Raw genomic sequence first — 87,389 nt, 5'->3', positions numbered from 1 at the left:
ATGAAAATTGCTACTTTCCATCCTGATTCTAATGGGTTAATAATTCAAGGTATTCAAAAAATCGGAAATTATTTTTACAATCATACTTATAGCGGAATATCAAAAGGTTATAAAGTTCTAGTCAATAATAATTTATATTCTTTTGATAATACAGGTAAAGGTTATTTAATTTCTACTAATTATACTCCCGTAAGGGATCTTGATTTAGCTATCGGATGGATGTATCAGGCAAAAGATTTTAACTATGAATATAGTATGGATTGGAAAAAAAGAAATCAGAAAGGATATGCCGATTGTTCATCAGCTGTTTATAGAGCTTTGAAACACGGTGGTTTTATTTCTAAAAATATAGCTAACGGAAATACAGAAACATTGTTTGAACTTGGCAGGAGAGGTCAAATTCTAAAAGAAATATCAGAAAATGAAATTAGATACGGCGATATTTTTGTTGCTGGTATACCAGGCAAGTCATCAGGATCTGGTGGTCATACAGGTTTTATTTTAGATAAAAATACAATAATACACTGCAACTATCCAGATAGAGGAATATCAATCACTGAAAGAAAAGGTAAGATGGGCGATAGAAGATATCCAGTTAAATATTATAGATTGGTTGGAGCTATATAACTTCTGACAAAAATATTATAAGTGTATGCAATTTAAATTTTGCATACGCTTTTTTTATTAATATATATAATTACTTATACAATTTAACAATTACCGTATAGGTATTAATTGACAAAAAATATAAAATCGCTTAAAACGCAAAATACGACGTCTGATTTTAATATAATTTTAAAATTTATCGAAATTCTTTACGAGTTAACTGTAATGCTGTTTTTTTATTTATAATTTTATTTTCAAAAAACTTTTCTTGATAAAATATTTTAATCAAAACAATTGTCAGTGGAGAGGTTTTTTGATTTTAAAATTATTGCACAAAATAATAATTTTGTGCAATAATTGATATTTTTATTTTTTTCTGCTATAATAAGCTTAATGAAAATATTCAGGAGTTTTTTTTATGACTAAAATAAAGTCCCCTTTAATTTTAAAAGATTATCTTTCCTACTTAAAATCTATTAGAGCCTTATCCGAAAAAACTATTAGTGAATATCATTATGACCTTATTAATTTTATTTCTTTTCAAATATTAAGAAAGGTTTATTTTGATGATAAAGAAAAATTTGATTATGATTTAAAAAAATCAAATATCGATTCTAATAAAATTTTCAACCAAGCTTTTATTAACGATATTAATATTCAGGATATGTATTCTTATATATCTTATTTGGATAACGAATTAAACGATAACACTTCTACTAGGTCAAGAAAAATTTCTGCTTTACGTTCTTTTTATAAATATTTACATCAAGAAATCGAAATTATTGATAATAATATAACAGAAAAATTAAGAAATCCAAAAATTCAAAAAAGACAACCTGTCTACCTCACTTTGAGTGAAACAGAACACTTACTTGAAATTGTTAGTCAAGAAAAAAATGAATTTTTAAGAAATAGAGATATGGCTATAGTTTTCACTTTTTTAACAACAGGCATGCGTCTTTCCGAACTTGTTAGTGTGGATTTAAAAGATATTAAAGATGATCATTTTTCAATTATTGGTAAAGGTAATAAAGAAAGAACTATATACCTAACTAAAAATTGCATAGATTTAATTGGAAATTATATAAAGATTAGGAAAAAATATTTAAAAGACAAAAAAATTGACGCTTTGTTTATATCTACTAGAAAACAAAGAATATCAAACAGGGCTGTTCAATCAACTGTTGAAAAATATTTAGAAAAAGCAGGTTTTGATACAAAAATCTATTCTACTCACAAACTAAGACATACAGCAGCAACTTTGATGTATAAGTATGGAAACGTGGATATAAGAGCCTTAAAAGATGTATTAGGACACGAAAGTGTATCAACCACTCAAATTTACACCCACTTGGATGATGAAGATTTGAAAAAGGCAGTAAACAAAAATCCTTTATCAAATTTAAAAATATAAAAAAATTCTTATCTATTAATATTAATTTTTCAAAGCTAGAATTTATAAAAAAATACTCAATCAATAACTAATTCTTATTGGTTGAGTATTTTTTAGTTTCATCACTTATTTTATGGAATTTATATCTAAAATTTTATTATCAATAAATTTTTCTAATACTTTCATCAAGGCAAGTTTTCCGTGGTATTTATTTAATCCGCCTTGCAAATAAACTGTGTATGGTTTTCTCAATGGCCCATCGCAAGATAATTCAGAAGTAGCTCCTTCTACAAAGCCTCCTGATGACATTATAACAGGGTCTTCATATCCTGGCATTTGGTCAGCTATCGGTGTTAAATTGGAATCTACGCTACAAGATTCTTGGATTGCTTTTGCAAATAATTCTAGTTTTTTACTAGAATGTAATTTTATAGCTTGGACTATATCGCTCCTTGGATCATCTAATTTTGGTATTATTTCATACCCTAAATCATCAAAAACTTTTGCGAAAAGAAGAGCAACTTTTATAGACTCAATTGTAGTTTTGCTTGAAAAATATAAACCTTGCAAGACATTTCGATTTGTTCCAAAGCTCAATCCTTCATCTTTTCCAATTCCAGGTGCTGTAAGGGTATTTGCACAGTATTCAATCAAATCTTTTTTGCCAGAAATATATCCGCCAGTTATTGCAATTCCACCACCAAGATTTTTAATTAAAGAGCCAGCAATTATATCTGCACCTATTTCTATAGGTTCTTTGATTTCTGTGAATTCCCCATAACAATTATCTACAAAAATAGTTACGTCTTTATTTATTTTTCGAATTTCAATAATTGCTTTTTCTATCTCACTAATACTAAAAGCTCTCCTATTTGTATATCCTGTTGATCTTTGAATCATTACAAGTTTTGTTTTATCATCTAATTTCTCTTTGATTTTTTCATATTGGATTTCTTGGTCATTTTTTAATTCTAATTTATCGTATTTAATTCCTTTTGAAAGCAAATTTCCTTTTTTATTTCCTTCAATTCCAATAACCTGTTGTAAAGTATCATAAGGATCTCCATTTATTGATAAAATTTTATCTCCATAATTTAAAAGAGAAAATAAAACCAAAGAAATAGCATGAGTGCCAGATACTATATTTGGTCTTACAAGAGAATCTTCTGATTTAAAGATTGAAGAAAAAATATTTTCAACTACTTCTCTACCAATATCTGCATATCCATATCCTGTTGCAGAGTTAAAATGAATAGCGGAAAGATTATTATCGCTAAAAGATTTTAAGACCTTTATTTGGTTATATTCACTTATCTTATCTAATTTTTTAAATTTATCTTCTAAATCTAGATCTATTTTTTCAATATAATTTTCAATCTTTGTATCAATTCCATATAATTTATTGTAAATCATAAGTCTCCTTTACAATTTTTTCCATATTTTCCAAGATTTTTTCATCCATATCCTCATCCCTATAAATTAAATGAGAAAAATCATATTTTAAATATTTTTTCATCCATGTGATTTGCCTTTTGGCATATCGTCTTGTATTTTTCTTGATTTCACTTCTTAGTTCATCATAAGAAACTTTATTTTCTTTATAAGGAAAAAATTCTTTATAACCTATAGCTTGTAATGACTTAGATAATGGACCTAGCTTATACTTTTTAGCTACAAAATCAAATTCATTTTCTAATCCGTCATTAATCATTTGGTCAACTCTAAGATTGATTTTTTCATAAAGTTTTGACCTATCCTTGTAGTTTATAAAAAACAATATAGGCTTTATATTTTTATTTAAATTTTTTAGACCTTTTCTTAATTCACTTGGTTTTTTTCCAGTTAATTTGTAAGTTTCAAAGGCTCTTATAATTCTTTGAGTTTCATTTGGATGATATTTTTTAGCTTCTATAGGATCAATTTCACAAAATTTTTCATACATATATTCATTTCCATACATTTGAAAATCTTTTGTAAGCTTATCCCTTAAATTTTCATCTTTTTTATTTGTTCCATAATTCATATCAAATAAAATTGAATCAATATAAAAACCCGTACCACCAGCCACAATAGGAATTTTATTTTTCGAATTGATTTCACTAATTAAATTTCTTGCCATATCCTTAAATTCTTGAACAGAATATTCTTCATTGGGATATTTTATATCAAACCCATAATGTTTTATGCCATCCATTTCGCTTTCTTTTATTTTGTTTGTTCCTATATCCATATCTTTATAAATTTGTTGGCTGTCAGCAGAAATAATTTCTCCATCAAATTTTTTGGCAAGTTTTATAGCAAAATCACTTTTACCACAAGCTGTAGGTCCTGTTACAATCAAAACTTTATCTATCAAAATATTTCTCCAATTCATCTTCTTCAATCATAATAATAGTCGATTTTCCATCGTAAGTTTTATATGGATTATCACACTTATTTAACTTATCTATTGTAGCCATAGCTTCTGATTTATTAATAATATCTCCTTTTCTAAAGACATTTTTGTTTATTAGCTTTGAAATTTTATTTAAAAATAAGTTTTCATTTTTCTCATCAATATCTAATAAATCATAGAAAAAATTATTATTTTCAGGTTCTTCAAATATTAAAGGAACAGCTCTAATTATCAATTTATCATAAGAAAATTCCTCAATATCAAAACCCATTTTTTTGAAAATTTCTTTTTTTTCAAGATATTTATTATATTCTTGAAGATTTACTTTAATAGTTTTTGATTCAATCAATTGTTGAGAAGAAATTTTTCCATTATTAAAATTTTCTACATATTTATCAAATTTAATTCTTTGATCAGCTCGTCTATTATCAAGGATTAAAATTTTATCATTATAAGAAAATAAAGAATATCTATTAAAAATTGAACACTTATAAGTTAGCTTATCAATTTTTAATTTTTTTACTATTCCAAGGCTTTTTATATTGTAGTCTATATTTTCGATTTTTTCATTTTTTTCTATAAAATTTAATTCCACACCACTAAAGAAATCTTCTTCCTTTTTTGCTTGGTCTTTTGTATCTGGATTTTTTTCAAAATTATAAGAATTTTCTTGCTCTTCTACCCTATTGTATGAATTTAAAATCTCGCTATAATCATCATAAAAATTCAATTCTTCTTTATTTTTTTCTAAAACTTTAACTTCCCTAATATTAATATTTTCATATAAGATTTTAGATACTTCATCTTCCAATAAATCAATTAACTCATTTTGATATGTGAATTTAATTTCTTTTTTGTTAGGATGAATATTTACATCAATATTGTTAGAATTTGTTTCTATAAAGATAAAAAAAGCCGGAAATCTTTGGCTTGGAATAAGTGTTCTATATTCATTTTCGATAGCCTTGCTTATATCCTCATTTTCAATAAGCCTATTATTTACAAAAATATATTGAAAAGACCTATTTCCCCTATAATAATTAACTTTTGAAATAAATCCTTTAATTTTATAAAGAGAATTTTGAATTTCTATCTTGATAAGATTGTCTTTTAGATTCTCATCCAACAATTCAATAATTTTATTATCCATATCTTGGTCTTTTAATGTATGAAAAATCAACCTATTATCTTTTATAAATTTAAATGAAACATTTTTATAGCCAAGAGCTAATGCTTGCATTATTTTTGCTATTTTATTTGATTCATTTATATCAGATGATAAAAATTTACGTCTTACAGGAAGATTTGAAAATAAATCATAAACTTCTATGCTTGTCCCCATATTTGTAGCTATAGAATTGTATGACTTTATATTTCCATTTTCAAAAATCAATTCTTTGCCTAGATTTTGATTTTTTGTTTTTGAAATTGCTTTTATATTTGCACAAGCAACAATTGATGATAAGGCCTCGCCCCTAAAACCAAGAGTAAACAAATCGTATAAATCTGAGAAGTCTTTAATTTTTGAAGTTGCATGTCTTTTAAAGGCTCTTTTAAAATCATCCTCATCAATTCCTATGCCATCATCTGTAACTCTTATATAAGATTTTCCGCCATTTTTTATTTCTACAGCTATATTTTTGGCATTTGCATCTATTGAGTTTTCTACTAATTCTTTTACTATAGAAACAGGAGATTCTATAACTTCTCCTGCTGCTATTTTTTCTATTGTTTTTTTGTCAAGTTCTATGATTTTCATCATATCTCCTTTATATTATCAATAAGCTTATTAAGAATATTTATTGCTTCTAATGGGGTTAATTCATTTATATTTATCAAATTTACTTTATTTTTCAATTCATCAATTTTAATTTTATTCAAATCATCTATAGAAGATTTTATTATTTTGTTATTATCTTTGAATATCTCATCACTTTCATCAAGTTTATTCATAAACACTTTTGCATTTTCTATTAAATCTAATGGTAAGCCAGACATTCTAGCAACTTCAATTCCGTAAGACCTATCAGATTTTCCTCTAGAAATTTTTCTCAAAAAAACTAAGCTATCATTTTCTTCTAAAATATCTATTTTTAAATTGATTACATTATCCAATTTATTTTCAAGAACTGTCAATTCATGAAAATGCGTAGCAAAAACTGTTTTAGCCTTCTTCTTTTTGCTTAAATAATCAACCAAGCTCATAGCTATTGATAAACCATCATCAGAGCTTGTCCCCCTCCCTACTTCATCTAAAATAATGAAGGACTTGTCGGTTGAATTTTTTAATATATTACTTACTTCATTCATCTCAAGCATAAAGGTTGACTCGCCTTTTGAAATATTATCGCTAGCTCCAATTCTAGTAAATACCTTATCACAAATACAAATATTTGCCTTTTCGCAAGGAACAAAAGAACCCATTTGAGCAAGAATTATAATTATAGCCATTTGTCGCATATAAGTAGATTTTCCTGCCATATTTGGTCCTGTAATTATTTGAATTAGATTATTACTTTCTCCGATGTCTGTATCATTTGAAATAAACTCATTTTCTTTAAGTTTTTTTTCAATAACAGGATGTCTGCCGTTTTTAATTTTTATAATATTATCTGTAGTAATTTTAGGTTTACAATAGTTATTTTCCCTAGCAAGTTTTGACAATGCATTTATAGAATCTATAATTGAAATTAATTTTGATAAGTATTGGAGTTTTTTAGTATTATCCAATATAAATTCTCTTATTTGACAAAAAATTTCATACTCAAGATTATTTATCCTATCGCTAGATCCCAAAATCAAATTTGAAAGCTCCTCAAGTCTTTCTGTAGTATATCTTTCTCGATTAATTAAAGTTTGTTTTCTTATATAAGTATCAGGAACTAAGTCTAAATTTGATTTAGTTATCTCTATTGAATATCCATTATTTTTATTGTAATTTATTTTTAATTTGTTTATGCCTGTCTTTTCTTTTTGTTCATTTTCATAAGCGATCAAATCATTTTCTGCTGACAAAGAATCTTTTTTTAACTTATCCAAATCATCATTGAAACCTTCTTTGATAATTTCTCCTTCAGTAATTAAAACAGGTGGGTCATCAACAATAGATTTATCTAAAATATCATAAATATTGGAAACATCTGGAAGATTTTTTGAAAAAGAAATAATATCTTTATTATCAAGTCCTGCCAAAAATTTCTTAAATTCTGGAATATTTCTTATTGAAGTTTTCAAGGAAATAAAATCTCTTGCATTAGCTCTTTGATAAGAAATTTTTCCAATAATTCTTTCTAAATCAAATATATCATCCAAAAAATATGAAACCTTATTTGATAAATCAGGGTTTAAAAAGAAAAATTCGACTAAATCTAGACGTTTATCAATTTTTTCTTTTTCTATTAAAGGTCTTTCAAGCCACATATTTAAAAGCCTTGAACCCATAACAGTATCAGCTTTGTCAATCAATTTAAATAAAGAATTATCCTTACCTTTTTTATCAATATTTGAATGTAGTTCAAGATTTCTTCGTGTATTTGCGTCTAATTGCATATAAGATGCAATATCTAAAATTTCAATATCATTTATATGAGCTAATTTTTCCTTGTGATAACTATAAATATAATCCAATAAATTTGAAATAGCTATTAAAGAAATTCTCATATTTTCTATTTTTTTGAAATTTTCTACTCCCAAATTTTTATATACATTTTCACTTAAACTTTCATAGTCCTTGCTATCGTCAATTTTATTTATAAGGATTTCTTTATTTAAGTTTAGATATTTTAAAACTTTTTTATTAGAAAAATTTGAATTTATGATTAATTCTGATGGAGAAATTTTTTCTATTTCATCTATTAATTTGTTTGCACTAATGCTTTGATTATTTCTTATTTCAAAAGCCATTAATTTACCAGTTGAAATATCTGAAAAACAAGCACCAATTCCATATTTATTTTCATATATTGAAAGTAAAAAATTATTTTCTTTTTTATCAAGCGATTCCAAATCTATTATTGTACCTGGACTTATAACTCTTGTTATAGCTCTTTTTACAAGGCCTTTTGCCATTTTTGGATCTTCTACTTGATCACACAAGGCTATTTTAAATCCATTTTGAACTAATTTATTTATATATGTATCAATAACATGATGAGGAACTCCACACATAGGTGCTCTTTTGTCATGACCACATTCTTTTCCAGTCAAAGCTAATTGGAGATTTTTGCTAATAATTATAGCATCATCAAAAAAAGCCTCGTAGAAATCTCCGACTCTATAAAGTAAAAGAGAATCTTCAAAGTTTTTTTTGACATCCACATAGTGCCTTAACATAGGGGTTAATTTATCATATTTAAAATCTGAATTCATATAATCACATCCTTTGATTATTATAACATATAGGAAAATTCATATAAAAGAAATAACCCATGATAAATCATGAGTTATTTAATATTTATTGATTGAATATTTTTTATCCATTTACTTGAATCTTTTTCTTGCTTGTCAACTATAAAAAATATGCCCAATTTTTTATCATAGTCCATATTAGCCTTATTATTGATTTTATAAACTAATAAAACTCTGTTTACTTCAAGAGCAGTTTCCATACTCATATTTGTAGTATGTCCATACCCATCCGAAAACTCAACTGTATTATTCAAATTAGGATTAATACTTTCTTTGTTTAGGATTTTTTCAATCGATACACCCACAAGTTTAAATTCCTCTCCCTTAGGAGTAGTAAATTTCATTTCGTTTTTTCCCATTTTTCTTATATCTTTCAAAGACAAGGAATCTATTTCGCTATCATTATTTTTAACTACAACAATTTCATTATCATAATTAGATAATGACTTATTAGAAATATAACTTGCTAGCTTTGAAAATAAAAAAATCGAAATCAATAAGACTATTATAAGTAAAACAAGATTGTATTTATTTTTATTATAAAGTTTTGAAATATTGTTATTTTTATTATTTCTCATTATTTTCCGGTTGAACCGAATCCACCTTCTCCTCTTTCACTTTCACATAAGTCATCAACTTTTTGAATTTCAACTTTTTCATAAGGTTGAACTACCATTTGAGCCAATCTTTCATTTTTTTTGATAACTTGTTCATTTTTCCCAAAATTAAAAAAAAATAATTTTATCTCTCCCCTATAATCACTATCTATAATTCCTGTAGAATTAGCAAGCATTAATTGTCTTTTAACACCTGTTGATGACCTAGGATAAATAGCAACAAAAAAGCCTTCTGGAATTTCTATTTTTAAATCAGTAGGAACTTTGCCTACTTCTCCTGGCTTTATTATAATTTCTTCTTCATTTGAAGAATATATGTCCATACCAGCTGAATAAAAAGTTTTATATTCTGGTAATATATTATTAGTTTTTATTTTTAAAATTTTTTTAGTCATAATTTCTCCTATCTAATCGTCTTTTATATTTTATCATATATCAAAAGAAATTTGAATTAAAAATACCAGTATAATTAAATATTCTAAGGGTGTATAATTAATTTATAGGAGGATAAAATGGAAAAAATAAAAAACAGATTTTTAAAATATATTGCAATAGATACAAGAAGTGACGAATCAAAAGCAAATTTGATAAAACCAACAAGCAAAGGTCAATTAGAATTAGGTAAAATTTTAAAAGAAGAATTGAATGATTTAGGTCTTGATGCCTATATAAATGAAGAAGGATTTGTTTTTTCATGCCTAAAAGCAAATACAGATAAAATCTTACCAAAAGTAGGATTCATTGCTCACATGGATACTTCTCCAGAAATGCCAGGAGGAATAAAAAATCCACAAATTATTAAATATGAAGGTGGAGATATAAAACTAAAAGAAAATATATTTATAAAAGAAAAAGATTTTCCATTTTTAAAATATTTAAAAGGAAAAACTTTAATTACAACAAATGGAGAAATGTTATTAGGAGCTGACGACAAGGCAGGAATTGCTGCAATACTGGATGCCATAGAATTTCTTATAAATAATCCACAAATAGAGCATGGAGATATAAAAATTGCTTTTACACCAGATGAAGAAATCGGCACAGGATGCGATAGCTTTGATGTTGATTATTTTGATGCAGATTTTGCCTATACCTTAGATGGAGGACGACTTGGCGAATTAGAATATGAATCATTTAATGCAGCAGAAGCAAAAATTTCAATAAAAGGCAAATCTGTCCATCCAGGTACTGCAAAAAACACAATGATTAACTCTATAAGCGTTGCAAAAGAGTTAGATGATTTATTAGGTCAAGTTCAAAGACCAGAGCATACAGAAGGCTATGAGGGCTTCTATCATATGATTTCAATTGATGGAAGTATAGAAGATACTAATTTAGTCTATATAATAAGAGATTTTGATAAGGAAAAATTCGAAAAAATGAAAAAATTCCTAAATGATTGTGTGAATTTCTTAAATTCAAAATACGGCAATATTATAAAAATAGAAATGAGCGACACTTACTATAATATGGGTGATGTTTTAAAAAATCATAAAGAAATAATAGATTATGCAAAAAATGCTATGGAAAATTTAGGAATAAAAGTAATAACACAACCTATTAGAGGCGGAACTGATGGTTCAAAATTATCATTTATGAATCTTCCATGCCCAAATTTATTTACAGGCGGTTATAATTTCCATGGTATTTATGAATTGATACCTATTGAAGATATGAAAAAAGCATCTGAAACAATTGTAGAAATTATAAAAGAAATATCAAAAAAATAAAATGGTTAAATTTATTCAATTGGGTATAGTAATAGTAAGATTCTAATTTTAAAATTTAAAGGAGATTAAAATGACTGACGAAAACAGAATAAGCAATGACAACCAATACAGAGGAGACAAAGAACTTGATAAAAAATTAAGAGATGAAAATAAAGCTGATGGTAGCGAATCTCTAGATAAAAAACATACTGCAGATCAAGAAAATTTAAGAAGTATAACTGATGAAGCTGATACCAACTCAAACGTTGGAGCAGAAGCAAGAAGAACAAGATCAGATTTTTCTGAAAATCCATCAAAAGATAAGTAAATTTAAAGGCTGTAAAATAATTACAGCCTTTTTTTGTATTTTATCTAAAATTTTATTATTACCATTTAATTTATCTAGAAAATATCCTATTTTTTCAATGTAATTAATCCTGAGCATTCAGAAAATTTTTCAAATTTCAATTTAGGAAAATAAGACCTAAATTCATCCACAACAAAATAAATCTCATCATTATCCCACTGAGCATAAGATTCTTTCATACATTTATCATGTAAAGAACGAGATAGAAAAGCTATATCTCCAATATATACACAACCCCCATCATATAATTGTTCTAGTAATTTTTTCAAAAATATAACTTTTTTCTCATTAGTTAGATGATGAAGTGAATATGTAGCAATTATTGCATTATATTTATGTTCTAACAAGGGATTAACCAAGCCCTTAGAAATATCTCCATAAAAAAGCTTCGCATTAGGCATTTTATTTTGTGCTATTTCTATCATTCTTTTAGAAAAATCTTGCCCATAGATTTTATAGCCATGATCATATAACTTAGATATTAGAGTTCCTGTACCAAATCCAATGTCTAAAATATTTCTATAAGATTCACTTAATATCCTATTATATATTTCATTAAGTATCTTTTTATATCCTGCAAAAGGATATGAACCATTATTATCAGATATTTCAACGCTTTGGTCATAATCATCAGCCCACAAATCAAAACCTTTATTACTTAACAATTCATCCTCCAAATTAGTTAATTCAAATTACTATCTTGATTATACCAATTTTAATAAATAATTAAAATTTAATAATTTTCTCTTTGAAATAAAAAATCCTCCTGATTAGTTTTGTTAATCCTAATCAGAAGGTGCTTGCAAAAATTTTATATGATTTAAAAAATCATTTAAAATTTAAAGTTATTCATCAATTTTACGTCTTACCATATCTCCCTTTTTTAAATCATGATCTATTTTAATATAAACTATTTGTTTTGCCTTGTTGGCTACTTCTATATCATTTCCTTTGGAATCTTTCATATTTTCAATTTTAAGTTTTATAAAGTCTGGACTATCTCCAAAAATTTCGACTTCATCTCCCAAAACAAACCTATTTCTTTCTTCTAGTTTTGCAATTTTATTTTCTTTGTCATAATCTAAAACCACAGCAATAAAATCATAATTTCTAATGTATGAAGAATTTTCATAAATTTGAGAAGAAGAATCTGCTTTATTATAGAAAAATCCTTTTGTAAAATGTCTATGGCTAGCTTTTTTTATTTCATCCATATATTTTTTAGCAATTTCTTTATTATAAACTCCATTATAGTATGCATCAATTGCTTGTCTGTAGCTTCTAATAACTGTTGCAACATAAAAGACGGTTTTCATTCTTCCTTCAATTTTAAATGAATCAACTCCTGCCTCTATTAGTTTATCAATTTCATCTATTAGGCATAAATCTTTGGAATTCATAATAAATGTTCCATTTTCATCTTCGCCTATAGGATAATATTCGCCCGGTCTTTTTTCTTCTTGTAGGGCATATTTCCACCTGCAAGCATGGGCACAATCTCCTCTATTTGCATCTCTTCCTGTCATGTAATTACTTAATAAACATCTTCCAGAATACGAAATACACATAGCTCCGTGAATAAAACATTCAATTTCTAAATCTTTTGGAACATTTTTTCTAATTTCTATTATTTCATCAAGTGATAATTCTCTTGCAAGTATAACTCTTTTTGCACCGAGTTTATACCAAAAATTAATTGTGTGAGAATTAGTTACAGATGCTTGAGTTGAAATGTGTAAATCTATATTAGAATTTTCTTTTGCTATATTAAAAATACCAGGATCTGAAATTATTAAAGCATCTACCCCAATTTTTTCAAGATATTTGATGTATTCTACAATTCCCTCAAGATCATTATCATGAGGAACTATATTCATAGTAATATGACATCTAACTCCATGTTCATGAGCATAATCAACTGCTTCTTTAAGTTCATCTTTATCAAAATTTTTTGAATTTTTTCTAAGACCAAAATTATTTCCAGCCATATAAACAGCATTTGCTCCAAATTTTATAGCTGCTTTTAATTTTTCCATATCTCCAGCTGGTGCTAATAATTCTACTTTATCTTTCATCAACTCTCCTTGTCGTTAAACTAATACCATCGCCTATTGGTATTATACTTGTTACATAATCGTCTAAATTTGTAATATGAGATAAAAATTTTCTCAAATTTTTAACCATAGTTATGTGTCGTCTATTAATTAAATCATCGTTTGTAATTTCTCCCCTAAAGAGAATATTATCACAAACAATAAGTCCGTTTTCATTTAATAATTTTAATGATTCATTAAAATAATATTCATATTGTGATTTATTTGCATCTATAAAAACAAAATCAAAGCCTTGATTAAAATTATTCAAGGCTTTTTTTGCATCCATATTTATTAAATTTATTTTTTTATTATATTTAGAAAAATTAGCTTTTGCTATTTCTGATATTTCTTTACTCTTTTCAATTGTAGTAATATTTGCATTAGAATATTTAGAAAAAAGTAATGAAGAATAGCCAATAGCTGTTCCAATTTCTAGAATATTTTTAGGTTTTGAAATTGAAATTAAAGTTTTAAGAAATTCTTTCGTTTCTAATTTCATTATAGGAATATTATTTTCAATTCCGTAATTTCTTAATTCAATAAAATCTTCATCAATATAAATATTATTTAAATAATCAACTATATGATTATAATTAATATTCATTGCTATCAACTTCTGTTAAAACTGGTAAAATCATAGGATCTCTTCCAGTTTGATTATAAATATATGATTTCAATGCTTCTCTTATTTGATATTTAATTTGACTAATAGCATGAATATCTTTTTTTTCACATTTTTTCATTGTTCTCATTACAATATCTTTTGAATTTTCAATAAGATCTTGATTTTCTTTTACATAAATAAATCCTCTTGAAACAATTTCAGGATTTGATAAAACTCTTTGTGTATGTTTTTCAATTGTTAAACTTACAACTAAAAGTCCATCTTCAGAAAGATGTTTTCTATCTTTAAGAACAATATTTCCAACATCGCCAATACCGGAACCATCTACTAGAACATTTCCTGCTTGAACTTTACCATTAATTCTGGCAGATTTTTTGGTAAATTCAAAAACATCTCCATTTTGACCGACTAAAATATTTTCTTTATTCAATCCCATATCCATAGCTATTTCCATGTGCTTTTTTAATTGGCGTGGTTCGCCGTGAGCTGGGATAAAATATTTTGGTGTTGTTAATTGGTGCATTAATTTAATTTCTTCTTGGCAAGCATGACCTGATGCATGAACTTTTGCCAAAGAATCATATATAATATCACAACCAATTTTTGTTAAATTATTAATTGTATTATTAATTGGCATTTCATTACCAGGAATTGCTGATGATGATAGTATAACTGTATCTGAAGAATTTAAATGAACTTGCTTATGTTCATTATTTGCCATTCTTGTCAATGCAGATAGTGGTTCTCCTTGAGTTCCAGTTGACAAGACAACAATTTGATCATCAGAATAATCTTTAATATTTTTCATATCTATTAGAGTGTTACTTCTAATTTTCAAATATCCTAATGAACTTGCAATTTTTACGTTATTTATCATAGATCTTCCAGATAAAACTACTTTTTTATTATATTTTTCAGCAGCAAATATTACTTGTTGTACCCTATGAAGGTTTGACGCAAAAGTTGCTACAATTATTCTACCTGGTGCTTGTCCAAATAAATTAATAAAAGTTTCTCCTACTTCTTTCTCACTCATTGAACTTCCTTCTATTTCTACATTTGTAGAATCAGAAAAAAGACATAATAATCCCTTTCTTCCTAAAGAAGCAAGCTTTTGTATATCAGTAGGTTCGCCATCTATAGGCGTAAAATCCATTTTAAAATCACCAGTAAATAATATAGTTCCTATTGGAGATTTTACGGCTATTGCGCAAGAATCTGGAATTGAGTGACTTACTCTGATAAATTCTGCACTTAAATTTCCAACTTTTACTGTATTATTGACATTAACCATCTTTAATCTATTAGGATTAAGTCCATGTTCTTTAAATTTATTTTCTAATAATCCTTTTGTAAGTTTTGAACAATAAACATTAGTGTCTACTGTTTTTAAAAGGTATGCAATTCCCCCAATATGATCTTCATGACCATGAGTTATGAATATACCTTTTAACTTATCTTTATTTTCTTCAACATAGGTAAAATCTGGTATTACTATATCTACACCTAACATATCCTCATCTGGAAAAGTTAAGCCACAATCTATCATAATCATTTCATTTTTATATTCGACAATTGTGCAGTTTTTACCTATTTCTCCAAGTCCTCCTAATGGGATGACTTTTAGTTTATTTTGCATTCTCATTTTTACTCCTTAAATCATCTTCACATTCGGAGCAAATACCATATATTCTTAAAGAATAATAATCCAATTCAAAGTTATATTTATCTTTTAAATTTTTTGCTAATTTTTCATTATCTAATATTTTCTCTTCAACAATTTTTCCACAATTAGTACAAATTAAATGGTCATGGTGTGCATCTTTTTGACTAATAAGCTCATAAGTATTCACAGAATCTGTAAATTCTTGCTTATTAACAATTCCCAAATCTTCAAAAATATTAAGAGTTCTATAAACAGTTGCTATACCAACTTGTTTATTATCTTCATGTACTATAGAAAACAACTCTTCTGGTGTCAAATGTTTTGAATTAGAATTTTTAAGAGCATTGAAAATTATTTGTCTTTGTTTTGTAAATTTATGACCATTTTTTTCAAATACTTTTTTTAACTGTTCAATGTTCATTTTCATCTTCTTTCATTTCTTCATATATTTTTACAATTTCGTCTAATTCTTTATTATTATCGATTGCCTTAAAGCTAACAGAATCTTTACTTTTTATCATTTCAAAAATCAAAATAAAATCTTCATCTATTGGCTCTAAAGCAGCATAATCTTTATCGTCTACTCCGAATGTATCTATCAAATTAAATTCGACTTCGTTATTATTTTCATCTGTTAAAATTATCTTATCCATTATTTCTCCCATCCAAATAGGTCTGTAAAATAAAAGAGGCAGCAATTTTATCTACGTATTTTTTTCTATCTTTTAGATTAACATTCATATCCATCAAGACCTGATCTGATTGTATAGTAGTCATTCTTTCATCCTGATATTTAATTTCAATATCAGTGGATTTTTTTAATAAATCGACAAAAGAAATCACCTTCATGGCTTGAGGTCCTAAGGTGTTATTCATATTTTTTGGAAGTCCAATAATTATTAAATTTACTTCTTTTTCATTAATTATTTCAATTAATTTTTCAATATCTAAACTTGCTTTTTTTCTTTTAATTGTAATATAGGCTTGGGCAGTGATAAAAAACGGATCGCTTAATGCGACTCCGATTGTTTTATCACCCAAGTCTAATCCCATAATTCTACTCATTAATATAATATTTTAATATTTCTTCTAGAATAGTATCTCTATCAACTTGTCTTATCAATTTTCTAGCATTTTTGTGTCCTGTAATATAAGTAGGATCTCCACTAATTAAATATCCAATGATTTGATTTGTAGGTTTATATCCTTTTTCTTCTAAAGCATTATAAACTTCTGTAATAATTTCTCTTATATCAACTTTTTTCTCATCTTGTGGATCGAAACGCATAGTTTCATTGAAGTTTTTGTCTGACATAATTTCTCCTTATATTAAATCATAAACTTTTTCTAAAGCTTCATCTAGTTTAGAAATATCTTTACCTCCAGCTTGAGCGAAATTTTTCTTTCCTCCACCGTTTCCACCTGTTATTTTACTAACTTCTTTGACAATTTTTCCTGCATTGTATTTATCTGTTAATGAATCAGAAACAGATGCTGTAAAGATTATTTTATTATCTTTTACAGTAGCAAATACAATTATTAAATCTTTGTATTTGTCTTTTATTCTGTTTTCAAAATTTCTCAATGTATCAAGATCTTCATTATCAAATTTGTGAACTAAAAGATTTATACCATTAATATCCTTAACTTCACTTTCCATATCTTTATAAATATCTTTTTCATTGAATTCCTTTAGCTTTTGAATGTCATCTTTGAGCTCTTTTATTTCTTCATTTAAAGATTTAGCTCTTGACAATAGATTTTTATGGTTTGATTTTAATTCATCGGAAATCGAGTTAATTAATTCTATATTTTTATTTAAATATTCATAAACTTTTTTTCCTGTTATAGCCTCAATTCTTCTTATGCCTGAAGCTGCAGATGATTCTTGAATTATTTTAAACATTAAAATCTCAGATGAATTGTTTACATGACATCCACCACATAATTCTTTTGAATAATCAGAAACTGAAACAACTCTAACCATATCTTTATATTTATCTTCAAATAAACCTATAGCTCCAAGTTTTTCTGATTCTTTATAAGACATAATTTCTTTTTTTACAGGTAATTGTTCTCTGATTTTTTCATTTACTTCATCTTCTATTTTCTTGATTTCATCCTTAGTTAAAGCATTTGGATAAGTAAAATCAAATCTTAATTTATATTCATCTACTAATGATCCAGCTTGTTTAACTTCATCACTTAATAAATTTCTCAAAGCTTGATCTAGTAAATGTGTTGCAGTGTGGTTTCTTGTTATATCTAATCTTCTTTGTTTATTAACTTTAAATAATGCATTACAAGATTCTAACTTACCTTCTTCAACTTCAACATAATGAAGTATAACATCTTTTTTCTTTTGTACATTATAAACTTTTGCTTTTGCATCATCTGTGATAATAAATCCTGTATCAGCTACTTGTCCGCCACCTTCTGCATAAAAAGAAGTCTTATCACTTACAATTATACCCTTATGACCTTTTTTTATAAAGTTTACTTTTTCTTTATTATCAAATAAGCCAATAATGTTTGCATTTATTTCAAAATTTTCATAACCTACAAATTCTGTTTGTTTAAATTCATCTACATTTATCGATTCAAGAGACCAACCCGCATCAGATTTTCTTGCATTTCTTGCAAGATTTCTTTGATTTTCCATATATTCATCAAATTCTTTTGTATCAACTTTTAAATCATTTTCGTCAAGAATTTCTTTTGTCAAATCTAAAGGAAAACCATAAGTATCATACAACTTAAATGCATCTTTACCTCTAAGTATATCTTTATTATTTTCTTTTAATTCTTTAATATAAGAATTTAAAATATCCAGACCACTGTCAATTGTTTTTTGGAAATTTTCTTCTTCTTTTTCTATAATATTAATAATTTTTTCTCTATTTTTTGTAAGTTCATCATACTCAACTTTATAAGAATCAATAACGCAATCAACAATAGATGATAAAAATTCTCCTTCAATTCCTAATAGTTTTCCATGTCTAAATGCTCTTCTTATTAGTCTTCTTAAAACATATCCTCTTTTTTCATTTGAAGGTTGAATGCCGTCTGATACCATAAAAGTCATAGCTTTAGCGTGATCTGCAATAACTCTTATAGAAATATCATCTTTTTTATTTTCCTTGTATTTTTTATTTGATAATTCTTCAATTTCTTTGATAATATTTTGGTTTACATCAACCTCAAAAATATTGTCTTTATTTTGAAGAACCATTGCCATTCTTTCAAGTCCCATTCCTGTATCAATATTTGGATGAGCTAATGGTATATATTCCTTATTTGCGTTTTTATTAAATTGAGTGAAAACTAAGTTCCAAACTTCCATAAACCTATCTGAATCATCATTTCCTGGTTTATTATCATTTTCATCAACAGCTTTTTCTATACCTCTGTCAACAAAAATTTCTGAATCCGGCCCACATGGACCTACTTCTAATTCCCAAAAATTATCTTCTTTTCCAAATCTTAAAATTCTATCTTTGGCAATTCCTATTTCATCATGCCAAATATCAAATGCTTCGTCATCATTTTCATAAACTGAAACCCACAAAAGATTTTTATCAATTTCAAGATTAACTGTTAAAAATTCGTATGCCCAATGTATAGCTTCTCTCTTAAAATAATCTCCAAAAGAAAAATTGCCAAGCATTTCAAAAAAAGTTCCATGCCTTTCAGTTATTCCAACTCTTTCAATATCTCCAGTCCTTATACATCTTTGTGAAGATGTAGCTCTGTTATTTTTCATTTTCTTTTCGCCAGTAAAATATTTTTTTAATGGTGCCATACCAGCATTGATTAAAAGTAATGATTCATCATCTTCTGGTATTAAAGAAAATGATTTTAATACTGTATGATTTTTTTTAGAGCCAAAAAAATTTAAATATTCTTTTCTAAGTTCGTTCATTCCTAGTTTTCTCATAATTTTCTCCTATTTATAGTTTTTCATTAACCATATCTTTTATAGTTATTGAATTAACTGCCTTGTTGATAGCATCATCAATTTTTGCAAAAACATAATAAGCTTCACATTCCGAATTATTACAGTTATTTCTATCAGCTACACATTCACTTGAGGTCATTTCGCCTTCCAATACTCTCAAAACATCTCCAACTGTAATTTCACTTGAATTTCTAGAAAGTTTGTAACCTCCCTTAGCGCCTCTTGCTGATATTACTAAATTATTTCTTTTTAGTATTCTTATTAATTGTTCTAAGTAATTTTCTGGCAACTTTAAGGCATTAGAAATATCAGAAACTGAAATATATCCATTATCTTCATTTTCTGCTAAATAATGTATAGCTCTAAGTCCATACCTACCTCTAGTTGATAATTTCATATTTACTCCTCAATCTATTACTATCATATCTTTCATCGCTTCAAAATACTTATCCCCAATGCCAGATACATTTTTAATATCTTCAATCTTATTAAATTTGTTTTTTTCTCTATATTCAATAATAGCTTGCGCTCTTTTTTCTCCAATATTTGGCAAAGTCATCAACTGAGCCTTATCAGCTTTGTTAATATTAACTTTTTTATCGTCAATTTTTTCAACGGGACTAATAAGTTGATTTGTAGAAACTTCCACATCATTATTTTTGTCATTGATGTTTGGAATTATTATTCTCATTTGGTCTTCAAGCTTTAATGCCAAATTTATTTTATCAATATCAGCGTTTTCAGTAAGCCCTCCCGCATCATTTACTAAATCCTCTAATCTATAATCTTCATTTATTTGATAAACTCCAGGCTTATTAATTTCACCACTAATATGTACTTTTTTAATAGTATTTTTAGATTTAGAATTTAGTTTATTATCATCATTATTTTTCTTATCATCAGTTGATTTCATTTCAATTGACAAGCCTTGTTTTTCAAATACAAGCTCATCATTATTTCGACTTGAAACAAAATTTCGAGATATAACAATAACAATTCCAATTATCAAAGCAATGATAATCTTATCTTTTTTATCAGTTTCCATAAAATACCTCTATTAAACGATAATTTATGACTCCCATAAATCTTCTATATTATAAAATTCTCTTTGATTTGATGAAAATATATGAACTATCACTTCTCCACAGTCCATTAATATCCATTTTCCTTCTCTCAATCCTTCGATAGATAAAACATCAAATCCTTCTTTTTTAAGATTTTCCTCAATATATTCTATTAAAGCTTTATTTTGATTAATTGAATTTCCAGTAGCAAGTACAAAATAATCTGCTATTGAAGATTTATTTTCAAGATCAATAACTTTAATATCATAAGCTTGTTTATCTTCTAAAGTTTTTACTACAATATCTAATTTACCCATTTTTCTCCCTTAATAAATAATTTCTTGCTTTTATAGTCAAAGGAAATATTACCATCTTCCTATCAACCAGTGACTTTATAGTTCCATCTAAGCTAAATAAAACAGCATCATCCAAATTTTTAAAGGCTAACTCTCTTAATTTATCTACACCTTCATAATTTCTATTTTCTTCGCAAGCATCTGCAAGAAAAATTATTTTTTCAAAATCAGTCATATTTTCTTTTCCAGTAGTATGATATTTAATTGCATTTAAAATTTCTTCATCATCTACTCCATATTCATATTTAGCAACAATAGGTCCTAAAAATGAATGTAAAATTGCTTTATTAGAAATAATTTCATTTGAAAAATCACAATATTTCTTATACTTATCTAAATAATATTTTTCATTATATTTTGCACAATCGTGTAATAAAGCTGCTGTTTTTATTTTCTCAATATCTATATTTTTATTGATTTTTAAAGCCATATCCTTAACTCTGATTACATGATTAAATCTTTTTTCTCCAATATCATTTTTAAGCTTGTCTTTATATTTAGAAAAATCAAACATACAATTTCTCCTCTTTAATGATATTTATAACTTCATCATTTACCAAATATCTGATACTTTTATTTTCTTTTACTAAGTTTCTTATCAAAGTTGATGAAATATCTAAAGCCATATTATCAATTAGGTATATATTTTTATTATACTTTCTTACTTGATTTATTTTAGATATAAGTGAAAAATTTTTATTGCTATACCTTTTAAAAATAATCAAATTTTCTTTTAATATTTCTTTGTAATTTTTCCATTTTTCAATGTCAAGAAAAGAATCTTCGCCCATTATAAAGAAAAATTCATCATTGGGATAAGATTTTTTAAAATAATTAATAGTATTAAAGGTATAGTGAATTTCATTATCTCTATAATCATAATCATTTATTTCAAGTTTTGGATTGTCTTTTATAGCTTCATTTACCATTTTTAGCCTTAAATTTAAGGCTGTTTTTTTATTTTCTAATTTGTGTGGTGGATTTGAATTTGGAAGAACATATATTTTATCCAAATCCAAATTATTAATCACATTTTCCATCAATATCATATGCCCAATATGAATTGGGTCAAATGTACCACCAAATAGACCAATTTTCATTATAAATCTATCTTTTTATTTTTCTTGCTTTCTCTATATATGGTAAAAATATTACCTAAATGAGAAACAAATTCACAATTTAATTTTTCAATAACTTCATCAACAATTTCATCATTATCGTCTAAGTTATTATTTAGTATTTTTATTTTTATAAGCTCTCTTTTTTCCAAAGCCTCATCAATTGAAGTAATTACTTCATCAGTTAATGAATTTTTTCCTATATTAACAATTGGCTTTAAATCATGAGCTAAAGATTTTAGATATGATCTTTCTTTTCCTGAAATCATTTTATCTCCTATTCATAATAATCAAAAACTATATCTCCTATAGCAACAGAATCTCCTTCTTGGATTCCCATTTCTACAAATTTTTCAAAAACACCCATTTCTCTTAGATTTTTTTCAAAATACATACGACTATCATAATCATCTAAGTTAACTTTTTCTAAAAGCTTATCGATTCTATATCCGTTGCAAACATAAATCCCATCTTCTATTTCAAAGTTTAATTCATCACTTGCAATTGACTTATCATAAAATTCTTCAAGATAAGCTTCATCGACTTTTTCATCAAGATCGTATTGTTCATCTTCAAAATTATATAAAACTCTTGAAACTTCATCAATCAAATCTTTTATGCCATTTGTTGTAGCTGCCGAAATTCTAAAAATTTTATATTTATCTGAGTATTTTTCTTCAAACTTTTTATAATTTTCATTAAAATCTAAGTCTGATTTATTAAGAGCAACTATTTGATATTTGTTATAAAGATTTTCATCAAATAATTTTAATTCCTTATTTATAAGCTCAAAATCTTCAATAGGATCTCGTCCTTCAAAACCTGAAATATCTACTAAATGAACAAGAATTTTACATCTTTGAACGTGTTTTAAAAAATCATGGCCAAGACCTAAGCCTTCATTGGCACCCTCTATTAGTCCTGGAATATCAGCAACTATAAAAGATCTTTCTTTATCAATTTTAACAACTCCTAGATTTGGATCAAGAGTTGTAAAATGGTAATTTGCAATTTTTGGTTTTGCTTTAGAAATGACAGAAATCAAGGTTGATTTTCCTACATTTGGAAGTCCAACCAAACCAACATCAGCCAAAATTTTAAGCTCAAGGCTTATAGTTATTTTTTGACCTTCTTTTCCTTTTTGAGCAAAACGTGGAGCTTGTCTTGTGGAAGATTTGTAATGAACATTTCCTTTTCCACCTTTGCCACCTTTCGCTATTAGAAATTCTTCTCCATTTTTTTTCAAATCTTTTATAATTTTTCCGCTTGTACTTTCTCTAACGATTGTTCCAACTGGTACATATAAATAAAGATCTTCTCCTTTTTTTCCAAATCTTTTTTTACCCATACCGTCTTCGCCGTTTGTTGCTTTATATTTATTTTTATATCTATATTCTTCAAGGGTTGAAAGGGAATTCGTAGCTTTTATATAAATACTTGCTCCATCTCCTCCATCTCCACCTGCAGGCCCTCCTGTAGGTTCATATTTTTCTCTTCTGAAGGCGACTGCACCATCTCCACCTTTTCCAGCTTGAAGTTCGATTTTTGCATAATCAATCATTGGTATAAATTTCCTTTTTACAAAAAAAGCTTGCCCGTGGGCAAGCTAGTTCTCTATTAAGCAATGTCTTGCTTTGGATATACAGAAACTTGTTTTCTATTTTTTCCTTTTCTTTCAAATTTAACTACTCCTTGGCATACAGCAAAAAGTGTGTCATCTCCACCTTTTTTTACATTTTCGCCAGGGTGAATTTTTGTTCCTCTTTGTCTAACGATAATTGTTCCAGCATTTACTGTTTGTCCATCAGCTCTTTTAACGCCAAGTCTTTTTGCATTAGAATCTCTACCGTTTTTAGAAGAAGAAACTCCTTTTTTACTAGAAAATCTTTGTAAGTTTATGTTTAAAAACATCCTAAACCTCCCTATAATTTAAATTAACATATTCATTATAATTTGTGAGTAAAGTTTTAATACCAATTTCAAAATTATTTAAAATTATTTCAGATTTTTCATTTGAATTTTTTAGCGAAACTTTCATTTCCTTTTCATCATCAAAAAAATCAAAATCTATTTCATAATAATCTAGGGTATTTACCGCTGTGTATGATAAAATCGACACTGCAGCACAAACTATATCATATCCGTGTTGATCAAAATTTGCATGACCTTTTATTGCAAATCCTAATCTTTTTTCATTTTTTATTAATAAAGTAACATCAATCATTAACAAGAAATATTGTTAATTTCAACTAAAGTATATGGTTGTCTATGACCTTTTTTAGTTTTTGATGCTTTTTTAGGTCTATATTTAAACACAACTATTTTTTTGTCTTTAGCTTGATCTTTTACAGTAGCTTCAACTTTTGCATTTTCAACTATTGGAGTTCCAACTTTTAAATCACTATCGCTTTTTACTAATAGTACATCTTCAAAGCTTACACTATCTCCTATTTCTGCATTAAGTTTTTCAACTCTAACTAGATCGCCTTCTGATACTTTATATTGTTTTCCACCTGTCTTAATTATAGCGTACATAGTACACCTCCTATTTAGATTCTCGCCAGTCAAGGTGATCAGTACCCATACTGAGCGGTTTACCATAATATATTACCAATAAATACAAGTTTTGTCAACTTATATATCAAATATTTCCATATTTTCAATTGCCTTATTTTCTAGATTTTCAATATCTAAATTACTTTCACTTTCTTTTATATATTTTAGTTTTGGTTTTGTAATTGGATTTGATGGGGCAAAAATTGAGCAACAATCATCATAAGGTTCAATACTTTTTTCATAAGAACCAATGAATAGTGCCCTATCAATTATTTCTGTTTTATCAAGTGCAATTAATGGTTTAAAAATTGGAAGTTTTGTTGCATCTTCTATTACAGTCATAGACTCTACTGTTTGGCTTGCAACCTGACCTAAACTTTCTCCTGTAATTAAAGCATCATAACTATTTTTTTCTGAAATTTTTTCAGCTATTCTCATCATAAATCTTCTCGATAAAATTGTTGTTTGATTTCTATGACAATTTTTATTTATTGATTTGTAAATTTCTGCCATATTTACAGAATATATTCTCATATTTCCAGTATATTGGGACAATATTTTTCCTAAATCAATAGCTTTTTGCAAGGCTCTTTTTGATGTAAATGGATAAGAATGAAAATGCAGACAATTAATTCTCATTCCTCTTTTTGCCATCATAAAACCTGCAACTGGTGAATCAATTCCTCCTGATAATAACAAAAGTCCATTTCCACTTGAGCCTAGTGGAAGTCCTCCCATTCCTTCGTGCCTATTTGCATAAACATAGGCATATTTTTTTATATCTATAAAAACTTTAAAATCTGGATTATGAACGTCAACTTTTAAATTATTTTTTTTGGCATAATTTTTTAGGATAAATCCACCCATCATTTGTGAAAATTCTGGAGATTTTATTTCAAATGATTTATCAACTCTATTTGTTATAACTTTAAAAGTTTTATTTTTTATATCCATATTATCTAAAATTTCTTTTAGAGCATTTTCTATAGATTCTTTATTTTTGTCGCATCTTTTAATTTCTGAAATATAAATTATTCCAAAAACTTTTTTTATTTCTCGAATCAGATCATCAAAATCATTTTTATCGGCTTTTATATATAATTTTGAGCTTTCAAGATACATATCTTCATAGCCAATGTCTTTTATATTTCTTTTTATATTATTGATTGCAGCTTTAAAAAATTTATTTCTATTTTTTCCTTTTAAAAATAATTCCCCAAAGCTTACTGATAGTAAATCTTCCATTAAAACACCTTTCTTATTTCTTCTACATAAGTATATAATTTCTCAGCAACAAGATCCAAATCTTCAATTGAAATATCATTCGAAAATGAAAATCTAATAGCTCCATCCATATATTTTTCATTTAAATTAAGCGCTGAAAGTATCCTGCTATTATTTCCTTTTGAGCAAGCTGAACCGCTTGATACAAAAATTTCATCTGATTCTAGCATGTGAAGTAAAACTTCTGATTTTATTTTACCAAAAGATATATTTAATATATAGGGACTTGAATTTTCTAAGGGAGAATTAACGTGAATATCAGAACATTTATCCAAAATTTTATTTCTTAAATAAATGTTTAAATTTTTAACATAAGAAAAATCTTCTTTTTCTTTTGATAATTCTAATGCCTTAGCAAAACTATAAATTGCAGGAGCATTAGTTGTTCCAGAAGAAAATATTTCTTGCCTTCCCCCATACATTAAGGGTTTAATTTTATTTTTAAAGGAATTTTTAATATATAAAGCACCAATTCCTTTTGGTCCATGAACTTTATGTGATGAAAAGCTCATAGCATCAACTCCTAATTTTTTAACATCGCATGAAATTTTCCCTAATGCCTGAGTAGCATCTATATGAAATAAAATATCCTTATTTTTTTTCTTAATAATATCAGAAATTTTTCTTATATCTTGAATACTTCCTATTTCATTTTGAACATAAATTATTGATACTAATTTTGTTTTTTCATCAATAGCTTTTTCTAATTTATCAACATCAACAAATCCAAATTCATCGTTTGAAATAAGTTTTACTTCCTTATAAATTGAATTATCAAAAGCATCAATAACAGACGAATGTTCTAATTTTGTTGTTATCGCCTTATTATTTTCGCCTGCTAATGAATTTATTACTATATTATTGGATTCTGTTGCTCCTTTTGTAAAATAAATTTCACTTTCATTTGCATTTATGTAAGAGGAAATAATTTTTCTAGCCTCTTTTACTTTATTTTCCACATCCATACCAAAACTATGTAAGGCTGATGGATTGGCAAAAAAATTTTTTTCAAAATCTTTTTCTATATCAATAACTTCATCATACATTTTTGTTGTAGCAGCATTATCTAAATATATCATTTTATCACATCCTTTAACTTATTTATTATATTATTAGAAAGAAAATAAATCAAATATAAGGTATAGTATAAGTATGTTATGTGTTAGATACCCTTTTTATGGGAAAAATTTAAAAAAAGATGAATGTATTTTAGATATTGAAACTACAGGACTTGATCCAAAAAAAGATAAGCTTGTAGTTTTAGGACTAATATATTTTGATTATAAAAAAAATAAATTTTATATAGACCAATATTTTTCAAAAAATGATAAAGAAGAAGTAAAATTATTAAAAATTTATAAAGAAAAAATTCAAAACAAAAAATTAATAACCTATAATGGAGATATTTTTGATCTACCTTTTTTAAATATTAGATTAATAGAAAATAAAGAAGAACCAATCTGGCAAATTAATTTGGACCTTTATAAAATTATAAAGAATAAAAGAAAATTAATAGAATTTGATTCTATGAAACTTACAAATATAGAAAAAATTGTTGGAATAGAAAGAAATGACCCATCTAGATACAAGGTTATTAGTAAATTAAGTGATGATATTAAAAACAGGAACAATCCATGGCCTATATTAATTCATAATAAAAATGACCTAATAGCAACAGAAGCTATTGCTAATATAGAAGAAATTATTAATGATGAACTTTCATTTGAAATAAATAATTACAAAATTCACTTAGACAGTGCTTATATTGATAAGGATATTGCCTATATAAATTTTATTTCCAATAAAATTTTAAAAAAATCATATTTTCGTGGAGAAAACTATTCATTAAATATTAGCAACTATTCTATTGAATTAAAAATTATAGTTTTGTATGGGAAGTTATCAAAAAATTCATCGGGTTTTGTAACAGTTAATAATTTTAATATCGAAAATAAAGGAAAGTATAAAATAAATAAAAATTTAATATCCATAATGGAAGATAAGATTTTTTCTTGTGAAAATATCTTAAATATTATGAAATTTTTAATTGAAAAAGAGACTGTTACAGAATGAATAAATCATTTTGCAACAGTCTCTTCTATTTGCCAATCAATTGGACTCATATTATTTTTTATTAAAAAATTATTGGTTTTTGAAAATGGTTTTGAACCAAAAAATCCTCTATGAGCTGCGAATGGAGATGGGTGAGCACTTTTTAAAATTAAATGCCTATTATTTGTTATCAGTTCTTCTTTAGATTGAGCAAACTTGCCCCAAAGAATAAATACAATAGGTTTTTCTCTTTCATTTAATAATTTTATAATATTATCAGTTAATATTGTCCAACCTATATCTTTGTGAGAATTTGCTTGATGAGCTCTAACAGTTAATGTGGAATTTAATAACAATACTCCTTGATTAGCCCATTTAATTAAATTTCCATTATTAGGTATATATAAGCCTAAATCATCATGTAATTCTTTGTAAATATTTAACAATGATGGAGGTGTTTTTATACCTTCTTGGACAGAAAAAGAAAAGCCATGAGCTTGCCCCACACCATGGTAAGGATCTTGTCCTAATATTACAACTTTTGTATCTTCATAAGAAACTTTTTTTAATGCATTAAAAATATCATACATATTTGGATAAATTGTATAATTTTTATATTCATTAATAAGATTTTTTCTTAATCTAATATAATAATCTTTTTTCCATTCATCTTTTAAAATTTCATCCCAATCATTTCCTATTTGAACTGACATTTTCTTCTCCATCCATTTTTCCGAAAATTATAAAAATAATCAACAAAACTGATCCAGTAGTAACCAAAATATCTGCTACATTAAAAACTGGAAAATCAAAAAAAGAAAATTCTATAAAATCTACAACAAATCCATGAAATAATCTGTCATAGAAATTCCCTAAAGCTCCAGAAACAATTAAAGATAATGAAATGTTTAATAATTTTGGATTGCTTTTTATGTTTCTAATGAAATAATACAATAAATAAATAACAACAACTAAAGTCAATACAAGAAAAAATATCCTCTTATTTTGCAATATCCCAAAAGCTGCACCCCTGTTTTCTACATAAAGAAAATTAATAAAATTTGTAAAAACTGGATTTTCAATAAAATGTGATATTGCATAAGCTTTTGTAAACCTATCTAGTATTATTCCAATAATTATTAAAATTGTGTAAATCATTTATACTTCCTATATTCTATGTGATAATTATCTTTTTTACTCTTTCCTATTACCTTATCAAAAATAAATTTGCCTTCTTTTCTAATCGATATTAAAGAATTATCATCAATAATTTTTGAAGGATTATCAATAATTTGATAATTAACCTTCACTAACCTTCTTTGAATTAAAATTTTTGCCTTTGATCTTGAAAGATTTATAAATTCACTAACAATATTATCAAGTCTAAGCGAAGAAACAAATCCTCTATTTTCTATATAATCAATTTTTGGCAAATTTAAAATATTATCTTTTTTAAAATCAATATTTACTCTTTCATTTTTTATTTTACTTAGGTTAAATTTAACAAAATCCTTATCCTTATTTAAAACTACAAATTCGCAAATTTCATCTCCAACATAAATATCTCCAATATCATTTCTTTCAAGACCTAAATTTAAAAGAGCTCCAAGGACATCTGGATGTTTTATACTATTTTTTTTGAATTCTAATACACTTATGTAGTCTTTAGTATTAATTTCATTTGAATAAGGATTTGCAACAAATATTTGTCTTTCGCTAGATTCATTGCATGACAAAAAAACTATCTCTATATTATTAATTTTTGCTATATCATTTAATACAGAAATCTCAAATGGATTTAAGAAAAAACTTGAAACTTCCTTTCTAGTATAAAATGATTTTTCTAATAAAGAGATAGCTTTTTTTATATTTGCTTTGACAGATTTATCTTCAACAAAATCAATATTATATTCTAATTTCATAAAAGATTTATTAAATTACAAATTATAATTGATTGTAATTTCCGCTAGAAATTTGATCTTCTACATAATTATCAATATCTACGCCCTTTGGACAAATTACAAAAATTCCTTTAGAAACTTTTTCTACTGTTCCTTCAAGAGCATAAACAGCACCAGATACAAAATCTAAAATTTGTCTTTTTTTGTCAACTTCTAGCATTTCAAGATTTAATACTACAACTTTTTTATCTAAAATATCATCAACAATTTTTGGACCATCTTCATCGTAGCTTAATGGTTCTTGAATAGAAATTCTAAAAGAATTTGATGTGCTTTTTCCGAAGCTTCTATTATTACTATTCATACTAACTATATTGTCTCCTCCTCTAATTTTTCTAGCTTTGTTATTAGAAGAATAATCATTTGAAAATGATGAATAGGTGCTTGTCTTAGCGTTATCTGAGCCCATTGTACTACTAAAATCATAAGTTGAGCTAGGGCTATAAGTTTTTTCGCTAGTTTTTTCTACTTCTTCCTCTTCATCAACTTCTTCATCATATTCATCGTAATCATCGTCAATTCCTATAAATTCTTTAAATTTATCTAACATTTTTATACATCCTTTTACCAAATATTTTTGATCCTACTCTAATTATATTAGCCCCTTCTTCAAGAGCTATTTTATAATCATGAGTCATTCCCATCGAAAGATATTTCATTTCAATATTATTATAACTTAAATTGGATAATTTTTCGAATATTTTTTTAAGTTCCCTAAAGCAATTCCTAATAAGATTTTCATCTTCTGTATTAGGAGCCATAGTCATTAAACCTTTTATGTTAATATTATCTAATTTTGAAGCCTCTTCAATCACTTTATCAATCTCATCAACAAAAAATCCTGACTTTGTTTCTTCTTTTGAAACATTTACTTGTATCAAACAATCTTGAACAATTGATAAAGATTTTGCACGGCTATTAATCTTTTTTAAAATTTTTAAAGAATCAACCGAATGAATTAAAGAAACTTCTCCTACAATTTTATTAACCTTATTAGTTTGTAAATGACCTATCAAATGCCAATTAATATCTTCTGGCATTTTTTCTTTTTTTTCTATTAATTCTTGAACTTTATTTTCTCCAAAATCCCTTAAACCGTAATTGTAAACTTCCATAATTTTATCTATACCATGAGTTTTTGTTACAGCCAAAAGATTAGCATCATAATTTTCTAAGTCTTTTTTTAAATCATCAATATTATCTTTTATAGTCATAACACATCCAATCTAATATTCGCTTTTTTTATCTCTATTCATCAAAACTTCTACAGAATCTTTTGGATTTTTATTTTCAAAAATCACCTTATAAATTTCATTTGTAATAGGTAGCTCAATATTTTCTTTTTTTGATAGATTGTAAAGAGCCTTTGTAGTTGGAATTCCCTCAACAACTGTTTTAACTTCCTTACAAGCATCATCTAATGAATAGCCTTTTCCAAATAATATCCCACACCTATTATTTCTTGAATGCATACTTGTAGCAGTAACAATCAAATCTCCTATTCCACAAAGTCCATTTATTGTTTTTCTATCTGCTCCTTGGCTTATGGCAAATTTATTCATTTCATAGATTCCTCTAGTCATAATCGCAGCTTTAGTATTATCTCCAAATCCCAAACCTGTAACCATTCCTATACCAAAAGCAAGTACATTTTTTATAGCTCCACCAATTTCACAGCCTATAACGTCAGTTGAAGTATATACTCTTAAATAATATTTTGAAAATATATCTTGAATTTCTTTTGCGATTTTTTCATCTTCACAAGCACAAACCAAAGCTGTAGGCATTTTTCTAATCACTTCTTCAGCATGACTTGGCCCTGACAAAACTGCATAAGTGCAATTTGGATTTAATTCGTAAATTACTTGTGATATTCTTTTTAATGTTTTAATTTCTATCCCTTTGGATAAATTAACCAAAATTTTCTCATCAAGTCCATCTTTTATATTGCTTAATACTTCTCTTGTCTTTTGAGTTGGTATAGCATTTATTATTATTTTATTTTCTAATAAGTCTTCTATTTTATTAGTAGCCTTTATATTTTCACTTAATTTTACATCAGCAAAATATTTTTTATTGATATGTAAATTATTTATATTATCTACATCTTCAATATTTCTAGCATACATTAAAACTTCATTGTCTTTTGAAAGGAAATCAGCAATAGCACTTGCCCAACTTCCTGCTCCAATAATTGAAATTTTCATAATACTCCTTTAAAACATTTTCTTTTCTTCGTGATTTTTAATTCTAATTATATTTGACCTATGTTCGATAATAATAGTAACTGCGACAAATAATATAATTAGTGTAAAGGCACTTAGACCTTGAAAATAATAAGAAATAAATGGAGCAAGTAAACTTGCACTTAATGATGCTTTGGAAACTGTTCTTGTAAGTAAAAAAACTATTAAAAATAAAATTAATAGACACAAGAAAACTCTCAAATCATAAGCAAACAACGCTCCAGCAGATGTTGCTACTCCTTTTCCTCCCTTAAATTTTAAAAAAATTGAAAATATATGACCTAAAACTACAAAAACAAGAGCAGTTAAAGCATATTTTTCGCCAAGGAAAAACATGGAAAAATAAACTGCCACTAATCCCTTAGCCATATCTAAAAACAAGCAAAAGCAACCTGCAAGTGCTCCAAAGTTTCTAAATACATTTGTAGTTCCAGGATTTCCACTTCCCATACTTCTTATATCTTTTTTGAAAAAAATTTTAGCTATTATATAAGAAAAAGGGATAGAGCCAATTAAATATGAAAAAAGTGCAACTAAAACAAATTTCATTTTTCTTTCCTTTCTCTAATTTCAAAAGTAAAAGGTACTCCTTGAAGACTGTAATTTTGTCTTATTTGATTTTCCAAATATCTTTGATATGAAAAATGCATCAACTCTTTGTCATTTACATGCAATAAAAACTTTGGTGGAGCAGTTTGAACTTGTGAGATATAAAATATTTTTAATCTTTTTCCCTTATCTTGAGGAGGTGCTGTCATCATTATTGCATCTTGCAAGATAGTATTTAATACTCCAGTTTTTATTCTTGTGTGATAATTGCTATTTACAATTTCAATTAAATTCAAAAGATCTGTAATCCTTTGTCCTTTTAGAACCGAAATAAAAATAATTGGGGCATATAAAGCAAAAGAAAGCTTATTTCTAATTTCTTTTTCCATATTTTTCATTGTATTTGTTTCTTTTTGAACCTTATCCCATTTATTAACAGCAATTATAATTGCTTTTTTCTGGTTGTGAGCATATCCTGCAATTTTTGTATCTTGCTCAGTTACTCCGACTGTTGCATCTATTAAAAACAAACAAATTTCTGAGCTATCAACAGCATCAAAAGTTCTTTGATTTGCATAATATTCTATATTATCGCTTACTTTATTTTTTCTCCTAAGTCCTGCCGTGTCAATCAAAACATAATTATTACCTTTATATTGCCAATAAGTATCTATGGCATCTCTTGTAGTTCCTGCAATATCGGTAACAATCATTCTTTCTTCATTCAAAAGATGATTTACAAGAGATGATTTACCAGCATTAGGTTTTCCAATTATTGCAATTCTTGTAGCATCTAAATCCGTATCGAATTTAGAAAAATCTATAAAGCCAACAATTTTATCTAACAAATCTCCAAGATTTTTTGAACCTTCTGCAGATGTACTAATCAAATCGTCAAAACCAAATTGATAAAAATCATAAATATGATCTGGTATATTTGCTCCATCAATTTTATTTGCTACAACTATAACTTTTTTATTATATTTTCTAATTTCATCAGCTATTTCATAATCGTGTGGATTTATTCCTTCTCTTCCATCTACAACAAAAAGAATTAAATCACTTTCTAATAAGGCTTTTTCAACTTGAGACTTTATTTCTTGATTCATAAGTTCCTTATTTGAAATATCAAGTCCGCCTGTATCTGCTAGTATAAATTCATGACCTATCCATTCAACTTTGTCATAAACCCTATCTCTAGTGACCCCATTCACATCTTCTGTAATAGCTTTTCTTTTGCCAACTAATTTATTAAATAATGTCGATTTCCCAACATTAGTTCTTCCTACCAGTGTAACTATTGGTGCGTTCATTATATTCTCCATTAATTTTAAGATAAATAAATAGATAAAGTTAGCAAAGCTAACCTTATCTATATTAGGCTTTTCTTATTGTAATTATATCCTTATTTTCATATCTCTTATCCATCATTCTTAGAATAAAAATAGATATTGCTAAAAATAAAAATATAAACAAAACAGTAAGTAAATTATTATCTAGAAACTTATCTTTAAATATTGTATTAGCTAAAACAGCTCCAAATATCATCATAAAAACTGGAAATAAATAAGTGAAATAAGAAAGTCTATTTACAGTTTTTATATCTGAATCTAGATAAACAAAGTCTCCAGGATTTAGATTTTCATTAGTAAATGTAGTGTAGTAAGATGGTTTTATTTCACAACCACCACATGAAGAGCAAGATCCACATCCTGATTCCTTTTGAATCATTACTTTTACATTGCCATTTAAGTTTTCTACGACTATTCCTTTTTTACTAATAGTTTGCATCCAATGCTCCTTTTATTCTTTTACCTCAATGCTTAATTCATTTAAACTTTTTTCATCAACTATACTTGGAGCTTGAGTTAATGGGCAAGTTGCTGATTGAGTTTTTGGAAATGCAATAATATCTTTAATATTTTCAGTTTTTGCAAATAACATTACCAACCTATCAAGTCCATAAGCAAGTCCTGCATGAGGAGGTGTTCCATATTGTAAAGCTTCTATAAAGAAACCAAATTTTTGTTCTATGTCATCATCAGATAATTTTAAAGCCTTAAATACTTTTTCTTGAAGTTCTTGATTGTTTATTCTTACTGAACCTCCACCCATTTCATCTCCATTTATTACAATATCATAAGCTTGAGTTCTTACTTTCTCAGGTTCTGTAAGTAATAAATCAATGTCTTCTTCATTTGGCATTGTAAATGGATGGTGTTGTGAAACGTATCTGTCTTCTTCTTCGCTATATTCAAACATAGGGAAGTTTACAACCCAACAAAAAGCATATTCTTTTTCATAAAGATTTTGATCTTTTGCAACTTTTCTTCTTAAAGCTCCAAGTCCTTCAAGAACAGTTTTATTTTTATCAGCTCCAATTAAAATCAAATCATTATCAGAAATATCTAATTTTTCTATTAAATTTTCAACAATTTCGTCTGTTAAGAATTTTTTAATAGAAGAATTAATGTCATCTTTTGAATTAAATTTAATAAAACTCAATCCTTTTAAGCCATAATCTTTTACAAAATCTGTTAGTTTATCTAATTGCTTTCTTGAATAATTTCCTGCTTGTCCTTTAAAATTAATTGCTCTTACTGAATGACCTTCTTTGATATTATCTGTGAAAACTTTAAAATCACAATCTTTAAATATTTCTGAAATATCATTTATCTTATATCCATATCTTAAATCTGGTTTATCAGATCCGTATGAATTCATAGCTTCTGAATAATCCATTCTTTGGATTGGAAGTTTTAAATCATAGTCAGTAAAATTATCAAAAAGTGTTTTTAATAATCCTTCATTTACTTTAATAACATCATCTTGATCAGCAAAACTTAATTCAAGATCTAGTTGTGTAAATTCTGGTTGTCTGTTTGCTCTTAAATCTTCATCTCTAAAACATTTTACTATCTGGAAATACCTATCCAATGAACCAATCATCAACAATTGCTTCATTAATTGTGGAGATTGTGGCAATGCGTAAAACTTTCCTTGATTAACTCTTGATGGAACCAAATAATCTCTAGCTCCCTCTGGAGTTGGTTTTGTAAGAAATGGTGTTTCAACTTCTGTAAATCCATTATCATACATATACTCTCTCATACACCTAACAATATCAGATCTTAATTTTAGATTTTTTTGAACTGATTGTTTTCTCATATCAAGGTATCTGTATTTTAATTTTAAATTTTCACTTACATCATCATCTTCTTTAATATAAATAGGAGGTGTTTTTGCCTTATCTAAAATATTGATTTTACTAGCTATTATTTCTATGTTTCCTGTTGGAATTTCTGGATTTTTAGATTCTCTTTCTCTAACTTCTCCCTTAACTTCCAAAACATATTCTCCAGCTACATCTTTTGCTATTTTATAATTTTCATTATCATCTTCACGTGTTACAATTTGTGTTATACCTGTTTTATCTCTAAGATCTATAAACACCAATGAGCCAAGATTTCTTTTTTTGGCAACCCAGCCCATAAGTACAACTTCTTCTCCAATATTTTCTTCTCTAAGTTCGCCACACATGTGGCTTCTTTTAAATTCCATACTAACCTCCTAATTTAAAAATGGATTATTTTCTTTTTCAAAACCAATATTACTTGATTCTCCATGTCCTGGATGAATCCTTGTTTTTTCATCATATATAAATATTTTATTTTTTATAGAATTAATCAAAGTGTTAAAATTTCCTCCTGGAAAATCACTTCTTCCAATTGATAAATTAAATAAAGTATCTCCAGAAAAAATATCATCTTCAATTTTATATGACATTGAATCTAAACTATGACCAGCAGTTTTGATAGCTTTTATTTTAAATGGAGAAAAAACTTCTCCATCTTTTAAATATGAATCAATTTCAACATTTATATTGCAATATCCTCTAGATAAATTATAGTCTGGATCATTTGCAATATTTTTACTATCATCACTAGCATAAACATCTACATTCAATTTATTTTTAAAATATTCAAGCCCTAACACATGATCAAAATGTGTATGAGTTAATAAAATAAACTCTATATTAATTTTATTCTTATCTATATAATTTTCAATTTTTCCACCTGGATAAACTGGGTCAATCAAAAATCCATTTTTATTTTCGTCATAAACTACATAACAATTAGCCATCATTGGCCCTTCAGTGATTTTTTTAATATTCATTAATACAACCTTTCACTATCAAGCTGTATAGTAACAGGTCCATCATTTATTAATGAAACTTCCATATGTGTTTGAAATTTTCCAGTTTTTACACTAAATCCATCATCTTTTAACTCATTAATCAATATTTCGTAATATTCTTCTGCCTTATCTGCACTTGATGAATTTATAAATGAAGGTCTATTTCCTTTTCTTGCATCGCCATATAAGGTAAATTGGCTTACAATTAATAATTCGCCCCCCTCATCTTCTACAGACAAATTCATTTTACCTTGGTCATCTTCAAAAATTCTTAATTTTTCAATTTTCTTTTTTATATAATCAATATCTTTTTTTGTATCAGAATCTGTTACTGCTACAAAAACCAATAATCCTTCTCCTATTTCTGAAATCAACTCATCAGAAACTTTTACACTTGCTTTTTTTACTTTTTGTACAATTGCTCTCATTAACTTTTCACCCTATATATACTTTCAATCATTTTTATTGTTTTCAATTTCATAATTAATTCATTAAGTTTTTCTGTATTTGGAACTGAAACTGTAAGATCAATAATTCCCTCATGATTTTCATTGCTTCTTACATTCATCGCCTCAATACTTACATTTTCTGTTGAAATTAATTTAGTTATTTCAAAAATAATTCCAGTTTTATCTTTTGTTGTAATTTGTATTCTTACAGGGAACATATCATCAGAATTATTTTGCCAATATACATCAATTAATCTTTCTGGAGATTTTAAGCTTGTTATATTTGGGCAAGTCCTTACATGAACGCTTATGCCATTTCCTTTTGTAATATATCCAACAATTTGATCTCCTGGTACTGGATTACAACATTTTGCAAATTTTACATCCACTTGGTCATCAAGATCGCTTACCCTTACTTCATTAGAAAAAGATTTTTTTGGTTTTTCCTTATTTATATCTAAATCTTCAATTTTTTTAGGCAATTCATCTTTGTGTTTTTTTATCAATTTTTGAATTATTTGGTCTGTATTTGTTTTGCCAAATCCAATCGATGCAAACATTTCATCTTTTGTTGGATAACCTAAGTCGTTTGCAATTTCTATTAGCCAATCATCTTTTATATCTTTTTTGTAAATCTCATTTGATTTTCTAAGCTCCCTGTATAAGGAATCTTTTCCTATTTCAATATTTTCTTCTTTTCTATATCTTTTGAAAAATTGTTTGATTTTGCTTTTGGCTTGGTTTGATTGAACCATATTTAGCCAATCTCTTGATGGTCCTTGAGAATTCTTACTTGTAAGAATTTCAACTACATCTCCTGTATTTAGCTTGTGGGAAAATGGAACGATTTTTCCATTTACTTTGGCTCCAACGCATTTATTTCCAACTTCTGTATGCACTCTATAAGCAAAATCAATTGCACAAGAATTTACTGGCAAAGAATAAATTTCTCCTTTTGGAGAATAAATATATATTTCTTTTGAGAAAAAATCTCCTTTTAAGGTGTCCAAAAATTCCTTACTATCTACATCCTTGCCACCTTCTTTTTGCCATTCCATAATTTGTCTAATAAATGTAAGTTTTTCGTCAAATTCTGTTGATTTACTTTTATTTTCTTTGTATTTCCAGTGAGCTGCAATTCCATATTCACATTCATAATGCATTTGCCTTGTTCTTATTTGAACTTCAAATGGCTTAGAATCTTCTCCAAATACTGTTGTATGCAAAGACCTATAACCATTTGGTTTTGGCTGACCAATATAATCTTTAATCCTATTTGGAATAGGTCTCCAGATTGAATGAACTTTTCCTAAAACTTCATAGCAATCTGCAACTGTATCAACCAAAACCCTAACGGCAGTTAAATCATAAATTTCGTTAAATTCAATTTTATTTCTACTCATTTTTTTATAAATTGAAAATAAACCTTTTGGTCTTCCAGAAATTTCATAATTTATATTTGAGGATGAAAGAGCCTTATCCAAAGTTTCAATTATTTGATTTATGTAGGCTTCTCTTTCTCTTCTTTTATTGTGAACCATTTGAGCAAGCTCATAATATTCTTCAGGTTTTTGATACCTAAAACATAAATCCTCAAGCTCCCATTTCATAGTATATATTCCAAGCCTATGTGCTAATGGAACATAAATTTCTAAAGTTTCACTAGCTGTTTGCTTTTGTTTTTTTTCAGTCTTATATTCCAAAGTTCTCATATTATGCAAACGGTCAGCAAGCTTTATCAAAATAACCCTAATGTCATTGCTCATAGCCAAAACCATTTTTCTAATGTTTTCGGCTTGTTTTTCTTCTTTTGTTTTGTAATTTAATTTTTTAAGCTTTGTAACTCCATCTACTAAAAAAGTTATTTCTTCCCCAAAAATTTCTTTCATTTGTTCTTCTGTTACAGGCGTATCTTCCAAAACATCGTGCATCAATCCAGCGCAAATTGTTTGGTCATCTAACTGCATATTAGATATAGTTGTTGCAACAGCTATTGGGTGAATAAAATAATCTTCTCCAGAATTTCTTTTTTGACCTCTGTGATGATATTCAGCAAAATCATAAGCCTTTTTTATTAAATTAATATCTGCTTGTTCATTATTTTTTAAAATAATTTTTTTGAAATTTAAAAATTCTTTTTGAAAATCTTTTGCCATAATATCACCTACCTTATATCTATTAATTTCACTTGTAAATTTCTTCTACCATTAAATTCATTTATATCTGGATAAAATACAGCGTCAATTTTATTTCCTATTATATTTGCCTTAAATTTATCACTTAAATATTTATAATCTTTTTGTGCGTTAAACTTTATAGCTTCTATATCACGACCATTTTTATTTAAGATCATTTTCATGGTATTATTGTTTTTTCCAATCATATTTATATTTTTTATAAATAGGTTTTTGTCGGCAAATTTTGCTTTTGGATTATCTTTTCCAAAAGGTTCTAGTCTTTGTAAACTTTCGGCAAATTCCAGTGAAAGTTTGTCTATAGGTATTTGAGCATCAATATTTATAATATTTACAAAATCATCTTTTTTTAATTTTGATTTATCATTTAATTTTTGCCTAAATTCCTCAACCTTATCACTTCTTATAGAAAGTCCGCAAGCCATAGGATGTCCACCAAATGATTCAAGTACATCTTTTATTTCAAAAACTTCCTTGTAAATATTATAAGCTTCTATGCTTCTTCCAGAGCCTTTTAAAATCCCATTTTGACTTGACTCAGTCATAATTATAGTAGGTTTATTAAACTTTTCTTTTATTCTTCCTGCTATAATACCACAAATACTTTCTTCAATATTTTCAACATCTACAATAATAATATCATCATTATAATATTTTTTATCTTTTATAATTTCTAAAGTTTTTTCAAGACCTATATTGGTTAATTCTTTTCTTTCAGTATTTAAGCTAACAAGTTTTTTTGCATAAGTACGAATTTTTTCTATATCATCTTCCATTAGCATATCAATAGCAAGTTTTGCAGTAGAAAGTCTGCCAGTAGCATTCATACATGGTCCAATTATAAATCCTAGCGTATAAGCACTAACTTCTCTATTCCAAGAATTTTCTTCAACCAAGGCTTTTATAGCTAGTTTTTCAGTATTATTAATTCTTTTTAGACCTTCTCTTACAAAAATTCTATTTTCATCAGTAAGTGAAACAACATCACAGACCGTTCCCATAGCTACATATTCCAATAAACCATATAAATATTCCATATCTCCATCAAGTCTTTGGTACAAAGCTTGTATTAATTTAAAAGCAACTCCTGCTCCGCACAAATCATCAAATGGATAAGTATTGTCAAGTCTTTTTGGATTTATAACACAATCAGCTTTAGGCAAAATTTGCTCAACCCATTCCCCATCTTCTTTTTTTGAAACTTGGTGGTGGTCAGTCACTATAACTTTAATCCCATTTTCTTTTAATCTTTTAACCTGATCAATAGCACTAATTCCATTATCACAAGTAATCACAAGGCTTATATTTGCTTCAATCGCCCTATCAATCATCCTATCGCTAATCCCATAGCCATCAATAATCCTATCTGGAATATCATAGCTTATATCATCATAAAAATATAATAAGCCATCCAAAAGTGTCATAGTTGAGCTTATACCATCTTGATCATAATCTCCAAAAATCCTAATTGATTCTCCGTTTTCCATAGTTTCAATAATTAAATCAATAGCTTTTTCCATATCTTTTAATAAAAAAGGATCATGAAGCTTTTCTAAAGTAGGATTAATAAAACTATCAACAACTTTCGGATCAACTATATCCCTATTTGCAAGTATTAATGCTTCTAATTTGGTAATATTTTTATTTTTTAAATTTGATAAATAATTATTTTTTTTATTATATATATACCACTTGGTCATAATTTCCTCTCTTATGAATAAATTATACCATTTTTAGAATCAATATAAAGATATGGATAAAGGCAATGTTAATTATAAAATACAAAGTTAAAAATTTTGATAAATTATAAATTATTTTGCATTTATTTTAAATGATGATAAAATAATAAAATAAAATTTAATGGAGAATTATATGGTAGATATATTAAAAAGTTTTAATGATTTGCTATGGGGTTTGCCTTTGATTTTGGCAATTGCTGGAACAGGAATATACATAAGCATAAAAACTCAAGCAATTCAATTTAGAAAATTAGGATACGCTTTAAAAAATACTTTGGGAAAAATTTTTGAAAAACATAGCCGTCATGCCAAGGGAGATATAAGTCCTTTTGGTGCTTTAGCAACGGCTCTTGCAGCTACAGTTGGTACTGGAAATATTGTTGGTGTTTCTCTTGCAATTATTCTTGGAGGGCCTGGTGCAATATTTTGGATGTGGATTGCAGCCTTATTAGGAATGGCTACAAAATTTTCTGAAGTAACTTTGGCAGTAGCTTACAGGGAAAAGAAAAATGGACAATATGTAGGCGGACCAATGTATTATATAGAAAAGGGTCTAAATAATAAAAAACTTGCAAAAACTTTTGCGATTTTTGCAGGAATTGCCGTTTTTGGAATTGGAGATTCTACCCAATCAAATGCAATTTCAGGTGTTCTTAAAGATACTTTTGGAGTAAATACAATAATTAGTGGAATAATTTTATCGATTATAGCAGGTATTGTAATAGTTGGAGGAATAAATTCAATTACAAAAGTTACTGAAAAGTTAGTTCCATTAATGTCCCTTCTTTACATTCTTGGTTGTTTATGGATTTTATTTTTAAACAAAGCAAATATTTTGCCAGCTTTTAAATCAATTTTTCTAGGAGCTTTTAGTCCAAAAAGTCTTGGCGGTTCTTTTGCTGGTCTTTCTATTAAAGCAGTTATATCTGCTGGTGTTGCTAGAGGAGTTTTCACAAACGAAGCAGGGTTAGGTTCATCTCCTATGGCTCATGCGTGTGCAACAACTGATCATCCTGTACGTCAAGGACTTTGGGGAATTAGCGAAGTTTTTGTAGATACAATTATAATCTGTACCATGACAGCTTTAGTAATTCTTTCTACAAATGTAGATATTACTGATACAAACAATGCAGCAAGCCTTGTTGCAAGAGCTTTTGCAACAGGATCAAGTTTTGGAAATATTATAGTTTGCGTTGGCTTAAGTCTTTTTGCCTTATCAACAATTCTTGGATGGGCATATTATGGAGAAACAGCTCTTACTTATTTATTTGGAGATAAAATTATAATTCCTTATAGAATTTTGTATGTTATTTTCGTTTTTGTTGGAGCAAATATTGATCTTGGAGTAGCTTGGATTGTAGCAAATATTTTAAATGGTTTTATGGCTTTGCCAAATCTTTTTGCAGTTGTCACTCTTAGTCCTGTTGTAGTGAAACTAAGTAAAGATTTCTTTAAAAATCCAGAAAAAATCAGAAAAAGTCCAGAAGAATATAAATCATGTATAGATATAAAATAAAATATTTATATAATCCCCAATAAAAAAGCCTAGCTTAGACTAAATTAATTAAGGTCTAAGCTAGGCTTTTTTATTTTAAATTTCTATAATATTTTCGATACTTTCAATATTTACTAAAATATATGAAAATTTATCATCTTTTCCGCTAACAATTAGGCAATCTGTCTTATTAAATTCTACTACTTCTCCAATAATTTTACTTTCAGTTATAATTTTTGAACCGATTTTAAGATTTTCTTTTATAAATTTTTTATTCTTTTTCCTATTTATATCGTCCTTTAAGGAATAAAAATAAAACATCAAAGCTAAAATTATTAAAATAATATATTCTAATTTAAGATTCATATCCATACTTTTTATAAAATTCTTTTTTAAATTCCAAAAATCTATCTTCCATTATAGCTTTTCTTATATTTTCACATAATTTAAGTAAAAAATATAAATTATGATAAGTTAAAAGCCTTGCTCCCAAAATTTCATTTACATTTACAAGGTGTCTTAGGTAAGCTCGTGAATAATTTCTACAAGTATAACAATCACAATCATGATCTAGAGGCGTGAAATCTTCCTTGTATTTTGCATTTCTAACAACAAGTCTGCCTTCTGAAGTTATAGCTGTTCCATTTCTTGCAATTCTTGTAGGCAAAACACAATCAGCCATATCAATTCCTGCTTCAAAAGATTCAAATAAATAATCAGGACTTCCAACTCCCATATTATATCTTGGTTTATCTTCTGGTAAAAGTGGAGTTGTATATTTTAAAAGTCTTATCATTTCTTCTTTTGGCTCTCCAACAGACAAGCCTCCCAATGAATATCCATCAAAATCCATTGCACAAGTTTCTTCAACTGATCTTTTTCTTAAATCTTCAAACATTCCACCTTGAATAATTCCAAATAAGGATTGATCTTTGTGAGAATTTGCTTTATGATAATCAAGACCTCTTTTAGCCCATCTAATTGTTCTTTCAACAGAATTTTCTACATATTTATAATCTGCAGGATAAGGAATACATTCATCAAAGCTCATCATTATATCTGAATGAATATCATTTTGAATTTCAATTGACTTTTCTGGTGTAAATAAATGTTTTGAACCGTCAATGTGAGATCTAAAAACTACACCTTTTTCAGAAATATCTCTTGTATCAGACAAAGAAAAAACTTGAAATCCACCACTATCTGTTAGTATTGGTCCATTCCAATTCATAAATTTATGAAGACCACCAGCTTTTTTCATAATATCCATGCCAGGTCTTAAATACAAATGATAGGTATTTCCCAAAATTATTTTTGCATCAATTTCTTTTAATTCTTCAACACTCATAGTTTTTACTGTTGCCTTTGTTCCAACTGGCATAAAAATTGGTGTTGGAATATCTCCATGGTCTGTGTGAATTATTCCACATCTTGCATTGGAATATTTATCTTTTTTTATTAATTCATATTTTATCGGCATTTTCTCTCCTATTTTAAAAACATTGCATCGCCAAAGCTAAAGAACCTATATTTTTTATCAACAGCATCCTTATAAGCATCTAAAATTATTTCTTTGCTAGCTAAAGCTGACACAAGCATTATTAGAGTAGATTTTGGCAAATGAAAATTTGTTATTTGACAATCTATAACATTAAATTCAAATCCAGGATATATAAATATATCAGTCCAACCTGAATCTTCTTTTATTTGCCCATTTTTTTTGTAAACTGACTCAAGGGTTCTTGTAGTTGTAGTTCCTGTTGAAATAATTCTCTTATTATTTTTCTTTGTTTCATTTATTAAATCTGCAGTTTCTTTGCTTATTTGATAAAATTCAGAATGCATTTTATGATTTTTTACATCATCAACTTTTACAGGTCTAAATGTTCCAAGCCCTACATTTAAAGTTATATATGCTAATTTAACACCTTTTTCTTCTATTTTTTTAAGTAATTCTTTTGTAAAATGAAGACCAGCTGTTGGTGCTGCAACAGATCCTGGATTTTTGGAATAAACTGTTTGGTATCTCTCTTTATCTTTTAGTTTTTCTTTTATATAAGGTGGCAAAGGCATATTTCCAAGTCTATCTAAAATTTCTTGAAAAATTCCATTATAAAAAAATTCGACAATCCTATTGCCATCTTCTTTAATATCAATAACTTCAAGGCTTAACTCATCAGAAAAAATACATTTCGTTCCAATTTTCATCTTCTTACCAGGTCTAACTAAGACTTCCCACTTATCATCTTCAATATTTTCAAGCAAAAATACTTCGATTTCTTCTTCTTTCCCTTCTCTATGACCAAAAAGTCTTGCAGGAATAACTCTTGTATCATTCATTACAAGAAGGTCGCCTTCATTTAAATAATCAATAATATCATAAAAATGTTTATCTTCTCTTTTACCAGTTTTTCTATCAACAACCATTAATCTAGAAAAATCTCTCTTATCTGCTGGATGTTGGGCAATTAATTCTTCTGGTAAATTGTAATCAAAATCTTCTGTTCTCATTATTTATCCTCATATTTTAATCCGTAATGTTCATAAGCTTTTCTTGTCAAAATTCTTCCTCTTGGAGTTCTTGTTAAAAAACCAATTTGAAGCAAATATGGCTCATAAACATCTTCTATTGTAATATTTTCAATTCCTGTTGATGCTGCAATTGTATCAATTCCAACAGGACCTCCTGAAAAATTTTCATACATAGTTAAAACTATTTTTTTATCCATATTATCAAGTCCCATAGGATCAACTTCTAATAATTCTAAGCCCTCACAAGATGTTTCATAATCTATAACTTCATCTTTTTTTACTATTGCATAATCTCTTACTCTTCTTAAAAGTCTATTTGCAATTCTTGGTGTTCCTCTACTTCTTCTAGCTATTTCAAAAGCTCCCTTATCCTCTATTGGAATTTCTAAAATATCAGCAGACCTTTTTACAATTTTTGTTAAATCTTTTGTATCATATAGGTTTAAGGATAATAAAACACCAAACCTATCCCTTAATGGTGCAGAAAGCATTCCAGCTCTTGTTGTAGCGCCAACCAAAGTAAATTTTTCCAAATCTATTCTAATAGACTGAGCATTTGGTCCTTTTCCTACAATAATATCAAGAGCAAAATCTTCCATAGCAGGATATAAAATTTCTTCAACAGACCTATTTATCCTATGAATTTCATCAATAAATAAAACATCTCCCTTATCAAGATTTGTAAGAATGCTTGCAAGATCAGATGGTCTTTCAATAGCAGGTCCACTTGTAATTCTAATATTTACTCCCAATTCATTTGCAATTATATTTGAAAGTGTGGTTTTTCCAAGTCCTGGAGGACCCTGCAATAAAACATGGTCAAGAGCTTCTTCTCTTTTTTTTGATGATTCAATAAAAATTTTCAATTTTTCTTTAGCCTTATCTTGACCTATATAATCTTTTAGCCACTTTGGCCTTATAGTCATTTCTTTATATTTATCATTTATTTGCTCGTTAGAGCCAACTATTCTTTCATTTTGGTCATACATATTATCACCCTAAATCATTCGCTTCAAAGATTCTTTAATAATTTCTTCAAGACTAAGATCACTATCTTTTAGGCTAGTAAGAACTTTATCTATGCTATTTCTTTGATAGCCAAGATTAAGTAAAGCCTCTCTTGCAACTTCAATTTCTCCATTAGAAGTAATATTATCAATATCCGGGTTAGAAATTGAAATATCATCATTAATAGCCATTTTCTTAACCTTATCAACAAGCTCAAGAATAATTCTTGATGCAGTTTTTTTACCAATCCCCTTAGCCTTGGTTAAAGTATCAATATCATTATTTACTATAGCAAGTTTAATCTTATCTACATTTAAAGTTGACAAAATTGCTATAGCATTTTTAGGTCCTATTGTAGATACACTTGTCAAAAGCTCAAAAACTTCTAATTCATCTTTTGATGAAAAACCAAATAAAGATATATCATCTTCTCTTACATTCATTTTTGTAAAAATTTTAAATTCATTATTTATTTCAAGAGTTTTTATAGTATTAAAAGAAGAATTAATAAAGTAACCTATATTGTTATTTTCAATTACAAAATTATCTTCTCCTATATATTTTATTTCTCCAATTATATAACTAATCATTAATTCATCCTAAATTGTTCTTTAAATCTTTGACTAAAAGCGTGAGTTAAAGATACTGCCAAAGCATCAGCAGCATCATCTGGTTTTGGAATTTCACTTAAATTTAGTAAAGTTGTAACAGTTTCTTGCATTTGTTTTTTATTCGCCCTACCAAATCCAGTAATAGCTTGTTTTATTTGTAAAGGAGTATATTCGTAAATCGGAAGATTATTTACTTGCGCACACAAAACTTGCACTCCTCTTGCATGTCCTACAGTAATAGCCGTTTTAACATTTTGATTAAAAAATAATTCTTCTATGGCAAATTCATCTGGCTTATACTGTTTAATTATATCATTTAAATTATTATATAAAATTTTGAGCCTTTCAGGAGTTTTAGTTTTTGAAGAAGTTGTAACAACACCATTTTCCAAAACCTTATACCTATTTCCATTAACTTCTAAAACTCCATAACCCATAATAGCAATTCCCGGATCAATCCCTAAAATAATCATACTAACCTTTCTTAAACTTACAATTAAAAAAGGGCTAATTGCCCTTTTGTTTTAATGATACCTATTAATAACTTCTATACAAAGTCCCTTCCAATAATAATTAGCATAGACATCAATAGCTATATTGTAAAGTAGGCTTACTAATTTATCATTAATTTCTTGAGCCTGCTTTAATGTAATATCTTCGGTATAAATCATATCAATATCAAAAGCTAATTGCTTATTAGTGTTCACATCAAGATTTAAAACTTTTAACTTTAAATATGTATCAGAATATATTTTTACACTTTTTCTTATATTTGAAACCAAATCTTTATTGTCATAAATCTTTTTTATATAATTATTTTTCTCTTGATTAACATAAGGATTATCTTCTGTAAAAATTTCATTTTCTTCAAATAAAAAAACATCCCCATAATAGTTAATAGCAAGATACTCTAAATCATCAATTAATTTTTTATCTTTAAAAGCTTCATATTCACTTTTTAAAGTCAATAAAAATTCAAACCTGTCCAAATCATTTCCTATTGTTTTATCTAAGCTAATAATGATTTGATCTATATCAGACAGATACCAAAAATTCTTTTTCAAATTTTTTAATATGTATGGTTTTATGAAAAATTTATTTTTTTTATAATTTCTAAAATTTTTATTATCATATAATGACATCAATGTATTTAATGAAGATATATCTTCATTGATTAAATAATCATATTCAAGTTTTTCAATTATTGGTTTTTTTTCCGCACTTGATGTCATATTTCTTATCCCTCTTCTTAGTCTGTAAATAAATTTTAACATAAAATCAAATAAATTTATTTAAGTTTATTTACAGAAAAATAAAAATAGCTAAAACAAATGAATAATTTATGCAATATTTCCTAAATATTGTATAAATTAATTGTAAATTAGCTATTTAAAAAAATTCAATTTAATTTTATTCATTGAAAAATTTATTAAAATTGATGAAAATCTACATTCAAATCACTTAACAAAAAAGTATAGTTTACATCTTTTCTTTCAACATGAATTTTCGTTTTTTCTCTTAATTTTTTATTATTATATAATCTTTCTATAAGTTCATAGCTTGGATTTATAGCATGAGCATTTCCAACTTTTTCAAACATAGAAAAATCCCCATTAGTATCTCCATAAGCATGTGAATTTTCTAAGTCTATATTATATTTTTCTGTCAAAAAATCAATTGATTTTTTCTTATTTTTGCTATCCCACATTGGCAATATTTTGCCTGTAAATTTATCTTTATCATCAAAAATATATTTTGTTGCGATAGTATGGTCAGCTCCATAAATTTTTGCAAAATCTCTAACCAAAAAATCTGGAGAGCCTGAGATAACAAATATTTTATATCCCATTTTTTTGTGATATTCTAAGGCATTTTTTGTCACTCTATAAATTTTACTTTGATTATTTTCGATAACTTTTTTTGCATATATATTTATAGTTTTTTTATCTATTCCTTTTAAATTTTTTTGATAAAGCAATGATGCTTTATCAAGGTAATCTTCATAAGGACCTTTTCTATCTTGATATTTTTGATATAAGGGTTTCACATTTTCTTCCCAATTTTCCTTATCTAAAATTCCGTCTTTTGTCATCAAAAAATAATGTTCTATTAATAATGAATTTCTAAATAAGGTTCCATCTATATCAAAAAATGCTGCCTTATTTTTTTGCATTTTTTTTCACCTTTTTTTGCTGATTGCTATCTTCTTTTACACCATTAACCAAATCGATTATAATTGCAGCAAAAATTCCTATAAAGGCATTTGATAGTAAAATCACTCCTATCCACGCCAAATTAAGTCCTATTGCTGTTGTTAAATTTACAAAAGCTATAATTCCAATAGCCAATCCAACAATTCCTATTATAAAAGATGGGTAAAATTTTACAATTTTATCGTCATTATTTTTGCTTATAAAATATGTCAACCCTATTATCACTAATGCTAAGATTGGCAAAACAATAAGCTTTGATATATTATTTGCTACTAAAGTTATTAAACCTGCCATATTTATTCCTTTTTTAAATCTATTCTATTAAATTTTATTTTTTTATCATATTCTAAAATTACAAATCCAGCCTTATTATCTCTTGGAAGAGTCGGAGAACCTGGATTTAGTAAATATAAGTTAAAATCTTTTAAATATTCAAAAAAATAAGCGTGAGTGTGACCAAAAATTACAATATTACAATCATAATCTAGGGCTTTTTGAAGAAGCTTTTTTTTAGAAAAATAGACTCCTTCTTTGTGACCATGAACTAACAAGATATTATTATCTCCTAGAGGTATTATTTGTTCAAATGAATTTTTATAATCTCCATAATCATTATTCCCCTTAACTGTTATATAATTTATACCAGTGATTTTTGAAATATTATAAGCATCACTGGTATAATCTCCAGCGTGTATCATAAAATCTACATGATTTTTTTTAATAAAATTCACTATAGAATGATAATCTCCATGAGTATCACTTGTTACTAATATCCTCATTAAATTCTTCTTTCAACAAAAATTTTTTAAATTTTCCTAAAGCCAAGGACCTATGACTATATAAATTCTTTTCTTCATCAGTCATTTGACCAAATGTTTTATCCAATTCTTTAACTTTAAAAATTTGATCATAGCCAAAGTCCTTATCGCCATATTCTTTTTTGCTTATTTCTCCATTTATTTGGCCATCAAAATAATAATCTTTTCCTTTATCATCTATAAAGCAAACTGTAGTTTTAAAATAAGCATCTCTATTTTCACAATTTTTTAATTCTTCTAATAGTTTATCTCTATTGTCTTTATATGTTGGATTATCTCCAGCATATCTATGAGAATAAACACCTGGTCTTAAATCTAGTGATTTTACAAATAAACCTGTATCATCAGCAAGTGTTGGTATTTTTAAAATTTCATACAGAGTTTTTGCTTTTTTATAAGCATTTTCTTTTAATGTTTCTCCATCTTCCTCAACTTCAAAATTATCTATATTATAATCTTTAGTCGTATATATTTTTATATTTTCCCCTAAAATTTCTTTAATTTCTCTAATCTTATCTTTGTTAGATGTTGCTAATACTATCTTCATATTCACCTCTTAATAAATCTTATCAAATATTTAAAAGCCAAGTCAATTATTTGTTTTATTAATGTATGATTATATTATTATCGCTGAATAATTTCTCCCATTTTTCAGCATACGAACCCAAACCTTGTTCAAACATAATAATATCTGTTGAATTTGATAGTTGAATTGAAAATTTAGGATTTGGATCTATTAGTCCATTTCTTACATTATAAAATAAAATTTCATCTGGAGTTTGTACAGCAACATATTGTCCATTAACTAGCTCAAAATAATCTTTGGCATGACTGTTAATATTTTTTATCATATCAACTGTTATGTCCTTTTTATTTTGTTCTAAAAGCTCTTCTGTTATTGCCATATCTATAGGAAATGACTTTTGTTCTAAATTTTCATCCTTTTTCATTTGATAAGAAGATTCCAATTGCCACAAACCAAAATTTCTTATAAAACCAAAATTTGTAAAATCGTAAGATATTTTATTATCATCAAGAGAGCCTACATTTTGACTAATTTGATCATAAACAACATTTTTAAATATATCCTTGCTCTTACTTTCTCCTGTAAATTCCTTAATTGTAAGAAAAGAATCATTTGATAACTGGTCAGTTTTTAACATAGCGTATTTATTTATTGGAAGTTTATCAGAAACTAAGGTGTAGTCAAAAGAAATATAATCTTCATCTACATAATTGATTTTTAAATCAATATCACTGTTTTCAAACTTATACTTATCCTTATTTTTTTTATCATTCATCTTGTTTTCTAATTTTATTGGATAAGCTAAAATATTATCGTATTTTTTATTTTTAGTATTTATTTCACATTTTAAACGCCAAAATTCTTCTTTTAAAGGGAAAAATATATGCTCAGCTTTTTCAATTCTCGCCATTTTATTTGGCTCAAGTCTTATACAATAAGTATAGTAATAATAATTTGGACTTGATGTATTATTATCTACTCTTTCCCTTACTCCTATTAATACACTTGTATCTTCTTCTACTTTTTCTCCAGTTTTTGTAGTAGTTCTTTCTTTTGACGCTCTCTTTGCATATTTTTTTATAACATTTCTTTTTACAGATTTATCGATTTTCTTTAAAATAACTGCGCAATCTTCTTGAATATAAAAGATTGTATCTTTGTCTAAAACAACAAAATCTCTAGAATACAATTGTCCTTGATTTGCTGATAAAATTTTTACATATGATTTTGATGATAAATCTAAATCTAAAGACCTACTTTCTAAATATGATTTTAAATTTACATATTTTGTAGAAAATTTTGGTGGATAAGCATAATCATCATTTAAAGCTACTAAATTTTTATCAATATATAATTTGTCATTTATTTTTACATTTGATAAATCAGTTGTGCCTGATGACTTTTTTATTTCGCTTACTTGCCATGTTCCTTTTAAAATTGGATCTTCTACTTTTGGAGCTTCAATTAATTCTGTTACATCTTCAGGTCTTCCAAAACTACAAGCAGTTAAAACAAAAAGAAATATTAATAGTATTAATTTTTTAAATTTTTTCATACTTTAGCCCTCGGTAAAACTACAATGACAGAAGTCCCAACTGTATATTTACTTTTTATTACAAGTTTTCCATCATGTGCTTTTACTATCTCTTCACAAATAGATAAGCCCAATCCAGTTTGGCTTTTTGATGAAGAACCTTTGAAAAATTTACTAGAAACAAAAGAAATTTCATCTTCTTTAATTCCTTCTCCATCATCTTTAACTTCAATATTTACATTTTCGTCTTCTTTGCTTATAAAAATATCAATATGCCCATCTTTTGGAGTAAATTTCATGGCATTGTCAATAATATTTATAAAGACTTCTTTCATTCTATTTTTATCACAATTAACAATAATTTCTTCGTAAGCAGTTTTAAAATCAAAATTTATTTTTTCATTTAAACTTCTAGGATAAAGTTGTTGATAAACTTCTTTTGCAATCTCAACAATATTAAGATCTTCTTTTTCATATTGAAAAGATGTAGAAGATAATCTTGAAAAGTTAAGAAGATCTTCTACCATAAGCGACAATCTTTCTCCCTCATTTTCAATTATAGTTAATCCTTGATTTAGCATATCTTCATTTTTTTGAATTTCTTTTGCTTGTAAAGTTATTGCCCAACCTTTAATAGAAGTAAGTGGAGTTCTAAGCTCATGTGAAACAGAAGATATAAATTCATTTTTCATATCTTCTCTTTTAACTATATTTTCACTCATATAATTAAGAGTTTGCCCTAGTTCGGAAATTTCATTTTTTCCATCTTCACTTGCTTTTACTTTAAAATCTCCCTGAGCTAATTTTTCTCCAACCTTTGTCAAATTTTTAATTGGTACAATCCATCTTTTTGATGCATAAAAAGAAACCACCAGCGCAAAAAGAAAAATTGTAAAGCCAAAAAATAAAAATATAATCATTTGATTATTTACATTTTCTTTTACCTTTGCAGTAGAAGAAATTAGCCTTATAATACCAATTTGTTTTTGGTTATCGCTTAATGGATATGAAAGAGCTATAACTTCTTCTCCTGTTTTTTTATTTATTATTTTTTGGTAAGAATATTCCCCTTTATTTGCATTGATAACATCAGTAGATTTTATTTTTGTACCAATTTTTGAAGAGCCAAGTGAATCAAATAAAACATTGGAAGAATTATCTAAGATTTGAACTTGGCTAACATTATTTCTATAAAAAGAATTTTTATCTCCAATTACAATCTCAGAAAGATCGTATCTTGACAAATAATTTGAATATAAAACCTGATTGTATTTTGCTTGATTAAGCATAGCTCCAACAAGTGCAGATTCATAATAATTAGTAATTGACCTATATGAAAAAATTTCAAATCCTACAACAACTAAAGTTACAAAAATCATTATTATTTTCATAATACTAAAAATTATGCTATTAAAATTTATTTTAAATAATGATTTTTTCTTTTTTTCTATCTCCATCTATAACCTGTTCCCCAAACTGTTTCTATATACTCGGGTCTTGCTGGATTTTCTTCAATTTTTGCTCTAATTCTTCTTATATTTACATCTACGATTTTTGTATCTGTGCTATAATTATCGCCCCAAGTATCTTTCATTATTTCCATTCTACTCATTGCCTTACCTTTATTTAAAATAAAGTTTTTTAATATTGTAAACTCAGTTGGTGTAACATCAATTTCTATATTATTTTTATAAAAATTTCTAGCATACAAATCTAATTTGAATACACCATCTTCAAGAACATTTTCGTTTTTTTCTTCTTTTTCTACATCAATAAATTTAACTCTTCTCATCAAAGATTTGACTCTTAAAATTAGCTCTTGAGGATTGAATGGTTTTATAATGTAATCATCACAGCCTCTTTCAAGACCTAAAATTTTATCAATATCCTGACTTTTTGCAGATACCATAATTATGCCAACTTTTGGATATTTTTTTCTTATGCTATCGCACACTTCATAGCCACTAATTCCTGGTAGCATTATATCTAAAATACAAACCAAAGGTTCTTCTTCATCTGCTAATCTCAATGCTTCTTCTCCACTACCAGCCTCAATAATATTAAATCCTGCATACTCAAGATTTATTTTCATAAATTGTCTGATATGTTCTTCATCATCGCAAATTAAAATTTTATCACTCATTTTTTAACCTTTCCATTGCAATTCTTCCTGCACCAATAACACCAGCTTCATTTAAAAATTTAGCTGATTTGATTTCAATTTTATCAGATAAATGGCAATATTTTTTGAAATTTTCCAAAACTTCATTCCACCAAAAATCTTTAGAATTTATTACTCCACCACCAACAATTATTAATTGAGGATCAAAAATATTTCTCAAGCTTGTTAAAAACCAAGCCAAATCGCTTGTAAATCTTTCAATGACTTTTTTTGCATTTTCATCATCATCATCATTAGCAAGTTTAAATATTTCTTCCCCATTTAATTCATTTCTTGTTAATTCTTCATAATGTCTTACAATAGCGGTTCCAGAACAATAACTTTCTGCACAACCACTTTGTCCACATGTACAATATTCTCCATCAGGATGTAAAATTATATGTCCAAGCTCTGCTCCTTGAAAATTACTTCCAGATAATAATCCCATTTTTTCATTATAAACAGCTCCGCCAAGTCCTGTTCCAATTGTAATCATAACTATATCATTATAACCTTTACCAGCTCCTAGCCATTTTTCACAAACCAAAGCTATATTTGCATCATTTTCTACAAATACAGGAAGTCCTGATATTTTTTCAAGTTCTTTTTTTAAATTAAGACCTGTCCAACCATCTATGTTTCCTGCAAAAGTAACTATTCCATTTTCTGAATCTATAAAACCAGGTGTTCCAACACCAATAGCTTCAATTTCATCAGTTTTTAAAAACTCTATAATTTTTGAAATATTTTCTAAAACTTTATCTTTTCCTTCTCTAGCACAAGTTTCAAGTCTATAAGTTTTTAAAATTTCTCCATTTTCATCAATTACAGCACCTTGGATTTTTGTTCCACCTATATCAAGTCCTATTGTTTTAGTCATTATCTTCTCCTATAAATTCTCTAAGTATTGAGTGATCGTCAATTATTTTTGTATTTTCAATTTCTACAAAATATGACAAAATATTTTCAAGCCTATCAACCATATAATAATATTTAGAATTCTTTGAAACTTGTTTGAAACATTCTATGGCGTATTTTTTTAGTGCATTATATTCATATATAAGTGATGAATCAACATAAAAATCTGCCCTATTTTGATAAGGGAAAATATATTTTTGCTCTCCTAATTTTACCTTATCCCAAGATTTTAAAGTTTCCAAAGTATCATATCCTCTGTACTTGTTGTCTCTAACTATTCTTCTTATAAGTCTCGTTTCAGTTGATGAAATTCTATTTGTTGAGTCTATATTTATACCTGTTAAAACTGAAACATAAATTTTGTATTTATTTTTTTCTGGTATATAGTCAGTAAGTTTTGGATTTAGAGCATGAATTCCTTCTATTATCAAAATCGTATTATCTTTCATTTTTATTTTTTTATTTGATAAGGTTCTAATTCCTTTTATAAAATTAAATGAAGGTAAAATAACTTCTTTGCCCTCTAAAAGATCTAATAAATCTTCATTTAAACTATGTAGATCTATTGCATCAATACTTTCAAAATCCTTATTTCCATTTTCATCTAAGGGCGTTTTATTTCTATCTACAAAATAATCATCAGTTGAAATTACATATGCATCTTTTCCCAATACCGCAAGCTGAATTGCTAATTTTTTTGCAGTAGTTGTCTTTCCTGATGAGGAAGGCCCTGCAAGCATAACTATATTCATATTATTTGCAATAATATCTTTGGCACATTTATTTAACTGATTATTATAATATGTTTCATTAACATTAACCAAGCTTTCAATTTTATCATTTATTACTAATTCATTTAAGTCGCTTGCAAAATTAATCCCCAGTAAATTTGTCCATCTTTTTGATCTTTCATATATTTTTGGTATATTAATTTGCTCTTTAAAATCTAATAACTTTGAATTTTCAGATTTTTTATAATTTATTAAAATTCCTGGATGATAATAAATTATATCAAAATCTTCTATCCAAGATGATTTTGGGCATAAATAATTAGTAAAAAAATAAAATTTATCTTTTACGTCGTATATATTTATTTCATTTAAATCTAAACTATTTAATAAATTGTACTTATCTAAGTCATCATTTTCTTTAAAGATTTTAAGAGCATCGGTTTTTTTGTAAGTTTTTTTAACAATTGGAAAATCTTCTTTTATTAGATTTTCCATCTCTTTTTTTATTTTTTCTATATCTTTATGTAAGATTTTAAAATTTTCAACTGATAAGTATAAGCAATTATTTACAGAATATTCTATATTAACTTTTTTGTTTTTATAAATTTTTTCTATTGCAAGCATACAAATCAAAGCTATGGTAGATTCATAGGATAAATTTGCTATGTGAGTATATTTTTTTATTAAATCTATTTTTTCATCTTGAAAAATTTTATAATTAAGATCTACAATTTTTCCATTCACATTTGCTAAAACATAATCTTTAAAATTATTTGGGTATTTTTCTTTTATAATTTCATATAAAAATTTTTTATTTGTTTTTAAAAACTCATCATTTAATAAGATTTCCATAGAAGACTTCCTCTTTTAGGTCATTAATTTTTCCTACTTGTCTTGAAATAAATATTTTTTTATCTAGATATGATAAATTATCAATAAAATCAAATTCTAATTTGTAGGCTAATAGAGCTTGATTATTAAGATTTATTTTTTTATAATCTATATTTGATTTACTATATTTTCTATCGCCAATAATTGGTGTAGAATTTTTATTTAATGAATATCTAATTTGATGGGTTTTTCCAGTAATAAGCTTACACTCTAGTAGCGTAAAATTATTTTTTGTTTCTAGAGGATGAAATTTTGTAATAATCCTTTTTCCATCTTCTTTTTCTTTTACCATGTTTTTATTTTCATTTTTTGAAATTCTAGTATCAATTTCAAAATCTTTATGAATTTCTCCTTCAACTATAGTAAGGTAATATTTATTTATCTTTCCTTGACGAATTGCTTTGTTAAGACTTCTAAGTGCTTTTGCATTTTTTGCTCCAATAATAAGTCCTGCAGTATTTCTATCAAGTCTATTTACTATACTTGGTTTAAAAGTTAAATCTCTACTGTTTACCTTGTTTGTTTTATATAAATATGAAGTCATCTGATCTACTATATTATTTCCATAATCATTTTTATTGGCAGCATGAGATAATACTCCAGATTTTTTGTCAATTATAATAATATTTTCATCTTCATATATTATATCAAGGTCAAAATCACTAGCTTTGAATTCTTTTTTTCTAACCCATTTTTTATAATCTTCATCTTTAATGTACATTGTAATAATATCGCCATTTTTGACGAAATCATCTTTTTTTGCTCTTTTATCATTTATTTTAAAATTTTTCTTTCTAATATTTTTTTGAATAAGTGATAAGGGAGCATTTTGTAAATATTTTCTTAAAAATCTGTCAAATCTTTGATTTGCATCATTTTCATTAATTTTAACTTCTATCATATTAATATGATTTATTAACATAGGAATCAATCATAGATATTTTTGCTTCATCCAAAAAACATTCTCTCTCTTTTAATTTTTGAAGAAGATTTTTATTTTTTGAATGCAGTATCAACTTATCAAAATCTTTTAGATATATCTCAAATATTTCACCTGTTAATCTTTTTGATTTTAATTTTATGAAATAAGCTTCTATATCCTTATAATCTATCAATTCAAGCAATTTTTCTGTTGCTAAATCTTTTAAATAATAATAATTTTCCCTATTGTTTATTTCTTGTTGATATTTTTTCTTTTTTCTAGAAATAAAAGTAAGAGCCATTTGATTAGATCTTTTTGCCATTATATTGTAATACTGATAATTATATACAGCTTCTAAAACAGAAGAAATATTTGAAAATGGTTTTAAATCGAGCTTTACCAAATATCTATAATTTAATTCTAAAAATTCATCTTTTCCAATTTTTTGATTAGTTAATAAATCAATGCTTTCCTTTCTCCATTTATTGAAAGATTCTAATTTTTTTACTTCATCTAACATAATATCAAAAAACCGTCTCTTAGAGACGGCTTAAATTTAATCTAATAATTTTGTTTCGTGAATTTCTGCATCAAGAGATTCAGGTATATCACTTGACTTACAATCTAGGCCAAGATAAACATCTACATTACATTCATTTGAAAGTTTAGTTAAGTCATCTGAAAGTTTCTCAATATTTTCACTATTAATATCAATTATATCGTAGATACCATCAATATAAATTTTTCCAATATCATAATCTCTTGCTAATATTCCAGCTATAAATCCTCTAAAAGATTCTACAGAATCTATAAAAAAGTTTGAGGCATCAATTAGTCTTACAGAATGGTCAAGTGAATAAATTTGTTCATTATCACTATCAACAAATACTATATTTGTGTTTCCTTTACCTTTTTCATCATTAGCTTGGTCTATTAACCATTTTGTTTTTCCACTTCCTGATGGTCCTAATACTAAATAAATCATTTCATCTCTCCCTTTAATTTTTTATATTCTTTTTGGCAACTCATATCGCCTTGAAAAATATTATTTTCGTTCATATAATCTATAATTTCATCTCTAATCATCCACCATGAACAGTTCCAATTACAAAAAACGGAATCTTCTTTAGGTGCTCTTCCTACAAGTCTTTGTATTGCTATATCCTTATTAATATATCTCAAAAACAAAATAACATTTTTTTGATAATCTTCTTTTGAGGGCATTTTAAATTCATTGTTTTGATACATTTTTTCAAGTTTTGTATTTTTTATTACAAACAAGGAATGAATTTTAACCTCTTTTACTCTAAGTACATTAATAATCCTAGCAGTTTCAATTATATCTTCATCATCATCCCAAGGAAGTGATAAGATAACATGAGTACAAATCCTAAATCCATATTCATTTATCATATTGCAAGCTTTTATAAAGTCAGCTAAATCTTCACATCTATTAAGAATCTTTAGAGTTTTATAATTTGCAGTTTGTAAACCCAATTCTATGATTATATCAATCCCTGTTTTTTTTGAAAAATCACTTAAAAAATCTAATTTTTTATAAGTTATACAATCACTTCTAGTTGATATTGATATAGCTACAATATATTCTTTGTTGCAAGCTTCAATAATATTTTTGAATTTTTCGAACTCTACATAAGTATTTGAAAAGTTTTGAAAATAAGCTATGAACTTTTTTGCTTTATATCTACTACCTATATAATTTTTATTTATCTCTAATTGCCTATCAACTGTCAAAAATGAAGGTAAGTTTTCAAAACTTCCCCCACTTTCCGAGCAAAAAATACATCCTTTTGTACTTTTTTCTCCATCCCTGTTTGGACAAGATAAAGATAATTTTACAGGTAGTTTATATACCTTTTGTCCATATTCTAATTTGTAATATTCTGATATAGGAAAATATGGTAAATCCCTATTCATTTAAATCACTATCTTCTAAATCACTTTCGTATTCACTTACAATCTCATCAATTGTATCGTAATCCCAATAATGTGAAAATAAATGATATATTTCATCAAGTTTATCTTCATCTTCTAAAGAATTTAATTTGATTTCTCCGCTTTCTTCATCCTCTAATTCATACAAGAGAATAATAAGTTCGCTGTTTTCAGAATCAACTAAGGCTATATAATCAACGCCATCTACAGAAAATATATCAATTAAATAACATTGTCTTGGATTCTCATCCAATTGCAATTCAATTATTGCTTTTCCTTCATTTTTTTCAAACTCAATTTCATGATTATGAATTTCTAATTTTTTTGACATCTTCACTCCAAATTTTTATTTAGTTTAAATAAAACTTCCTTAATTAAAGAAAAAGTTTCTAAAATATCTTTAAAATCACAAGCAGAATTTATCATATCCACTTGTTTATATTTTACCCCAATTGATATCATATTAACATTAAATTTATAAAAAATCAGGTTGCAGTCTAAAGAATATTGTGTTTTTATTATCTCTAAATTACTCTTATATAAATAATCATAGGTATCTTTAAATATAAGAGCCAGATCATTTTCTTTATTTTGCCATGAAGGAATTGATAACCTATTTGTAAATTCTCCCCCATTAATATCACTAGCAAGCTTAGTTTGTTCTAACATTCTGCTTAAACTTTCCTCAGATAAGGACCTAAAAATCATAACAGCATTTAATTTATAACTTGAAGTTCTTACTTTTGTTAAAACCGAAGAAGATATTGTGGTTTTTGTATTACTATCTACAGAAAATGTTCCATTTAATGATAATTCAACAAAAGAAGCTATGTGATTGTATGATTCTTGAGTCATTGGATAAAATTTTAATTTATCTATCTTTTTTATTTCAAATTTTAAATTTGGTTCAATTTTTAAATTTGCAGTTAAATATTCGCTTTCAAATAAATAAAATACATCTAATAAATCATTTTCGAATTCATTTTTACAAACTAAGTCTACAAAACAATAAGATGGTGTTTTGTCGTGCTTGCCACCGCCTTCAATATTAATTACATCTAAATCAACTTTTGATTTTATTTTTCTAATAAAAGTCATCAACATTTTTATTGTATTTTTGAAAACATTATTGAAATCATTCGAAAAATTATCGCCAGCTATATTTTTAAGACTTATTCTATAAATCAAATTATTTTCTAAGAAACTTTCTTCATCAATTTCTTTCCTATTTATAGGAATTCCAACTGTACTTATAGTATGTGAAGCAAAACTTTCTGCTATGCAATCAGATTCATTTAAATTTAAATTAATAATATTTTTTGATCTTATAACGGATCTTAAAACAGAAAAATCTTTATTATAATCATTTATATAATTATTTGTTAATAAAATATCAAAATTATTTATACCTTCTTCCAAAAGCATTGTTATCGATAAAATCCCGCTTATTTCAGTTGGATTTAAATTTGTTTCAAATGAAAAATCTTCATCTTCCTTAATTTCAATAAAAGAAGATTGGTTTATTTTATCACTAATATTTAGGTGTAAAACAGCTTTCGAATTTTCATTTTTTATATAATAACAATCATTTATTAAAAGTATAACTAATTTTCTTTCCTTAGCTTTTGACAAAACAAATTTTATAAGCGATTTTTTATCATCAATTACTTTAATATATTCACTTAAATCTTTTGCAATTGCCCTTAGCTTATTGGAATAATTCGACTTTTCCATAAAATTTCCTTCTTAGTAATATTTTTTAACTTCTACCTTCTCTTTGATTTTTCTTGTTTTTTCTAAATATTTTTCTTGTCTTTTTATCATCAAAAGTGTATCGTGAATTCTATCTTTTATTTCATCAAATTCTGGTAAATACTCATCATGTGTATGGTCTAATTTTATTATATGATAACCAAATTGTGTCTTTACTGGTTTTGAAATTTCTCCCTCTCCTAGTTTATCAAGGGCTTCTTCAAATTCTTTAACCATAGTTCCTTTTGGAAATTCTCCCAAATCTCCATTTTTTGAGCCATTATCTTTTGAATATTTATTAGCAGCATCTTCAAAACTTAAACCATCATTTATTTCATTTAAAATATTTTTGGCACTTTCTTCATCGTCTACTAAAATATGACTTGCTCTGTAAGATTTTGGTTTTTTAACCACTTCTTTATTGTTATCATAATAATTTTTAATTTCTTCGTCGCTTACTTCTATGCTTTCAAATAATTTGTGCATTGCATAATTTTTAAGCATATTTTCCTTTGTTATTTCTAACTCTTTAGTAAATTCTTCATCTTCATCTAGTTTGTTTTCTAATGCATCTATATACATCAATTCCTGATTAACTAACTCGTCTGTAATTTGATGAATTCCTTGTGGATTCAAAAATTGTTGTCCGCCTTGCATTTGTGTAATAAAGCTTACAACATCTTTTTGACTAATTTTTTTACCATTTACTTCTGCTAATATATCATTATTTTTTTCTGTCATTTTACCTCTCCAATAATTGTATTTTTTTAGGATAAATCTTAATATATTTATCTTTATAAAGTCTACCTATAGCTCTTTTATAGGCAGATTTTGAAAATCCAAATATTTTATAAATCTTATCAGGAGATGACTTATCTCCCAAATTTAAGAAACCATTATTTTCTTCCAAATAATCTAATATTTTTTGACAATCATCATCTATTTCAAGATAAGATCTTTTTCTATTAGATAATTCAATTTTACCATCTTCTCTTACTTCTTTGACTCTTAATTTTAAAAGTTCTCCCTCAATATGAACTCCATTTAATTCTTTAATTCTTATTAACGAGTCAAATTGATTATTAATCGCAATGAAAGCTCCTATATGTTTATTTATAGAATAAATTCTTCCTTCAACAATATCATTTTCTTTAAAATTATGGTCAAACGATAACATATCCCTAATTTTACTTGTTAAAATAGGCATATTTTGATCATCTATGATAAGTCCAACTGGATAAGTCATATCTTTAATAACCTTATATGTTTTCTCACTAGCTGGCATTAATAATTTTATTTTATCTTGGTATAAAAAATATGCTCCATTTTTTTTGACATCTATACACTTTAAACTATATATTTTTCCACTTTCAATATCAAGATTTATGCTTGCTCTTAAAGTATTATTCTTATCAAAATAAATATATGTCTTTATTTCATCGCCTTGTTTGTATTCTTTTACTTCATTTTTGTCAATTACAGCATCGCCATACTTTGTTTGTATGTATGCCTTATTTTTATTAAATCTTTTTATTTTTAAATTTTTAATTTAAATCACTCCCATTTATTCAAAAACTTGATATGTAAATCCTTCTCCTAGCACTTCTGATATAGCATGAGTAAAAACAAATGCGTTTTTGTCAATTTTTAATATATCATCTCTAATAGGTATGTATTTTCTAAAAGGAACTACAGTTAATATTATATTTCTTTCTTTATGAGAGAAACCTCCCTCTGCTTTGTAGAGGCTTACTCCTCTTCTATATTTACCCAAAATCATTTTATTAATTTCATCACTATAATCACTAATAACAGTAATGGCAATTTTTCTTCCTAATCCTTGTATGAAATAATTAAAACCAAATGATTGAATAATAACAGATAAAACCGCATACAAAGCAGTTTCAACACCAAATTCTTTGACTGCCATCAAAACTACAAGAGAGTCGATAATAAATAAAGATTTTGCTACTGTCATATTAAAATATTTGTTTATTATTGCAGCAATTATATCTGTTCCTCCAGAAGATGCATCATTAAAAAAAATACAACTTAAAGAATAAGATACAATACCTGCACCAAAGAATACGTTTATTATCAAATCATCAGTTAAAATTGTTTGGGGAAAATATCTTTCAAAAAACATTATAGCCAAGGAAATAATTGATGCAGACAAGACTGTCTTTTTCCCAAAATCTTTTCCCATAAGTAAAAAAGCCATAATAAATAAAATTATATTTAAAATTAAATACCATTGTCCAACCGTGAAAAAATTAAAAAGTTTTGCCATAATTAAAGAAATTCCAGTGACACCACCTGGTGCAATATTATGTTGAACTAAAAAAAAATATAAGCCGAATGCTAATAATATTGAATTAAATCCAATATTAAAAACTTTTTTGAAATTTTTTACCATACTATCTTTCCCTTTTGTAAATATTTATATAAATTTTATCATATTTTTTAATTTTCTACAATAAATCAAAATTTGATTTTAATTTACAAAAAAATAAAAGGCTAAAAAAATATACTTTCTTAGCCTCTTTATAAAATTTATTTTGCCCATGTAGGAATGATTTCTGAAAAATTATCATACATATTTAAAATCGCTTCAATTTCTTGCTCATTTAAATATGGTTCTTTTTTATCTCTAATATCAACCAAAGATTCTAGAATATAATAAACTTGATAGAAACTTAATAGCCTATAAAATTTTCTTGAAATAACTTCATCGTTATGATAAGAATCAAGAACTCCTTTAGCAAATTCAGGATATTTTATAGCAATTTTATTTATATTTACAAAATCACTAACTCCATCTCCAATTTTAATTTCTTTTAAGCCTCTAATATCAATTTCTCCATCATCAAATATCCTAATATTTTTTTCACTTATATTTTGATACAAAGAATTAAAGGCAGTATTTTTGCATATATATTTATTTGAGGTCAAATAATCAATCAAAATATAATCGTTATTATCATTAATCTTATTTAACCCATGCCTATAAAGTAAGAAATTGACTTTTGTATCTACATTTTTATACCAATCAAATCCATCATACTCATCAATTTTTTTGATATGAATATTTTTTAGAATTTTACCAAATTTTATACCAATATTATATATTTCATCTTTTTTAAGCTTATCTAAATAATCTCCCAAGGAAATTTCATCCCTGTACTCAAATATTTTGTAAGATTTGTTAATATCTGGCATTATTCCTATTTCAAATAAATCCAAAGTATCTAATAAATCTATACTTTTTAGATAATTATTAATAATTTCTTCTTTTTTTAATTTATCAAAATCATCCATTGAATACAAACCCAAAACATAAGATTTTTCATTTGAAATCACTCTAATTTTATTAGATGAAATGTCTTCAATTGAAGATATATTTTTAATTTTATCTGTAAAAAATTTGGTTCTTTTAATAATATCTAGAGATTTATCATTCATTTTTTTATCCATTAATTATGTTTTTCTATTGACTCCTCAACATCTTTAACATCTTCTAAATCTAAAATAGTTAAGGCAAATTTTTCTTCTTCTTTAAAATTAGAATTTAAAATAATATCTTTAACTTTTGGAAGTTTTGAAGCTGAGCCTGAAAATTCGTCTAATCCAAGTCCTAACAATAGTTTTGTTGCCTTTGTATCTGAGGCAAATTGTCCACACATTCCAGTCCATTTTCCAGCTTTGTGACTTTCATCAATAACATGTTTAATAGATCTAATTACTGCTGGATTAAAATTGTTATAAATATCTGAAATATTTTCATTTCCCCTGTCACAAGCTAGTGTATATTGAGTGAGGTCATTTGTTCCTATTGAAAAGAAATCAGAATATTTTATTAATTTATCTGCCATAATAATTGAAGCTGATGTTTCAACCATAATTCCAAGATCTATGTCTTTATTATAAGCAATTCCCTCTTTATCAAGGTCTTTTTTCAATTCTTCAAGTATTAGTCTAGTTTGTTTTATTTCATCAGTTGAAATTACAAAAGGAAGCATTATTTTTAAATTTCCATAGGCTGATGCTCTTAGTAAAGCTCTTAATTGGTCTTTAAAAATATCTTGGTGGTCTAAGCAGAATCTAATTGCTCTGTAACCTAAGAATGGATTTTCTTCTTTTGGAAAATCATAATAATCAAGTCCCTTATCTCCACCTATATCTAAAGTTCTTACAACCAAAGGTTTTTCTCCAAGCATTTGTGTAGCTTCTTTGTAAACTTCATATTGTTCTTCTTCTGTTGGGAAATGATCATTTTCCATATATAAAAATTCTGTTCTAAATAAACCAACCCCATCGCAACCATGTTCAATTGCTACTTTTAAATCTTCAATATTTCCAATATTTGCAGAAACTTCACAAACTTTACCATCCAAAGTTTTAGCTTCTAGATTTTTAACTTTTTCAAGTCTTTGTTTTTCTTCTTTTTCTTTTTCAATTAAATTTTTATAATCTTCTATTTCTTTTTCGCTAGGATCTACAATTAAAATTCCTTGATTTCCATCAATTATTGCTAGCTGTTCGCCTTTAATCTTACTTGAAACATCTTGCATACCTACAAGTGCTGGAATATCTAAATTTTGTGCAATTATTGAAACGTGAGAAGTTTTTCCTCCAAGGTCTGTTGCAAATCCTAAAACTTTTTCCTTATCCATATTTGATGTATCAGAAGGTGTAAGTTCCTTAGAAATAATAATGCATTCTTCATCTAATTTTGATAAATCTTTAGGTACAACATTTTTAATTTTGCAAAGAACTTGAAATCCAATATCTTTGTAGTCATCAGCTCTTTCTTTTAAATATTCATCTTCTAGAGCTGACATAATCATTACCATTTGCTCAACTGTTTCATTTGTAGCAAGCTCAGCATTTTTATTTTCATTTTGAATTTTTTCTTTGATTGTATCTACAAAATAAGGATCTTGTAATAATTCCTTATGAGCTCTAACAATATTTAAAACTTCTTCATTTTGTTCATTTTTTTCTTTGTAATCCAAATCGTTAAAATAGGAACTGATAGCATCTTCTACTTTTTTAATGTGTAAATCTTTATCTTGATCACTAATATTTGACTTATCAATAACTAATTCTTCTTTACTAAATAGAAAAAGCTTTGCAATAGCAACTCCATTTGAAGCTATAATACCTTTTAGTTTATTAGACATATCTTAAATTTCCTTTCTATTATAAAAATATAGGGGTACTTGATGTACCCCTTAATTAATTATTCTGATAAGTTATCTATAAAATCAGTTAATTTATCTGCAAATGCTTCTTCGTCTTCGCCTTCAACAATGATACCAATTTCTGTACCTTTTGAAATCCCAAGACTCATAACATTGAAAATGCTTTTTGCGTTAGCTTCTTTTCCATCTTTAACTAATTTTACATCACCTGGGTAATTTTTTACAAATTGAACCAAAGATGCTGCTGGTCTTGCGTGAAGACCTGTTTCGTTAGTTACAACAATTTTTCTTTCTGCCATAATTGCCTCCTAAATTATTATATTATTATTTTAACATTTAAATAAGTTACATTCAACTAATGCTTTTTTGTACTATCTCTTTCTATTAATTGAGCATCCAAAACCCAATCATTTTCTAGTATATCTTCTTCGCCTCTTATTCTTTTAATCAAAGCTCTTATTCCTATTGCTCCTATATCATAATTTGGTATAGAAACAGTAGTTAATTTTGGTCTATATACTCTAGAAATTTCAAAATTTCCAAATCCTGCTACTGAATAATCTTCTGGAATTTTTATATTGTTATCATAGCAATATGAAATAAATCCAACCGCAGTTTGATCGTTATAAAAGCTTATAGCACTTACATTTTCACTTTTAGCTTGAGATATAACTTCTTCCCCAATATTATACCCATCATCACTATTTTTTCCATCAGCTTCTATAATAATAGATTTTAAATCATTTTCATTAACAAATTTTTCATATCCTTTGATTTTTACATCTGTTAAATAATTATGTTCTTTTAAAGTAACGTAAGCAATATTTTCATGCCCTTGTTCATATAAGTATTTTGTTAATTCATATTCTTCTTTTTCATAATCTATTTTTACAGTATTTATTTTTTTGAAATCGTGGAATTTATCTAATAATAAAAATGGTATTTTATTATCTCTCAATTTAACTAGAATTTCTGCAGAAATATCTTCACTTATTACTACAATTCCTTCAACTTGTTTTGTTGACAAAAAGTCTATCGCATTTTCTAGAGAATTATCATCTCCATAAGTACTTGAAAGAATTATATCGTATTTATATAAGTGACCAATTTCTTCAACGCCTCTAATTAGTTGAGCCATATATTCAATTCCAATATCTTCAACTATTACACCAATTAGATTAGATTTTTTCATAACCAAACTTCTTGCTAGTTCGTTAGGTTTAAAATCCAATTTGTTAATTGCATCTAGTACTTTTTTTCTTGCTTCAGGACTAACAGGTTTTGAATCATTCATTACTCTCGATACAGTGGAAATTGATACACCTGCAAGTTTTGCTACATCTTTAATTGTAGGTTGTGCCATATATGCTCCTTTCATTATTAAACAATAATAAAGACCATCAAATGATGGCCTATCTTCCTGATATTACGCTTCTAACTATATCAAACACATCCATAATTAATGACGCATAATCATTTATTGAAGCAATTCCTTCTCCAAATGTATCAGTTGTATCTATTACGCTTTCTCCAAAATAGTTCACTGTATCTTTTATATCTACAGTTATATCACTTACATTAGAAATAGCTAGATTTGCATTGGATATAGCCATTTTTAGGTTAGGATCAGAAACTAATCCATTTACATTTTCTACTAAAATATTTGCTTGATCAACCAAGTTTGGTAGTTTATTTATTACATTATCTAAATTATCTTCATTTTTGTCAACAATTTTTTGAATAGATTGAACCAAACCTGATGCTTTTTTCAAAAACATAGCAAGAAATACAATAGCGATTATGCCTACTAATACTAAGATAATATCTCCTATTAATCTTAAATTTATGGTAACCATTATCTACTCCTTACTTATTTTTTTTATCTTCTGCTCTTCTTACTTCTCCAGCTTTCTTTTTAGTATCTTCTGCTACTTCTTTAACTTCTTCTTTGCCTTCTTTGACGTCTTTTTTAGCTTCTTTTGCGCCTTCTTTTGCAGCATCTTTAACGTCTTTAGCATCTTCTTTTAATTTTTCAGCTTCTTCTTTAACATCTTTTGCATTATCTTTTAGATTTGCTTTTGTTTTTTCATAAGTATCTTTAACTACTTTTTTTCCTTCTTCAAAGCCTTCTTCAATTGGTTGTAGTTCTGTATATGCTCTATCCTTAAAATCAACGTATGATTCTTTAGCACTTTCTACAAAATCATTTGTTGTATCTTTAACTTGATTAATTGTGTTATCAACAGAATTAACAATATCTTTTCTTAAATTTTTACCAGATTTTGGTGCAAGTAATAAACCAGCAGCAACTCCTGCAACAGCTCCAACCAAAGCTCCTTGAGCTCTCATTCTGCTATCGTGATTTTTCATTTTCCAAATTTCATATTTAATTTCTCTTTGTTTTCTTTGTGCTTTACTTTCAATATAATCAGCTATACTCATAATAACTCTCCTTATTTATTATTTTTTAAATTTTTGTTCTTATAGATTTATACCCACTATTGGATAAAAACAACAAAATATAAAAAAAATCCAAGGCGGCCCTATTATTTAATACCTTCGCGTAAGTGAAGGTGGGTTTGCTGTTTGAAATATCTGACTTCCACTCAAAGGAGGCTTGCCATCAAAGTCAAAACTCCGCAATCCCTTATAAATGTTGTAGGTTTAAATTTGGACCTTGCCCCTTGGAATACCTTTATTATATATCATGAAAAGCATAATTGCAAATTAGCTATTGTCTCTTAAAAGACTAGAATTTAAATATTTATCAAAATTTGGTCGTGATAATATCGTTATTTTTTCTCCATCTCTAAATCTTAAAAAACTTACCTTGTATGAATGCAATAAAAACCTGTCCAATTTATATTTTGAACCATAAAGTTTATCACCAATTATTGGATGATTTAAATTTGATAAGGAAATTCTAATTTGATGAGTTTTGCCTGTAAAAATTTTGCAATAAATTAGGGAAAATTTATCGTATAATTTTATATTTTTAAAATATGTTTTTATTTCATCGCCTTCATCTGCTATTTTCATTTTTTTATTATTTTCATCATAATTTATCTTCAAAAAAATTGTTTTATCTATTTCTAAATTTCCTTCTACAAGCGCCAAATATTCTTTATCAAAATCATTATTTTCTATTAATTTTTGGTAATATGCTTGGGCATAAGGATTTTTTGCAAGCAAAATAATTCCTGATGTATTCATATCAAGTCTATTTATAAATCTAACTTGAGATTTTATATTATTTTTCAAAAAATAATAGCTAATATAATTTGCCAAACTTTCTTGACCTTTAGAATTTACAGTAAGATTTGCGTCTTTGTCTATAGCAATTATATCTTGATCTTCATATAAAATTTCAAGCTCTTTATTTATCGGCTCATAATTAAGTGATTCATCTTCAATAATTATTTTAATATTGTCATCTGGATTTAATTTAACATTTTTTTCTATTTTTTTATCATTAACTAAGATAGAATTTTTAATTATTTTTTTATAAGCCCTATTTGAAATATTCTTATCTAACAAGAATTTTTTTAAACTAATCTTTCTATCTGCTTTAAATTCAATATATGTCATTTTTTCCTCAAAAATTTTTTTATGTTATAATTAATTATATCTTAAGAAAGGTAAGTAACAATGAATAAAACGATTAATATTTTCAAAAATAAATCTAGATATACTAAAAATATTTATAATAAAACTAGAGCAATATTAAAAGATTTTGGATATGAAATTTCCAATAACTATGATCCAAACGCTTGCTTAAACCTTGTTATTGGTGGAGATGGAACATTTTTAAACGCTGTAAAGCTTTCAAAATTTTCTCAAATTCCTTTTATAGGTATAAACACAGGTCATTTAGGTTTCTATCAAGAAGTAAATCCTGACAATATTGAAGATTTTGTAAGAAGATTATCTGAAAAAAATTATTATATGGAAAAACTTGCAATTCTCGAATCAAATATTGGTAATAATAAAATTAATGCTGTAAATGAAGTTGTAGTAAAAAGCAACAGAAATCAAATTGTAAGGCTTAGACTTTTTATTGATGGAAATTTTATAGAAAATTTTTCAGGAGATGGTCTAATAATATCTACTCCTCACGGTTCAACAGCTTATAACTTATCATCAAACGGAGCAATTTTGCACCAATCTCTTGAGGGCTTTCAACTTACACCAATTGCACCTATTTTTTCAAGTTTAAATAGGTCATTAAAGGCACCAATAATTTTGCCGAAAAATGCTGAAATCGAAATTAATGTTAGCAAAAGAGATAATTATCACACAGTTTTCTTGTTTGATGGCAAAGAATATAAGACAAATAGTTTTAAAATAAGCACAAAAATTTCTAATAAGGAACTAAAAAAGCTTATTTTAAATAAAAACCATTATTGGTCTAATATAAAAAATAAGCTTTTGTAATTTTTTATTATAATTATATATTCACAATAAAAATGCTTTGGAAGTTTTTTATACCAAAGCATTTTTTAATTATTTTAATTTAGATTGACATTATTTACAATACTTGTAATTAACTCTCCTGCAATTGGAGCAGCTGTAATTCCTGCTGTATCATCAGAATCTTCTATAACAATAGCAAAGGCTAATTTAGGTTGATAAGCTGGAGCAAATCCAACAAACCAAGCATCTGTTGTTCCGTTTTTTTTATCAGCCGTTCCAGTTTTTCCTGCTATTTGTACAGTTCTGGTGTATGCATTTGTTCCCGTTCCTCTATTTACAACATCAACCATAAAATCTCTAATATAATTAGAATTTTCTACACTTGTAACATCTGATATTACTTTACTTTCACTTTCTTTTATTATTTTTCCATCTTTGTTTACAACATTTTTTACAAGTCTTGGTTGCATCATTTTTCCATTATTAGCGATTGTAGATGCAATCATTGCCATGTGAAGCGGAGTAACTTTTGTCTTACCATATCCAAATCCTGTCATCGCTAAATCAACTTGATTTAAATCATCAAATGGAATTTTGGAATTTATTTTTTCTATATCAAATTTATAATCCTTATTGAACATATATTTTTCAGCTATTTGTTTATAAAAATCTTTACCTAATTCATCTGTTTTTGATGCAAAATAAGTATTAACAGAATTTAAAAACGCTGATCTTAAATTTAAATTCCCATAAGAATATCCACCATAATTTTCTATATCATAGCCTTGAATTTTAACTTTTCCTGTATCGTTATAATGAGTATTTAATTTACTCTCTAATATTGCATTAGCAGTAACAATCTTCATTGAAGAACCAGGTCTATAAATTCCTTGACTGGATCTATTAAGCAAAGGTGCATTTGTGTTTTGAATTAACATATCCCAATCTTGGTCTAGGCTGTTTGGATCATAAGATGGTTTTGAAACCATTGCCAAAACTTCTCCATTTCTTGGATCCATAACGACAATAGAGCCAATATGATCTCCCAAACTTTCGTAGGCTATTTTTTGAATTGTTTGGTCAATTGTTAAATTTAAATTATTTCCTACTCCAGATTTTTCAACCATATCTCTTATTTTTGATGTTGGTTGGTCTGAAATATCTAATAATTCCTTATTGTAAGTTTTTTCTAAACCACTTTTTCCATACTTAATTGAATTATATCCAGTAAAAGCCGAATTTATTTTCCCATTTTTATAAACTCTTATACTATTTCCATTATCATCTTTTTCGTTATATACTAAAAGATTTCCATTTCTATCGTAGATATTTCCTCTTTTAATTACATTTTCATTTACCCAATTTCTTTTATTATGACTGTTATCAGCTAGAGTTTGAGCTTTAAATAATTGAAAATATACCAAATATAAAACTATAGATAAAAACAAAAGAATAAAAAGCATCATAACATATATTAATCTTTTATTCATAGTTGATTTTTCTAATATATGTTTGTTATCTTCGTCTTTTAATCTTTGTTTTTTTTCCATATCTAAGATTTTTTGAATAAATGGCTTTTCTTTATCTTTCTTCTTTTTCATTATCATCACCATTTTCTATTTTTTGACCACAATATTGTAGGCAGGCTAATAAAATAAAACCTGATACCATTGAGGAGCCTCCTGCAGAAATAAATGGAAGAGTAACACCTGTTAATGGAATAAGTTTTAAAACTCCACCTAAAATTATCAAGGTTTGAAGCGCAAAAAGCCCCCCTATACCAAAAGCAAGTATTGAAAAGAATTTATTTTCTTGTTGAAGAGCAATTTTTATTGCCCTATAAACTAAAATCAAGAACAATAAAACTACTGCAATTCCCATAAAAATCCCATATTCTTCACAAATTGCAGGAAAAATAAAATCACTTTCTGCAACTGGAATATAATCAGGTCTACCCAAGCCTATTCCTGTACCAAACAATCCACCACTTGCAAGAGCAAATAATGATTGAGTAATTTGGTAACCCTTATCGTCAATAACAGACCATGGATCAAGCCATGTTTGTACCCTAACTCTAATATGAGAAAATAAAAAATATGCAAGTATAGCTCCCAAAATTGTAAATATTACGTTCAAAAGAATAAGCTTTCTATCTCTTTCATAAACAAATTGTGTCAAAATCATTGTTCCAAAAAATATTAAAGCTGTTCCCAATTCTTTTTGAATAAAAAACATCAAAATAAAAAAGTAAATTCCAATATTCAAATAATACTTACCAAATGCTTTTTTTCTATATTTATTGTAATTTGTATAAAAGCTTGCCACAAAAAATATAAAAGGAATTTTAATAAATTCTGATGGTTGTATGGTAATAGGACCAATTACAATCCAGTTTTTCGCACCACCAGATGCAAAACCAAATACCAAAGTTGCCATAAATAAAACTATAGAAATTACAAAATAAAAAATAATGTAATCATCCCAATTTTTTATTTTTGGCAATATAAAATAGGTAATAAAAAATACAACCACACCAATTATATAAAACAACAATTGCTTTTTCCCTAAAGCAGGATCTAGCCTATAAATCATAGCAACGCCAATTGAAAACAACATATTTACAATAAGTAATAAAATACTATCGCTTCTTGTAAATTTATTAGCCAAAACTGTAGATAATATTGTTGTAATTAGTATTGTTAAATAGGAATAGAAATCTCTGCTTTGTAAATGTTTAGCATTGTAAATCATTGACAAACTTAAACTTAAAAATTCAAATACAAATAAAAGAAATAAAGCAGAATTTTTATATTGTCTTTGCCTGGTGATATTTATATTTTCATTTTTAATCATCTTCATCACCGTTTATAAATAAGAATTTAAGTTCTCCAAATTTAATAATATCCTTGTTTTTTAATTCTATCGCTTCATTAATTCTTTCATCATTTAAAAAAGTTCCATTAGAAGAGTTCATATCTTCCAAAAAATAAATACCTTGGTCTAAAATAATTCTCGCATGAAAACTTGATAAAAATTTGTCTTTTATGCAAATAGTATTTTTATCATCTCTTCCAATAGTATTATTGTCGCCAATATAATAATATTCTTGTACTTTAAATTTGTGTTCTTGATTTTGATTTATGAATTGTAAATATGTATCAGATATTTGCTCTTTTTTAATAGCATATCTAACATCATAATATATTATTCTAATAATTGAATAGATAAAGTACAAAACAATAACAACAAATACATATTTTAAAATTGTTGATAATAATTGATATAAAGTTAAATTTCCAAAAACTTGAATAGAAAATACTTTATCTATAAAGTTAAAAAATTGATCCATAAAACCTCCTTACTTCCTGTTTACTTATTTTATCAGAAATTTAAAATTCTTTAAAATATCCTTATTAAAAATATCTAATATAAAAGCCTTAGATAAATTTGTGTTAAAATCAAGTTTAAACCCACGATAATTTTTTGACAATATATATATATATATATATTATAATGAAAATAATAAAATTGAAATATTTAAATAATGAAAATTTAATACAATAAAATTATATAAGGAGATAAAATAATGAGTTCTGAGCATAATAATATCATAAGAGAATTTAATTTTGAAAGTTTACCATTACCATTTTCTGCACAAAGACATATTCAAGTATATGAAGATGTAATATATTATAATGATACTAAATTATTTGGAAATAATAATTCCTATGGAAAAATCAGAGTTGATAGAATATACGATGCCTATATTATGCATTATAAAAGTAATAAACGTCATATATTATTATTACTTCTATTCTTTTTTGCTTTTATCAAGCTCAATAATGCTATATTATTTTTTATATCCGTATATTTTCTTTGTAGACTTATTTTATTTAAAAAGTATTTTATAAAATTAGAAATGGAGAATGGTAGTTATTTTGTAATAAATTTTTATACATGGGAAGAAGATATATGTCATGAAATTTATGATTCTATTGATTATATGTTAGACAAAAGAGTTGATGATACTAATATAGGCAGATATATTAATAAATAAAATCTGTTTCAATATTAATATTTATATATATATGCAATTAATTTAAATAAAAAATTAAGTGCCAAGTGGTTTTTCTTGGCACTTAATTTCTAATCAATTTTATCAATTATTTTATTTACTTCATCTTTCAATTTATCTTTTTTAATTTCTGACTCTTTTTTACTTTTTTCTATTACATTTAGGTATAATTTAATTTTTGGCTCTGTTCCTGATGGTCTTAATACAAACCATGAGTCATCTTCTAGATAATATTTTAATACATTTGATTTTGACAATCCTGTATCATCATTTAAGTAATCAACAATGTTTTTAACTTTAAGTCCTATTACTTCTTCAATTGGATTGTTTCTTATTGTCTCCATTATTCTTTTAATTTTATTTGCTCCATCAAGTCCTTCAAGAACTATTGATTGAACTTCGTTTGAATAATATCCAAATTTATCATATATATCATCCAATACATCTAACAAAGTTTTACCTTTATCTTTATAATAAGCTGTCATTTCGCTAATAAGCATAGCAGAATTTACTGCATCCTTATCTCTGACAAATGTTTTGTAATTATATCCTATACTTTCTTCAAATCCAAAAATAAATTCGCCTTTGCCTTTTCTTTCGAATTCATTTGCTACTTCATAAATATTTTTAAATCCTGTCAAAACTTCAAAGACTTCAACCCCATAGCTTTTTGCAATTGGTTTAATTAAATCTGTAGATACAATAGTTTTTACAACTGCTCCGTCTTCTGGCAATTCATTATTTTCATCTAGGGCTGTCAAAATATAATTTGTAAGCAATGATCCAATTTGATTTCCTGTTAAAAATTGATAGTTTCCTTTTTCATCTTTAACTTCAACTGCACATCTATCTGAGTCTGGATCTGTTGCAAGCAACAAATCTGCTTCTTTTTCTTCTCCTAATTTTTCTGATAATTTAAATGCTTTTGGATCTTCTGGATTTGGATAACCTACTGTTGTAAAATCAGGATCTGGATTTTCTTGTTCTTTTACTATATAAATATTTTCAAATCCTCTTTCATTAAGTATTCTTCTTACCAATTTATTTCCACAACCATTTAATGGAGTGTAAACAATTTTTACTTTCTTGTCTACGTCATCGTTAATTGTACAAGCCAAAACTTCTTTTACATAATCTTCTATTAATGAATCATCAATCCATGAAATTAATCCTTCATCCATCGCTTTATCAAAATCAATTCTTTTTATTTTTGAATAATCATCATATTCTTTCATATAATTTTGAATTTGTACTGCAATATCTTCAAGAATTTGACTTCCATCCGAACCATAAGCCTTGTATCCATTATATTCTCTTGGGTTGTGGCTTGCTGTCACCATTACTCCAGCTATAGATTTTAATTTTCTTATAGCGTATGAACAAACTGGTGTTGGTTGAATTTCTTTGAAAATATTTACTTTAATTCCGTTTGCAGCAAAAACTTCAGCTGTTATTTTTGAAAATTCATCAGATTTGTGTCTAACGTCATAACAAATTGTAACTCCTCTTTTTTTTGCGTCTTCGCCCATATCTGATATTGTATCGGCAAAGGCTTGGCTTGCTTTGGCAACTGTATATTGGTTCATTCTATTTGTTCCAGCACCTAATTTCCCTCTTAGTCCTGCTGTCCCAAATGCCAATTCTTGATAAAATCTATCTTCAATTTCATTCTCATCATTTTCAATATTTTTTAATTCATCTTTTGTGTCTTGGTCAAAAAATTCATTATTTAACCAAGATTCATAAACTTTTTTATAATCCATAATCTTCTCCTCCTACATATACGTTTACAGAATATTTACTGATTTTTTTTATATCAGAAACATTTAATCTTTTATTAATTTTACCCTTTTTATCAAATATTTTAACAAGTTCTATTTCCTCATTAAATATTTTATTTTTTGTTTTATCATCAAGTTCATAATCATTTTTTAGGGCATTAAATACTAAATAAATTTTTTTATTTTTAAAATTTATTTTATAAGCAACCAAGAAATCTTCTAGTCCATCAACAAAAGTTAAAACTTTTTTTATATCTTCACTTTTATATAAGTCAAAAACTTCTAATTTTTTTCTCAATTCAATAAGCTCTTTTACATAAGTAAAAGTTTCCAAATTATCAATTTTATCTTGCCAATTTATTCCATTTATATCAAGGCTCGAATTATATGAATTGCTGTTATTTGATTTTGAATTATTAAATTCAGTTCCTTCATATATAAATGGCTTGCCAAATGATAAAAACAAAATCGCAAATCCAAGTCTTGATATAAAATCAATATTTTCATGATTTGTTAAAGAAATTTTTAACTTATCGTAATAAATGAGATTATCATGACATGCAAAATAATTTATAACTTCGCTTGCATCATCTGCAAATCCGATTCTTTTTTCATCAAAATTAATACTTCCGCTAATTCCTATTTCAATTTCATTTTTTAATGTAAAATTTCCTTGGATAAATCCTTTTGAATATCCATCATTATCTCCCCTAATTGCATTTCTAAATCTATCATTAAAAACTGCAAAGCCATTGGATTTTTGACTTCCTACAAGAATTTGTTTTTCAAGAGGTAAAACTGATTCTCCTCCCATCCAAGGCTCTCCATAAATAATTATGTAGGGTTTTATTTTTTTTAATTCTTTAATTGCGATTTTTATTGTATCAATATCAATCAAAGCCATCAAATCAAATCTAAATCCATCAATATCATATTCACTTACCCAATGTTTCAAGGAATCAATAATTAATTTTCTCACAAAAGCTTTTTCACTTGCAAGCTCATTTCCAACTCCCGAACCATTAGAAAAATTTCCGTCTTGATTTTTTCTATGATAATAATTGGGTGCTAAAATTTCCAAATTTGAATCTATGGTTTTAAATGTATGATTATATACAACATCCATTACAACATTCATTCCATTTTCATGAATTTTATTTACCATTTCTTTAAATTCATAGATTCTTCTTTTTATTTTGTATGGATTTGTAGAATAAGAACCTTCAACATTAAAATACAATTCTGGATCATAGCCCCAATTATAATTATCATCATCAAAAAATTTCTCATTTTCTTCGAAAGTAGAAATAAAATCATAAACTGGTAGAAGTTGAATGTGAGTAACATTCATTTCTTTTAAATGGCTTAATCCTGTTGTATGGCCTTTAAATTTTGTATTTTTTTCACAAAGACCAAGAAATTTTCCTCTGTATTTTACATTTGAATTTTTATTTGCAGTATAATCTTTTACATTTAATTCATAAATTATTGCCTTATTTTCGCAAATTTTTGGAGCAAATTTTTTAAAGTTTTTTGGATTTGTCTTTTCAAAATCAACAACAGCTGACATTAGGCTATTGATAGATGACGCCTTTGAGTAAGGATCTGTTACTTCATATTTATCTTCAACCAAATATGAATAAAAAAATCCATCCAAATCTTTATCAATTTTACAATAAAATACATCAAATTTTGTTTTGACCATAGAAAATTTTTCTTTTCTTATTTTTCTATAATCATCTGTTATTAATAAATCTATTTTTTTTCTATTTGGAGCAAAAACTCTAAATTCTGTATATTTTTTTGTATATATTGCTCCTAATTTTATATCCTTAATTTCTTCGTAATTATATGTCATATTTCCTATTTCAATTTTTCAAAATTTTTATCAAGATTAAATTCATTCGCCCACAAAATATTATCAATTTCATTATCTATCCATTTTTTCTTATCTAGGTAATCCATGCCCATTTCAAGTCTTTTGTCCAATAGTTGTTTATGATCTTTAAAAATAAAAAATGAATCATTATATGAAATTAAATAATCATATATATTTTTAAAATTATAAGGCAAATCACTATAATCTTCATTGATTAAGTTATCAATCGTTGTTTTGATTATATCATTTTTATAATAGAATTCGCGAGCATTATATGAATTTTCATCTTTAATTTTTTCAATTTTTTTGTAGTCATCTGCAAAAGTATAAATTTTATTTTCTTTTTGAATATTTGTAAGTATTCCACCCTTTGTTGAAATAACATTTGAAAAATTAAAAATAGCATTTAGCATGTGAAAACTTTGATTATCGTATAAAGGAAGAGTTAAATTGCTGTAAATATCACAAGCAGGATAAATCTTTCTAAGTTTTTCAACATTTAAATCTTCAATAAAAATTATTTTTAATTTTTCTTTGATTAGCTTGTCCTTATCCAACATATATTTTAATGCCAAAATAAATTTTATTATCTCTTTTGCCATAAAATATCCATCACTGGCTTTTCCAGAAAATATATAAGTTGTTGGTGGAATTAAAATATTTGAATTATCTTTCAACTTATAATACATACTTGCTATACATATTGCACTAAGAAGTTGTCTTTTTGCCTCATGAAACATAGTAAGTTGCATATCAAATATAGAATATGGATTTATAGGCTCAGTTTCATTTATTTTAAAATAATCAATTAATTGAAGTTTATTTTTGTATTTAACATCTTCAACTTCATCATAAAAATCCAAATTATTTTTTAATTTTTCCAATTTTTCTAGGCTATTTTCATCGCTAATATTAATATCATAATTTTCAAGCAACTTTTTTAAATTTTTATTGTTTGACTTTGCGTACAAATACCTATCAATCCCAAAATTTAAATGTGAAAAATTATCTGACTTATTCTTATAGTTTTCAACAATTGTTTTAGACAAATAAAAATATTTTTCAGCAAAAAAATAATTTAACCTATCATATTGCAATTGGTTATTTTCAATTATTGGTAAGTTGAAATTTATTTTTGCATAGTCATTTAATTTTATAACTATATCAAAAAAAGATTCATCAATTGATTTTATCATTGAAATATCATAGCTCTCCCTAGAATCTGGAGTAACCAAAAATCCAATATGATCGAAAACTTTTCTAGAAATATCTACACATTCTCCAATTTCTAAATTATAACCTTGGTGCAAACTTCTAATAAATTCTACTATTGCCAAGGAAGGATGTATGTCTGCAAGGACAATTTTGACCTTATTTTTAATATTTTTTATTTCAAAATTCCTTTTAAAATATCTCCTAAAAATATCTTGAATAGAAGATACACAATAAAAATATTCTTGTTTTAGCCTAAAAATTTTTCCTTCATAGGTCGAATTGTCTAGGTACAAAAATTGAGTAAGAGAATTGTTATTTATATAATCGTCGTAAGCACTTTTTAAATCTCCACTTTTTAAATTTAAGTAATCTATTTTATTTATAGATTCAGATTTCCATAATCTTAGACTATTAACAAAATTATTTTCATTATTAAAAATTGGCATATCATAAGCAACAGATTTGACTTCTTTATCTTGAATATTTAAAATATAAGAGAAATCTTTTTTATGTTCCCATTTATTTCCCCTATATAACCACTCGTTAGGATTTACAAATTGCTTACCTTCTCTTATTTCCTGTTTCATCCCTCCGCTTTCATATCTTAAATCATAGGCCATTGATTTTATTTTATTTTTACTTAATTCTTTCATCAAATACCAAGAGCCAATACCTATATCGCTATTTCCAAGACTTGCTTCTTTTTCATAATTAACTAAATCTTCCATAGAAATATTTAAACTATCCAGACACTTATTAACTTCATCAGTATAGTCTAAGGATTCAATAGCGCTTTCAATAAATTTTCCTGGATTATATTCAAATGATAATAGGTAAACTTCTTTATTTTTAAAATATTTTTTTGACTTTGTCCAATTTTTTCCTATATCTTGCATCAAAGCTTTTACAAGCCCATCATAAATTTCACTTAATCTCGCATCATCTGTCTCTTTAGCATAAAAAGAATACAAAAAATTTTGTATTCTTTTTAAGATAAAATTATTATTATTTTTTTCCATTCTAAGCCTTAATATCTTCGTATAATTTTATATATTTTTTAGAAGATTCTTCCCAATCATTTTTCTCTTTCATTGCATTAACTACAAGTTTATCAAAAGCCTCTCTATTATTTTTGTATAAATCAATTGCATTTTTGCTTGCAAAAAGTAATTCGTGAGCATTTATATTTTCAAATGAGAATCCACTTCCTTCTCCAGTATACTTATTGTAAGGTTTTACTGTATCTTTTAAACCACCAGCTTCTCTCACAATTGGTAAAGACCCATATCTCATAGCGATTAATTGGCTAATTCCACAAGGCTCTGATATTGATGGCATCATATATAAATCGCTAGCTGCATATAATTTATGACTTTCTTTTCCATCATAATAAATTCTTGCAGCAACCTTGTCAGGATATTTCCACTCAAAATACTTAAACATTTCTTCGTAAGTATAATCTCCTGTACCCAGTACAACCAATTGAATATCTTCTTGTAATAATTCATCCAATATATATCTTACAAGATCAAATCCTTTCATTGATGTAAGCCTTGAACAAATTGCTATCATTGGCACATCTTTATTAACTGGAAGTCCATATTCTTCTTGTAATTTCATCTTATTTTCTATTTTATTTTCCAAAGATTTTACATCATAATTTTTGAAAATATTTTTATCGGTTTTTGGATTCCACAAATCATAATCTATTCCATTTACAATTCCTGAAAGTTTATTTTGATATTCTCTAATTATTCCATCAAGACCTTCCCCATAAAATGGATATTTGATTTCTTGGGCATAATTTTCACTTACAGTATTAAAAGCTGTTGAATGAACAATTCCGCCTTTCATAAAATTAATGGCATCAAAATATTTTAAATCATGTTCATTGAAATAATAACCATCAAGACCTGTTAAAGTTAAATATCCTGAGTCAAAAACTCCTTGATATTTTAAATTATGAATAGTAAATAAAGTTCTTATATCATCAAAATAGTGATCGCCTTTTCTAAAATCATTCACATAAATATTTACCAAAGCTGTGTGCCAATCATTAGCATGAATTATATCTGGTTTAAAATCAATTTCTTTTCCTAATAAGGTAGCAGCTTTTGAGAAAAATATAAATCTTTCAGCATCATCGTCATAGCCGTATGCGTTTGGTCTGTCAAAATATTCAAGATTATCTATAAAATAAAATGTAACACCTTCCCATTTTAGGCTAAAAATTCCAGCGTATTGATGTTTCCAATCAAGATCTACATAAAAATCTTTTATTTTTTTCATCTTTTTTCTATAAATATCATCAATACTTGAATACAAAGGCATAACAACTCTTATATCGATACCTTTTTTTGCAAGTTCTTTTGGCAAAGAACCTGCTACATCTGCAAGACCTCCTGTTTTTATAAAAGGATCAGCTTCACTTGTTAAAAATAATACTTTCATCTTACACCCCTTAGTTAATGTGTTCTCCCTTATCTGTTAAGTAAGGATGGGTTCTGTTTCCAAATAATTTAACATCTTCAAAAACTTTTGTGTCTTTATCAGTTATTACGTGATTTAAAATTGCACCTTCGCCTATCTCAGAATTTTGGAAAATAATTGAATTTTTGATCACTGCACCTTTTTTAACTGTAACTCCTCTAAAAATAATAGAATTTTCAATTTCTCCTTCAATTATAGCTCCATTTGCTACCAAAGAATTTCTTACTTTAGAACCTTTTAAATATTCAGTTGAAGGCTCGTCTTTGCTTTTTGTATAAACCATTCCTTGTTCATAGAAAATTTCATCAAAAAAGTCCCTATCTAACAAATTAAAACTAGCTTCAAAGTATGTCAAAGTATCCATAATAACGCTCAAACTTTCTTTTGATTTATAAAGACCGATTGATTTTTTCTTTGGATATTTGAATAAAGCATCAAGTACATTTGTAGCATTATTTTTTTCAATTGAATATCTAAGAAGATCCATAAAAATATCTTTTTTAATCAATATTGAACCTGTAAATAAATTTATTTCTTCTTCAAGTCCAAGATTAATTCCAACACTAACTGGATTTTCATTTTCGTCAGTATTAATAATTCTTCTATTCAAATAATATCCATACTCATCATTCTTTTTTTGAGTAAAAATTAAAGCATCCAAATTTTCATCTTGCATTTTTTCATAAGCATCTGAAATATTTACCTTAGAAATATACATTGGATTTGTAATATAAACATACTCACGTTTATTTCTCATAAAATGTTTCATCGTGTTGTAGTAGGTTTCTATTTCATTAGCAAGTCTTGACCTTAAATATACTGGCGGATTAATCATCAAACCACCGCTTCTTCTATTTAATTCCCAATTTCTTCCATCTCCTACATGATCAAGAGTTGATCTTAGAGGTTCTCCACCATATAAAATAACACTTGATATATTGTGATTTGTTATATTAGATAAAGTAAAATCTATAACCCTATACCTACAACCAAAAGGTAGCATATAATCAGGTCTATATTTACAAAGTGTATCATAATTTTTTTCATCAAATTCTGAACTATAAATTAAAGCAAGTATATTTTGCATCTTATTCCTCCTCTATCCCATCTTCACTTACAAGATAAACTGATGTAGAATTTTTATCTCCAATATTTTCACTGATTTCCATATTTTCAGTAATTACAGAATTATATACTTTTACACCTTCTTTTATAGTAACCCCTGATAATATTACACAATTATTTACACAAGCATTTTTTTCAATTTTTACATTTGAAAACAATACAGAATTATTAACCTCTCCATCTATAATACATCCTTCATTTATTAGCGCATCATTTAATACACCATTTTTACCAACTCTATGAGGAGGCAAATTTAATGCAGTTGTATATATTTTCCAAGAATCATCTTGAATATTTAGAGGATTTTCAGGATCAATTAAATCAAGATTAGCTTGCCAATAAGATTTTACAGTTCCTACATCCTTCCAATATCCATCAAATTTATAAACAAATAAATCTCTATTATTATCTAATAAGTAAGGAATAATATCATGACCAAAATCATTTGTAGATTCAGAATTATTATGATCTTCAATCAAAGCCTGTCTTAAAACTTTCCAATTAAAAATATAAATTCCCATTGAGGCAAGATTTGATTTAGGATTTTCAGGTTTTTCTTCAAATTCTACAATTCTTCCCTCATCATCAGTATTCATAATACCAAATCTAGATGCCTCATCCCAATCAACTTCCATAACTGCAATAGTCGCATCAGCACCTTTTTGCATATGTTCAGAAAGAAGTTTTGTATAATCCATTTTGTAAATATGATCTCCAGATAAAATCAAAACATATTCTGGGTCAATACTATCAAGATAATTAATATTTACAAAAATTGCTCCAGCAGTACCTTCAAACCATCTTCCACCTTCTTCTGTGTAGTAAGGAGTTAAAATTCTTAAACCACCAAAATTTCTATCATAATCCCATGCAGCACCAATACCCAAGTGCTTATTTAATAATTGAGGTTTATATTGAGTTAAAACACCAATATCTCTAATTTCTGAATTAGTTGCATTTGACAAAGCAAAATCTATAATTTTATATTTTCCACCAAAAGGAACTACAGGTTTTGCCATTTCTTTAGTAAGAGCCTTTAATCTAGATCCTTGACCACCAGCAAGAAGCATAGCTGCAATTTTATTATTATTTCTCATAAATCCTCCTATTACTTCATGATTAAAAAAATCTGAATGACTTAATATAATAATACCCAAAAAATAATAATTTAATTTACTATAAATAATTTTATAAAAAATTAAGATTTTGACATAAAAATAAATTTTAGTATAATATTTATATTGATTAAATGGGGATGTTTTGGTTTCGACGTGCTTGTTAAGATTTAAGTTGCAAGTCGTTTATCAATTCGTAAAATTGAAAATTAAATATAAATGCAAACAATAATAGCGAAAGACAATTCGCATTAGCTGCCTAATTTAGGCAAGCAGCAAATAAAAATTAAGCCACAGTAGTTTTTATTTGTTTCATAATTTTATGTGGCAACTAATATACAAAGCTTTGAGTATATTTAGTATCTATGAAGCTAGTCTAGTAAGTTATTTGTAAGTAGATAAGTGCTAGATGAAAATTAAATACTTACTAAACTTGTAGATGCTTTTATTAAGACTTGTGCGGACACGGGTTCAAATCCCGTCATCTCCACCATACATATTATAAGCCTTGATTTTTCAAAGCTTTTTGTAATAACAAACCAATAGAGAAAATCAAAAATTTTTTACAATTATAACAATTCTTTATCTCTTAATTTTATTTAACATATTGTTGCAGTATATTAACAATAGAGGCTTTTCTACCTTCCGCATTTGTGGAGGGCCAGTAAAAGCCTCTATTTTACTATTATAACACTTGAATATTTTTATATTACCATCTAATATTTGATATAATTTTTATGCTAATTTATATTAGATTTTATAAATTATCAAATTACCATTTCTACTTTCCTAAATTATCATTATCAAAATAAAAAAATCGTGAGTAAAATTTTAATACTCACGATAATTAAAATTATTTATAATGACCCTTACATTGTAAAATTACAAGGCTATCATCATCTATAAAATATACAAGTCTATGCTCTTTATCTATTCTCCTACTCCATAACCCTTTTAAATTTTCTTTTAAGGGTTCTGGTTTTCCTATTCCCTCAAATGGATTTCTTTTTATATCTTTGATTAGTTGATTAATTCTTTTAAAGTTATTTTTATCTGCTTTTTGCCAATATAGATAATCATTCCATGCGTCAAAATCCCATTTCAAACTTCTAATTCTCATCTTCAATTATCTCATTTTCAATAAGTTTCATATTTCCTTTTTTATACTCGCTAAATTTTTCTTCAAGATATTCAATATTTTTTTTACTATAAAATGGATCTACTGAAACATCAAAAGGGATTCTGTATTCTCTGCCTAATTTTTTCAAATAAATATTTATAGCACTTGATAAAGAAATTCCTATATCATTGCATACTAATTCTGCTTGTTTTTTTACTTCATCATCTACTCTTAAATTTATTTGTGCCATATTATCACCTCTTGATTTTATTATAGCATTATTCTATTATTTGTAAATATATATTATATAATAATCTTTGTTTTCTAAGAGATAATAAAAAAGATGATGTGTAAAATAGTTTTATCTATTTCAAACATCATCTTTTAAAATTATTTTTTACTAGCTTATTTGATTTCTTTTAGTAATTCTTTTAAATATGCATACACTCTTTGTACTGATTCTATTTCAACTTTTTCTTCTGGAGAGTGAGCTCCTGTTATGTTTGGTCCTATTGAAATTATATCTAGATTTGGATATTTTTCATAAAATGCTCCGCATTCTAGTCCAGCGTGTATTACTATCGTATCAAATTCTTTTCCTTCAAATTCTTTATATACTTTTTGAGCTAGTGGTCTAAGTTTTGAATCTTCTTTGTATTCCCAGCCTGGATATATTGAATCAATTCTATAATTAATTCCTAAATCTTCTATAACTGTCCTGATTTTTTTGGATAATTCTTCTAGTGCATCATTATCTGAAGATCTTAAAGAAATTTCACTTTTAATAAATCCGTCTTCTTCTTTTATTAGGGCTAAATTATCTGAGGATTCTACTGTTTCTCCATCTTTCATCATAGTATTTGTTCCACAAGCTACATTTGCTATCATTTTTATTATTTTTTCTGATAATTCTTTTGAGTAACTTTTTCCGCTTGCTTCATTAATTTCTATTTTTAATTTGCCTTTTACATCTTTAAATTTATCTAGAGTATTTTTCTTAGCTTCTTCTAATTCTTCTAATTTTACTCCATAAACTTTCACGCTTCCTGATGATGGAATTATATTATCAAGACTTCCACTTGTAAATTCTCCTATTGTTATATCTGAATTTAAATTATCTAAAATGGATGCAAATACTTTTAGAGCATTTCCTCTATTATCATTTATATCCATTCCCGAATGTCCACCTAGTAAGCCTGAAACTTTTATTTCATAACCATCTTTTTGTTCTTCTTGTCCAATTTTTTCTTCTACAAAAATTGTAATTCCTCCAGCAGAACCAACTGTTAAAACTCCTTC

General features: G+C 26.5%; 93 protein-coding genes, 2 other RNA genes and 1 pseudogene (1 of these 96 only partly in view). 9 read left to right on the top strand and 87 right to left on the bottom strand.

Features of this window, described 5'->3' with window-relative positions:
* Positions 1–627, top strand: a 627-nt coding sequence (locus HMPREF3045_RS00805; RefSeq protein ID WP_070736745.1) for a peptidoglycan amidohydrolase family protein, incomplete at its 5' end; no start/stop codon positions are given.
* A gap of 397 nt (positions 628–1,024) precedes the next feature.
* Positions 1,025–2,020: a tyrosine recombinase XerC gene (locus tag HMPREF3045_RS00800; protein ID WP_070736744.1), complete on the top strand. Its 996-nt coding sequence runs from the start codon at positions 1,025–1,027 to the stop codon at positions 2,018–2,020.
* A 105-nt stretch (positions 2,021–2,125) separates the two neighbouring features.
* Here HMPREF3045_RS00800 and HMPREF3045_RS00795 read toward each other — a convergent pair whose 3' ends face one another.
* From HMPREF3045_RS00795 to dut, 6 genes are all read right to left on the bottom strand, one after another.
* Positions 2,126–3,412 carry a methionine gamma-lyase family protein gene (locus tag HMPREF3045_RS00795; protein ID WP_070736743.1) on the bottom strand — a complete coding sequence of 429 codons (1,287 nt, stop codon included), beginning with the start codon at positions 3,410–3,412 and terminating at the stop codon, positions 2,126–2,128.
* Entirely contained in the window at positions 3,399–4,355 is a 957-nt protein-coding gene (gene miaA / locus HMPREF3045_RS00790; RefSeq protein ID WP_180362992.1) for a tRNA (adenosine(37)-N6)-dimethylallyltransferase MiaA, read from the bottom strand. The genes HMPREF3045_RS00795 and miaA overlap by 14 nt, the downstream gene beginning before the upstream one ends.
* Entirely contained in the window at positions 4,345–6,156 is a 1,812-nt protein-coding gene (mutL, locus tag HMPREF3045_RS00785) for a DNA mismatch repair endonuclease MutL (protein ID WP_070736741.1), read from the bottom strand. Before mutL ends, miaA begins: the two co-directional genes overlap by 11 nt.
* Positions 6,153–8,762: a DNA mismatch repair protein MutS gene (gene mutS, locus HMPREF3045_RS00780; protein WP_070736740.1), complete on the bottom strand. Its 2,610-nt coding sequence runs from the start codon at positions 8,760–8,762 to the stop codon at positions 6,153–6,155. The genes mutL and mutS overlap by 4 nt, the downstream gene beginning before the upstream one ends.
* Before the next feature lie 74 nt (positions 8,763–8,836).
* Positions 8,837–9,379, bottom strand: coding sequence for an oxidoreductase (locus HMPREF3045_RS00775; protein ID WP_070736739.1), 543 nt, complete (start codon positions 9,377–9,379; stop codon positions 8,837–8,839).
* Complete coding sequence (dut, locus tag HMPREF3045_RS00770; RefSeq protein WP_070736738.1) at positions 9,379–9,813, bottom strand: dUTP diphosphatase; 435 nt, start codon at positions 9,811–9,813, stop codon at positions 9,379–9,381. The genes HMPREF3045_RS00775 and dut overlap by 1 nt, the downstream gene beginning before the upstream one ends.
* Positions 9,814–9,930: 117 nt before the next feature.
* Here dut and pepT point away from each other — a divergent pair, with 117 nt between their 5' ends.
* Positions 9,931–11,148 carry a peptidase T gene (gene pepT / locus HMPREF3045_RS00765; RefSeq protein ID WP_070736737.1) on the top strand — a complete coding sequence of 406 codons (1,218 nt, stop codon included), beginning with the start codon at positions 9,931–9,933 and terminating at the stop codon, positions 11,146–11,148.
* Between the two features lie 70 nt (positions 11,149–11,218).
* Positions 11,219–11,455: an elastin-binding protein EbpS gene (locus HMPREF3045_RS00760; protein ID WP_070605524.1), complete on the top strand. Its 237-nt coding sequence runs from the start codon at positions 11,219–11,221 to the stop codon at positions 11,453–11,455.
* Between the two features lie 86 nt (positions 11,456–11,541).
* On the opposite strand, the gene HMPREF3045_RS00755 is transcribed toward HMPREF3045_RS00760, so the two are convergent.
* The 21 genes from HMPREF3045_RS00755 to HMPREF3045_RS00655 all read right to left on the bottom strand — a co-directional run bounded on the left by HMPREF3045_RS00755 (position 11,542) and on the right by HMPREF3045_RS00655 (position 27,296).
* The gene (locus tag HMPREF3045_RS00755) at positions 11,542–12,159 is read right to left on the bottom strand and encodes a class I SAM-dependent DNA methyltransferase (RefSeq protein WP_070605522.1); all 618 of its coding nucleotides are present in this window, start codon (positions 12,157–12,159) and stop codon (positions 11,542–11,544) included.
* A gap of 180 nt (positions 12,160–12,339) precedes the next feature.
* Positions 12,340–13,569, bottom strand: coding sequence for a peptidase U32 family protein (locus tag HMPREF3045_RS00750; protein WP_070605520.1), 1,230 nt, complete (start codon positions 13,567–13,569; stop codon positions 12,340–12,342).
* Positions 13,559–14,194, bottom strand: coding sequence for an O-methyltransferase (locus HMPREF3045_RS00745; RefSeq protein ID WP_070605518.1), 636 nt, complete (start codon positions 14,192–14,194; stop codon positions 13,559–13,561). Before HMPREF3045_RS00745 ends, HMPREF3045_RS00750 begins: the two co-directional genes overlap by 11 nt.
* Positions 14,184–15,860, bottom strand: coding sequence for a ribonuclease J (locus HMPREF3045_RS00740; RefSeq protein ID WP_070605516.1), 1,677 nt, complete (start codon positions 15,858–15,860; stop codon positions 14,184–14,186). Before HMPREF3045_RS00740 ends, HMPREF3045_RS00745 begins: the two co-directional genes overlap by 11 nt.
* Positions 15,844–16,302, bottom strand: coding sequence for a Fur family transcriptional regulator (locus HMPREF3045_RS00735; protein ID WP_070605514.1), 459 nt, complete (start codon positions 16,300–16,302; stop codon positions 15,844–15,846). Before HMPREF3045_RS00735 ends, HMPREF3045_RS00740 begins: the two co-directional genes overlap by 17 nt.
* Positions 16,292–16,534 carry a DUF1292 domain-containing protein gene (locus tag HMPREF3045_RS00730; protein ID WP_070605513.1) on the bottom strand — a complete coding sequence of 81 codons (243 nt, stop codon included), beginning with the start codon at positions 16,532–16,534 and terminating at the stop codon, positions 16,292–16,294. Before HMPREF3045_RS00730 ends, HMPREF3045_RS00735 begins: the two co-directional genes overlap by 11 nt.
* Complete coding sequence (gene ruvX, locus HMPREF3045_RS00725; protein WP_004838799.1) at positions 16,527–16,946, bottom strand: Holliday junction resolvase RuvX; 420 nt, start codon at positions 16,944–16,946, stop codon at positions 16,527–16,529. The genes HMPREF3045_RS00730 and ruvX overlap by 8 nt, the downstream gene beginning before the upstream one ends.
* Positions 16,939–17,196, bottom strand: a complete 258-nt coding sequence (locus tag HMPREF3045_RS00720) for an IreB family regulatory phosphoprotein (RefSeq protein WP_004838798.1) — start codon at positions 17,194–17,196, stop codon at positions 16,939–16,941. Before HMPREF3045_RS00720 ends, ruvX begins: the two co-directional genes overlap by 8 nt.
* 9 nt (positions 17,197–17,205) lie before the next feature.
* The gene (gene alaS / locus HMPREF3045_RS00715) at positions 17,206–19,818 is read right to left on the bottom strand and encodes an alanine--tRNA ligase (protein ID WP_070605511.1); all 2,613 of its coding nucleotides are present in this window, start codon (positions 19,816–19,818) and stop codon (positions 17,206–17,208) included.
* A gap of 13 nt (positions 19,819–19,831) precedes the next feature.
* On the bottom strand, positions 19,832–20,236 hold the full coding sequence (locus tag HMPREF3045_RS00710; RefSeq protein ID WP_004838796.1) for an RrF2 family transcriptional regulator: 405 nt from the start codon (positions 20,234–20,236) through the stop codon (positions 19,832–19,834).
* Positions 20,237–20,245: 9 nt separating this feature from the next.
* Positions 20,246–20,884, bottom strand: a complete 639-nt coding sequence (locus tag HMPREF3045_RS00705) for a DUF655 domain-containing protein (RefSeq protein ID WP_070736736.1) — start codon at positions 20,882–20,884, stop codon at positions 20,246–20,248.
* A 24-nt stretch (positions 20,885–20,908) separates the two neighbouring features.
* The gene (gene rsfS, locus HMPREF3045_RS00700) at positions 20,909–21,220 is read right to left on the bottom strand and encodes a ribosome silencing factor (protein ID WP_070736735.1); all 312 of its coding nucleotides are present in this window, start codon (positions 21,218–21,220) and stop codon (positions 20,909–20,911) included.
* Positions 21,213–21,773, bottom strand: a complete 561-nt coding sequence (gene yqeK, locus HMPREF3045_RS00695) for a bis(5'-nucleosyl)-tetraphosphatase (symmetrical) YqeK (RefSeq protein ID WP_019117684.1) — start codon at positions 21,771–21,773, stop codon at positions 21,213–21,215. Before yqeK ends, rsfS begins: the two co-directional genes overlap by 8 nt.
* Positions 21,766–22,359 carry a nicotinate (nicotinamide) nucleotide adenylyltransferase gene (gene nadD, locus HMPREF3045_RS00690; protein WP_070736734.1) on the bottom strand — a complete coding sequence of 198 codons (594 nt, stop codon included), beginning with the start codon at positions 22,357–22,359 and terminating at the stop codon, positions 21,766–21,768. The genes yqeK and nadD overlap by 8 nt, the downstream gene beginning before the upstream one ends.
* Entirely contained in the window at positions 22,359–22,646 is a 288-nt protein-coding gene (gene yhbY / locus HMPREF3045_RS00685) for a ribosome assembly RNA-binding protein YhbY (RefSeq protein ID WP_070640446.1), read from the bottom strand. Before yhbY ends, nadD begins: the two co-directional genes overlap by 1 nt.
* A gap of 8 nt (positions 22,647–22,654) precedes the next feature.
* Complete coding sequence (gene obgE, locus HMPREF3045_RS00680; RefSeq protein ID WP_070736733.1) at positions 22,655–23,938, bottom strand: GTPase ObgE; 1,284 nt, start codon at positions 23,936–23,938, stop codon at positions 22,655–22,657.
* 56 nt (positions 23,939–23,994) lie between these two features.
* Positions 23,995–24,288 carry a 50S ribosomal protein L27 gene (rpmA, locus tag HMPREF3045_RS00675; protein WP_004838789.1) on the bottom strand — a complete coding sequence of 98 codons (294 nt, stop codon included), beginning with the start codon at positions 24,286–24,288 and terminating at the stop codon, positions 23,995–23,997.
* A gap of 1 nt (position 24,289) precedes the next feature.
* A complete protein-coding gene (locus HMPREF3045_RS00670) occupies positions 24,290–24,601 on the bottom strand; it encodes a ribosomal-processing cysteine protease Prp (RefSeq protein WP_070736732.1) in 312 nt (103 codons plus the stop codon).
* Positions 24,601–24,912, bottom strand: coding sequence for a 50S ribosomal protein L21 (gene rplU, locus HMPREF3045_RS00665; RefSeq protein WP_004838787.1), 312 nt, complete (start codon positions 24,910–24,912; stop codon positions 24,601–24,603). The genes HMPREF3045_RS00670 and rplU overlap by 1 nt, the downstream gene beginning before the upstream one ends.
* Before the next feature lie 99 nt (positions 24,913–25,011).
* On the bottom strand, positions 25,012–26,178 hold the full coding sequence (thiI, locus tag HMPREF3045_RS00660) for a tRNA uracil 4-sulfurtransferase ThiI (RefSeq protein ID WP_070736731.1): 1,167 nt from the start codon (positions 26,176–26,178) through the stop codon (positions 25,012–25,014).
* On the bottom strand, positions 26,178–27,296 hold the full coding sequence (locus HMPREF3045_RS00655; protein ID WP_070736730.1) for a cysteine desulfurase family protein: 1,119 nt from the start codon (positions 27,294–27,296) through the stop codon (positions 26,178–26,180). The genes thiI and HMPREF3045_RS00655 overlap by 1 nt, the downstream gene beginning before the upstream one ends.
* A gap of 73 nt (positions 27,297–27,369) precedes the next feature.
* On the opposite strand from HMPREF3045_RS00655, the gene HMPREF3045_RS00650 reads away from it, so the two are divergent.
* Positions 27,370–28,290, top strand: a complete 921-nt coding sequence (locus HMPREF3045_RS00650; protein WP_070736729.1) for a ribonuclease H-like domain-containing protein — start codon at positions 27,370–27,372, stop codon at positions 28,288–28,290.
* A 5-nt stretch (positions 28,291–28,295) separates the two neighbouring features.
* On the opposite strand, the gene HMPREF3045_RS00645 is transcribed toward HMPREF3045_RS00650, so the two are convergent.
* From HMPREF3045_RS00645 to recJ, 14 genes are all read right to left on the bottom strand, one after another.
* Positions 28,296–28,982, bottom strand: coding sequence for a uracil-DNA glycosylase (locus HMPREF3045_RS00645; protein ID WP_070736728.1), 687 nt, complete (start codon positions 28,980–28,982; stop codon positions 28,296–28,298).
* Positions 28,960–29,427: a signal peptidase II gene (gene lspA / locus HMPREF3045_RS00640; protein WP_019117692.1), complete on the bottom strand. Its 468-nt coding sequence runs from the start codon at positions 29,425–29,427 to the stop codon at positions 28,960–28,962. Before lspA ends, HMPREF3045_RS00645 begins: the two co-directional genes overlap by 23 nt.
* Positions 29,424–30,191 carry a YlmH/Sll1252 family protein gene (locus tag HMPREF3045_RS00635; protein ID WP_070736727.1) on the bottom strand — a complete coding sequence of 256 codons (768 nt, stop codon included), beginning with the start codon at positions 30,189–30,191 and terminating at the stop codon, positions 29,424–29,426. The genes lspA and HMPREF3045_RS00635 overlap by 4 nt, the downstream gene beginning before the upstream one ends.
* A 22-nt stretch (positions 30,192–30,213) precedes the next feature.
* Positions 30,214–30,780, bottom strand: coding sequence for a cell division protein SepF (locus HMPREF3045_RS00630; RefSeq protein ID WP_070736726.1), 567 nt, complete (start codon positions 30,778–30,780; stop codon positions 30,214–30,216).
* Positions 30,770–31,444: a YggS family pyridoxal phosphate-dependent enzyme gene (locus HMPREF3045_RS00625; protein ID WP_070736725.1), complete on the bottom strand. Its 675-nt coding sequence runs from the start codon at positions 31,442–31,444 to the stop codon at positions 30,770–30,772. Before HMPREF3045_RS00625 ends, HMPREF3045_RS00630 begins: the two co-directional genes overlap by 11 nt.
* Positions 31,445–31,456: 12 nt before the next feature.
* The gene (locus HMPREF3045_RS00620; protein ID WP_070736724.1) at positions 31,457–32,437 is read right to left on the bottom strand and encodes an NAD(P)H-dependent glycerol-3-phosphate dehydrogenase; all 981 of its coding nucleotides are present in this window, start codon (positions 32,435–32,437) and stop codon (positions 31,457–31,459) included.
* Positions 32,438–32,446: 9 nt separating this feature from the next.
* Complete coding sequence (gene plsY, locus HMPREF3045_RS00615; protein ID WP_070736723.1) at positions 32,447–33,025, bottom strand: glycerol-3-phosphate 1-O-acyltransferase PlsY; 579 nt, start codon at positions 33,023–33,025, stop codon at positions 32,447–32,449.
* Positions 33,022–34,338 carry a ribosome biogenesis GTPase Der gene (gene der / locus HMPREF3045_RS00610; RefSeq protein ID WP_070640430.1) on the bottom strand — a complete coding sequence of 439 codons (1,317 nt, stop codon included), beginning with the start codon at positions 34,336–34,338 and terminating at the stop codon, positions 33,022–33,024. Before der ends, plsY begins: the two co-directional genes overlap by 4 nt.
* 64 nt (positions 34,339–34,402) lie before the next feature.
* Positions 34,403–34,816: a SoxR reducing system RseC family protein gene (locus HMPREF3045_RS00605; protein WP_070736722.1), complete on the bottom strand. Its 414-nt coding sequence runs from the start codon at positions 34,814–34,816 to the stop codon at positions 34,403–34,405.
* Between the two features lie 12 nt (positions 34,817–34,828).
* Positions 34,829–36,586, bottom strand: coding sequence for an aspartate--tRNA ligase (aspS, locus tag HMPREF3045_RS00600; RefSeq protein ID WP_070736721.1), 1,758 nt, complete (start codon positions 36,584–36,586; stop codon positions 34,829–34,831).
* Between the two features lie 9 nt (positions 36,587–36,595).
* On the bottom strand, positions 36,596–37,201 hold the full coding sequence (locus tag HMPREF3045_RS00595; protein ID WP_070736720.1) for an MBL fold metallo-hydrolase: 606 nt from the start codon (positions 37,199–37,201) through the stop codon (positions 36,596–36,598).
* Positions 37,201–37,650, bottom strand: a complete 450-nt coding sequence (dtd, locus tag HMPREF3045_RS00590) for a D-aminoacyl-tRNA deacylase (protein WP_070736719.1) — start codon at positions 37,648–37,650, stop codon at positions 37,201–37,203. Before dtd ends, HMPREF3045_RS00595 begins: the two co-directional genes overlap by 1 nt.
* Complete coding sequence (locus tag HMPREF3045_RS00585) at positions 37,650–39,827, bottom strand: RelA/SpoT family protein (RefSeq protein WP_019117701.1); 2,178 nt, start codon at positions 39,825–39,827, stop codon at positions 37,650–37,652. Before HMPREF3045_RS00585 ends, dtd begins: the two co-directional genes overlap by 1 nt.
* An 8-nt stretch (positions 39,828–39,835) precedes the next feature.
* On the bottom strand, positions 39,836–41,566 hold the full coding sequence (gene recJ, locus HMPREF3045_RS00580) for a single-stranded-DNA-specific exonuclease RecJ (protein ID WP_070736718.1): 1,731 nt from the start codon (positions 41,564–41,566) through the stop codon (positions 39,836–39,838).
* A 172-nt stretch (positions 41,567–41,738) separates the two neighbouring features.
* Here recJ and HMPREF3045_RS00575 point away from each other — a divergent pair, with 172 nt between their 5' ends.
* Entirely contained in the window at positions 41,739–43,121 is a 1,383-nt protein-coding gene (locus HMPREF3045_RS00575) for an alanine/glycine:cation symporter family protein (RefSeq protein ID WP_083316569.1), read from the top strand.
* 75 nt (positions 43,122–43,196) lie between these two features.
* On the opposite strand, the gene HMPREF3045_RS00570 is transcribed toward HMPREF3045_RS00575, so the two are convergent.
* From HMPREF3045_RS00570 to HMPREF3045_RS00410, 34 genes and pseudogenes are all read right to left on the bottom strand, one after another.
* Positions 43,197–43,466 (bottom strand): preprotein translocase subunit YajC, encoded by a 270-nt coding sequence (locus HMPREF3045_RS00570; RefSeq protein ID WP_234287348.1) that lies wholly within the window; start codon positions 43,464–43,466, stop codon positions 43,197–43,199.
* On the bottom strand, positions 43,456–44,580 hold the full coding sequence (tgt, locus tag HMPREF3045_RS00565) for a tRNA guanosine(34) transglycosylase Tgt (RefSeq protein WP_070736716.1): 1,125 nt from the start codon (positions 44,578–44,580) through the stop codon (positions 43,456–43,458). The genes HMPREF3045_RS00570 and tgt overlap by 11 nt, the downstream gene beginning before the upstream one ends.
* An 8-nt stretch (positions 44,581–44,588) precedes the next feature.
* Positions 44,589–45,611 carry a tRNA preQ1(34) S-adenosylmethionine ribosyltransferase-isomerase QueA gene (gene queA, locus HMPREF3045_RS00560; RefSeq protein WP_070605451.1) on the bottom strand — a complete coding sequence of 341 codons (1,023 nt, stop codon included), beginning with the start codon at positions 45,609–45,611 and terminating at the stop codon, positions 44,589–44,591.
* The gene (gene ruvB, locus HMPREF3045_RS00555) at positions 45,611–46,621 is read right to left on the bottom strand and encodes a Holliday junction branch migration DNA helicase RuvB (RefSeq protein WP_070736715.1); all 1,011 of its coding nucleotides are present in this window, start codon (positions 46,619–46,621) and stop codon (positions 45,611–45,613) included. Before ruvB ends, queA begins: the two co-directional genes overlap by 1 nt.
* 9 nt (positions 46,622–46,630) lie before the next feature.
* Positions 46,631–47,230 (bottom strand): Holliday junction branch migration protein RuvA, encoded by a 600-nt coding sequence (ruvA, locus tag HMPREF3045_RS00550; protein ID WP_070736714.1) that lies wholly within the window; start codon positions 47,228–47,230, stop codon positions 46,631–46,633.
* Complete coding sequence (gene ruvC / locus HMPREF3045_RS00545) at positions 47,230–47,724, bottom strand: crossover junction endodeoxyribonuclease RuvC (RefSeq protein WP_070736713.1); 495 nt, start codon at positions 47,722–47,724, stop codon at positions 47,230–47,232. Before ruvC ends, ruvA begins: the two co-directional genes overlap by 1 nt.
* Before the next feature lie 51 nt (positions 47,725–47,775).
* Positions 47,776–48,483: a hypothetical protein gene (locus HMPREF3045_RS00540; protein WP_070736712.1), complete on the bottom strand. Its 708-nt coding sequence runs from the start codon at positions 48,481–48,483 to the stop codon at positions 47,776–47,778.
* A gap of 197 nt (positions 48,484–48,680) precedes the next feature.
* The gene (locus tag HMPREF3045_RS00535) at positions 48,681–49,424 is read right to left on the bottom strand and encodes an HAD family hydrolase (protein ID WP_070605442.1); all 744 of its coding nucleotides are present in this window, start codon (positions 49,422–49,424) and stop codon (positions 48,681–48,683) included.
* Complete coding sequence (locus HMPREF3045_RS00530) at positions 49,411–49,758, bottom strand: hypothetical protein (RefSeq protein ID WP_004838759.1); 348 nt, start codon at positions 49,756–49,758, stop codon at positions 49,411–49,413. The genes HMPREF3045_RS00535 and HMPREF3045_RS00530 overlap by 14 nt, the downstream gene beginning before the upstream one ends.
* Positions 49,759–49,760: 2 nt before the next feature.
* The gene (locus tag HMPREF3045_RS00525) at positions 49,761–50,243 is read right to left on the bottom strand and encodes a metallophosphoesterase family protein (RefSeq protein ID WP_070736711.1); all 483 of its coding nucleotides are present in this window, start codon (positions 50,241–50,243) and stop codon (positions 49,761–49,763) included.
* Positions 50,221–50,829 (bottom strand): RdgB/HAM1 family non-canonical purine NTP pyrophosphatase, encoded by a 609-nt coding sequence (gene rdgB / locus HMPREF3045_RS00520; RefSeq protein ID WP_070736710.1) that lies wholly within the window; start codon positions 50,827–50,829, stop codon positions 50,221–50,223. Before rdgB ends, HMPREF3045_RS00525 begins: the two co-directional genes overlap by 23 nt.
* Positions 50,830–50,887: 58 nt before the next feature.
* A complete protein-coding gene (locus HMPREF3045_RS00515; protein ID WP_070736709.1) occupies positions 50,888–52,363 on the bottom strand; it encodes a hypothetical protein in 1,476 nt (491 codons plus the stop codon).
* Complete coding sequence (locus HMPREF3045_RS00510; protein ID WP_004838755.1) at positions 52,360–53,799, bottom strand: sensor histidine kinase; 1,440 nt, start codon at positions 53,797–53,799, stop codon at positions 52,360–52,362. The genes HMPREF3045_RS00515 and HMPREF3045_RS00510 overlap by 4 nt, the downstream gene beginning before the upstream one ends.
* The gene (locus HMPREF3045_RS00505; RefSeq protein WP_070605428.1) at positions 53,790–54,485 is read right to left on the bottom strand and encodes a response regulator; all 696 of its coding nucleotides are present in this window, start codon (positions 54,483–54,485) and stop codon (positions 53,790–53,792) included. Before HMPREF3045_RS00505 ends, HMPREF3045_RS00510 begins: the two co-directional genes overlap by 10 nt.
* Entirely contained in the window at positions 54,478–55,383 is a 906-nt protein-coding gene (locus tag HMPREF3045_RS00500; RefSeq protein ID WP_070736708.1) for an ROK family protein, read from the bottom strand. Before HMPREF3045_RS00500 ends, HMPREF3045_RS00505 begins: the two co-directional genes overlap by 8 nt.
* A complete protein-coding gene (locus HMPREF3045_RS00495) occupies positions 55,376–57,004 on the bottom strand; it encodes a nucleoside kinase (protein ID WP_070736707.1) in 1,629 nt (542 codons plus the stop codon). Before HMPREF3045_RS00495 ends, HMPREF3045_RS00500 begins: the two co-directional genes overlap by 8 nt.
* Positions 56,985–57,965 (bottom strand): RluA family pseudouridine synthase, encoded by a 981-nt coding sequence (locus HMPREF3045_RS00490; RefSeq protein ID WP_070736706.1) that lies wholly within the window; start codon positions 57,963–57,965, stop codon positions 56,985–56,987. Before HMPREF3045_RS00490 ends, HMPREF3045_RS00495 begins: the two co-directional genes overlap by 20 nt.
* On the bottom strand, positions 57,946–58,485 hold the full coding sequence (locus HMPREF3045_RS00485; RefSeq protein ID WP_019117719.1) for a DUF6648 family protein: 540 nt from the start codon (positions 58,483–58,485) through the stop codon (positions 57,946–57,948). Before HMPREF3045_RS00485 ends, HMPREF3045_RS00490 begins: the two co-directional genes overlap by 20 nt.
* Before the next feature lie 36 nt (positions 58,486–58,521).
* Positions 58,522–58,950: a hypothetical protein gene (locus tag HMPREF3045_RS00480; RefSeq protein ID WP_004838749.1), complete on the bottom strand. Its 429-nt coding sequence runs from the start codon at positions 58,948–58,950 to the stop codon at positions 58,522–58,524.
* A complete protein-coding gene (locus HMPREF3045_RS00475; RefSeq protein WP_070736705.1) occupies positions 58,947–59,903 on the bottom strand; it encodes a tRNA modification radical SAM protein MnmL/YtqA in 957 nt (318 codons plus the stop codon). Before HMPREF3045_RS00475 ends, HMPREF3045_RS00480 begins: the two co-directional genes overlap by 4 nt.
* The gene (locus HMPREF3045_RS00470) at positions 59,896–60,252 is read right to left on the bottom strand and encodes a DUF1292 domain-containing protein (RefSeq protein WP_070736704.1); all 357 of its coding nucleotides are present in this window, start codon (positions 60,250–60,252) and stop codon (positions 59,896–59,898) included. Before HMPREF3045_RS00470 ends, HMPREF3045_RS00475 begins: the two co-directional genes overlap by 8 nt.
* Before the next feature lie 2 nt (positions 60,253–60,254).
* Entirely contained in the window at positions 60,255–61,655 is a 1,401-nt protein-coding gene (locus tag HMPREF3045_RS00465) for a zinc-binding metallopeptidase family protein (RefSeq protein WP_070736703.1), read from the bottom strand.
* Between the two features lie 12 nt (positions 61,656–61,667).
* On the bottom strand, positions 61,668–62,414 hold the full coding sequence (locus HMPREF3045_RS00460; RefSeq protein ID WP_070736702.1) for a peptidyl-prolyl cis-trans isomerase: 747 nt from the start codon (positions 62,412–62,414) through the stop codon (positions 61,668–61,670).
* 1 nt (position 62,415) lies between these two features.
* Positions 62,416–62,958, bottom strand: coding sequence for a S1 RNA-binding domain-containing protein (locus HMPREF3045_RS00455; protein WP_070640379.1), 543 nt, complete (start codon positions 62,956–62,958; stop codon positions 62,416–62,418).
* Between the two features lie 111 nt (positions 62,959–63,069).
* A pseudogene (locus HMPREF3045_RS09405) lies at positions 63,070–63,207 on the bottom strand (RNA-binding protein); the annotation flags it as partial.
* Positions 63,208–63,237: 30 nt separating this feature from the next.
* Entirely contained in the window at positions 63,238–64,089 is an 852-nt protein-coding gene (locus tag HMPREF3045_RS00450) for a YitT family protein (protein WP_004838743.1), read from the bottom strand.
* A gap of 137 nt (positions 64,090–64,226) precedes the next feature.
* Positions 64,227–65,135: a kanamycin kinase gene (locus HMPREF3045_RS00445; RefSeq protein WP_229028441.1), complete on the bottom strand. Its 909-nt coding sequence runs from the start codon at positions 65,133–65,135 to the stop codon at positions 64,227–64,229.
* Between the two features lie 11 nt (positions 65,136–65,146).
* A complete protein-coding gene (ptsP, locus tag HMPREF3045_RS00440) occupies positions 65,147–66,856 on the bottom strand; it encodes a phosphoenolpyruvate--protein phosphotransferase (protein ID WP_070736701.1) in 1,710 nt (569 codons plus the stop codon).
* A 59-nt stretch (positions 66,857–66,915) separates the two neighbouring features.
* On the bottom strand, positions 66,916–67,176 hold the full coding sequence (locus HMPREF3045_RS00435; RefSeq protein WP_004838740.1) for an HPr family phosphocarrier protein: 261 nt from the start codon (positions 67,174–67,176) through the stop codon (positions 66,916–66,918).
* A 56-nt stretch (positions 67,177–67,232) separates the two neighbouring features.
* Positions 67,233–68,240 carry a LacI family DNA-binding transcriptional regulator gene (locus HMPREF3045_RS00430; protein ID WP_070736700.1) on the bottom strand — a complete coding sequence of 336 codons (1,008 nt, stop codon included), beginning with the start codon at positions 68,238–68,240 and terminating at the stop codon, positions 67,233–67,235.
* 49 nt (positions 68,241–68,289) lie between these two features.
* Positions 68,290–68,733, bottom strand: a complete 444-nt coding sequence (locus HMPREF3045_RS00425) for a hypothetical protein (protein ID WP_004838738.1) — start codon at positions 68,731–68,733, stop codon at positions 68,290–68,292.
* A 10-nt stretch (positions 68,734–68,743) separates the two neighbouring features.
* Positions 68,744–69,319: a YtxH domain-containing protein gene (locus HMPREF3045_RS00420; RefSeq protein ID WP_004838737.1), complete on the bottom strand. Its 576-nt coding sequence runs from the start codon at positions 69,317–69,319 to the stop codon at positions 68,744–68,746.
* Positions 69,320–69,402: 83 nt separating this feature from the next.
* Positions 69,403–69,571, bottom strand: a non-coding RNA gene (gene ssrS, locus HMPREF3045_RS00415) — 6S RNA.
* Positions 69,572–69,604: 33 nt separating this feature from the next.
* Positions 69,605–70,465: an RluA family pseudouridine synthase gene (locus tag HMPREF3045_RS00410; protein ID WP_070736699.1), complete on the bottom strand. Its 861-nt coding sequence runs from the start codon at positions 70,463–70,465 to the stop codon at positions 69,605–69,607.
* 60 nt (positions 70,466–70,525) lie between these two features.
* Here HMPREF3045_RS00410 and HMPREF3045_RS00405 point away from each other — a divergent pair, with 60 nt between their 5' ends.
* Complete coding sequence (locus tag HMPREF3045_RS00405) at positions 70,526–71,311, top strand: NAD(+)/NADH kinase (protein WP_070640372.1); 786 nt, start codon at positions 70,526–70,528, stop codon at positions 71,309–71,311.
* 74 nt (positions 71,312–71,385) lie between these two features.
* Here HMPREF3045_RS00405 and HMPREF3045_RS00400 read toward each other — a convergent pair whose 3' ends face one another.
* From HMPREF3045_RS00400 to HMPREF3045_RS00390, 3 genes are read right to left on the bottom strand one after another with little or no spacing between them, the layout of a single operon-like run.
* Positions 71,386–72,891 carry a peptidoglycan D,D-transpeptidase FtsI family protein gene (locus HMPREF3045_RS00400; protein ID WP_180362991.1) on the bottom strand — a complete coding sequence of 502 codons (1,506 nt, stop codon included), beginning with the start codon at positions 72,889–72,891 and terminating at the stop codon, positions 71,386–71,388.
* Positions 72,872–74,149 (bottom strand): FtsW/RodA/SpoVE family cell cycle protein, encoded by a 1,278-nt coding sequence (locus HMPREF3045_RS00395; protein WP_004838733.1) that lies wholly within the window; start codon positions 74,147–74,149, stop codon positions 72,872–72,874. Before HMPREF3045_RS00395 ends, HMPREF3045_RS00400 begins: the two co-directional genes overlap by 20 nt.
* Entirely contained in the window at positions 74,136–74,639 is a 504-nt protein-coding gene (locus HMPREF3045_RS00390) for an FHA domain-containing protein (RefSeq protein ID WP_004838732.1), read from the bottom strand. The genes HMPREF3045_RS00395 and HMPREF3045_RS00390 overlap by 14 nt, the downstream gene beginning before the upstream one ends.
* Before the next feature lie 237 nt (positions 74,640–74,876).
* On the opposite strand from HMPREF3045_RS00390, the gene HMPREF3045_RS00385 reads away from it, so the two are divergent.
* A complete protein-coding gene (locus HMPREF3045_RS00385; RefSeq protein WP_004838731.1) occupies positions 74,877–75,347 on the top strand; it encodes a hypothetical protein in 471 nt (156 codons plus the stop codon).
* Between the two features lie 89 nt (positions 75,348–75,436).
* On the opposite strand, the gene HMPREF3045_RS00380 is transcribed toward HMPREF3045_RS00385, so the two are convergent.
* The 6 genes from HMPREF3045_RS00380 to HMPREF3045_RS00355 are packed head-to-tail and all read right to left on the bottom strand — an operon-like array spanning position 75,437 to position 84,952.
* Positions 75,437–77,128: a phospho-sugar mutase gene (locus HMPREF3045_RS00380; RefSeq protein ID WP_070736697.1), complete on the bottom strand. Its 1,692-nt coding sequence runs from the start codon at positions 77,126–77,128 to the stop codon at positions 75,437–75,439.
* Positions 77,118–79,004, bottom strand: a complete 1,887-nt coding sequence (pulA, locus tag HMPREF3045_RS00375) for a type I pullulanase (protein ID WP_070736696.1) — start codon at positions 79,002–79,004, stop codon at positions 77,118–77,120. Before pulA ends, HMPREF3045_RS00380 begins: the two co-directional genes overlap by 11 nt.
* A gap of 5 nt (positions 79,005–79,009) precedes the next feature.
* Positions 79,010–81,259, bottom strand: a complete 2,250-nt coding sequence (locus tag HMPREF3045_RS00370; RefSeq protein WP_070736695.1) for a glycogen/starch/alpha-glucan phosphorylase — start codon at positions 81,257–81,259, stop codon at positions 79,010–79,012.
* A 1-nt stretch (position 81,260) separates the two neighbouring features.
* Positions 81,261–82,691 (bottom strand): glycogen synthase GlgA, encoded by a 1,431-nt coding sequence (glgA, locus tag HMPREF3045_RS00365; protein ID WP_070736694.1) that lies wholly within the window; start codon positions 82,689–82,691, stop codon positions 81,261–81,263.
* A gap of 10 nt (positions 82,692–82,701) precedes the next feature.
* Positions 82,702–83,817 carry a glucose-1-phosphate adenylyltransferase subunit GlgD gene (gene glgD, locus HMPREF3045_RS00360; protein ID WP_004838726.1) on the bottom strand — a complete coding sequence of 372 codons (1,116 nt, stop codon included), beginning with the start codon at positions 83,815–83,817 and terminating at the stop codon, positions 82,702–82,704.
* A 1-nt stretch (position 83,818) separates the two neighbouring features.
* A complete protein-coding gene (locus HMPREF3045_RS00355) occupies positions 83,819–84,952 on the bottom strand; it encodes a glucose-1-phosphate adenylyltransferase (protein ID WP_070736693.1) in 1,134 nt (377 codons plus the stop codon).
* Positions 84,953–85,106: 154 nt separating this feature from the next.
* Here HMPREF3045_RS00355 and ssrA point away from each other — a divergent pair.
* Positions 85,107–85,463: a transfer-messenger RNA gene (gene ssrA, locus HMPREF3045_RS00350) on the top strand.
* Between the two features lie 360 nt (positions 85,464–85,823).
* Here the strand turns inward: ssrA and HMPREF3045_RS00345 are convergent.
* The 3 genes from HMPREF3045_RS00345 to pepD all read right to left on the bottom strand — a co-directional run.
* Positions 85,824–86,090: a Txe/YoeB family addiction module toxin gene (locus HMPREF3045_RS00345; protein ID WP_070736692.1), complete on the bottom strand. Its 267-nt coding sequence runs from the start codon at positions 86,088–86,090 to the stop codon at positions 85,824–85,826.
* The gene (locus tag HMPREF3045_RS00340) at positions 86,080–86,340 is read right to left on the bottom strand and encodes a type II toxin-antitoxin system RelB/DinJ family antitoxin (protein ID WP_070736691.1); all 261 of its coding nucleotides are present in this window, start codon (positions 86,338–86,340) and stop codon (positions 86,080–86,082) included. The genes HMPREF3045_RS00345 and HMPREF3045_RS00340 overlap by 11 nt, the downstream gene beginning before the upstream one ends.
* A gap of 155 nt (positions 86,341–86,495) precedes the next feature.
* Positions 86,496–87,389, bottom strand: partial view of a beta-Ala-His dipeptidase gene (pepD, locus tag HMPREF3045_RS00335; RefSeq protein WP_070736690.1) — the 3' portion only. It continues 507 nt past the right edge of the window; the window shows 894 of its 1,401 coding nt (coding positions 508–1,401); the start codon falls outside the window, past its right edge — the gene reads right to left on this strand; it ends in the stop codon at positions 86,496–86,498.

Source organism: Anaerococcus sp. HMSC075B03, assembly GCF_001815585.1.
GTDB lineage: Bacteria > Bacillota > Clostridia > Tissierellales > Peptoniphilaceae > Anaerococcus > Anaerococcus vaginalis.
This window is presented reverse-complemented; position numbering and strand designations above follow the sequence as displayed.

Bases quoted from the DNA above. Each gene is read 5' to 3' on its own strand.
- HMPREF3045_RS00800 (WP_070736744.1), top strand. From the start codon at position 1,025: ATGACTAAAATAAAGTCCCCTTTAATTTTAAAAGATTATCTTTCCTAC.
- HMPREF3045_RS00795 (WP_070736743.1), bottom strand. From the start codon at position 3,412: ATGATTTACAATAAATTATATGGAATTGATACAAAGATTGAAAATTAT.
- mutL (WP_070736741.1), bottom strand. From the start codon at position 6,156: ATGATGAAAATCATAGAACTTGACAAAAAAACAATAGAAAAAATAGCA.
- mutS (WP_070736740.1), bottom strand. From the start codon at position 8,762: ATGAATTCAGATTTTAAATATGATAAATTAACCCCTATGTTAAGGCAC.
- HMPREF3045_RS00775 (WP_070736739.1), bottom strand. From the start codon at position 9,379: ATGAGAAATAATAAAAATAACAATATTTCAAAACTTTATAATAAAAAT.
- dut (WP_070736738.1), bottom strand. From the start codon at position 9,813: ATGACTAAAAAAATTTTAAAAATAAAAACTAATAATATATTACCAGAA.
- pepT (WP_070736737.1), top strand. From the start codon at position 9,931: ATGGAAAAAATAAAAAACAGATTTTTAAAATATATTGCAATAGATACA.
- HMPREF3045_RS00760 (WP_070605524.1), top strand. From the start codon at position 11,219: ATGACTGACGAAAACAGAATAAGCAATGACAACCAATACAGAGGAGAC.
- HMPREF3045_RS00750 (WP_070605520.1), bottom strand. From the start codon at position 13,569: ATGAAAGATAAAGTAGAATTATTAGCACCAGCTGGAGATATGGAAAAA.
- HMPREF3045_RS00745 (WP_070605518.1), bottom strand. From the start codon at position 14,194: ATGAATATTAATTATAATCATATAGTTGATTATTTAAATAATATTTAT.
- HMPREF3045_RS00740 (WP_070605516.1), bottom strand. From the start codon at position 15,860: ATGAGAATGCAAAATAAACTAAAAGTCATCCCATTAGGAGGACTTGGA.
- HMPREF3045_RS00735 (WP_070605514.1), bottom strand. From the start codon at position 16,302: ATGAACATTGAACAGTTAAAAAAAGTATTTGAAAAAAATGGTCATAAA.
- HMPREF3045_RS00730 (WP_070605513.1), bottom strand. From the start codon at position 16,534: ATGGATAAGATAATTTTAACAGATGAAAATAATAACGAAGTCGAATTT.
- ruvX (WP_004838799.1), bottom strand. From the start codon at position 16,946: ATGAGTAGAATTATGGGATTAGACTTGGGTGATAAAACAATCGGAGTC.
- HMPREF3045_RS00720 (WP_004838798.1), bottom strand. From the start codon at position 17,196: ATGTCAGACAAAAACTTCAATGAAACTATGCGTTTCGATCCACAAGAT.
- alaS (WP_070605511.1), bottom strand. From the start codon at position 19,818: ATGAGAAAACTAGGAATGAACGAACTTAGAAAAGAATATTTAAATTTT.
- HMPREF3045_RS00710 (WP_004838796.1), bottom strand. From the start codon at position 20,236: ATGAAATTATCAACTAGAGGTAGGTATGGACTTAGAGCTATACATTAT.
- HMPREF3045_RS00705 (WP_070736736.1), bottom strand. From the start codon at position 20,884: ATGGAAACTGATAAAAAAGATAAGATTATCATTGCTTTGATAATTGGA.
- rsfS (WP_070736735.1), bottom strand. From the start codon at position 21,220: ATGGGTAAATTAGATATTGTAGTAAAAACTTTAGAAGATAAACAAGCT.
- yqeK (WP_019117684.1), bottom strand. From the start codon at position 21,773: ATGTTTGATTTTTCTAAATATAAAGACAAGCTTAAAAATGATATTGGA.
- nadD (WP_070736734.1), bottom strand. From the start codon at position 22,359: ATGAAAATTGGTCTATTTGGTGGTACATTTGACCCAATTCATATTGGG.
- yhbY (WP_070640446.1), bottom strand. From the start codon at position 22,646: ATGATTTCAGGAAAAGAAAGATCATATCTAAAATCTTTAGCTCATGAT.
- obgE (WP_070736733.1), bottom strand. From the start codon at position 23,938: ATGATTGATTATGCAAAAATCGAACTTCAAGCTGGAAAAGGTGGAGAT.
- rpmA (WP_004838789.1), bottom strand. From the start codon at position 24,288: ATGTTTTTAAACATAAACTTACAAAGATTTTCTAGTAAAAAAGGAGTT.
- HMPREF3045_RS00670 (WP_070736732.1), bottom strand. From the start codon at position 24,601: ATGATTGATGTTACTTTATTAATAAAAAATGAAAAAAGATTAGGATTT.
- rplU (WP_004838787.1), bottom strand. From the start codon at position 24,912: ATGTACGCTATAATTAAGACAGGTGGAAAACAATATAAAGTATCAGAA.
- thiI (WP_070736731.1), bottom strand. From the start codon at position 26,178: ATGGAAGATTTACTATCAGTAAGCTTTGGGGAATTATTTTTAAAAGGA.
- HMPREF3045_RS00655 (WP_070736730.1), bottom strand. From the start codon at position 27,296: ATGATATATTTAGATAATGCTGCTACAACAAAAATGTATGATGAAGTT.
- HMPREF3045_RS00650 (WP_070736729.1), top strand. From the start codon at position 27,370: ATGTTATGTGTTAGATACCCTTTTTATGGGAAAAATTTAAAAAAAGAT.
- HMPREF3045_RS00645 (WP_070736728.1), bottom strand. From the start codon at position 28,982: ATGTCAGTTCAAATAGGAAATGATTGGGATGAAATTTTAAAAGATGAA.
- lspA (WP_019117692.1), bottom strand. From the start codon at position 29,427: ATGATTTACACAATTTTAATAATTATTGGAATAATACTAGATAGGTTT.
- HMPREF3045_RS00635 (WP_070736727.1), bottom strand. From the start codon at position 30,191: ATGAAATTAGAATATAATATTGATTTTGTTGAAGATAAATCTGTCAAA.
- HMPREF3045_RS00630 (WP_070736726.1), bottom strand. From the start codon at position 30,780: ATGTTAGATAAATTTAAAGAATTTATAGGAATTGACGATGATTACGAT.
- HMPREF3045_RS00625 (WP_070736725.1), bottom strand. From the start codon at position 31,444: ATGACTATAAAAGATAATATTGATGATTTAAAAAAAGACTTAGAAAAT.
- HMPREF3045_RS00620 (WP_070736724.1), bottom strand. From the start codon at position 32,437: ATGAAAATTTCAATTATTGGAGCAGGAAGTTGGGCAAGTGCTATTGCT.
- plsY (WP_070736723.1), bottom strand. From the start codon at position 33,025: ATGAAATTTGTTTTAGTTGCACTTTTTTCATATTTAATTGGCTCTATC.
- der (WP_070640430.1), bottom strand. From the start codon at position 34,338: ATGAACGCACCAATAGTTACACTGGTAGGAAGAACTAATGTTGGGAAA.
- HMPREF3045_RS00605 (WP_070736722.1), bottom strand. From the start codon at position 34,816: ATGCAAACTATTAGTAAAAAAGGAATAGTCGTAGAAAACTTAAATGGC.
- aspS (WP_070736721.1), bottom strand. From the start codon at position 36,586: ATGGAATTTAAAAGAAGCCACATGTGTGGCGAACTTAGAGAAGAAAAT.
- HMPREF3045_RS00595 (WP_070736720.1), bottom strand. From the start codon at position 37,201: ATGAATATTAAAAAAATCACTGAAGGGCCAATGATGGCTAATTGTTAT.
- dtd (WP_070736719.1), bottom strand. From the start codon at position 37,650: ATGAGAGCAATTGTACAAAAAGTAAAAAAAGCAAGTGTAAAAGTTTCT.
- HMPREF3045_RS00585 (WP_019117701.1), bottom strand. From the start codon at position 39,827: ATGGCAAAAGATTTTCAAAAAGAATTTTTAAATTTCAAAAAAATTATT.
- recJ (WP_070736718.1), bottom strand. From the start codon at position 41,566: ATGACCAAGTGGTATATATATAATAAAAAAAATAATTATTTATCAAAT.
- HMPREF3045_RS00575 (WP_083316569.1), top strand. From the start codon at position 41,739: ATGGTAGATATATTAAAAAGTTTTAATGATTTGCTATGGGGTTTGCCT.
- HMPREF3045_RS00570 (WP_234287348.1), bottom strand. From the start codon at position 43,466: ATGAATCTTAAATTAGAATATATTATTTTAATAATTTTAGCTTTGATG.
- tgt (WP_070736716.1), bottom strand. From the start codon at position 44,580: ATGCCGATAAAATATGAATTAATAAAAAAAGATAAATATTCCAATGCA.
- queA (WP_070605451.1), bottom strand. From the start codon at position 45,611: ATGAGAACAGAAGATTTTGATTACAATTTACCAGAAGAATTAATTGCC.
- ruvB (WP_070736715.1), bottom strand. From the start codon at position 46,621: ATGTATGACCAAAATGAAAGAATAGTTGGCTCTAACGAGCAAATAAAT.
- ruvA (WP_070736714.1), bottom strand. From the start codon at position 47,230: ATGATTAGTTATATAATTGGAGAAATAAAATATATAGGAGAAGATAAT.
- ruvC (WP_070736713.1), bottom strand. From the start codon at position 47,724: ATGATTATTTTAGGGATTGATCCGGGAATTGCTATTATGGGTTATGGA.
- HMPREF3045_RS00540 (WP_070736712.1), bottom strand. From the start codon at position 48,483: ATGACATCAAGTGCGGAAAAAAAACCAATAATTGAAAAACTTGAATAT.
- HMPREF3045_RS00535 (WP_070605442.1), bottom strand. From the start codon at position 49,424: ATGCAAAAAAATAAGGCAGCATTTTTTGATATAGATGGAACCTTATTT.
- HMPREF3045_RS00530 (WP_004838759.1), bottom strand. From the start codon at position 49,758: ATGGCAGGTTTAATAACTTTAGTAGCAAATAATATATCAAAGCTTATT.
- HMPREF3045_RS00525 (WP_070736711.1), bottom strand. From the start codon at position 50,243: ATGAGGATATTAGTAACAAGTGATACTCATGGAGATTATCATTCTATA.
- rdgB (WP_070736710.1), bottom strand. From the start codon at position 50,829: ATGAAGATAGTATTAGCAACATCTAACAAAGATAAGATTAGAGAAATT.
- HMPREF3045_RS00515 (WP_070736709.1), bottom strand. From the start codon at position 52,363: ATGAAAAAATTTAAAAAATTAATACTATTAATATTTCTTTTTGTTTTA.
- HMPREF3045_RS00510 (WP_004838755.1), bottom strand. From the start codon at position 53,799: ATGGAGATAGAAAAAAAGAAAAAATCATTATTTAAAATAAATTTTAAT.
- HMPREF3045_RS00505 (WP_070605428.1), bottom strand. From the start codon at position 54,485: ATGAGTGATAAAATTTTAATTTGCGATGATGAAGAACATATCAGACAA.
- HMPREF3045_RS00500 (WP_070736708.1), bottom strand. From the start codon at position 55,383: ATGACTAAAACAATAGGACTTGATATAGGTGGAACAAAAATCCAAGGT.
- HMPREF3045_RS00495 (WP_070736707.1), bottom strand. From the start codon at position 57,004: ATGGAAATCTTATTAAATGATGAGTTTTTAAAAACAAATAAAAAATTT.
- HMPREF3045_RS00490 (WP_070736706.1), bottom strand. From the start codon at position 57,965: ATGTTAATAAATCATATTAATATGATAGAAGTTAAAATTAATGAAAAT.
- HMPREF3045_RS00485 (WP_019117719.1), bottom strand. From the start codon at position 58,485: ATGTTAGATGAAGTAAAAAAATTAGAATCTTTCAATAAATGGAGAAAG.
- HMPREF3045_RS00480 (WP_004838749.1), bottom strand. From the start codon at position 58,950: ATGATTTATTTAGTATTAGGACCATCAGGAAGTGGAAAAACAAAATGG.
- HMPREF3045_RS00475 (WP_070736705.1), bottom strand. From the start codon at position 59,903: ATGAATAGGGATTTACCATATTTTCCTATATCAGAATATTACAAATTA.
- HMPREF3045_RS00470 (WP_070736704.1), bottom strand. From the start codon at position 60,252: ATGTCAAAAAAATTAGAAATTCATAATCATGAAATTGAGTTTGAAAAA.
- HMPREF3045_RS00465 (WP_070736703.1), bottom strand. From the start codon at position 61,655: ATGGAAAAGTCGAATTATTCCAATAAGCTAAGGGCAATTGCAAAAGAT.
- HMPREF3045_RS00460 (WP_070736702.1), bottom strand. From the start codon at position 62,414: ATGACAGAAAAAAATAATGATATATTAGCAGAAGTAAATGGTAAAAAA.
- HMPREF3045_RS00455 (WP_070640379.1), bottom strand. From the start codon at position 62,958: ATGCCAGCTAGTGAGAAAACATATAAGGTTATTAAAGATATGACTTAT.
- HMPREF3045_RS00450 (WP_004838743.1), bottom strand. From the start codon at position 64,089: ATGGTAAAAAATTTCAAAAAAGTTTTTAATATTGGATTTAATTCAATA.
- HMPREF3045_RS00445 (WP_229028441.1), bottom strand. From the start codon at position 65,135: ATGAATGATAAATCTCTAGATATTATTAAAAGAACCAAATTTTTTACA.
- ptsP (WP_070736701.1), bottom strand. From the start codon at position 66,856: ATGTCTAATAAACTAAAAGGTATTATAGCTTCAAATGGAGTTGCTATT.
- HMPREF3045_RS00435 (WP_004838740.1), bottom strand. From the start codon at position 67,176: ATGGCAGAAAGAAAAATTGTTGTAACTAACGAAACAGGTCTTCACGCA.
- HMPREF3045_RS00430 (WP_070736700.1), bottom strand. From the start codon at position 68,240: ATGGCACAACCTACAATTAAAGATGTAGCAAAACTTGCAGGTGTATCA.
- HMPREF3045_RS00425 (WP_004838738.1), bottom strand. From the start codon at position 68,733: ATGGTTACCATAAATTTAAGATTAATAGGAGATATTATCTTAGTATTA.
- HMPREF3045_RS00420 (WP_004838737.1), bottom strand. From the start codon at position 69,319: ATGAGTATAGCTGATTATATTGAAAGTAAAGCACAAAGAAAACAAAGA.
- HMPREF3045_RS00410 (WP_070736699.1), bottom strand. From the start codon at position 70,465: ATGACATATATTGAATTTAAAGCAGATAGAAAGATTAGTTTAAAAAAA.
- HMPREF3045_RS00405 (WP_070640372.1), top strand. From the start codon at position 70,526: ATGAATAAAACGATTAATATTTTCAAAAATAAATCTAGATATACTAAA.
- HMPREF3045_RS00400 (WP_180362991.1), bottom strand. From the start codon at position 72,891: ATGAAAAAGAAGAAAGATAAAGAAAAGCCATTTATTCAAAAAATCTTA.
- HMPREF3045_RS00395 (WP_004838733.1), bottom strand. From the start codon at position 74,149: ATGAAGATGATTAAAAATGAAAATATAAATATCACCAGGCAAAGACAA.
- HMPREF3045_RS00390 (WP_004838732.1), bottom strand. From the start codon at position 74,639: ATGGATCAATTTTTTAACTTTATAGATAAAGTATTTTCTATTCAAGTT.
- HMPREF3045_RS00385 (WP_004838731.1), top strand. From the start codon at position 74,877: ATGAGTTCTGAGCATAATAATATCATAAGAGAATTTAATTTTGAAAGT.
- HMPREF3045_RS00380 (WP_070736697.1), bottom strand. From the start codon at position 77,128: ATGGATTATAAAAAAGTTTATGAATCTTGGTTAAATAATGAATTTTTT.
- pulA (WP_070736696.1), bottom strand. From the start codon at position 79,004: ATGACATATAATTACGAAGAAATTAAGGATATAAAATTAGGAGCAATA.
- HMPREF3045_RS00370 (WP_070736695.1), bottom strand. From the start codon at position 81,259: ATGGAAAAAAATAATAATAATTTTATCTTAAAAAGAATACAAAATTTT.
- glgA (WP_070736694.1), bottom strand. From the start codon at position 82,691: ATGAAAGTATTATTTTTAACAAGTGAAGCTGATCCTTTTATAAAAACA.
- glgD (WP_004838726.1), bottom strand. From the start codon at position 83,817: ATGCAAAATATACTTGCTTTAATTTATAGTTCAGAATTTGATGAAAAA.
- HMPREF3045_RS00355 (WP_070736693.1), bottom strand. From the start codon at position 84,952: ATGAGAAATAATAATAAAATTGCAGCTATGCTTCTTGCTGGTGGTCAA.
- HMPREF3045_RS00345 (WP_070736692.1), bottom strand. From the start codon at position 86,090: ATGAGAATTAGAAGTTTGAAATGGGATTTTGACGCATGGAATGATTAT.
- HMPREF3045_RS00340 (WP_070736691.1), bottom strand. From the start codon at position 86,340: ATGGCACAAATAAATTTAAGAGTAGATGATGAAGTAAAAAAACAAGCA.